This window comes from Paenibacillus baimaensis (assembly GCF_025567575.1).
The window spans coordinates 1-115,343 of sequence record NZ_JAOQIO010000107.1; the positions used below are offsets into that span (position 1 = coordinate 1).

105 protein-coding genes and 1 riboswitch (1 of these 106 running past the window's edge) are annotated in these 115,343 nt (G+C 46.6%); of the genes, 30 read left to right on the top strand and 75 right to left on the bottom strand.

Annotated features, from left to right (window positions below; genetic code table 11):
• From OB236_RS40195 to OB236_RS30845, 6 genes are all read right to left on the bottom strand, one after another.
• Positions 1 to 254 (bottom strand): hypothetical protein (locus OB236_RS40195; protein ID WP_408638535.1); only part of this gene is annotated, 254 nt, incomplete at its 3' end.
• 39 nt (positions 255 to 293) lie between these two features.
• On the bottom strand, positions 294 to 809 hold the full coding sequence (locus OB236_RS40200) for a hypothetical protein (protein WP_262687628.1): 516 nt from the start codon (positions 807 to 809) through the stop codon (positions 294 to 296).
• A 72-nt stretch (positions 810 to 881) separates the two neighbouring features.
• A complete protein-coding gene (locus tag OB236_RS40205; protein ID WP_408638536.1) occupies positions 882 to 1,010 on the bottom strand; it encodes a hypothetical protein in 129 nt (42 codons plus the stop codon).
• 428 nt (positions 1,011 to 1,438) lie between these two features.
• Positions 1,439 to 2,302, bottom strand: a complete 864-nt coding sequence (locus OB236_RS30835; RefSeq protein ID WP_262687419.1) for a glycosyltransferase family 2 protein — start codon at positions 2,300 to 2,302, stop codon at positions 1,439 to 1,441.
• A 22-nt stretch (positions 2,303 to 2,324) separates the two neighbouring features.
• Positions 2,325 to 3,017: an acetyltransferase gene (locus OB236_RS30840; protein WP_317259397.1), complete on the bottom strand. Its 693-nt coding sequence runs from the start codon at positions 3,015 to 3,017 to the stop codon at positions 2,325 to 2,327.
• A complete protein-coding gene (locus OB236_RS30845; RefSeq protein ID WP_262687618.1) occupies positions 2,957 to 4,072 on the bottom strand; it encodes a DegT/DnrJ/EryC1/StrS family aminotransferase in 1,116 nt (371 codons plus the stop codon). Before OB236_RS30845 ends, OB236_RS30840 begins: the two co-directional genes overlap by 61 nt.
• Before the next feature lie 215 nt (positions 4,073 to 4,287).
• Here OB236_RS30845 and OB236_RS30850 point away from each other — a divergent pair, with 215 nt between their 5' ends.
• Both OB236_RS30850 and OB236_RS30855 read left to right on the top strand, forming a co-directional pair.
• On the top strand, positions 4,288 to 5,817 hold the full coding sequence (locus tag OB236_RS30850; RefSeq protein ID WP_262687421.1) for a glycosyltransferase: 1,530 nt from the start codon (positions 4,288 to 4,290) through the stop codon (positions 5,815 to 5,817).
• A gap of 207 nt (positions 5,818 to 6,024) precedes the next feature.
• On the top strand, positions 6,025 to 7,149 hold the full coding sequence (locus OB236_RS30855; RefSeq protein WP_262687423.1) for a DegT/DnrJ/EryC1/StrS family aminotransferase: 1,125 nt from the start codon (positions 6,025 to 6,027) through the stop codon (positions 7,147 to 7,149).
• Between the two features lie 138 nt (positions 7,150 to 7,287).
• Here OB236_RS30855 and OB236_RS30860 read toward each other — a convergent pair whose 3' ends face one another.
• Both OB236_RS30860 and OB236_RS30865 read right to left on the bottom strand, forming a co-directional pair.
• On the bottom strand, positions 7,288 to 7,926 hold the full coding sequence (locus tag OB236_RS30860; RefSeq protein WP_262687424.1) for an acetyltransferase: 639 nt from the start codon (positions 7,924 to 7,926) through the stop codon (positions 7,288 to 7,290).
• A gap of 19 nt (positions 7,927 to 7,945) precedes the next feature.
• A complete protein-coding gene (locus OB236_RS30865) occupies positions 7,946 to 9,688 on the bottom strand; it encodes a DUF4214 domain-containing protein (RefSeq protein ID WP_262687425.1) in 1,743 nt (580 codons plus the stop codon).
• Positions 9,689 to 9,831: 143 nt separating this feature from the next.
• Between OB236_RS30865 and OB236_RS30870 the strand changes: the two genes are divergently transcribed.
• Positions 9,832 to 10,914 (top strand): tetratricopeptide repeat-containing glycosyltransferase family 2 protein, encoded by a 1,083-nt coding sequence (locus tag OB236_RS30870; protein ID WP_262687427.1) that lies wholly within the window; start codon positions 9,832 to 9,834, stop codon positions 10,912 to 10,914.
• 63 nt (positions 10,915 to 10,977) lie between these two features.
• Here the strand turns inward: OB236_RS30870 and OB236_RS30875 are convergent, their stop codons facing one another.
• Both OB236_RS30875 and OB236_RS30880 read right to left on the bottom strand, forming a co-directional pair.
• Positions 10,978 to 11,928, bottom strand: a complete 951-nt coding sequence (locus OB236_RS30875) for a GDP-mannose 4,6-dehydratase (RefSeq protein WP_076231986.1) — start codon at positions 11,926 to 11,928, stop codon at positions 10,978 to 10,980.
• Between the two features lie 54 nt (positions 11,929 to 11,982).
• Positions 11,983 to 12,828, bottom strand: coding sequence for a glycosyltransferase family 2 protein (locus tag OB236_RS30880; RefSeq protein ID WP_256711341.1), 846 nt, complete (start codon positions 12,826 to 12,828; stop codon positions 11,983 to 11,985).
• A 223-nt stretch (positions 12,829 to 13,051) separates the two neighbouring features.
• On the opposite strand from OB236_RS30880, the gene OB236_RS30885 reads away from it, so the two are divergent.
• Both OB236_RS30885 and OB236_RS30890 read left to right on the top strand, forming a co-directional pair.
• Entirely contained in the window at positions 13,052 to 13,753 is a 702-nt protein-coding gene (locus OB236_RS30885) for a class I SAM-dependent methyltransferase (protein WP_262687429.1), read from the top strand.
• Positions 13,750 to 14,415, top strand: a complete 666-nt coding sequence (locus OB236_RS30890; RefSeq protein WP_262687431.1) for a glycosyltransferase family protein — start codon at positions 13,750 to 13,752, stop codon at positions 14,413 to 14,415. The genes OB236_RS30885 and OB236_RS30890 overlap by 4 nt, the downstream gene beginning before the upstream one ends.
• A gap of 188 nt (positions 14,416 to 14,603) precedes the next feature.
• Here the strand turns inward: OB236_RS30890 and OB236_RS30895 are convergent, their stop codons facing one another.
• Genes OB236_RS30895 through OB236_RS30910 form a run of 4 tightly spaced genes read right to left on the bottom strand, consistent with a single transcriptional unit; the run spans position 14,604 to position 18,257 of the window.
• Entirely contained in the window at positions 14,604 to 15,647 is a 1,044-nt protein-coding gene (locus OB236_RS30895; RefSeq protein ID WP_262687432.1) for a mannose-1-phosphate guanylyltransferase, read from the bottom strand.
• Between the two features lie 5 nt (positions 15,648 to 15,652).
• The gene (rfbD, locus tag OB236_RS30900; RefSeq protein ID WP_076231997.1) at positions 15,653 to 16,519 is read right to left on the bottom strand and encodes a dTDP-4-dehydrorhamnose reductase; all 867 of its coding nucleotides are present in this window, start codon (positions 16,517 to 16,519) and stop codon (positions 15,653 to 15,655) included.
• Complete coding sequence (rfbB, locus tag OB236_RS30905; RefSeq protein WP_262687435.1) at positions 16,516 to 17,535, bottom strand: dTDP-glucose 4,6-dehydratase; 1,020 nt, start codon at positions 17,533 to 17,535, stop codon at positions 16,516 to 16,518. The genes rfbD and rfbB overlap by 4 nt, the downstream gene beginning before the upstream one ends.
• On the bottom strand, positions 17,532 to 18,257 hold the full coding sequence (locus OB236_RS30910) for a sugar phosphate nucleotidyltransferase (protein ID WP_262687436.1): 726 nt from the start codon (positions 18,255 to 18,257) through the stop codon (positions 17,532 to 17,534). Before OB236_RS30910 ends, rfbB begins: the two co-directional genes overlap by 4 nt.
• A gap of 300 nt (positions 18,258 to 18,557) precedes the next feature.
• Here OB236_RS30910 and OB236_RS30915 point away from each other — a divergent pair, with 300 nt between their 5' ends.
• Positions 18,558 to 19,301, top strand: a complete 744-nt coding sequence (locus OB236_RS30915; protein WP_262687437.1) for an SDR family oxidoreductase — start codon at positions 18,558 to 18,560, stop codon at positions 19,299 to 19,301.
• 3 nt (positions 19,302 to 19,304) lie between these two features.
• Entirely contained in the window at positions 19,305 to 19,904 is a 600-nt protein-coding gene (locus tag OB236_RS30920) for a TetR family transcriptional regulator (protein WP_262687438.1), read from the top strand.
• A gap of 167 nt (positions 19,905 to 20,071) precedes the next feature.
• Here the strand turns inward: OB236_RS30920 and OB236_RS30925 are convergent, their stop codons facing one another.
• The 13 genes from OB236_RS30925 to OB236_RS30985 form a co-directional block, all read right to left on the bottom strand.
• A complete protein-coding gene (locus OB236_RS30925) occupies positions 20,072 to 21,040 on the bottom strand; it encodes an ROK family protein (RefSeq protein WP_317259398.1) in 969 nt (322 codons plus the stop codon).
• Positions 21,041 to 21,064: 24 nt separating this feature from the next.
• A complete protein-coding gene (locus tag OB236_RS30930; RefSeq protein WP_262687439.1) occupies positions 21,065 to 21,859 on the bottom strand; it encodes a DeoR/GlpR family DNA-binding transcription regulator in 795 nt (264 codons plus the stop codon).
• A gap of 132 nt (positions 21,860 to 21,991) precedes the next feature.
• Complete coding sequence (locus OB236_RS30935; RefSeq protein WP_262687440.1) at positions 21,992 to 26,128, bottom strand: WIAG-tail domain; 4,137 nt, start codon at positions 26,126 to 26,128, stop codon at positions 21,992 to 21,994.
• Between the two features lie 241 nt (positions 26,129 to 26,369).
• Complete coding sequence (locus OB236_RS30940) at positions 26,370 to 30,914, bottom strand: golvesin C-terminal-like domain-containing protein (RefSeq protein WP_262687442.1); 4,545 nt, start codon at positions 30,912 to 30,914, stop codon at positions 26,370 to 26,372.
• 129 nt (positions 30,915 to 31,043) lie between these two features.
• Positions 31,044 to 32,252, bottom strand: a complete 1,209-nt coding sequence (locus OB236_RS30945) for a GDSL-type esterase/lipase family protein (RefSeq protein ID WP_262687444.1) — start codon at positions 32,250 to 32,252, stop codon at positions 31,044 to 31,046.
• Positions 32,253 to 32,273: 21 nt separating this feature from the next.
• Entirely contained in the window at positions 32,274 to 33,899 is a 1,626-nt protein-coding gene (locus OB236_RS30950; RefSeq protein WP_262687445.1) for a response regulator transcription factor, read from the bottom strand.
• The gene (locus tag OB236_RS30955; RefSeq protein ID WP_262687446.1) at positions 33,896 to 35,635 is read right to left on the bottom strand and encodes a cache domain-containing sensor histidine kinase; all 1,740 of its coding nucleotides are present in this window, start codon (positions 35,633 to 35,635) and stop codon (positions 33,896 to 33,898) included. The genes OB236_RS30950 and OB236_RS30955 overlap by 4 nt, the downstream gene beginning before the upstream one ends.
• Before the next feature lie 89 nt (positions 35,636 to 35,724).
• Positions 35,725 to 37,311, bottom strand: a complete 1,587-nt coding sequence (locus OB236_RS30960) for an extracellular solute-binding protein (RefSeq protein WP_262687448.1) — start codon at positions 37,309 to 37,311, stop codon at positions 35,725 to 35,727.
• Between the two features lie 66 nt (positions 37,312 to 37,377).
• Positions 37,378 to 38,247 (bottom strand): carbohydrate ABC transporter permease, encoded by an 870-nt coding sequence (locus tag OB236_RS30965; RefSeq protein WP_262687449.1) that lies wholly within the window; start codon positions 38,245 to 38,247, stop codon positions 37,378 to 37,380.
• Positions 38,248 to 38,260: 13 nt separating this feature from the next.
• Positions 38,261 to 39,208, bottom strand: coding sequence for an ABC transporter permease (locus OB236_RS30970; protein WP_262687450.1), 948 nt, complete (start codon positions 39,206 to 39,208; stop codon positions 38,261 to 38,263).
• Between the two features lie 251 nt (positions 39,209 to 39,459).
• Positions 39,460 to 39,996: a chromate transporter gene (locus OB236_RS30975; RefSeq protein ID WP_262687451.1), complete on the bottom strand. Its 537-nt coding sequence runs from the start codon at positions 39,994 to 39,996 to the stop codon at positions 39,460 to 39,462.
• 29 nt (positions 39,997 to 40,025) lie between these two features.
• Complete coding sequence (locus tag OB236_RS30980) at positions 40,026 to 40,682, bottom strand: chromate transporter (RefSeq protein WP_262687452.1); 657 nt, start codon at positions 40,680 to 40,682, stop codon at positions 40,026 to 40,028.
• A 168-nt stretch (positions 40,683 to 40,850) separates the two neighbouring features.
• Complete coding sequence (locus OB236_RS30985) at positions 40,851 to 42,014, bottom strand: glycosyltransferase family 4 protein (protein ID WP_262687454.1); 1,164 nt, start codon at positions 42,012 to 42,014, stop codon at positions 40,851 to 40,853.
• 197 nt (positions 42,015 to 42,211) lie between these two features.
• Here OB236_RS30985 and OB236_RS30990 point away from each other — a divergent pair, with 197 nt between their 5' ends.
• Positions 42,212 to 43,423 (top strand): aspartate aminotransferase family protein, encoded by a 1,212-nt coding sequence (locus OB236_RS30990; RefSeq protein ID WP_262687455.1) that lies wholly within the window; start codon positions 42,212 to 42,214, stop codon positions 43,421 to 43,423.
• Between the two features lie 120 nt (positions 43,424 to 43,543).
• Positions 43,544 to 44,719 (top strand): YheC/YheD family endospore coat-associated protein, encoded by a 1,176-nt coding sequence (locus OB236_RS30995; RefSeq protein WP_262687456.1) that lies wholly within the window; start codon positions 43,544 to 43,546, stop codon positions 44,717 to 44,719.
• 219 nt (positions 44,720 to 44,938) lie between these two features.
• Here OB236_RS30995 and OB236_RS31000 read toward each other — a convergent pair whose 3' ends face one another.
• Positions 44,939 to 45,190 carry a hypothetical protein gene (locus tag OB236_RS31000; protein WP_262687457.1) on the bottom strand — a complete coding sequence of 84 codons (252 nt, stop codon included), beginning with the start codon at positions 45,188 to 45,190 and terminating at the stop codon, positions 44,939 to 44,941.
• A 234-nt stretch (positions 45,191 to 45,424) separates the two neighbouring features.
• Here OB236_RS31000 and OB236_RS31005 point away from each other — a divergent pair, with 234 nt between their 5' ends.
• A complete protein-coding gene (locus OB236_RS31005) occupies positions 45,425 to 47,389 on the top strand; it encodes a glycoside hydrolase family 127 protein (RefSeq protein WP_262687458.1) in 1,965 nt (654 codons plus the stop codon).
• Between the two features lie 80 nt (positions 47,390 to 47,469).
• On the opposite strand, the gene OB236_RS31010 is transcribed toward OB236_RS31005, so the two are convergent.
• The gene (locus OB236_RS31010) at positions 47,470 to 48,252 is read right to left on the bottom strand and encodes an AraC family transcriptional regulator (protein ID WP_262687459.1); all 783 of its coding nucleotides are present in this window, start codon (positions 48,250 to 48,252) and stop codon (positions 47,470 to 47,472) included.
• Positions 48,253 to 48,418: 166 nt separating this feature from the next.
• On the opposite strand from OB236_RS31010, the gene pyk reads away from it, so the two are divergent.
• Together pyk and OB236_RS31020 are read left to right on the top strand one after the other, a co-directional pair.
• The gene (gene pyk / locus OB236_RS31015; protein WP_076232052.1) at positions 48,419 to 49,840 is read left to right on the top strand and encodes a pyruvate kinase; all 1,422 of its coding nucleotides are present in this window, start codon (positions 48,419 to 48,421) and stop codon (positions 49,838 to 49,840) included.
• Between the two features lie 238 nt (positions 49,841 to 50,078).
• Positions 50,079 to 50,375, top strand: coding sequence for a DUF3817 domain-containing protein (locus OB236_RS31020; protein WP_076232055.1), 297 nt, complete (start codon positions 50,079 to 50,081; stop codon positions 50,373 to 50,375).
• Positions 50,376 to 50,470: 95 nt separating this feature from the next.
• On the opposite strand, the gene OB236_RS31025 is transcribed toward OB236_RS31020, so the two are convergent.
• The 14 genes from OB236_RS31025 to OB236_RS31090 all read right to left on the bottom strand — a co-directional run bounded on the left by OB236_RS31025 (position 50,471) and on the right by OB236_RS31090 (position 64,503).
• Positions 50,471 to 51,382, bottom strand: coding sequence for an acyl-ACP desaturase (locus OB236_RS31025; protein ID WP_262687460.1), 912 nt, complete (start codon positions 51,380 to 51,382; stop codon positions 50,471 to 50,473).
• Positions 51,383 to 51,526: 144 nt separating this feature from the next.
• Positions 51,527 to 53,176 carry a cbb3-type cytochrome c oxidase subunit I gene (locus OB236_RS31030; RefSeq protein ID WP_262687462.1) on the bottom strand — a complete coding sequence of 550 codons (1,650 nt, stop codon included), beginning with the start codon at positions 53,174 to 53,176 and terminating at the stop codon, positions 51,527 to 51,529.
• A gap of 23 nt (positions 53,177 to 53,199) precedes the next feature.
• Positions 53,200 to 53,691 carry a cytochrome c oxidase subunit II gene (locus tag OB236_RS31035; RefSeq protein WP_076232063.1) on the bottom strand — a complete coding sequence of 164 codons (492 nt, stop codon included), beginning with the start codon at positions 53,689 to 53,691 and terminating at the stop codon, positions 53,200 to 53,202.
• A 31-nt stretch (positions 53,692 to 53,722) separates the two neighbouring features.
• Positions 53,723 to 53,848, bottom strand: coding sequence for a cytochrome c oxidase subunit 2A (locus tag OB236_RS31040; protein ID WP_262687464.1), 126 nt, complete (start codon positions 53,846 to 53,848; stop codon positions 53,723 to 53,725).
• Positions 53,849 to 54,217: 369 nt separating this feature from the next.
• Positions 54,218 to 55,306 carry a GerAB/ArcD/ProY family transporter gene (locus OB236_RS31045; RefSeq protein WP_262687465.1) on the bottom strand — a complete coding sequence of 363 codons (1,089 nt, stop codon included), beginning with the start codon at positions 55,304 to 55,306 and terminating at the stop codon, positions 54,218 to 54,220.
• A 15-nt stretch (positions 55,307 to 55,321) separates the two neighbouring features.
• A complete protein-coding gene (locus tag OB236_RS31050) occupies positions 55,322 to 55,546 on the bottom strand; it encodes a hypothetical protein (protein ID WP_262687466.1) in 225 nt (74 codons plus the stop codon).
• Positions 55,543 to 56,721 carry a Ger(x)C family spore germination protein gene (locus OB236_RS31055; protein WP_262687467.1) on the bottom strand — a complete coding sequence of 393 codons (1,179 nt, stop codon included), beginning with the start codon at positions 56,719 to 56,721 and terminating at the stop codon, positions 55,543 to 55,545. Before OB236_RS31055 ends, OB236_RS31050 begins: the two co-directional genes overlap by 4 nt.
• The gene (locus tag OB236_RS31060; protein ID WP_262687468.1) at positions 56,718 to 58,322 is read right to left on the bottom strand and encodes a spore germination protein; all 1,605 of its coding nucleotides are present in this window, start codon (positions 58,320 to 58,322) and stop codon (positions 56,718 to 56,720) included. Before OB236_RS31060 ends, OB236_RS31055 begins: the two co-directional genes overlap by 4 nt.
• Positions 58,323 to 58,539: 217 nt before the next feature.
• A complete protein-coding gene (gene tenA / locus OB236_RS31065; RefSeq protein WP_262687469.1) occupies positions 58,540 to 59,211 on the bottom strand; it encodes a thiaminase II in 672 nt (223 codons plus the stop codon).
• 44 nt (positions 59,212 to 59,255) lie between these two features.
• Complete coding sequence (locus tag OB236_RS31070; RefSeq protein ID WP_262687471.1) at positions 59,256 to 60,065, bottom strand: energy-coupling factor transporter transmembrane component T family protein; 810 nt, start codon at positions 60,063 to 60,065, stop codon at positions 59,256 to 59,258.
• 57 nt (positions 60,066 to 60,122) lie between these two features.
• Positions 60,123 to 61,673: an ABC transporter ATP-binding protein gene (locus OB236_RS31075; RefSeq protein ID WP_262687619.1), complete on the bottom strand. Its 1,551-nt coding sequence runs from the start codon at positions 61,671 to 61,673 to the stop codon at positions 60,123 to 60,125.
• Positions 61,673 to 62,260 (bottom strand): ECF transporter S component, encoded by a 588-nt coding sequence (locus OB236_RS31080; RefSeq protein WP_262687472.1) that lies wholly within the window; start codon positions 62,258 to 62,260, stop codon positions 61,673 to 61,675. The genes OB236_RS31075 and OB236_RS31080 overlap by 1 nt, the downstream gene beginning before the upstream one ends.
• Positions 62,261 to 62,367: 107 nt before the next feature.
• Positions 62,368 to 62,473, bottom strand: a riboswitch (TPP riboswitch).
• A 96-nt stretch (positions 62,474 to 62,569) separates the two neighbouring features.
• Positions 62,570 to 63,340, bottom strand: a complete 771-nt coding sequence (locus OB236_RS31085) for a hypothetical protein (protein WP_262687474.1) — start codon at positions 63,338 to 63,340, stop codon at positions 62,570 to 62,572.
• A gap of 197 nt (positions 63,341 to 63,537) precedes the next feature.
• On the bottom strand, positions 63,538 to 64,503 hold the full coding sequence (locus tag OB236_RS31090) for an acetylxylan esterase (RefSeq protein WP_262687476.1): 966 nt from the start codon (positions 64,501 to 64,503) through the stop codon (positions 63,538 to 63,540).
• A 208-nt stretch (positions 64,504 to 64,711) separates the two neighbouring features.
• On the opposite strand from OB236_RS31090, the gene asd reads away from it, so the two are divergent.
• On the top strand, positions 64,712 to 65,503 hold the full coding sequence (asd, locus tag OB236_RS31095; protein WP_076232087.1) for an archaetidylserine decarboxylase: 792 nt from the start codon (positions 64,712 to 64,714) through the stop codon (positions 65,501 to 65,503).
• A gap of 100 nt (positions 65,504 to 65,603) precedes the next feature.
• Here asd and pdxR read toward each other — a convergent pair whose 3' ends face one another.
• The gene (pdxR, locus tag OB236_RS31100) at positions 65,604 to 67,085 is read right to left on the bottom strand and encodes a MocR-like pyridoxine biosynthesis transcription factor PdxR (RefSeq protein ID WP_262687477.1); all 1,482 of its coding nucleotides are present in this window, start codon (positions 67,083 to 67,085) and stop codon (positions 65,604 to 65,606) included.
• A 128-nt stretch (positions 67,086 to 67,213) separates the two neighbouring features.
• On the opposite strand from pdxR, the gene OB236_RS31105 reads away from it, so the two are divergent.
• Positions 67,214 to 67,837 carry a pyridoxamine 5'-phosphate oxidase family protein gene (locus OB236_RS31105; protein ID WP_262687478.1) on the top strand — a complete coding sequence of 208 codons (624 nt, stop codon included), beginning with the start codon at positions 67,214 to 67,216 and terminating at the stop codon, positions 67,835 to 67,837.
• Between the two features lie 98 nt (positions 67,838 to 67,935).
• Here the strand turns inward: OB236_RS31105 and kduI are convergent, their stop codons facing one another.
• The 3 genes from kduI to OB236_RS31120 form a co-directional block, all read right to left on the bottom strand.
• On the bottom strand, positions 67,936 to 68,769 hold the full coding sequence (gene kduI / locus OB236_RS31110; protein ID WP_076232093.1) for a 5-dehydro-4-deoxy-D-glucuronate isomerase: 834 nt from the start codon (positions 68,767 to 68,769) through the stop codon (positions 67,936 to 67,938).
• A 205-nt stretch (positions 68,770 to 68,974) separates the two neighbouring features.
• Entirely contained in the window at positions 68,975 to 70,738 is a 1,764-nt protein-coding gene (locus OB236_RS31115) for a sensor histidine kinase (RefSeq protein WP_262687480.1), read from the bottom strand.
• Between the two features lie 2 nt (positions 70,739 to 70,740).
• The gene (locus tag OB236_RS31120; RefSeq protein WP_262687482.1) at positions 70,741 to 71,496 is read right to left on the bottom strand and encodes a response regulator transcription factor; all 756 of its coding nucleotides are present in this window, start codon (positions 71,494 to 71,496) and stop codon (positions 70,741 to 70,743) included.
• Positions 71,497 to 71,674: 178 nt separating this feature from the next.
• Between OB236_RS31120 and OB236_RS31125 the strand changes: the two genes are divergently transcribed.
• The 8 genes from OB236_RS31125 to OB236_RS31160 all read left to right on the top strand — a co-directional run bounded on the left by OB236_RS31125 (position 71,675) and on the right by OB236_RS31160 (position 80,268).
• Positions 71,675 to 72,988 (top strand): ABC transporter substrate-binding protein, encoded by a 1,314-nt coding sequence (locus OB236_RS31125; protein WP_262687483.1) that lies wholly within the window; start codon positions 71,675 to 71,677, stop codon positions 72,986 to 72,988.
• A 120-nt stretch (positions 72,989 to 73,108) separates the two neighbouring features.
• Positions 73,109 to 73,999 (top strand): carbohydrate ABC transporter permease, encoded by an 891-nt coding sequence (locus OB236_RS31130; RefSeq protein ID WP_083689365.1) that lies wholly within the window; start codon positions 73,109 to 73,111, stop codon positions 73,997 to 73,999.
• Positions 73,996 to 74,829: a carbohydrate ABC transporter permease gene (locus tag OB236_RS31135; RefSeq protein ID WP_076232106.1), complete on the top strand. Its 834-nt coding sequence runs from the start codon at positions 73,996 to 73,998 to the stop codon at positions 74,827 to 74,829. The genes OB236_RS31130 and OB236_RS31135 overlap by 4 nt, the downstream gene beginning before the upstream one ends.
• A gap of 53 nt (positions 74,830 to 74,882) precedes the next feature.
• On the top strand, positions 74,883 to 76,256 hold the full coding sequence (locus OB236_RS31140; RefSeq protein WP_262687484.1) for a sulfatase-like hydrolase/transferase: 1,374 nt from the start codon (positions 74,883 to 74,885) through the stop codon (positions 76,254 to 76,256).
• A gap of 145 nt (positions 76,257 to 76,401) precedes the next feature.
• Positions 76,402 to 77,709, top strand: a complete 1,308-nt coding sequence (locus tag OB236_RS31145; RefSeq protein ID WP_076232111.1) for an aminotransferase class I/II-fold pyridoxal phosphate-dependent enzyme — start codon at positions 76,402 to 76,404, stop codon at positions 77,707 to 77,709.
• A gap of 202 nt (positions 77,710 to 77,911) precedes the next feature.
• Positions 77,912 to 78,724 (top strand): VanW family protein, encoded by an 813-nt coding sequence (locus OB236_RS31150; protein WP_262687485.1) that lies wholly within the window; start codon positions 77,912 to 77,914, stop codon positions 78,722 to 78,724.
• A 34-nt stretch (positions 78,725 to 78,758) separates the two neighbouring features.
• Positions 78,759 to 79,361: a DUF3267 domain-containing protein gene (locus OB236_RS31155; RefSeq protein ID WP_262687486.1), complete on the top strand. Its 603-nt coding sequence runs from the start codon at positions 78,759 to 78,761 to the stop codon at positions 79,359 to 79,361.
• Between the two features lie 133 nt (positions 79,362 to 79,494).
• A complete protein-coding gene (locus tag OB236_RS31160) occupies positions 79,495 to 80,268 on the top strand; it encodes a hypothetical protein (protein ID WP_262687487.1) in 774 nt (257 codons plus the stop codon).
• A 100-nt stretch (positions 80,269 to 80,368) separates the two neighbouring features.
• Here OB236_RS31160 and OB236_RS31165 read toward each other — a convergent pair whose 3' ends face one another.
• The 6 genes from OB236_RS31165 to OB236_RS31190 all read right to left on the bottom strand — a co-directional run bounded on the left by OB236_RS31165 (position 80,369) and on the right by OB236_RS31190 (position 87,290).
• Complete coding sequence (locus OB236_RS31165) at positions 80,369 to 80,941, bottom strand: hypothetical protein (RefSeq protein ID WP_262687488.1); 573 nt, start codon at positions 80,939 to 80,941, stop codon at positions 80,369 to 80,371.
• Positions 80,942 to 81,240: 299 nt separating this feature from the next.
• Positions 81,241 to 82,842 carry a flotillin family protein gene (locus OB236_RS31170; protein WP_317259399.1) on the bottom strand — a complete coding sequence of 534 codons (1,602 nt, stop codon included), beginning with the start codon at positions 82,840 to 82,842 and terminating at the stop codon, positions 81,241 to 81,243.
• Positions 82,843 to 82,876: 34 nt separating this feature from the next.
• A complete protein-coding gene (locus OB236_RS31175) occupies positions 82,877 to 83,404 on the bottom strand; it encodes an NfeD family protein (RefSeq protein WP_076232124.1) in 528 nt (175 codons plus the stop codon).
• Positions 83,405 to 83,598: 194 nt separating this feature from the next.
• Positions 83,599 to 84,852 (bottom strand): threonine ammonia-lyase IlvA, encoded by a 1,254-nt coding sequence (gene ilvA, locus OB236_RS31180; protein ID WP_076232452.1) that lies wholly within the window; start codon positions 84,850 to 84,852, stop codon positions 83,599 to 83,601.
• Positions 84,853 to 84,990: 138 nt separating this feature from the next.
• Entirely contained in the window at positions 84,991 to 85,371 is a 381-nt protein-coding gene (locus OB236_RS31185) for a hypothetical protein (protein WP_262687489.1), read from the bottom strand.
• Positions 85,372 to 85,571: 200 nt separating this feature from the next.
• Entirely contained in the window at positions 85,572 to 87,290 is a 1,719-nt protein-coding gene (locus OB236_RS31190; protein WP_262687490.1) for an S-layer homology domain-containing protein, read from the bottom strand.
• A gap of 242 nt (positions 87,291 to 87,532) precedes the next feature.
• On the opposite strand from OB236_RS31190, the gene OB236_RS31195 reads away from it, so the two are divergent.
• Both OB236_RS31195 and rsgA read left to right on the top strand, forming a co-directional pair.
• Positions 87,533 to 89,152: an FAD-dependent oxidoreductase gene (locus OB236_RS31195; protein WP_262687491.1), complete on the top strand. Its 1,620-nt coding sequence runs from the start codon at positions 87,533 to 87,535 to the stop codon at positions 89,150 to 89,152.
• Positions 89,153 to 89,580: 428 nt separating this feature from the next.
• Positions 89,581 to 90,642: a ribosome small subunit-dependent GTPase A gene (gene rsgA, locus OB236_RS31200; protein ID WP_262687492.1), complete on the top strand. Its 1,062-nt coding sequence runs from the start codon at positions 89,581 to 89,583 to the stop codon at positions 90,640 to 90,642.
• 84 nt (positions 90,643 to 90,726) lie between these two features.
• On the opposite strand, the gene OB236_RS31205 is transcribed toward rsgA, so the two are convergent.
• The 3 genes from OB236_RS31205 to OB236_RS31215 form a co-directional block, all read right to left on the bottom strand.
• Positions 90,727 to 91,266, bottom strand: coding sequence for a hypothetical protein (locus tag OB236_RS31205; RefSeq protein ID WP_076232138.1), 540 nt, complete (start codon positions 91,264 to 91,266; stop codon positions 90,727 to 90,729).
• A gap of 44 nt (positions 91,267 to 91,310) precedes the next feature.
• Complete coding sequence (locus tag OB236_RS31210; protein WP_262687493.1) at positions 91,311 to 92,909, bottom strand: DEAD/DEAH box helicase; 1,599 nt, start codon at positions 92,907 to 92,909, stop codon at positions 91,311 to 91,313.
• A 136-nt stretch (positions 92,910 to 93,045) separates the two neighbouring features.
• Positions 93,046 to 93,870, bottom strand: a complete 825-nt coding sequence (locus tag OB236_RS31215; protein ID WP_262687494.1) for an alpha/beta hydrolase family protein — start codon at positions 93,868 to 93,870, stop codon at positions 93,046 to 93,048.
• Positions 93,871 to 94,075: 205 nt separating this feature from the next.
• On the opposite strand from OB236_RS31215, the gene OB236_RS31220 reads away from it, so the two are divergent.
• Positions 94,076 to 94,342 carry a DUF2573 family protein gene (locus tag OB236_RS31220; protein WP_076232145.1) on the top strand — a complete coding sequence of 89 codons (267 nt, stop codon included), beginning with the start codon at positions 94,076 to 94,078 and terminating at the stop codon, positions 94,340 to 94,342.
• 150 nt (positions 94,343 to 94,492) lie between these two features.
• Here the strand turns inward: OB236_RS31220 and OB236_RS31225 are convergent, their stop codons facing one another.
• The 7 genes from OB236_RS31225 to OB236_RS31255 form a co-directional block, all read right to left on the bottom strand.
• Entirely contained in the window at positions 94,493 to 95,266 is a 774-nt protein-coding gene (locus OB236_RS31225; RefSeq protein ID WP_262687495.1) for an SDR family NAD(P)-dependent oxidoreductase, read from the bottom strand.
• 261 nt (positions 95,267 to 95,527) lie between these two features.
• A complete protein-coding gene (locus OB236_RS31230; protein ID WP_076232454.1) occupies positions 95,528 to 95,986 on the bottom strand; it encodes a chemotaxis protein CheX in 459 nt (152 codons plus the stop codon).
• 149 nt (positions 95,987 to 96,135) lie between these two features.
• Positions 96,136 to 97,302, bottom strand: coding sequence for a PdaC/SigV domain-containing protein (locus OB236_RS31235; protein WP_262687496.1), 1,167 nt, complete (start codon positions 97,300 to 97,302; stop codon positions 96,136 to 96,138).
• A gap of 234 nt (positions 97,303 to 97,536) precedes the next feature.
• Entirely contained in the window at positions 97,537 to 98,367 is an 831-nt protein-coding gene (locus OB236_RS31240; RefSeq protein WP_262687621.1) for an ABC transporter permease, read from the bottom strand.
• 32 nt (positions 98,368 to 98,399) lie between these two features.
• Positions 98,400 to 99,287: an ABC transporter permease gene (locus OB236_RS31245; RefSeq protein ID WP_262687497.1), complete on the bottom strand. Its 888-nt coding sequence runs from the start codon at positions 99,285 to 99,287 to the stop codon at positions 98,400 to 98,402.
• Between the two features lie 15 nt (positions 99,288 to 99,302).
• Positions 99,303 to 100,295, bottom strand: a complete 993-nt coding sequence (locus tag OB236_RS31250; RefSeq protein WP_262687499.1) for an ABC transporter ATP-binding protein — start codon at positions 100,293 to 100,295, stop codon at positions 99,303 to 99,305.
• A 242-nt stretch (positions 100,296 to 100,537) separates the two neighbouring features.
• A complete protein-coding gene (locus tag OB236_RS31255; protein WP_262687500.1) occupies positions 100,538 to 101,104 on the bottom strand; it encodes a GNAT family N-acetyltransferase in 567 nt (188 codons plus the stop codon).
• A gap of 196 nt (positions 101,105 to 101,300) precedes the next feature.
• Here OB236_RS31255 and OB236_RS31260 point away from each other — a divergent pair, with 196 nt between their 5' ends.
• Both OB236_RS31260 and OB236_RS31265 read left to right on the top strand, forming a co-directional pair.
• A complete protein-coding gene (locus OB236_RS31260) occupies positions 101,301 to 101,531 on the top strand; it encodes an eL33 family ribosomal protein (protein WP_076232156.1) in 231 nt (76 codons plus the stop codon).
• Between the two features lie 122 nt (positions 101,532 to 101,653).
• Positions 101,654 to 102,043, top strand: coding sequence for a hypothetical protein (locus tag OB236_RS31265; RefSeq protein ID WP_262687502.1), 390 nt, complete (start codon positions 101,654 to 101,656; stop codon positions 102,041 to 102,043).
• A 262-nt stretch (positions 102,044 to 102,305) separates the two neighbouring features.
• On the opposite strand, the gene rpmG is transcribed toward OB236_RS31265, so the two are convergent.
• The 8 genes from rpmG to OB236_RS31305 all read right to left on the bottom strand — a co-directional run bounded on the left by rpmG (position 102,306) and on the right by OB236_RS31305 (position 109,927).
• Positions 102,306 to 102,455, bottom strand: a complete 150-nt coding sequence (gene rpmG, locus OB236_RS31270) for a 50S ribosomal protein L33 (protein WP_076232161.1) — start codon at positions 102,453 to 102,455, stop codon at positions 102,306 to 102,308.
• A 66-nt stretch (positions 102,456 to 102,521) separates the two neighbouring features.
• Positions 102,522 to 103,718, bottom strand: a complete 1,197-nt coding sequence (locus OB236_RS31275; RefSeq protein ID WP_262687503.1) for a GTP-binding protein — start codon at positions 103,716 to 103,718, stop codon at positions 102,522 to 102,524.
• Positions 103,719 to 103,867: 149 nt separating this feature from the next.
• The gene (locus OB236_RS31280; protein WP_262687504.1) at positions 103,868 to 104,842 is read right to left on the bottom strand and encodes a metal ABC transporter substrate-binding protein; all 975 of its coding nucleotides are present in this window, start codon (positions 104,840 to 104,842) and stop codon (positions 103,868 to 103,870) included.
• On the bottom strand, positions 104,826 to 105,752 hold the full coding sequence (locus tag OB236_RS31285; RefSeq protein ID WP_262687505.1) for a metal ABC transporter permease: 927 nt from the start codon (positions 105,750 to 105,752) through the stop codon (positions 104,826 to 104,828). The genes OB236_RS31280 and OB236_RS31285 overlap by 17 nt, the downstream gene beginning before the upstream one ends.
• Positions 105,689 to 106,405, bottom strand: coding sequence for a metal ABC transporter ATP-binding protein (locus OB236_RS31290; protein ID WP_262687506.1), 717 nt, complete (start codon positions 106,403 to 106,405; stop codon positions 105,689 to 105,691). Before OB236_RS31290 ends, OB236_RS31285 begins: the two co-directional genes overlap by 64 nt.
• 16 nt (positions 106,406 to 106,421) lie before the next feature.
• Positions 106,422 to 106,883, bottom strand: coding sequence for a Fur family transcriptional regulator (locus OB236_RS31295; protein ID WP_317259400.1), 462 nt, complete (start codon positions 106,881 to 106,883; stop codon positions 106,422 to 106,424).
• 273 nt (positions 106,884 to 107,156) lie between these two features.
• Positions 107,157 to 108,806, bottom strand: coding sequence for a nucleoside recognition domain-containing protein (locus OB236_RS31300; protein ID WP_262687508.1), 1,650 nt, complete (start codon positions 108,804 to 108,806; stop codon positions 107,157 to 107,159).
• Complete coding sequence (locus tag OB236_RS31305; RefSeq protein ID WP_262687509.1) at positions 108,800 to 109,927, bottom strand: NAD(P)/FAD-dependent oxidoreductase; 1,128 nt, start codon at positions 109,925 to 109,927, stop codon at positions 108,800 to 108,802. The genes OB236_RS31300 and OB236_RS31305 overlap by 7 nt, the downstream gene beginning before the upstream one ends.
• A 267-nt stretch (positions 109,928 to 110,194) precedes the next feature.
• Between OB236_RS31305 and OB236_RS31310 the strand changes: the two genes are divergently transcribed.
• Complete coding sequence (locus tag OB236_RS31310) at positions 110,195 to 110,965, top strand: hypothetical protein (RefSeq protein ID WP_262687510.1); 771 nt, start codon at positions 110,195 to 110,197, stop codon at positions 110,963 to 110,965.
• Between the two features lie 34 nt (positions 110,966 to 110,999).
• Here OB236_RS31310 and OB236_RS31315 read toward each other — a convergent pair whose 3' ends face one another.
• Positions 111,000 to 111,461 carry a zinc ribbon domain-containing protein gene (locus OB236_RS31315; RefSeq protein WP_262687511.1) on the bottom strand — a complete coding sequence of 154 codons (462 nt, stop codon included), beginning with the start codon at positions 111,459 to 111,461 and terminating at the stop codon, positions 111,000 to 111,002.
• 252 nt (positions 111,462 to 111,713) lie between these two features.
• Positions 111,714 to 112,523 (bottom strand): HAD family hydrolase, encoded by an 810-nt coding sequence (locus OB236_RS31320; protein ID WP_262687513.1) that lies wholly within the window; start codon positions 112,521 to 112,523, stop codon positions 111,714 to 111,716.
• 166 nt (positions 112,524 to 112,689) lie between these two features.
• Between OB236_RS31320 and OB236_RS31325 the strand changes: the two genes are divergently transcribed.
• Both OB236_RS31325 and OB236_RS31330 read left to right on the top strand, forming a co-directional pair.
• Positions 112,690 to 113,487: an HAD-IIA family hydrolase gene (locus OB236_RS31325; protein WP_262687515.1), complete on the top strand. Its 798-nt coding sequence runs from the start codon at positions 112,690 to 112,692 to the stop codon at positions 113,485 to 113,487.
• Positions 113,488 to 113,491: 4 nt separating this feature from the next.
• Positions 113,492 to 114,124, top strand: coding sequence for a histidine phosphatase family protein (locus OB236_RS31330; RefSeq protein WP_262687516.1), 633 nt, complete (start codon positions 113,492 to 113,494; stop codon positions 114,122 to 114,124).
• 127 nt (positions 114,125 to 114,251) lie between these two features.
• Here OB236_RS31330 and OB236_RS31335 read toward each other — a convergent pair whose 3' ends face one another.
• Positions 114,252 to 114,818, bottom strand: coding sequence for a PadR family transcriptional regulator (locus tag OB236_RS31335; protein ID WP_076232191.1), 567 nt, complete (start codon positions 114,816 to 114,818; stop codon positions 114,252 to 114,254).
• A gap of 40 nt (positions 114,819 to 114,858) precedes the next feature.
• Positions 114,859 to 115,343: the 3' portion of an MDR family MFS transporter gene (locus OB236_RS31340; protein ID WP_262687518.1), read on the bottom strand. It continues 1,078 nt past the right edge of the window; 485 of the gene's 1,563 nt are visible here — the last part of the coding sequence; its start codon lies off the right edge, out of view; the stop codon is at positions 114,859 to 114,861.

Genomic DNA, 115,343 nt, shown 5'->3' on the forward strand with positions numbered 1-115,343 from the left:
TGCTCCTTGTGGCCCTTGGACGCCTTGAGGTCCTGCGACTCCTTGAGTGCCTTGTGGGCCTTGTGCCCCTGTAGCTCCTTGCGGGCCTTGTACGCCTTGAGGTCCTGCGGCTCCTTGATCACCTTGTGGACCTTGCGCCCCTGTTGCTCCTTGCGGGCCTTGTACGCCTTGAGGGCCTGCGACCCCTTGAGTGCCTTGTGGGCCTTGTGCTCCTGTTGCTCCTTGCGGGCCTTGTACGCCTTGAGGGCCTGCAACTCCTTGAGTGCCTTGTGGACCTTGTGTCCCTTGAGGCCCTACAATTCCTTGATCACCCTGTGGGCCTTGTACGCCTTGAGGGCCGGCGGCTCCTTGATCACCTTGTGGACCTTGTGCCCCTGTTGCTCCTTGCGGGCCTTGTACGCCTTGTGGGCCTGCGACTCCTTGAGTGCCTTGTGGGCCTTGTGCCCCTGTTGCTCCTTGTGGGCCTTGTACGCCTTGTGGTCCTGCAACTCCTTGAGTGCCTTGTGGGCCTTGCGCCCCTGTTGCTCCTTGTGGGCCTTGTACGCCTTGAGTGCCTTGTGGGCCTTGAGGTCCTTGAGGTCCTCCTGAAGGTCCTTGAGTACCTTGAGCACCTGTTGTTCCTTGAGTACCTTGAGGTCCTTGAGTACCTTGAGTACCTTGAGCGCCTGTTGTTCCTTGAGTACCTTGAGCGCCTGTTGTTCCTTGAGTACCTTGAGCACCTGTTGTTCCTTGAGTACCTTGAGGCCCTTGAATGCCTCGAGGTCCTTGAGGTCCTTGAGCGCCTGTTGCACCAGTTGCTCCTTCGCCATAAGGACCAGTTGCTCCTCTTGGACCTCTTGGACCTGCAGGACCCGTTTTACCCGTCAATCCGGTCTTACCTGTCAGACCTGTTTGACCAGTCTGACCTGTCTGTCCCGTCTGACCTGTCTGTCCCGTCTGACCTGTCTGACCGGTCTGTCCAGTCTGACCTGTCTGACCGGTTTGGCCCGTCTGTCCATCTGCCATTTCATTTACCCCTTTCTTATGAATCTAATAAAGTATATGTATTTGATTTTTTATGGATACGGTAAATGACTCAGGCTATTAATATAAAATGACATAAAATAGAAAAAAAGGGCTTTGTTAACCATACATTTCATGAATCGGTTTTAAAGGAAAATGTATATATTACGGTAACTTGATTGTCATCGCGAACCTCATTCCAAGTTCATTATCCAGCGAAACAGGCCCCAGCGGAATTTAATAGATAGAGTCAAATTTCATAATGTTGCCCAACCAATTGCTAGAATGAGACAAATCGATATAAGGAGCAATCAGCTCTGGCTCAGAACCAAGCATTAGCGTAAAAACCAAAACTACCTGACTGCCAAGTTCTATTGGTGTCAGGTAGTCGGGAGCTTTTCAATTTTATGGACAGGATTGTCATACAGCCTAACTTTTAGTCCAAGGTTGCCAGAATCATTTCAATTCGTGCGATATCTCCTACAAATTGATGATGGTCCCCTACTCGTCCACGATAAGACTCCAGAGCAGTCCTATATAACTCATTCGTATTCAAAAATCCATCTTCTCGTGAAGCAATCGTAATATCTAACCATTCACTAAATGCTTGTAAACCCATCGTATTGTTATTTTGATTCGGGTGTCTTCGAAAATAACTCAGAGCTTCTGAAATATACACAGCTTTTCCTTTGGATAACAATGATAACCAGGCAGCCATATCATTGATAAGAGAATATTGCTTCCCTTTGTATACTCCATATAGCTCGGTAAGATCTTTTTTTCTAAACATTACCGTTGTAGGTTCACCAATAACATTGAGACAACAGGCTAATGCAACATTGCCCAACATTTTTCCATCCATTATCCTTGTTTCTTGGTATAGTCTAGCTGTAGCATGCATAGGAGGGAGAAACTGACCTGATTCATCGATGGTTTGTCGATAAGATGTGACAAGGGTAATGTTGTCAAATTCATTAAAAAAATACATCATTTTCTTGATTTTATCTTGATGAAAAACATCATCGTCCATCAAGTAATTGATATACTCGCCTGAAGCCAGATCATAACATTTGTGCCAATTTGCAAGAAACAAATTTCGTTCATTTCGATGATACTTGATCTGAGAAAATGAATGTAAATAAGGAACCATCATTTCTTGCACTCGATCATCTGTACTATCATCGCAGATAATGATTTCGATATTCGGGTAGGTTTGCTCCAATACACTATCGATCGCTATTTGCAAAGTATGCGGTCGGTTGTACGCAGGTATGACGACACTGACTAACGGAAGGTCCACGTTAATTCCTCCTTTCTCCGGCTCATAGCAAATTTTTTTTGAATTTAGCAGGTACTCCAGCGTACAAGGTTTGCTCTGGCACGTCCTCCTTAACAAAGGAACCTCCACCAATGACGGACCAGGGTCCAATCGTCGTTTTTTCACGGATGGAAGAACCAATCCCGATATAAGCCCCTTCCTGAATCGTAACATTCCCAGCGATTTGAACACCGGGAGCAATCGTCACATAATCCTCGATTCGATCATCGTGACTGATATTCACGCTTCGGTTTATAATAACGAAATTCTCTATTACCACGTTTGTGGTTAATATCGTTCCTTCACAAATGACGTTACCGACCCCCAAACGATTTCGTTTAGACATGAATACAGAAGGATGTACCAACGTTTCTGCAAACTGAAAACCTGATTTTTTCGTTTTTTCCACTAATCGTTTCTTTAATCTTGGACTGCCCACTCCAGCGCATACAATCCTTACCTTCTCTTGTAATGAAGAGATATCTGGCAGATCCCCTAACACCGGAATATCATCTATGATCTGCCCTTTGTATTCAGGTCGTTCATCCAGAAATCCCATCACTTCAATTCCGATTTGCTCACAAAGGTGAAGAACCTCGCGGCCATGACCTCCACATCCCCATATCACAAGTGACTTTATGATGGAACCATCCCTTCTACAATTAAACGAACATCTTGATTGGTCATTTCTTCCCATAGAGGTAAGCTTACGATGCGATTGGATATTTGCTCTGTAACTGGCAAAGGTGTGTGTGGATACCCATTCAAAAGTGGGTGCTGATGACAAGGAGGAGCAAAATAAGTACGTGCTTCGATGTTTTGACTCGCGAGTGAGTGAATGATGTCACGATTGTGTAGACCATCCGGGCAGCACATCGACATAAATTGATAAGGAATTACCCCTACAGTCTTTTGAACGGCCCAGCCCTTATTTAATAGATCCTTGTGATCTAATTGTTCGAGGTACCAGTTATAAATTTGCTGTCTCGCTTTTATTTTGTCGTCAAAAATATCCAGAGTGGATAAGGCAATCGCCGCCGTATATTCGGAAATTTTTCCATTTAATCCGAGCAAGTCCGTTTCTCTATTCGTAGAAAATCCAAAATTTTCTGCTTGACGAATACGGGAAATGAACTCTGGATTTGCACTGTATACTAACCCTCCTTCTCCGACACCAAACGATTTGGTAGCGTGAAAGCTATACACGACGCAGCCAGGAAATCCCTTTCCAAAATGATTGTGGTTATCCGTCACTCCAAAGCTGGCAGCTGCATCTACAACCACAGGTATCCCGGATTCATGGATCTGTCGATAGAAATCGAGGTTCATATGGGTTCCAAAGGTAGCGTATGGAAGAACAGCGGCCACTTCATCACCCAATATTTGCAGGCACTCACGAACCATCTTCTCATCCATACACCAGTTATCCGAATCAATATCTACAAAAAAAGGTTCCAAGCCACACCATATGGCAGCCAAGGGGGTAGCAGCAAATGTAAAGCTCGGCATCAAAACATATTTTCCCTTGGGACGTTTACTTTGGGAAATAGCCAGCATCAAACCAATGGTCGCATTGTTAACTGTTGTAACAGCTCCCAGGTGGTCAAAGTATTCATCCATTACTCTTTGTTCAAAGCGTGTATTGAGGGGGCCGAAATTACTGTAAATTCGAGATGATTCTATCTCTGTCAAATAAGGGATCAACGTATCATGCTTGATCAGATTAGGTCTTAAAAATGGAATCTTTATCATGATGGAATATTTTGTCATCTCCTTTCTTTACCTTAGATATATATATGTAATACGATCGCTTTGGTCATAGACACCAACTGATGAATACTAATATTGAGCTGGCATGGAGTCATATTTTCCGATATTTCCGATATATATAATTCGATGTATACCAACTTACCTATACTCAGCACGAAGCTCAAGTTTGTGTTGACTATCTTAAAAGGGGGATGAATGTGTCAGCGAATCAAACTCCACTATTGACAACTCATCTATTTCTTTCCAAAAATGATTCTTGGGATGGATTGGAAGATATGTTAGCCAGACTGGCTGAAAGTAGCATTACAGTGAAGTTGTATGAACCTGAGGATACTGTATTGGATATAAATCCCAAGAGTCCCCGAGTCTATGTTTCTTTGGGAACAGGGTGGGAACCATTTAAGACATTGAATGCCTTACCCATTCAGGAGAGGAAACGTTGGTTACATTATAAATCCCCTGAAGAAATTCAACCCTCCCTATTATTTTACTGCTGGCTCAAGCAGACCGAACCTCTCCCTGAAAATAAAACCCTAAGTCCGACTCGTTTTTCTTCAGATCATCCCTTAGTGTCTATATTTACAGCAAGCTACAGGTCCAAAGACAAAATCCAGCGACCTTATCGCTCTCTATTGAATCAGACGTACTCCAATTGGGAATGGGTCATTGTAGATGACTCCGGTGATGAGGACGAGACGTACAACCAGGACTTACTCCCTCTAGACGATCCCCGTGTACGGAGATATCGCCAGGACTCACGTAGTGGCTATATAGGAGCTATCAAACGTTATGCAGCGGGTCTATGTACGGGGGATATTTTAGTAGAGGTTGATCATGATGACGAGCTGACTCCTGACTGTCTGAAGAAGATCGTCGATACATTTCAGCAGCACCCTGAAAGTGGCTTTGCTTATGGGGATTGTTCAGAGGTGTACATAGGGAGCCATCATGCTCACTGGTATGGCTGGGATTGTGGTTTTGGATACAGTATGTATTATCGAGTATGGGTTCATACGATGAATCGATGGCAAAATGTGCAAAAGCATACTACCATCAATGGGAATACGATTCGACATTTGGTCGGTTTACCGAATCACCCTCGTGCGTGGACGAGGGATTTTTACCATCAGATTGGAGGACACCGCGAAGAATTATTGGTTGCAGACGATTATGATTTGTTGGTTCGGTCGTTTCTTTGTACCCGATTTGTAGCGATACCTGATTTACTCTATATCCAGTATCGGAATGAGAATGGAGATAACTCTACCTTTCAAAGAAATAGGCAGATTCAGATTCTGGTCAACGAACTGAACAGCTATTACAGTCAAAGAATTCACACGAGAGTGGATGAACTGGGTTTACTTGATGATATACCCTATAGTCGTATATGGGAGACAGCTGTAGATCACCCTGCACGGAAGTCTGCGCATATCATTCATGAACAAGAATCCCGAGTTTCGATCCTGTTTCCTATTCCTCACTCCAGCCCTACACAGGAGCACCCTCAATTACTTAAAACTCTTCAAAAGGGTATAGAGACTGGCTTTACCGATATCGAAGTCATTGTTGTAGGTCGTGTTCCTGCTGAAGTCGAGATCTTTGCGTCGATAGCACCCATGGGCGCCATCCGCTGGTGGCCAATGGAACCGGATGATACTTTAGAAACGTGTATCCAATATGCCAAGTTTTGTGCTTCATGCAAGGAGAAAATAGTCGTACAGTCATGAACCTATATTTGGCAAAATGTGTCTTTCGACAAGGGAATAGTCATCTCAGTACGAGGTGTTAAAAGGAAGAAATGGGCATTGCTATCCCTCCTCACTATGAGTCCAATTCGCAGGCCAACGCATATATTACGATAACTTGATTGATATCGCGAATCGCGTTTGGAAAACATTTTCCTGCGGAGCATGCACTAGGAGGAATAATTAGGGATGGAAAAATTTCATAACGTGGCACAGCCCATACTGAATGGAAATGAAAAAAAGTATGTCATGGATTGTTTGGACTCGACATGGATCTCCTCTAATGGATCCTACATTCATAAATTCGAACAAGAATTTGCTCAATTTGTTCAAACCAAGCATGCCATAGCGTGCAGCAATGGAACAACGGCACTTCATCTCGCTCTAATGGGACACGGGGTTACAGTACATGATGAGGTTATCGTTCCTTCATTTACATTCGTTGCTACAGCCAATGCCGTAGCACATTGCGGAGCCACTCCTGTATTCGTTGACGCAGAACCCGATACCTGGAATATGAACCCTCTATTAATTGAAGAGAAAATAACCCCACGCACCAAAGGAATCATTGCTGTTCATCTTTATGGACATCCTGCCGATATGGACCCTATTATGGAAATCGCTGATAAGTACGGTTTATTTGTTATTGAAGATGCAGCTGAGGCCACTGGAGCCGAGTATAAAGGAAAAAAAGTCGGTTCAATAGGTCACAGTGCCATTTTCAGCCTATTTGGCAATAAAATCATTACGACAGGTGAAGGTGGGATCGTAACCACAAACGATGGCGAATTTACGCAAAGAATCAGATTGTTAAAAGGGCAAGGCATGGATCCCGATCGCCGCTACTGGCACCCAGTTATTGGATATAACTATAGAATGACCAATATTCAGGCCGCCATCGGCTGTGCACAATTGGAAAATATACAATGGCACATTGAGCAAAGAATACGCATTGCCGAGCTTTATAAAGACCAGCTTCAATCATGCTCAGCGCTCACAATGCCCGTTCAAAAAGATTGGGCCAAAAACGTATATTGGCTGTTCAGTGTACTGCTGAATGACGTTACCGAAGCTCAGCGCGACGAAATGATAGAACGGCTGGTTAGGCTTGGAATTGAAACCAGACCTTTTTTTCACCCTATGCATGCTTTACCTCCTTATCAGCATTTGCAGCCTCAATCTGAGTTTCCAGTAGCCAACCGGATCAGTTCCCAGGGGATTAATTTGCCAAGCTCGGGAAATCTGACCGCTGAAGAGATACATTTTATAAGTGACAGCTTCAAAAAGGTGTTATCTGACGTGCTGCATAACTGAGCTCCCGGACCGCCCACACATATCCTCTCTTCTTCTTATCGGAAAAAGACGTTTCCGCAAGTCGGAAACGTCTTTTTCGATGCCATTGGCTGCTGGTCACAGCCTTTCTTTCAGCGTAAGTACCTACATGGTAACTTTTTAATCCCACTGTCTAATAATCCGGGCAGGAACTCCTACGGCCAGACAATGATGTGGAATAGCATCGACCACAACGGCTCCTGCACCCAGTATAGACCACTCACCAATATGCATCCCGTCGATAACTTTGGTACCTGTTCCAAGAAATACACCCTCTCCGATCACAACGTTCCCTGATAGAGTCACCCCTGGCGCTGCATGGCATAGAGACCCGATCTCACAATCGTGGTCGACAGAAGCATTCGTATTAATAATGGACCCATCACCAATGCGTGCATCGGCCTGTATGACCGCACCAGGCATAATAGCAATACCCGTACCTAACTGTGATGAAGATGCCACGTAAGCAAATCGGCTGATTGCGTTAACAAAATGAAAACCGATGAATGCAGCTTTGCGGGATAGCCGCTGCCTTACGGCATTATCACCGATCGCAATAAAAGCATGTTGAATTCCCGAATCATACAATTCTCGCAGTATTGTATCATCTCCCAGAATCGGTATATCAGAGACCCAGCCCCTGGCATAAGGGTCCGTACAACCAACAATATCTATCTCTGGATCAGATTTCAGGATGTCGATGATAACCTTGGCATGTCCGCCGCAGCCAATAATAACCACCTTCGTTTTGGATAACATGCCGCTCTTCCTTTCGTTATCATTGCTTCTTGCTCAACACTTCATCGAACAAGCTGTCATATTCACGAGCGGCATCTGACCATGTCCTCCTGAGTACCCCTCTTATCGCAGCTTTTTGTAATGGAGCCAGCCCTTCGTGAGTACGCCACAGCTTTCTAATAGCGGCTTCAATCTCTTTCACAGAGTAAGGGTCAAAAGAAATAAAAGCACTCATATCGGTTATGACCTCTGTTGCCACATCAATTCTGCTTATTGCGACGGGGGTATCAACCGTCAGGGATTCCAATATGGGAAACGGACAGCTTCCTTCAAAAAGAGTGGGGACAATCGTGCCAACAGCATATTTATACAAAGAAGGAAGATCAGCCGAAGAGAGTCTTCCCAAAAACACAACACTGTTTCGCTCTTCCTGACTGTGACAACGCTCCAAAAGTGCACGGATCCTCTGTTCAAAGGGTCGGTTCCTGTAGTCATCGGTTAACACCAAACGAAGCCCTGAAGCTTTGCCTTCAGACGTTTTTTTGAAATTCAGAAATGCCTCGATCAGTCGGTCATGATTTTTATGCAAACGCATGACCGAAGGAAAAACCAGATAAGGATTGTGCAAATTGTACTTGCGCCGGAATGTGCTTTCAAAGCGTAGCCCGAACGACCGGTACTCCTCCAAGGGTGGTGCCAAACGAATCACCCGCGTCTGACGCAAAGGCAGCTTCAGAAATTTCAAACCTTCATGATCCCGGATGTAATTGGAGTTAAAGACAACCTTGGCGGCCTTGCCAGCCATAGCATCGACGATCGGCTGCAGGTGGGTTAGAAACTCAGGCTGCTGGTCCGCGTACAGCTCCTTGAAATGCAGATAGACCAAATCATGCACACAAAGTACATAAGGCTTGCTCAGCTCCAAAGCCCACTTCAAGCCAACATAAGGAACACACCAAACATCGACATCCAGATGCCTGTTCAACCAACTCATATTCGGAAAGCTGTGAATCCATAGCCGGTTTGAATATGTGGAGAGCTGCTTGCTCAACAATAGCTCTGCTTGCTCCTTATTTGGCTGTGTTACGGCAATGTGGACCATGACATCGCTGCGGTTGTGCAGCCAACCTTCCACCAGCCTGCCGACAAAGCTCCCAATACCTTCGCCGGAAAGTGTTACGGGGTGGTGATAACCAAGAAATACACCTATATGCTTCATAGACCCATTAGATGCGTGCTTCATTGCACGGTTGTAGGAAGAGTTTTTCACCAAAAAGGGACGATACTTGCTTAACAATTCCTGAAACTCCTCAGATAACAAAAAGCCGCTTCTAATTGCTGTGCGTGCTGCCCCTGCTTCAAGCTGCTGTATATAGCTCTGCAGCTCCTGGTCATCCGGCTGTCGATTGAGAAATTCCTGATACAACGCTCTAATAAATGCCCTATGATCAGCATGGACAAGTCGCTGAAGCACTCTGGCCAGCGGGAATTTATCGGAGAATTGCTTGGATGACTTATCATATAACGCTGCTGCTTCCTGACTTTGTAAGATAGCATCCATCAGCACAAGCCTCGGACATCCTCCTTGAAGCTGAGTGAGATGGGAGTGAAATCCGCCTTCATCCGGCTCACGGAGCAATAATTGCTTATACAGCTCCCAGATGAACAGCTCTTCCTCCAGGTCCATAAGCTCGCCAATGAGTTCAAATGTAGTCAGCCCCTCCCCCTTTTCTATCTTTTTATTAAATTCCTTACTACCATTCCTTAATTGAGATGCATCCATACGGGGGAATCACTCCTATTACAACTCTTGTCAAAGTATTACAGTATATTAGACTAGCAGACGCTTCGTCACGGCAAAAGTCACTGAAAAGCACCGATTGCATACGATAAAGGATAGGAATTTTCAATAAAGGAGTGCCTACGGTGATCACGATCAGCCTATGTATGATTGTTAAGAATGAGGAAGAATCATTAGGAAGGTGTCTGGGTTCTGTTCAATCGCTCGTAGATGAGATTATTATTGTCGACACAGGCTCAACGGACAGGACCAAGCAAATTGCTGAGCAATATAACGCGAAGATATATGACTTTGAGTGGATTAACGATTTTGCCGCAGCCCGGAATTATTCCTTTTCATTAGCGACTATGGAATATATATGGTGGCTTGATGCCGACGATGTCCTGTTGGAGAATGACAGGGAAAAGCTGCTTCAGCTGAAAAGTACGTTTGATAGGAGCATTGACTCGCTTGCCATGGATTATCATTTGAGCACCGGACCCGATGGCAAGCCAACCTTCAGCATGAAACGCAATCGGATCGTCCGAAGAGCCTGCGGCTTTCAATGGCATGGCTTTGTCCATGAGTATTTGGCTGTCCATGGCAAGATAGTTCCCAGCCCTATTGCCGTCACACATCAAAAAGAAAAAGTACACACGACCCGCAATCTCGATATTTATGAGGAGCAACGAGCCAAACAGACCCCCTTCTCACCACGTGAAACGTATTACTATGCCAACGAATTAAAAGACCATCGCCAGTTCGAGAATGCCATTACTCATTACCAGGCTTTTCTGGATACGAAGCAGGGTTGGATCGAGGATGTCATAGCAGCCAGCTGTAAAATCGCGGACTGCTATGAAGCGATCGAAAAGATTGATGAAGCTTTGGCGGCTATACTGAAATCTTTTGAATACGCGGTTCCAAGGGCTGAGTCCGTCTTTCGATTAGGACGTTATTTCATGCATAGAGACGCACTGGATCAAGCGATCTTCTGGCTTTCAATGGCGACTACGCTGGAACCTCCTAAAGAAAGCTGGGGAATGCAGCAATCAGGCTATTGGACATGGCTCCCCCATGTACAGCTGTGTATCTGCTACTATCGGAAAGGGGATATGATCAAATCCCATTATCATAATGAAATTGCTCTTACCTACCATCCTGATGATGAAATGATGCTGAGCAATCGGAAATTACTGCTGCCTTACCAGCCTGAAGATCCTAATTAATCCGATATGCTAACAAAAAGGGTCCTGACACTTGATTGTGCAGGACCCCTTTTGTTATGTGAATTATACGATTGCTCTCCAGTAATTCAATAAATCCTCCATCGTTTGTGTGAAAGGAATTTCTGGCTTCCAGCCAGTTTTTTTATGGAACTTGCTGTAGTCACCCAATAAAATCTCAACATCAGATGGACGCAGACGGGCTGGATCCTCTTTGATCTCAATCTGAACCGTACTTAAAGACAGCAGCAAATTGAGCATTTCCTGAATGGTGCAGCAAGACCCCGATGCAATATTGTAAACTTCACCCGGGTCGCCTTTTTCAAGTGCCAGCCAGTAAGCGTGGACGACATCGCGGACATCGGTAAAGTCACGCTGAGCTTGCAGGTTGCCTACATATAAGACCGGAGCCTTCAGTCCTTTTTCAATTTCGGCAATCTGTTTGGCGAAGTTGGAGGTTACAAAGTTTTCACCGCGCCGGGGTCCGGTGTGATTAAAGGTACGCGTACAAACGACATGCAGACCGTAGCTTTTATAATATTGATACCCCAGATAATCCTGCGCGACCTTGCTGATGGCATAAGGGCTCAGCGGACGAATGGGATTTAACTCGGTAATCGGCACCTCAGTTGGATCTACATAACCATACTCCTCACTGGAACAGGCAATTTGTATTTTACAATCCAGGTTGAACCGCCGGACAGCTTCGAAGATATTGACTTGTCCAGCTACATTATTGTGAATGGTGTCTATAGGTGAATTCCATGAAGTCGGAACAAAGCTCTGTGCGGCCAGATGGAAAATAAGATCAGGCTTGACGTCCTGAATTAAATTCTCTACCGAGAACGGGTCTCTGAGCTCACACTCCACCAGATTAACATCATTCATTAAATGCTGGATATGATTCATCCGGCTGCGATGTCGTATAGTTCCATAAACCTCCGTATTATTTTTCAATAAATATTCAGCTAAATGACTGCCTACAAAACCGGAGATGCCTGTTATTAATGCTTTCATCTATTTAAGATCCTCCTTATATGCGGTGAACCAATGTCCAGAGCCGCCTTTCTATTATTTTCTGCCAAGCGGAACATAGTGCCGATCCTTGCGGAACGGTGTTTCTCTTTGAACAATCTCCGAGCCCACATACCTGTCTGTGAGACCCCATTTAACCCAAAATTTAATCCCATTCTCACGCATAACTGAACCGAAGATATCCTCCTTGTTGGCATGAAAACTGATGTGACCATGATGATGAATGAACGAATCCGATGCGATCCACAGCTTCTTCCCACTAATTTGCGTTCGCAAACAGAAGTCATCATCCTCATAGCAGCCAGGGAAAAATCGGTCATCCAGCCCACCTATCGTCTCGACCAAACGTCGGTGGAAAGCCATGCAAAACCCGACCAAGCGCTCCGCCTCAAAGCCTGATCCTTCGAACATCGTCGTAAAAAGCTCTGCAAACTGTGCCATTCCCTCCATCGTTTGATAAGGAACCGGATGAATTTGCTGTGCTGAAAACACAAAATTAGAGCGCGGTCCCACGATGCCGATCGACTCATCTCTTTGCAGCCAACCCAGCAAATGAGTCAGCCATCCTTTGGTTACGACGGTATCGTTATTAAGCAGTACGATATATTCACCTCGAGCTGCAGCCATGCCTTGATTACAGCCGAATGCGAACCCCCTATTCTCACGATTAACGATAAGCTTGGAGTTGCGGATAGTTCGCAAATACGAGACCGTCTCATCCGTGGAACCATTATCAATAAAAACAACCTCATAGCTTTCAGGGGTATGCTTCATGATGCTGTCCATACACTGCTTCGTATAATCCATGGCATTGCGTGTTAAAATGACGATCGAGGTCATACCCGAAATATAGGGGGTATCGGCAGTCAGATCATTAGGCATGGATAATCGGATGCTCCTTCACCGTAATTTCTTATCTATCTGATAGTTCAATAGACTTGTATTAAATTATGCCGCTGCTTGTTAGAATGGAACGGCAAAAAGCCGTCCTGCACGGATTCCGCAGCACGGTAAAGAGCCGTTGCTTTTTCATACCTTGTTCATATATTACAACAAGGTCCTTTCATTCTTGCAGGACGAAACCCTAAAGCAGAGGTGAATCTCATTGAAATGGATTTTCCATAACCCTGATTTTGCCTATGTATGCTATCATCCCACGATTTTGAACATTTCCGCATGGCTCGGCCATCGTCATTTTGCCTATGATTTAATACGCTTTATGAAACCGGACACATTGGTTGAGCTGGGTACGCATTGGGGAGCTTCCTTCTTCAGCTTTTGTCAGGCAGTCGCAGATGACGATCAGGTCCAGACGGATTGTTATGCGGTAGATTCGTGGGAGGGGGATCCACATGCCGGTCTCTATACCAATGAGGTGTACGCGACCGTATCACGCGTTACTGAACAGCTTTACGCGCCCAAAGCCAGCCTAATCCGCAAAACCTTTGATGAGGCCGCAAACGACTTCGAGAATGAAACGGTTCAAATCCTGCATATTGATGGTTATCATACTTATGAAGCTGTATCACACGATTATCATACATGGCTGCCCAAGGTGGCACCTAATGGTATCGTCTTATTCCATGATATATCCTGCTATTTCAAGGATTTTGGCGTTCATCAATTTTGGGATCAACTAAAAGTACAGTACCCTCATATAGAATTTACGCATTCTTGGGGGCTGGGCGTGCTATTCCCCAAAGGTGTTGATGCCCGTTTTCAAGAAGTGCTTGCGATGAGAGACTTTTTTTCGCATATTTACAGTAGCCGTGCTACTGAATTAGCACGCCGGGGGGCGCAAATATGAACGATCAACAGATCTGTTTTATCACCTGCGTTTCCAACCCCGCTCAATATGAGCAATCCCTCCACTATCAACGTAGTCTCCACGTGCCGGAAGGCTTCAGCATCGATTGGATATCCATTCCCGAGTCGGAAAATATGGCAAGAGGATATAACACCGCGATGAAGAGCAGTCAGGCCAAGTATAAAATTTACCTCCATCAGGATGTCTACATCCTTCAGCCTTATTTTCTGGATGATTTGATTCAGTTGTTCGTGAAGCACGAACAGTTGGGAATGGTCGGGGTAGCTGGAGCTGCAACAATACCTACGAATGGAATTTGGTGGGAAAGTCCGTATTTGTACGGAAAAGTCTACAGCAGCCATTCAGGTCGTATATATCCACTTGAATTTCGTCCCATTCAACAAGCGTATGAGCGGGTTCGGGCGATTGATGGTTTGATCATGGCAACTCAGATCGACTTGTCCTGGCGGGATGATGTATTCTCGGGGCCTTTTTTTTATGACACGTCACAAAGTCTGGAGATGATTAAAGCAGGGTATGAGGTTGGGGTATGGAACCAGACTGCACCATGTTGCATCCATGATTGCGGAATAGCCAATCTTGTAGGGTATGAGCATTACCGACAGCTGTTTATTGATCATTATGAAAGCTACCTGGGATAATATAATTACAAAGACGCATACAAAACTCACTGTTTCCTGAGAGATGGTGAGTTTTGCAAGAAAGCGTGCCAACATCTTCAATAATTGTGGAGATCATACGTCTCGTACATAGGTGCTCCCCATTTTCATAAACAACTCAAATAAATCCCCCCATACTATTGGGAGGATTCATCAGATGTTTGCGGTTCTTATTGTGGATCTTGCTGTTGCTCTCGTATTCGCTCCATCTCCAGCAGAGCCTGTTTAATCGTTTGCTCATCCGATTTGGGACACACCAGCAATCCCTCTGGTGTAGAAACGATAATTAAATCGGCAACCCCTATAACTAACGTTTTTTGCTTATCTGAAAAAACAATATTATCTCCTGCACGAAGCATATGAACCGATCCACCGATCAAATTCCCCTGCTCATCACTTGGATATAGGCGGGTCAATGCCGTCCACGTCCCTACATCATCCCAGCCAAACCGGACAGGGATACAGTAGATCAAATCGGCCTTCTCCAGAATCGCATAATCCACCGACACCTTGGGTAGAAGAGGATACAGCTGTTCCAGCTGTTCGTCGCTTAGGCTGATCAATCGCGACATATCAGGCTCGAATTGTTCCAAATAATCGGCTATGGTTGATGGCCTCCAGGCAAAGATACCGCAGTTCCAGTACACATTCGCCATATGGACAAGCTTGGTCGCCTTCTCCAGGTCAGGCTTTTCGATAAACCGTTTAACTCTGTAAGCCCGGCCATCGTCCTGAGCCTTTCCTATTGCTTCTATATAGCCGTAGCCCGTCTCGGGACGTGTTGGGACAATGCCAAGAGTCACAATCACACCCTCCTGGCGGGCTGCCTCCACCGCCTGCTCAATCGCCTGAATGTAAGCTTCGTCATCTCCGATATACTGGTCGGAGGGAACCGTTACAAAAGGTTCATCCTGACCCTCTTGCAAAAAATGCCGTGCTATCAATGCCATGCAGGGTGCGGTGTCTCTCTGCTCCGGCTCGATAATAAGCTGCCGAGAGTCCAGCTCCTTTAGCTGCTCCAATACGAGCTGCGTATACTTTTGGACCGTGGCCACATAAATGTCGCCTGCCGGTATCCATCTAAGAAACCGCTGATAGGTTTCCTGAAGCATCGTATTGTTTGACGTCAGAGCTAGAAATTGCTTGGGTACTTCCTCTGTGCTTCTCGGCCAAAACCGGTTGCCCTTACCGCCGGCCATAATGACAACCTTCAATACAATCACCCCTCATTTGACCTCACATACTGGATATCATTTTGAATACAATCCTGCAGTGCCAGCTTCCATTCACGCATGCGAGAGAAGCCGTTTTGACGGATCGCCAAATCATCGAAAGCGGAATTATCAGGCCGAAGCGCAGGCAGCGAAAAAGTCGAGGCACTTACCGCTTCCAGACTGATATCTGTCCGATTCGCCGTCTGCAGGATGGCCTCGGCAAACTCGTAACGGCTGCAGCACCCTTGATTGGACACATGATACAAGCCGTACTTCTCTGTTTCCACCAATTCCCCAACAAATCGTGCCAAGTCTAACGTATAGGTTGGGGAACCGGTCTGGTCATAAACCATCGTTAATCGGGACTGCCGATCAGCCATCGACAGTACCTTCGTCACAAAATTACTTCCGTGTTTGCCGTACAGCCAAGAGGTACGTACTATAAAATAGCGTTGGCTGATCATTTCCACGAATTTTTCCCCATGGAGCTTGGAATTTCCATACACACTCAAGGGATTGGTCCGGTCCATTTCTGTATAGCTTCCTGTCTTGGTTCCATCGAATACATAATCCGTGCTGATATAAACAAGCTTGGCAGCACAATGATGTGCAGCCAATGCGACATTACGTGTTCCTGTTGAATTGATAGCATAAGCTTTATCCAGCATCGTCTCAGCCAGATCTACCTGGGTAAACGCAGCAGCATGAATGATGACATCCGGACAACACGCGGTTATCTGCTGCTTGACGGCCAGCTCATCCGTAACATCCAACTGTTCTCTGGAGAGCGGCAGAAGCTCATGGGCGGGTGACAAAGCGCGGATCAAATCATGGCCCAGCTGCCCGCCAGCTCCTGTAATCACGATTTTCACGGCCCTTCACCCTCCTTGTTAGAATTGAATGTATCCGATTGATAGGTTCCGTCAAGAATACCCTGCCACCAAGACTGATTGCTTCTATACCAATCCAGAGTGAGGAGCAGTCCCTCATCCAGAGTATGCGTTGGCTTCCAACCCAGTTCATTGCGGATTTTTGAGGTATCCACCGCATAACGCCGATCATGACCAAGCCGATCGGGCACGAACCGGATCAGCTTCTCCGATTTTCCCAGCTCCTGCAGAATCCGCTTGACCATAACGAGATTGGTTCTTTCGCTGCTGCCGCCGATGTTGTAGACTTCTCCTGAGCGGCCACCGTGAATCACAAGATCGATAGCTGCACAATGATCATCCACAAACAACCAATCGCGGATTTGCAGTCCATCGCCATATACCGGCACGACTTCATCCTGCAAAGCACGCGTAATAATCGTCGGAATCAGCTTTTCGGGAAATTGGTAAGGACCATAGTTGTTCGAGCAGCGCGTAATGACCGCTGGCAGTCCATACGTCTCATAATAAGCCCGGACGAGCAGATCTGAGCCTGCTTTGCTGGCCGAATATGGACTATTCGGTGCAAGAGGCGTCTGTTCGTTAAAGCTTCCCTGATCACCAAGTGTTCCGTACACCTCATCCGTGGAAATATGCACAAACTTGCTGACCGTATGCTTTTTCGCGGCTTCGAGCAGTGTTTGGGTACCAAGCACATTCGTCAGGATAAACCGCTGCGGATCCAGAATGCTTCGATCTACGTGAGATTCAGCGGCAAAATGAACAACCGTGTCAATCTTCTCTTGGGCCATAACCCTCTCTACAAGAAGGGCATCCGTAATGCTGCCGCGAACTTCCGAATAACCAGGCAAATCGCGAATATCTGCAACATTGTGGCTGTTACCAGCATAGGTTAACAGGTCCAGATTGACAACGGTATCCCGCGGATGCTTTTCCAACCAATAATGCAAAAATCGACTACCAATAAACCCCATGCCACCGGTGACCAATAGCCTCATAAAACGTCACTTGCCGATAGCCGTATACTGGCCTCAAGCAGTGATCGATGCGTCCCTGCATCGGTCCACCAGCCTTCCAGCAGACGATAGGTTAGCATTCCTTGTGCCGCATATCGGTTGTTCACATCGGTAATCTCCAGTTCCCCGCGCTCCGATGCCTGAATCTCCTGAATCTTGTCAAATACATTAGAATCATACATATAAATGCCCGTCACGCAATAATCCGATTTGGGATATGCCGGTTTTTCCTCTATGGCTGCAATTCGGTCTCCTCTCATCTCAGGAACGCCATACCGACGAGGGTCCGCAACTTTCTTCAGAAAGACCATGGCATTCCCCTGCTCCGCCTCTGCAAACATCCGTACCGCTGATTCCAAACCATCCTCAAACAAGTTATCACCAAGCAATACTACAAACTTATCCTGCGGTTGAATAAACCCGTCAGCCAATTCCAGTGCCTGGGCAATACCTCCGGCTTCTTCTTGAATCTTATAAGTGAGACGCACCCCCCAGCCGCTGCCGCTGCCGATATATTCCATAAATAATCCTGCCGACTGTTTTCCAGTAACCAGCATAATATCCTTGATCCCCGCCGCAGCCATTTTGGAAACCGCATAATGAATCATCGGGAAGGGCCCAACAGGCAGCAAATGCTTATTAATAATTTTCGTCATAGGTCTTAGCCGCGTACCTGATCCCCCAGCCAAAATAACCCCTTTCATGGATCTACCCCTTTCTTGAAACGATTCTGCAAGTCACCCTCTAACAAGATATGCCTGAAGCAGAGAAACACATGGACTCCTGCCGAGGAAGCAGGAAAAATAAGCAACATGTCCCCCAAAAGCATTCTCAGCCGCTTTAAATGGAGATCATACGAAGCCGGACAGCACTAAAAACAAAAGAAATACATCAGTTAAAACAATATAATGACAAAATCTTAAATCTGTCATTTGATTTTTGTTTGTGCATCATATATACTACATGTATTCCAAGTCCCAATAACGAATCGAAGGAGATGTATCATGAGTAATGAAATAGCAGGCAAGGTCGTTCTTATCACAGGTGCTTCCAGAGGAATCGGGCGTAAGATCGCGGAGGATTTTGCTGAGCGCGGTGCCAAGGTTATCGTTAATTATTCAAGCAATAAAGAAACTGCCGATGAGGTCATTGCGGCAATCCAACAAAATGGCGGTGAAGCTGTCGCCATTCAAGCGGATATCAGTCAGGTAGCAGAAGTGGAGCACCTGTTCCGCAGCGCTATGGAGTTGTATGGACAGGTCGACATTCTGGTCAATAATGCAGGGATCATGATCACGAAACCCATTGAACAAGTAACTGAAGCCGATTTTGATAAACAGTTTGCCATTAATGTCAAAGGCACCTTCTTTGCTTGCCAGCAGGCTGCCCTACACATGAAGCAAGGCGGAAGGATCATCAACTTCTCGACTTCGGTTGCAGGTGCCATGTTCCCTGCGTACAGCGTATATGCAGGTACCAAAGGTGCGGTTGAGCAATTCACCAGACATTTGGCCAAGGAATTCGGTCCCAAGGGCATTACCATCAATGCTGTTGCTCCCGGACCTGTCAATACGGAGCTATTTACTGTAGGCAAGACAGAGGAGCAGATCCATACAATTGTAAGAATGAACTCTTTTGGACGATTGGGTGAACCGAAGGATATATCCGATGTTGTTCTGTTTCTGGCCAGTGAGCAAACCCGCTGGATGACCGGCCAGACGATCCGGGTTAACGGAGGCTTCGTGTAAGTCATGGCCGCTGAATCTACATTAAGCAAGGAAACGATTTTGGATACGGCCGAGCAGGTGCTGCGGCGTTATGGGGATAAAACGAATGTCGTCGATGTCGCCAAGGTGTTACGTGTCAGTCATGGTACACTATATCGTCATTTTGCAAGTAAAGCGGCACTGTTGGAGGCCGTAACCGAACGTTGGCTGCACCGGATCTCACTTCCACTTGAAGCTATCTCCAATCAGCATGACGGCAGTTCCCCAGAGCGTCTGCGCATCTGGCTTGAAACATTAATTCATAGCAAGCAGCAATCGGCGGCTGATGATCCTGAGCTATTCTCCATCTATACTGCAGTCACCTCACAAGGAACCGAATTAATCGAGAATCACGTACACTATTTGATCACGCTGCTGTCACGGATTGTCGAGCAAGGTGTCATTGAGCAGGTGTTTAAAAGCGGAGAGCCCGGGGCGACAGCAAGAGCCATCTTCATGGCTACTGTGCGCTTTCATCATCCCGCCCATGCTTATGAGGGGGATGTCGTTACCAAGCAGCATGATTTCGAGCTGGTCTGGCAGCTCATTCTTGCAGGAATTGTTCGCGCAGATACGAAGCTGTAAGCATTAAGGTACGGCACAAAAAGATAAGGCTATCCGAACAGTTATGTACGCTACTGTTGACGGATAGCCTATATTTATTATACCAGTACCGATAATGAAAATTTGCTTCAGCAGGTTAGTTACATATCATTCTAGAATCTGGAGTTCTTGCCGTCTTCATGTATCTACTATTGAATGGCTCTGTTGCCCGCAGCCATCGCACTTCCGACGATTCCGGCATCATCTATCATTGCAGCTGTGACAATCGTCAGCCGTTCCCAGTAGCCATGGTACACCGATTGCTGCAGTTGCTCCCGCATTGGCGCAAACAAGCGTTCACCCGCCAGCGCGGCGCCACCGCCAATCACGATCACATCGGGACTGTACAGTGTTACTGCATTAGCAAGACCTTTACCAAGCAGCATGCCCGTATGGTTCATCACCTCGATAGCCAGCGAATCGTGCTGATCATAGGCTTTGGAAACATCAGCCGCTGTGATGCTCTTGTCAGGTGCGGCCTCCAGCCATTCCCGAAGTATGCTGGGTCTGCCACTCTGAACCAGCTCTTGTGCCTGACGGGCAATACCCGTGGCAGACACCGCCGTCTCCAGACAGCCGCGCATTCCGCAGCCGCAAGTATAAGGAATTTCCGGCATAATGATATGTCCCAGCTCACCTGCCATATAGCCGCCGCCATAATAAAGCTTACCCTGATTAATAACAGCCGCAGCAAGTCCCGTTCCAATCGTGATCCCGAGCACATGCTCATAGCCTTGGGCAGCTCCACAAACCGCCTCACCGTACACATACATTCTAACATCATTATCAATATAGGTTGGTATCCCTGTACGTTTACGAATCTCTTCCGCTGTAGGAACCTGGGTCCAGCGTAAATTCCCGGCAAACAGGGTTATTCCTTTGTCAGGGTCGATGAAACCCGGGGTTCCGACGCCGATAGCCCGTACCGCTTCACGCTGAATACCACCAAGAGCCAACAGCTCGTCCACCATACATTTTATTTTGTCAAATACATAATCACTGCCCCGCAGTGCTTCTGTAGGCTGTTTGATTTTGTGCAGTAATTTGCCGGAGGCATCGGTCAAGCCGCATACAACATTCGTGCCTCCAATATCGATTCCAATTAAAAAATCCATCATTCACTACCTTTCCCATAGTTATGGCTATGTATGTTGATCAGCCAAATAAACAATCACCTTCGATTGCGCCAAAGCTGACGCAAGCTCTGGATCCAGAACAGCATCGGTCACACAAATATCCAGCGAGGATAACGGAACAATTCCGAATAACGAGGCTTTGCCGACCTTCGAATGATCGAGCACGGCAATCTTCGTTCTGGAGCGCTTCAACAGCAAGCGTCCAATCTGGGCTTCCAACTCCGAGTAAGTTGTAATCCCATGCTCCAACGATAACCCATCGGCGCCCAGAAACATTTTACCAATATTTAAATCTTCAATGACCTTTTCTGCAAGCGGCCCGCACAGCTCAAAGCTATTTTTACGCATCACACCGCCCGTTAGAACCACCTGTACGCCCTCACTGTCAGCAAGCTCCATAGCAATATTGACAGCGTTGGTTACAACGGTAATATTCCTTTTGTTTTTAATCGCTTTGGCGATAAGAAAGGTTGTCGTTCCACCGGACAATCCAATCACGTCGCCTTCTTCAATCAAAGCAGCCGCAGTAGTAGCTATGGATTCCTTTTCCAACCAGAGCAGCTGCTTTTTTTCCTGAAAGGACGCTTCACGATGCCCTGTAAAGCCTTCCCATTGTGCACCTCCGATCGTACGGATAACCCCTTCTTTTTTCACCAAAACATCTAAATCCCGGCGTGCAGTCGCTTCCGAGCAATGGAATCTTTCAATTATTTCCTGAATGGTCAACCGACCATGAGCTTTTAAAGCATTCATAATCCTACTCCGCCGTTCTTCGCCTTTGGATAGTTCCTGTTCGCTCATCCCTCTCCCTCTCCTTGCACATCCATCATCTATGTTGATAGTATAGGGGTTTATTATGATAATTTCAATCATGATAATGACCAAAAAAATCAGCAACCTCTAAAAGCGTTGCTGATTATAGGCACAAATTGCTTATGGGGTCCGACCCATTGCGATCCAGTTCACAGTTCCGTCCAACTGAGGCGAATAACGGCTTCGAACAATCTGGATGACAGCACTATCGCAGTTTTTTTGTTGAATAACACCATAGCTGTTGGTTTGATCCGTTGTGACCACTAACGCGTACTGTTCATCGGCAAATGGCTCATCAAAATGAATTCCGATTTCTACGGACTCTTCTTCCACCCGCATCAGAAAGGAACATATGCCGAATTGTTGAACTGTTGTGGCGACTTTGGTGGAGGCGACCGTATTTGTATTCAGAATCTCAGCTGAGGCTGCAGTTGTACCCGGAAACTCTGCTTCCACTCCAGTTGCAATCATCACGTCAGTTGTATCCACAGCCTCCGTTTCCGCAACTTTTGTATCCACCGGCTGAACGCCCGTTGCTTGAAATCTCGAAGATGCAGCTAACAACAGCTTTTCAACCAGTCCGGTTTCCAAATGTATCGAAGTTATGCTCCCAGGGAGCAAGTGGTAGCCTGAGATTGACTCTTGTTTAATATGCAAGCCATCGATCGAATCGTTGCCTAACTGCTCGCTTCCCACTGCACCATTCGCTATATGGCGACTCGTCACCACACCTTTGGCCAACTGGTCACTTCCTACAGAACCTGTATTCAGATGCACGGAGTCCACCGCGCTCGGCGCCAGCTTTGCAGCTGTCACCGCCTGATTAACCAGCTGTACGGTGTCAATTGCCTCCTCGGCAATATGTTTACCGATAATCGCGCTGGCTTCAATATGACAGCTGGCAACTGCATCAAAAGCAAGCTGCTCACTTCCCACACTTCCATTGCTCAGGTGTGCGGCCTCCACGGCTCCCCATGCCAGCTTCGTTCCCGTTACCGCTTGCTCCTGCAGCTGTGCTGTGCTTATCGCCTCTTCAGCAATGTGCTCGCTGCTCACCGCTTCCAGTGCCAGATGACGGCTCGTCACCGCACCTTCAGCCAACCTCTCGCTATCCACGCTCCCGACACTCAGATGCGCCGTATCCACGGCCCCGATCGCCAATTTGCTTCCAGTCACAGCTTGCTCTTGCAGCTGTGATGTACCGATTGCTTCGCCAGCTACATGCTTCGCCTCGACTACGCCACACGCCAGCTCACGACTGCTCACCGCTTCCGCTCCCAGATGACGATTCGTCACTGCACCTTCGGCCAGTTGCTCTTCACCTACAGCTCCAGCAGCCAAATGTGCCGTACTTACAGCACCCCATGCCAGCTTCGCTCCCGTCACTGAACGCTCCTGCAGTTGAGCAGCTCCTATCGCTTCCTCTGCGATATGCGGACCGCCAATCGCACCCCACGCAAGTGCACGACCGCTTACCGCTCCTGCAGCCAAATGGCGACTCGCCACCGCACCTTCGGCCAACTGCTCGCTTCCTATTGCTTCCGCGCATAGATGTGCGGCTTCCACTGCACCCAACGCCAGCTTCGCTCCTGTCACAGCCTTATCGTTCAGTTGTGCCGTGCCGATTGCTTCCTCAGCAATATGAGCACTGCCCACTGCACCCCATGCCAGCTCACGACGGCTCACAGCACCTGCAGACAGATGACGGCTCGTTACTGCACCATCAGCCAACTGCTCACTTCCCACCGCTTCGGCACTCAAGTGAGCGGCTTCTACTGTACCTGGTGCCAGGTTCACTCCTGTTACCGCCTGCTCTTGCAAATGCGTTGTGCCAATCACATGCAGCGTCAGGTGATCGCCTCTGATAGAACCCAGTGCCAGCTCGCGCCCGCCAACCGTACCTTCCATTAGATGACGACCTGTTACTGCACCTTCTGCCAGCTGCTCACTACTCACTGCACCCGCAGCGAGATGCACAGCTTCAACCGAGGATGGGGCCAGCTTTGTCCCTGTTACCGCTTGTTCTTGCAGCTGAGACGTACCTACCACTTCTTCGCCAAGATGCATACTTCCAACAATACCAAGCGCCAGCTCGCGACTGCCAACCGCGCCATCAGCCAGCTGAATGCTCGTAACGGCGCCAAGTGCCAACTGCTCGCTGCCAACCGCACCGTCAGCTATATGCTCTGCCTCCACCGCACCACGTGCCAGCTTAGCCCCGGTCACCGACTGCACATGCAGCTGAGTCGTATTAATTGCATTCGCAGCAATATGAACACCGCTCACTGCGCCCCATGACAGCTCGCGCCCACTAATTGCGCCCGCTCCCAAATGGCGACTTACCACTACGCCCTCGGCCAACTGATCACTTTTCACAGCACCTGCGCTCAAATGCGCGGTTTGCACGACACCATCAGCCAGCTGAGCCGCCTTCACCGAGGCTGCGCTCAAATGTGCAGTGGTCACAGCACCATCAGCCAGCTTTTCCGAGGTCACGCTTTTATCAGCCATTTTCTCACGGGTTATCGCTTCTGTCGCCAAATGAATAGCTTTTACAGAAGCCTTGGATAAATGGGTAGACTGAATAGCTCCAGTAGAAATATGCTCGCCAAGCACCGATTCTCGGCCAAGTTTATCCGACGTCACACTCGATTGCGCCAGCTTTGCCGTCGTAACCGATAAGTTAGTCAGCTTATCCGTTGATACCGATTCACTGGAAAGCTTCGAGGTCGTAATGCTGTGATTAGCCAACTGCCCGGATAATACTGCACCCTCTTGAATATGCTGATGCTGGATCGATCCTGTTGCCAGCTTTTCCGAAGTTACAGCTCGATCCTGCAGCTTCGAAGTCACAACGGACTGATCCTGCAAATGCTCTTTGCCCACGGCAAGCAGCCCGATATGGAGAGCCTGAATCGCTTTCTCAGTAATGTGTCCGCTGCTTACCGCATTGCCGGATAGATGCTCACTGGTAACAGCCTTCCTACCCAGCTTCGCCGAAGTGACAGCTTGCTCCTTTAGCTTATCTGTGCCTACCGATGCCGCACTCAGCTGCTCCGTGCCTACGCTTTGCGGAGCAAGCTTGCCTGCGGTTACCGCCCCATCCGTCAAATGCTGGGCTTCCACACTTTTAGGCTGAAGATGCCTTTTTTCTATCACCAAATCCTGTAGATGTATACCACCCACCGATTGCTTCGCCAGCTTCTCGGAGGTTACCGTATGATCTCGCAAGTGCTCACCCGTCACGGCACCGCCAAGGATATGCTCTGCGATAACCTGCTTGGGCCCAATAGAATCACTGTGCACGATGCCGCTTGCCAGATGCTCATGCAAAATAGATTTTGACTGTAAATGATCCGAATTAACACTCCAGGCTGCCAGCTTTTCCTCCGTCACGGATTGCTTGCCCAGCTTCACCGCCGTAATTTCCCCATCTGCGATTTTACTCGCCGTTACGGAGTGGTCACGCAGCTTCTCTGTTGTGACCGACAAGTCTGCCAGCTTTGCCGAATTGATGATGTAATTGGCCAGATTCGTCGCCTGAATCGTACCGCTTTTGATTTTCTCAGACGTGATCGACTGGTTTTGAATCAGCTCGCCAGTAATCGCTTCCTCAGCCAAATGCTTGGTTTGAATCGAATATTCGGCAATTTTCATGGCATCAATCGTTTTGTCTGCCAGCTTCTCAGAGGTGATGCTGTTATCCTGCAGCTTTTCGCCTCCAATCGCTCTTTCCTGAATCTTGTCACCCGTGATTGCAAATGACGCAATATGCTCCTCTGTAATTGATCGAAGTCCCAGCTTTTGCTGAGTCACACTGCGATCCCCAAGCTTTGCCGCAGTCACTGCATAGTCGGCCAGCTGTTCGTTTCCAATTGCGCCGCGCTTAACCTTACTACCTTCAATCGCATTCCGCGCAATCTTCTCAGCAGTAACCGATTCCTCAGCCAAATCGTCCGTGTAAATAACGCCTCCGCTGCCTGCTCCGTCAGCAGCCTTACGCGTTAACAATAAGGGTACACTGTCAGTCCTTGATTTCCCCACTTTTATAAGAGGTTCCTCAGCGGTTTGTTGAGCCACTGGCTGGGCAAGTTCAGTATGACTGATCGTAGCATCGACATTATCTGCTGGATGAATCTTCTTAATTCGATCCGAATCCTGAACATCATCCAACCATTTCAATTCATTAATATAAGCCCCGTTCTTTTTTGGCAGCAGTCTACTCTTACTCAAACCACGGCTAGTTGGCTTCTTCATCCTGCACTTCCTCCCGTTTTGGTAATGCTTCTTGTTGGGCACCGCATTTAGTAGTCTTTTGTAACATATGCATTCACCCAGATGGAAGTCATTGCCTATGGAAAAATAGGCGCAGCTACGAGCCGTTTGCTGTAGTGAGTTCTATAAACATATCCAAAACCTTGTAAATGACAAAGCCCTCTGGATCCAAGTAATGATCCGGAGGGCTGATTTATTTTGCAGCTTATAAATCGGGTTATAATTACGGACTGACGGAATGCCTTTCGAACTTGACTGCGTCAGCCCTTGTATAGATCATGTTGGCAGGAAGGGTTGGCGGATCTACCGTTGTCGGGGTCTGCCTGGTTAAACGAACATACTCGCTGCCGTCTCCAGTAAAGTCGAATGTTCCGAGATTGACCCAACCCGACGAGCCAACTGTCGCATCGATATACGTGGCTTCAGTAACCGACTGATGCTTCACTTCCACTTTAACATGATTATCATTTGCCGTAGTGTGGACAAGCTTATAAATGGAGACGGTATACCTCCCCTCTGGAAACTGAGCCTTCCATGTCGCCGATGATCCTTGGACCGTAGAGTAACGGGACTTAACACCAATTTTGTATCCGGCTAAATTGCTTTGGCTCCAAGACCCTTCCGTGGCGTATAATCCAGCCGTATTCGTACTGTCGATAATAACCGTCAGGTCCCTGATGGATATGGTTAATGGCGTTGTCGTTAAGGTCACTCCGTCAATCGTTACGGTGGCCCAAACCGTGATGTGATCCGTTTCACCATCGAGGTGTTGGAGGGTCAGCACACCATTACTGTCCACTTCAGCCAGATCGTTCCTGTCGACATAATAGTGCACGTTGGCATTTCCCAGATTACCAATCAAGCCGTTGTACAGATAGCCGGTTACGGTCAGCTGAGCGGTTTGAGTCATCTGCAGTTCGCTCCGATTCGACATAATGGCTACCGACTCCAATGGCGGCATCTTATTATTGTTCACCCACATGACAGCATCGGCAACTACCTGTGAGTTGTTGGCCTTGTTGGTTAGTTCGACATACCCACTATGGCCTGAAGCAAAAGGATAGGCTCCCAGAAACACCCATGACCCGTTGCCCGTTGTCTCATCAACCGTAACCGTCTCAGAACCTCCACTATAATAAACCTTAAATGAGGCATTCGTTGACCAATTTTCGTTCGTCGCTGTTATTTGAGGAAGCTTGGAATACACGCTATAAGTTACGGTTTCCGGCAGCTCCGGTCGCCAGACCATCCTGCTGGTCGCTGTTCCGGCAGTCGATTTCGCATAAGCATAGTTATCGTAATAATAGGCATTAGCCGTTGTATCACGTATCCAGACACCTTCTATCTCTGCCTCAGCATTATCCACAATGATGGATGATCCCTGCTGCCACTCCGGTTGAGACGGAGTTACCGTTACCTGATCAGGCAGGTATAACGTCCGCGTACGGGTGTGCTTGTCCTCTGACTCCACATAATAGGTGAACGTTTGGGACATGTCGTTTACCCTAATCGACCATTCCATCGGATATATCGTATCTGGAACGGTAGTGTATGTGGCCCCTCCATTCAACGAGTAATGGAGCGTCGCCGGTTTGGTCGTTTTTGCCTGCACGTAAGCGTCGTAGGATGTTTCGTCGGGCTTGACGATTAGCATGCCTTTAACTGCGTCTATCGGACTGTGGATATCGAAGAAATAGCTTGCACCCGATGTATCGGCAGTTCTGGTCTGGTGCAGCGGCACATTGATATCAAGCCCCTCCACAATAATCGCGGTTATTCCTCTGCTTGAAACCGTAGCATTAATAATTCCATTTCGCATAACCCCTTGCTGTGGTGTGCCATTATCGCGGATGATGGTTACCGCATAATCCTGTGCCGGATTGAACTCGATGATTTGCGGATTCAATTGGATTGGAGTCTGTACTTCAGCGTTGGATTCATTACTCAATCCGATGTAGAACTTATTTCCGCTCTCCCCCGTTATCCAGTTTAATTGAGGATGGTTGGTCTGAATGATCCCCTTGGGCATCCAGAGCCAAACGTTGGAATTACCATAAAAGGTGCCTGGTTTATGACCGTAGAGGTGATATTTGAACCACAAAAAATCAGTCTCGAATACGGAAGGAAATGCAATCTTCCCATTCGATTTCAGCGATTGCTCGCTGATCAGATAATCCATCGTTTGCCCGAGCTGCGCCGGCATATGGTGATAATAAATCGATGTAGCCCCGCTTGGACCCTGCAGAGGAAAATCCGGTTCGAGTTGACTAACGGCGAAACCCTTGTAGTAGTAGCCCGGATAGCTGGAATAGCGTCCGATTACCGCATTATGAGCGATATCCTGCAGCAGCTTATCGCCTGTATACAACGACAACCTCAGCATGAACGGAGCCTCCTGCGCATTCATCCGATAAAATCCCGAAGTACTTCCCGCCTCAAAAGTAAGCCCGCTCTGTGAAACAAGCCAACTGTCCACTTGTACGCCTCCGGTCACATCCTCCGGGAGCTTATCTCTGGGATAATCATACCTGCCACTTTCCGGCCAATGGAACGACTCCGCGTAATTATACGTATTCGGCTGAGGGATCGTAGCGGTACCTCCAGGGACCGGACGTGTAACGAACATGGTAGCGTACTGTTTGGCTTCCTTGTACGCGGCGTTCAAGTATTTGGGATCTTTCGTTTCCTCGTAAAGCTCCAAGATCTCCATCCACAGCTTGCTATAATAATAGATAAACTCATTTTTACTCACATTTACGGACTCAGGGGTATCGATATTTTGAGCGATATAGTTATCTGCTGCAGTTTTGGCAGCCTGTAAATACTGCGCATCACCAGTCATACGATACATCATCAGGGGTTGAATGACAGGGCCCCTGTCTTTCTGGTCGGGATTGCGGAAACGGTACTCCTCCTGCCCCAGCTCTTGAATGCCTGCTGACCCGCCCATCATTTGATAAACAGCAGCTATGGTGGAAACATCGAACGGCAAGGTCGCCATTTTCCATAATGACGGCACGCCGTATACCGGCTTCTGCGTCGGCGACCAACCGATACCATTTCGAGATACTCCGTACTGGATGGAAGGCAGCGCCCGCGTATCGTAAAGCTGGTCGTCTCCGGTCATATAGTACGCCCCCAGAAGCACGGCATTCGACGTTGTTCGAACGCTATCCTCGTTCTCAATATCAATGAAGCCCTTGGCCCGGTTCCACCAGCCGCTGGGTGACGAAACATAATCAACTGAATCGTCGCCTTGCGGCTGCATCTTGATCAAATCAATCATATTGAACATCGCATCGGTAAGCGACTGACTGGCAACATTTTTTCGGTAAGCGGAATAACCATATTCGCTGCGTATAATATCCTCGTAGGCCTCATATAAACTACTTTTTTGTGCGATCAACCCGATATGGAACTGATATTTGCTTTCTGCAGTCATTCTCGAATAATTCCCTACCTGAGGAGCATACAGGATCGGCTGAACGCTGCCTTCATTGTTGACAAGACTCATACCAAGCCGTTGATTGGTAACGCCTCCTGTAGGTTCAAATTCGAGCGGAAGCTCTGCGGACGGTACAAATACCCCGTATGAAACAGCATTCCCCGTGCCCTTATTCTTTTCAACCAGACTCATTGGAGCAGTCAGCTCCCTTAATCCTGTTGATTCCACGGAACCTATCATTTTTGCATGCGACCTGAAACCGTTTAATACTTCATTTACGTCAGAGATTAACTCCGCTGTGAAAGATTGATATCCGATTACATAATTCCCATCCCGGCGAGGGGTAAAAGCGAAGGAAACTTCAGGTTTGTTCGCTGACATGGACCAGTTCACTTGCAAATCGTAATCGCTTCCATGCAAAGAGTCGGTTAATACCGCAGTATGGCTATTTGGAAATTCGATACTATCGAATGTAATCCAGCGCTTGTTCATCGTATCATAGTAATTGGCTAGACTCCCCGCATTCCCATCCAATAAAACCCATTGTTCCTCAAGTCTCTCAGGCACATTATTGACTGGGACCCAGTTCCCTGATCCCTCGTCCTTGTAGAACAAATCACGAACGATCGATTTGCCATCCTCCCAGGCTGCTTCATAGAAGGTCGCCTTATAGCTTGCGTTTTCTATGCTGCCTTTTTCCGTATAACTGAGGTTCGTCAAAGTTCGGCTGCGCAGAGGAGGCAACGGTGGAGCCTGCTGCTTGATGTTCCCTTCGAATTTGACAGCATCAGCCCGTGTAATGATAGTGCCGGTCGTAGGTTGAATTCGGGTAAGTCTGACAAATTCGGTATCTTTACCGTTGAATTCATACTCACCCAAATCGACCCATCCCACGGGCGACCCGAATGAAGGCCTCAGATCCATAAATATGACATCCGTAATCCCGTTGTGAATAATTTCAATTTTGACATTACTGTCTGCTTTATCCGCCCAATTAAGCTTATTAAACGATATTCTCGCCATACCTGCTTCTAATCGCGGATTCCAGGTCATGCTTCGGTTCACAGCATCCGTATATTTGGAACTGGAATTATTATATCCCTTCACCCCCGTACTTGTGGACCAATTTGGAGCCGAGAAGCCGGTATTGGTGTTATAAACATCTGCGGTGACGACACTATCGACCGTCAGGCTTCCATCATCAACAATAAATGTCTTATACGGTAAGATTTCCGCAATAACAGTCTTGATTCCGAGCAGGTTTACAGGAAATATCATAGTCATGATGAGAACTATTAAAAAAAACGGTTTGCTTCTTATCATAAATTTCACATCCTCCCCATGATCTGCTTTCAAACTATACGAATGTCAACGAATGAATGGGCGGTTCCGCCATTTGATAGCGCTTTCGCAAAAACCTCCTTTGTTCGAATTTTCGTGACGAAGCGCCGACTATAATGGCGGCTGTACCAGCAGCAGCTTTCCAAGCTGAATCACTGTTTGCTTGTACCAATCCGGATGCTGCCGAACATGCTCCAGGCTTCGTTCATTGCCGCTTGCCTCAAACACTGCCGCTTTGTCTGTCTTCTCGGAATCAATCTCGAAGCGAACCGTATGCTTCCCATTCGGAAGCTCCGGCAAATAAACATACTGATTCCTATTATGATCGTTATACAGTGTAAATCGATCAACGAGGAAAGGTTTCTCCCCATCCACCGTCACCTTCAGTCTGCCGGAATCCGGTCCCCCGATATCGAATAGCCCGATGTGAGTGCCTGTGAACTGCACCGTGAGCGCTTCTCCCGGGTCGACTGCCCGCCATATGCCGGGAAATAACCAATTGTATTCACGGACCAAGTCTGAATCATCAGGCATCATATACGACCACCCTGCCGAAAAATGGGCATGGCTATCCAACGGCAGCATAGCGGCATACTCCCAAGGATTGCCCGGGACCAAAAGCTCCTGCGGCCAGTTATGTTCAAATTTTGGCAAACCGCCTCGAAGCTCGCGAATTTTCTCAAACGACCGGGTGATCGTACTCGAGTAAATCCGGTGCCCGTCTGGAATTGTAGGATGAATCGAATCATGCGTAAAAACAGCTGCTCCAGAAATGGGCTCGTCTGCCCCAGAGGTAAAAATGAGCTTGCCCTCTGACACCAAATGGCTGACAGCTATGCCCAAATGAATCGAAGGAATACCGTAATACTCGGCCACTTCCTCCTGCATAATAGCTCCCTTCTGGTATTGCCCGGCCTGAAATCCGGCGACGTCCCGCTCCTTCAACGTATAAACAAACAGGATATCGATAAAACGACTCCGCTTGCGGATTTGACGCACGATTCCTTCGATCCGCATCTTGGACTCGGAAACACCGCCGTCGTTTCCAACAAATTCGACAAACACCAGGTCAGGCTGATGCCGCAGTACATCCATCTCCAAACGTGCACAACCTAAATCCGATCCCGTTCCAGAAATGCCTGCATTTATACAGCGGATATCCGCCTTGGGATATTGCTCACGAAGCCATTCCGCTGTCATGACCCGATATCCTTCAGATCGGGTATTGCTGCCGCCCAAATAAACTATGGTCACCGCATCCCCATTTTCCAACTTATGAATTACATTAGGAAGCCCTCTTCTAGGGAATAATTCCTTCATCGCCAATTCACCTAACCTCACTTATTTGGATTCATATCTTGTCATTTTCATTCGATATTGCTTGGGTGTATCCCCGGTATATTCCTTAAACAGCTTACAAAAATAACCTTCATTCACAATTCCTACTTCTTCACACAATTCCAATAAAGAATAATCCTGAACATTTAACAGCTCAAGTGACATTTGAATTTTTTTGCGATTGATGTAACTGATAACCCCTTCGTTCATTGTTTTTTTGAATAGGCTGCTAAAATACGATGGAGCTAAATTCACATCCTCGGCAATAGCCTCCAACGTTAGACGCTGTTTCAGATTTTTGTCTATAAACCGCATGGCTCTCATGATTTCTGCACGATGCCTGAGTTGGCCAGCGTGTACATATTCGAATGTGAAATCGCCAATATACGCAAGTTGCTCCCGAAATGTCATAAATTCTACGGGAAACTCTTCTACATCTGCAGTTATAGTGCTAGCCGATTTAAATTTTGCTGCTATGTCTCTGTACAAGTCTCGAAGCATAGGCGCCATGATGGACTTATGAATTTTGTTCTCCATCACAAATTGGTTTAAAGCAGCTAATTCTTTGTCCAGCACTTCCTTGGAAACCCTCCTATGCAGCCGCCCGAGAAAATCAGCCGTTTTCTGTAGAAAGTCCTCCTTTCTTTTATTATCATAATGGAACCTGTTCGCAGGCGTTTTGACTACTTTCTCTGCATGATAATAGAAATCCTCACTCCCATTTTCTGCTTCCGTGTAAGCTTTTTTGATAGATTCCCAGCCTCGGTGCGGATGTCCAAAAGCTACGGATGCCATTTGATTCAAATATTGATTCAGATGGTGCACGATCTGACTGCCCAACGTTTGGCAAGCGTATTCCGTATCCCTGTCACTGCGGGTATTTTCCCAGGAAAGAAAGCCAATAAATCGATTATCGGACAGATCTACAGCTACTCCCATTCCAACATTCATCACCGTCTCTTCGATGACATTAGTAATCGCGTATTTCAAGATGCTTTGATCAACCGCCGAATATTCATTTCGGAAGCTTTCATACAGATTCATTTCAACAATAAAGCAACAGTAGTTCGCTTGAAAAAAATGGAACTGCATACGATTGGCGAAATCCGTTGCCCGATGCGTTGGTATCTCCCCTCTGATCAATTCGCTAAAAAATTGTTTGCGCACCCTATATTTATTTTCAAGCACGGATACGTTTAAAGATTGTAATTCCTCTTCTTTTTTCTTAAGCTCATCCCAAATTCCGGCTGCCTTATTCAAAGCTCGCTCTAAATCAGCTTCCCTTAACGGAACCTTAACAATGTATTCCAAAACATTGGCATGGATAGCTCTCTGTGCATATTCAAAAGAAGAATAGGCGGTCAAAAGAATGTATTGGGTATGCGGCAGCTCCGGCTTTAACTGCTCGATCATAGAAATTCCATCCATTTGCGGCATGACAATATCGGATATCACGATATCCGGTTTGAGCCTTAGACACTCCTCTATCCCCTTCATACCGTTATTCGCTTTTCCGACTAAACGGAATTTATGTTCCTTATTGGATAGCGCTTTAAAAAACAGCTCCAATCTTTGAATAATCAGATCTTCATCGTCAACGATGAGGCAGGTATAGGCTCTCACGATCATGCATCTCCTTTAAATAGACCTGCCGGGAATACGGCACGGACACGGGTTATTTCCTTCGGTATGCTTATGATGTTCAGCCCGAACTGTTCCCCGTAATGCAGCCTAATTCGACCATGAATATTGTTCAACCCGATTCTTTTTCTCTTTACTTCCAGATCACTCCATTCAGAATTTAAAATATGCTTGATCGTATCCGCTGGAATGCCCTCTCCTTGATCAATGACTTCAATCACGACGTTAGTATCCGCCCTATAAGCATGAATAGTAATGGAACCTTCGATTCCTCCGCCATTGTAACCATGGAAGATGCTGTTCTCCACCATGGGCTGCAGTAGCATTCGAAAAACCGGAAAATCCATGAGGCCTTCTTCAATGTTCTCCACTAACTTGAAATACCGATTATACCGAATGTTCTGGATCGCGATATAGTCCGATACATTATGTAATTCCTGACGCAATGAAACCTTCTCCGAAGCCTCCGCTATTCCGTATTCCAATAAAGAAATGAGGGACCCGATCACCACATCCACCTTCTCTAATTGTCCAAGATGGATGACATTGCTTATCGAGCCGAGCGTGTTATACAGAAAATGCGGGTTTATTTGAGATTGCAGCACTTGGATTTCCAACTTCCGCTCCTGTTCATTATGAAGCTCCGATCCTCGGATCAACTCTACAATTTGCTGCAGCATACGGTCGAAGGCTCGCGAAAGATCGCCGAATTCATCGTTACGGTTAATAGAAATGCTAGTTGTCAGATCGCCTTGCTCCACCTTTTTCATTTTTAATTTGAGAGCATGGAGCGGATTCCTAATATATTTGGCAATAAAAAAAGAAATAAACAGACTTAATAGCAAGCCTCCAGCCAGAAGCCAGATATAATAGGTTTCCAACCTGGACAATGCAGCCTCCATCCGCGATTCATCGTTAATCGAGATGATGAACCAATTGAATTTCTCGGTCGGCTTCTTCAGAATGGAGACCGGTACCCCTTCTTTTCTATGCAGCTGAAGGCTTGTTCCACTAGTATCAAGAATCTGTTGCGCTGAGGTTTTCCCAATTGAAAAAGTATGGTCTTGCACATCCAGAGGTCCGGTATGCTCCGAAAATCCGGCAATAATTTGACCCGAAGCGGTAATAAGTGCTAGATTCATGTGCTCTTGTTTATTAATCTTGAATAAGGTCTCCTCAATCGCTTTAAGATCCAAATCTACAGCAATGGCCATAGGGTCCGGAGAACCGTTCAGATATCGGACCATCGTAACCGTCCAGCCGGAATACTTCGATAAATAAGGCTCGCTGACAATCGTAGTCAATCTGTTCGTGCTTGCCGCAGCAAACATAGGCATTCGATCCGCCAGAGGCTCATCAAAGATCCGCGTAGGCGTACTTCCGCCAATGATGGATAAATCATCCCTAATCAGGTAGATGTTATTGACATAATTACTATTGAGCTCATACAGCTCCCTTAATTGCTTTTTTATTACTTCCGGACGGTTTATGTTTGCTTTCACCGAGGTTTCGATCGAGAACAGGATCGTCTGAAAAGACGAGAAATTAACCGTCAAATACTGGTCGACCTTGTCTAGGATTTGGTTTGAGAAATAGATGTCGTTCGTTCTTATTTCCTTTTGGACATATCGGTAGGACAATTGGCTAATCAAAATAATGCAGCTTAATACAAATGCAAAACATATTAAAAATAATTTCATCGGCAAGCTAATTCTTCTTCGCATCGGTCATCTTCCTTATGAATCTGTATGAAACTAAGAATAGCATAGAACGACATAGAGAGGGACAACGACTTTCCACTCTCTTCCTTTATTTACTTAATTATGCCTGCATCATTAAACTGCTTGATTGCGTTGTCCTTATATTTTTGCATGTCAAACTTGGTATCCAACGTTTTGAGAAATTGATCCCAATTGGAAAGAGGGTCTTTGCCCGTCATAAACTTGACCAAGCTCTCATTAATAAAACGCGTGCGATCAGCTGACAATGTATCGCTCAGGTCTGCCGTCAATAAATTTCCGGGTAACGGATCTAGTACATATTTCTGGTTATTCGTAAAAGCTTCTGCCGTCTTTGGATTCTTGAAGCTAAAATACTCGGTATCATCCCCACGGCGCGGCATCCTATAATGATCGACCCACAGGTATTTTTCTTTCAATTCTTTCGTTAAATCGGGGGTTTTGTTTTTAACCTTGCCGTCCACCAGATCCCAATGAATCCCTTTGATTCCGTATGCGAAATGAGGATATGCTTCCTTGTCTGTAAAGAGATATTCCAGCAAGGACAGGATGCGAATGATTTTGTCCTTGTCGGCTTTTTTGGAAATAGCCCATGAATTGCCTTGGAACGATTTTCTCTCCAATATTTCATCGCCATAAGGCCCTTTCATCGGTGGAATGACAATCCATTCCGGTACCTCTCCGCCGATTTCTTTCATTTTTTGCTGGGCATCCGGCTCCAGCCTGCGGGCATCTCTTACCATGAAGCCGACCTTACCCTTATATAGCTTTTGGTCCAACAAATCGGGTGTATTCATCGTCACCCAGTCCGGATCCACAACTTTGGCTTCCATCATTTTATTAATGTAGGCTAGTGCCTCTTTCATTTTGGGTTCGATAAACAGGAAGACCGGTTTATTGTCTTTCACTTCAATGGCAGAGGGGGGATTGACGCCAAACATCCACATCAAACTATCAAAGCCATAGGTTTGCAGATTGCCTTCTTTATTCATACCGCCGATGAAACCGAACGTATCGCTCTTGCCGTTTCCATCCGGATCTTTCTCTGTAAAGGCTCTCATTACTTCGAACAGCTCATCAGGAGTTGTTGGCACTTTCATATTCAGTTTTTTCAGCCAGTCGTTGCGGATAAAGAGGCTTCGACTGATACCGTTCACATTATCATAGCCGGGAACCGCAATCGTTTTTCCTTGATAGAACATCGCATCCCAGGAATCTTTACCAAAACGCTGCTTTAGTTTGGGAAATTGCTCCAGGTACGGGGTCAAATCCGCCAACACACCTTGGTCATAATATTGGGCGAGATCAGCACGGCTCTTCAAGAAGAGCAAATCCGGGATATCTCCGCCGGCAATTAGCGTATTCAATTTGGTCGTTGCTTGCCCGGATTGAGGAATAATCATGTTCAAGTCAATATTCATTGCATTTTCCAGCATTTGGCGTTGAATATCTTCTTCACGGGGAGGAAGCGGAGCAGCAGCGTTGAATGTGCCTTGGTTAAACATCGAGATTTTTATTTTGTTGGCAAACTGGCTAGCCTGGCCTTGAGAGATGCCCGATACTGCTGGAATAACTTCTTTATCTTCCCCACATCCTGATAATATCGCTCCCAACCCCATGATGGATGCCAAAATAGTATATGTAATCTTTGTATGTTGCATATGGACCTCTCCTTTTGCTTTTATACGATCACGATTTTCCTGTAATACCTATACGGGGATAGCCTTTTAACCTTTAATCGATCCCATGAGCACACCTTTGGTAAAATGCTTTTGCATAAAGGGATAAACAATCAAAATCGGAACCGTAGTCACAACTACAGCAGCCATTTGCACAGCTAACTTGCTAACCGTTCCGGAATTGGCGAGTGAATCAGCGCTTTGTGTTGCCACGGTAAGCAGGATGTTGCGCAAGACGACTTGAAGAGGCATTAAATTCGTATTATTCAAATAAACAATAGCATCGAAATAACTGTTCCAATGCCCAACTGCGTAAAATAAGGATATCGTAGCAAGGACAGGTAAGGATAGAGGTAAAATGATTTTCCATAATGCTTGAAGTTCACTTGCACCGTCTACTCTCGCCGATTCCTCGATTTCTGCAGGTAATTGCTCGAAAAAGCCTTTAATGATCACCAGATTAAATGCACTAATGAGCTGTGGAATAATCAATACCCACGGACTGTCCAGCAATCCCAGAGAGCGAATTAATAAGTAAGTGGGGATTAAGCCTCCCCCGAACATCATGGTAAAAACAATGAATAATAAAAACGGGCTGCGCCCCGGCAAATATTTTTTGGATAACGGGTAAGCCGCTATCACCGTAAAAAACACATTAAGCGCTGTACCCACTACCGTTCGAAACAACGTAATTTTATACGCCTGCCCGATACCATGAGAAATAAATACTTCTTTATAGGCTAATAAGGTAAAGGATTCTGGTATAAGTACAATTCCTCTTCTTAATACTTCCGATTCTGGAGTGACAGAAACAGCAACCACATATAAAAAGGGAAGTAAGCAAAGAACAGATAGCAAAATAAGAATAAAATAAACGGCTGCTTGCCATACTTTTTCCCCAAATGTCAGATTGATCATATTGAAAACCACCTCACCAAATTTGCCCATCGAATTTTTTGGCGAGCTTATTCGTTGCCAAAACTAAACCAAATCCGATGACAGCTTTAAACAATCCTACAGCAGTAGCCAAACCAATCTTAAGACGCTCCAGCCCTTCACGATATACCCATGTATCTATAATATCGATCTTATCCTGATTAAAGGTGTTGGCAAACATGAATATTTGATCAAAACCAGCGTCCAGAATATGGCTTAATTTAAGAATCAGCATCAGAATAACGACTCCTCGAATACCGGGTAATGTAACATGCCATAACTGTCTCCACTTGGAAGCACCATCCATCCTTGCCGCTTCATATAAACTCGGATCGATTCCTGCTAATGCTGCAAGGTACAATATCGCTCCCCATCCGATGTCCTTCCATATTTCAGATAAGATGATTAGCAGTCGACCCCAGCCTGGTTCACTCAAGAAGGAGATGGGTTGGAAGCCATTTTCCTTTAATATCATGTTAACAAGTCCATCTCCCGGAGCTAATAATGCCACCATCATTCCATAAACAATGACCCATGATAAAAAATGGGGCAAATACGTAATCGTTTGTACGATTTTCTTAAACCATTGGACATAAACTTCATTGAGCAGCAAAGCAAGTAAGATCGGAGCGGAGAAGCCGAACAATAGCTTGTACAGCGATATGATTATCGTATTTCTCATAATATCCCAGAAATAAACCCCGTTCATAAAATCCTTGAAATTTTTCAATCCCACCCACGGGCTATCCCATAAACCCAAGGCCATGTTGTAGTTTTTGAAAGCAATAATAATTCCCGCCATAGGTATGTATTTGAATAGGGCAAAGTATAGTAATGCCGGGAGTAAAAGAGCATACATCACTTTATATCTTCGGATCGTGCTTATCAAAGATTTCCACTTTGAGAGGAGGGGGAAAGCGCCCGCTGCCAATTTCATTTGCATATCATCACCTCTGCTTTATTTATATATTTATACTAACATCTCCATATCGTCTAAATTTCTGTAATTTCAAGAATTTCTTATAAGATCTTAAGTAAACGAAAAAAGGCTGAGCAGAGGATTATTTCTGCCCAACCTTTTTATGCTTTTCATCCATTGCTACATGTGTGTGGCTTACTTTCAGTATTACCTGCTGCTTTTACAGGAAGATTTGACGAACAGTCCTCTCAGCTTGTACTGCTGCATACTGTCTTTTACATAAAAAAAGCAATCCCCATCAACGCCGAAACCGACAATACGACAAGCGGATGCAGGTGATACTTCATCGTTCCAATCATCGCAAAAATAAAAATCAGCAGTACAGCCAGTGTATGTCCATTGATCCCAAGCAGTGGTTGTCCGTTCGTGCCTACTCGATACGCCGCATAGACGATAAGCGCTGCCACCATCGGTTTCAAGCCATAAAAGATCATGGACAACAAGCGTTCCCGACCTACCTTAAAAAAGAACACCGCCAGAGCAATAATGATAATAAATGAAGGTAAAATCATTCCGATTGTTGCCGCAGCCGCTCCCGGAATCCCGGCAACCTTGTATCCGATCAGCACAGCACTGTTCGTTGCAATCGGACCCGGCGCCATACCGGCCAAGGTTACAGCTTGGGCAAAATCAACGGAGGTCATCCACTGCTGGGATAAAGCCTCCCGTTCAATCACACTTAATATGGCGTAACCGCCGCCAAACGAAACAAGCCCTATTTTGAAAAAAGTAACCAATAATGTCCACAGCATGAACGCTGCCCCTCCCTTCTGTCATCCGACTAAATACCATCGCCCCAAATATATTGGCCAGCTTGGATCGGACCGGGTACAGGTGCAGTTCTTCCGCCAGTCTTCGTTGGTGGAGGTACATCCTTGAGCTTTTCTTTCATTTTAAATATCCAAATACCCGCAATCGTTCCGATCAGCAGCAGCAAAGCGGGATGGATCGAGGTAAACAGCAGCGCGGCCAGTGCACCAGCTACGATAATCAGTGTCGATTTGTCATGAACCGCTGACTTTAGCATTCTCCAGCCAGCAACCGCAATGAAAGCGACGACGGCCGAATGAATGCCTTCAAAAGCAGCCGAAGCCTTCACAGAGTCCTCCACGGTAGTGTAACCAATTGCCAGCGCCATCATAATTATAAAGGTCGGTAGTCCGATACCTATAATGGCAGCAATGGCTCCCCTGAGTCCAGCAACTCGATACCCAATGATCGTAGCCGCATTCACACCAATGCCACCTGGAGCCGATCCGGCAATCGACAAGGCACCGCTTATTTCTTCCTCGTCCATCCATTTACGTTGTTCAACAACTTCTTTCTCAATAGCTGGAATCATCGCATAGCCGCCGCCGAAAGAGATTGGACTGATTTTGCAAAAGGACCAAAAAATTTGCCCTATTACAGTTGTCATATTCTGCTCATTGTTAGTCATGTCGCAGCATCCCCTGTCTTTAGCTTCTATATTCATTATACAACACTTAATTTCTTTTTGGAATAAACTATTGTATAAAAGTTTCTTCCGCATTTAAAAAGATCCGGTTATATAACGAATAATCGTCTATAAAGAGGGGAATACTCTGAATTGCATAGGGACTTTATTTCATTTTACATTTAATTGCTCTCTATAAAATTTCAGCCATCTTTCTGCTGTTCGTTCCCACGTGAATTGCTCGTGAACCTTGCGTACACTCGCTTCGCCCAAAGCTTGACTCCATTCCGGATGTGTTAATAGCCTTACAATAGAGGGAGCCAGATCGTATTTTAATCGCACAGGGCTAATACTTAAGCCGGTCCGCTCATGGTCGATAATTTCTTTCATTCCTCCGACATGTGTCGCCACGACTGGAACACCCGAGGCCATTGCCTCTACGTTCACCAATCCAAAAGCTTCATTTTTCCCTGAAGGCACCACAAGCACATCAGCCAGACGAAACCAATCGGCAATACCCGTGTGCGGCACATATGGGATGAATCGGATAGAAGTCTTCAGCTTGGCAGCCAGACGCTTAAGCCCTCTAACATAGGAGGTCGTCCTTCGGGAACTGTAAAAAGCGCTGCCGACTACAAATACAACTGTATTAGGTACCCGCTTCACAACCTCCGGCATGGCTTCCAACAAATGATGAACCCCCTTCATCCGAAGTAAACGCCCTACATATAAGATGACCTTTTTATCCCCCAAACCAAGCTGATCCAGCGTTTCCTGTCTTCGAGCCGCTCCGTGTGTTGACCAACGGGAAGTAAATTGTTCCGTATCTACCCCGAGGTAATTCACCCTTATTTTCCTTCGGGTACTCGGTGCTTTTTGGATAAGCTGCTCCTTCATAAAACGGCTATTGACCACGATATAATTAGCAGCTTTCAGACAGCTTTGCAGTTCCACACGACTAATATGAGGACTCGAAATGTAAGTAGTCGAATGCAAAACAAGGCAAATTACCGCCTGTGGATACCGCTTACGTAAGTAACGTACAAACCGGGGACGGTTCTCTACCTGCATTAGAGCTGGACGAAGTCCTTTCAGCCTTTGGCTAACTTCCGATATATAGCCAACCGGAGAACGGGCTGGCACCCGAATATATTGGACTCCATCCAGCATCTCTGTATGGGGCATATCCGGACTTTCCTTGCCAAAAATGACTGGACACACTTCGGTTGTCACACGACGTGCTACCTGCTCGACCACAAGCTCGACCGAGCTGCTCGTCGCACAAGGCACTACGAATGACCCGGGTGTAATGATCGCAATGACAGGTACCTTCATGGGAAACCTCCTATTAAAATTTCACTTTTGTAAAATCAGCTTCTTAAGCACTGGCCAGCTTCAATTTACACCAGTATATTCATCGCTCTTAACCTCGGGCACGGCAGCGTAGTCATCACGCATGGATGACGATTTATTTATTGTATATTTATGCATTTAAAAGTATAATAATTCATTATTGAGAAGGAGTGATATGCATGGGTATTCAAACTGAACTGGAAACTGCCACTTTACTGGCAGCAGCAAGCACCTCGATTTTATCAACCGCAGTAAGGCCCGAGCTTGTGATGGAGCGCGGACAAGGTATGTATTTATGGGATACGGATGGCAAGCGGTATCTGGATTTTGTCGGAGGATGGGCAGTTACATGTCTGGGTCATTCTCCCGCAGTTATTCAAGAAGCCTTGGCACAGCAATCGGCTGCACTGGTTCTTTCCAGCCCCTCCTTCTACAACAAACCGATGATTCAGTTTGCCAAGCTTTTAACCGACATAACCGGTTATGACAGAGCTTTCTTTACGAGCAGCGGCGCTGAAGCCAATGAAGGGGCCATCAAGCTTGCCAGAAAACACGGCTCGATTCATCTTAACGGAGCATTTGAAATTATTACTACAATTAATGGTTTTCATGGGCGTACGCTGGCTACGATGTCGGCAACCGGCAAAAAGCAGTGGGAACCTCTTTTCGCACCCAAAATACCGGGCTTCAAGCATGTCCCCTTGAATGATCTCGATGCTTGTCTGGCTGCTATCAATCCTAATACGTGTGCTATTATGCTGGAACTGGTTCAAGGTGAGGGGGGCGTCCATGAGGCTGAAGTGGAATATGTGCAGCAGCTTCGTAAAATTTGCGATGACTCCGGCATCATGCTGATCTTTGATGAGATACAAACCGGATTCGGTCGAACAGGCAAGCTGTTTGCTTATGAGCATTATGGGGTTCAAGCGGATGTGATGACATTGGGCAAAGGCATAGGTGGCGGATTTCCGCTTTCGGCTATGTTGACTACAGAAGCCTTTAATATTTTTGATGTCGGGGATCAAGGTGGGACCTACACTGGACAGCCGCTCGCTATGGCGGTGGGGCTAGCCGTCGTCAATGAGCTGATTCGCCTGGAGCTTCCTCATCATGCAGAACAGCAGGGCCGTTACATCATCGAACGACTGCATCAAATCAAGGATAAGTATAACCTGAAGCACATTCGTGGCAAGGGATTGCTGCTAGCCTTTGACCTACCGAAGCCAGTTGGTGCCGAATTGGTTGCAGCGTGCTTGCAGGCAGGTCTGCTGATCAACACTCCCAATTCGTTAACCATTCGTTTAATGCCGCCTTTAGTCGTGTCCGCAACAGACATTGACGTTATGTTTGATCTGCTTTGTGATGCTTTGGATGGCATTTTTAGAACCTAGTCACCATAAGGGAGGGACTCGTCAAATTCCACTTTATTCCTACAGCACCTGTCCATAACGGGTCTGTCCGCGTACACATACACTAAGGGGAAACTCAAATCATCGGAGGGAGTGGATACCATGCCCTATCCCTGTGTGGGCATTCTCGTGAATGATAAGCTGCATCGCAGCATCCCCTTAGGCAAAACCAAATATGAAGCCGTACACTTGTATGTGAAGGCAGGCGCCAAATATGGATTTACCCCCTGCTTTTTCCGAATAGACGATTTAGAACCGGGTGCAGAAACCGTTAATGCTTACGTCATGCACAGCGGACAATTTATTCGCAAAAGCGTGCCCGTACCTGAGGTCATTCACAATCGCGCGATTTATAAGGGGCGCAAACAATTTAGGCAAATTAACTCCTGGATCAAGGAAGGCAAACAGCTGTTTAACCAATGGAACCGTTACGGAAAGTTGTATGTTCAAGATGTATTGATGAAAGACCCGAGCCTGCGTCCGCACATGCCAACCACATACGACGCAAGCATAAGCCATATCCACATGATGATGAAGCTGTATAATGATTTGATTATTAAACCGAACAAAAGCAGTGTCGGACGTGGGGTCATGAAGCTGGAAAAAACGGTTCGAGGCTGGAAGCTCACGTATCCCGCATCATTAAGTATTCACAATAGAACGTGGCGTACGCTGACTTTTCAAGGCAATCGACTGCCACTCCTGCTCCGAAGCAGACTGCAGCGGGCACGCTATATCGTACAACAACGACTACCACTCGCTACTTTCGAGGGACAGCCTTTTGACCTGCGTGTCTCCGTGCAGCGTGGAGCTATGGGACAGTGGCAGGTTACAGGGATTGTGGCGAAGGTCGCTTCCAAGCGATGTTTTCTAACCAATGTTGCACAAGGTGGAACTGTTTACAGACTGGAGCCTATTCTTATCGCAGAATATCCGCACCTACAGCCGAAAGCAGTAATCAAAGGCATTGAGCAGTTTTCACTGCAGGTGGCAGAGCATTTGGGCAACCATCTGCCGCATATGGCCGATCTCGGACTTGATGTCGGAATTACGATAGAAGGCTTTCCGATGCTAATCGAATGCAATGGCAAAGACCAACGCTACAGCTTTCGTGAAGCCGGCATGCTGCAGGAGTGGAGATCAACCTATGACAATCCAATGGCTTATGCACGATATTTACTGGATTGTAGTTCGGCGAAAGCTAAGGAAGAGCTGCAGAAAACAAGTCAGCCAGCCAAATGTTTAGAGGCTATCGAAGTCAGGAGCCCATCTTGCTAATACTATCAGCTCTCCCGTAAAAACATAAAGGCACGGAAATCGAGTCATAAACTGCATTGACTGATTTCCGTGTCTTTCCAAACTGAATGAATATTACCTACAGTTTGCAGCAACCACAGTATGAAGACGACCATTTCAGCACATTTGGCATTTAGGGCTTTGATCGTTCATAATCAGGAGCTGATTACATAGGTTTTGGTAGTTCACTTTCTCTGTTTCTTATTGAATAACTATCCCCAGCGCTGCTGCTCTTCTCAGCGTATCCTCGGTAAACTTGTTCTTTTTATATTTCTTCTCGATCTCTTCCTTGGATAGCGGTACCCATCTGAAATCCTTGTTCATATAAATCATCACTTTATGGCCCCAATCCACATGGATCGTACGGTTGGTCACCTTTTTAATATGGCCAATCTTGGAAACCGCGAAGCCGATCGTATCGATACAATATTTATCCAGCAAATTGTTGTTCAAATCTGTCTCTCCCCTTCAAGTTAAGAACCTCGTATAACCTATTCTCCAATATAATAAAATTCGATATTTCCTTTCAAAATCCTGCCGTTCCTTTTCCAATTCTAGATAGTCGGTTTTTTCCACCTATTCTGATGAATCGTCCACTGACAGCAAGACGCCCTATTGATATCCTAATGGTATTACTATTGTTCTTTATTCACAAATCAATTCATTTAACAAGGAGTGAAAATTTCATTGTCAACGATCAATGAAGCTGTCAACATTCGTAAAATTACACCTGTTCCATTAAAAAGAGTTTCTATCGATGGGGGCTTCTGGCTGCAGCGACAAGAAACTAACCGTAACATCACCCTGCAAATTCAATATGAACAATGCCTGTTAACGGGCAGACTGAATGCCTGGAAGCTAGACTGGAAGCAGGGTGACGCCAATCAGCCACATCGGTTCTGGGACTCGGATATCGCCAAATGGATTGAGGCGGCAGCCTACAGCCTGACTACCCACCCCGATGACGAATTGGAGCGTCAGGTGGATGACGCTATCGATCTGATCGCTGCGGCACAGCAGGAGGACGGCTATTTGAATATTTTTTATACCGTCGTCGAGCCGCACAATCGTTGGAAGGATTTAAAGGACGGACACGAGTTATATTGCGCAGGACACTTGATGGAAGCGGCTGTTGCTTATTTTGAAGCGACGGGTAAACGGTTGCTGTTGGATGTCATGTGCCGATATGCGGACTATATCGACATGGTATTTGGTCCTGGCGAAGGTCAAATCCGTGGTTATGACGGTCATCCTGAAATCGAGCTTGCTCTTGTCAAATTGTACCGGACAACCGGGGAGCAGCGTTATTTAGAGCTATGTCAATTTTTTGTCGACGAACGTGGCCAACAGCCTCACTTCTTTGATCAGGAAGCCGCGAGCCGGGGCAAGCAGCCTTCACGAACCGGATATGCTCCTTACGATCATTACCAGGCACATCTTCCTATCAGGGAACAGCGTACGGTGGAAGGTCACTCCGTTCGAGCGGTATATTTGTACAGTGGAGTGGCCGATCTGGCGGCCGAAATCAAGGATGCTTCGCTATATGAAGCTTGTGAGCAGCTGTGGAACCATATGGTTGAAAAGCGGATGTACATTACCGGGGGTATAGGATCGACTGATCATTACGAACGATTTACTTATGATTACGACTTACCCAATGATACCGCTTATGCTGAAACGTGCGCCTCGATCGGATTGATATTTTGGGCTCATCGGATGGCACTGCAGAGTGGAGACAGCCGCTATATGGACGAACTGGAGCACACCTTATACAACGGTACGATCAGTGGCGTGTCGCAGAACGGAAGCCGTTTCTTTTACGCCAACCATCTGGAGGTACTGCCTGCCGCCCATCATTTCAACACATTGAAATTCAACAAAACTGCGGTTGCCGAGCAGCGACAGGAGTGGTTCGGCTGCTCCTGCTGCCCGCCTAATATCGCAAGGTTGATTGCTTCGCTTGGGCAGTATATGTACGCTGAAGGAAACGATGAGGCTATCATTCACCTGTACGGTGAAAGCCATGCCAGCTTGAATATCGGAAGCCAACACGTTGAGCTTCAACAGCAAACGAACTACCCATGGGATGAAACGGTATCCATCCAGGTATCCCCCGAGCGAGCAGCTGAATTTTCCATCAGCCTGCGTCTGCCTGGCTGGTGCCGCAAAGTCCAGGTCAAGATTAATGACCAATCGATAGATTGTATTCCCCTTATGCATAAAGGTTATATACGGCTTACTCGCACATGGTCACCCGATGATCGGATTGAGCTCATTCTGCAGATGCCCGTCGAAGCTGTTGAGGCTCATCCCGAGGTCCGCGCCAATGCAGGCAGGATCGCGCTGCAGCGTGGCCCGATCGTCTATTGCCTGGAGGAAACCGATAACAGCACCAATTTACGAGATATGACAGTGTCATTAGATGAAATGCCGCAAGCTCGTCATGAGGCTTCCCTGCTAAGCGGCATTACCATCCTCGAAGGTACCGCAAGCCGCTCCACGCTTCAGAATTGGGAGGGGAAATTGTATCGACGCGCCGTGGCAGCACAAGATGATGAAGCCAAGGAACTTGTTACATTCCGAGCTGTTCCTTACTATGCATGGGGCAATCGTGCACCTGGGGAAATGTTGGTATGGGTCGGGAAGAAATAACGGTCAGCAAGCGTTGAACGCTGTCACAGACAGCCCATTCGACGCTTGTTTGTTGATATGGAGCAGAGGCTGATCTTCCTTTAATGAACGGGAATATCCCTGTCTTTGATATATTGGGCAGGCGGCTTGCCGGTTTCTCTTTTGAATACGCGATGGAAATAAGATGGATCACAATAACCCAAATAATCGGATATATCACCGATGGTTCTTTGGGAATGACTCAACAAATAGACAGCCGTTTTAACGCGCATCGCATGAACATAACCCCCGATCGTCTGACCGGTAACCTCGCTGAATACCGCAGCCGCATAATTCGGGCTTTTTCCTATGACTTCACTCAACTCTTCCTTGGTTACCTTCTCACGATAATGATTCTGGATATAGCCTTTCATCAGGCTGGTGTGCTTTTCCTTCAGAGCTGAAGGACGCCCCTCATCGACTTCCCGGTTCAGGTGGGTCAGAATCTCCTGCACTAACGCCCCGCACATCGATTCATAATAGGCCAGCCGTTCACTCCACTCCTGCTGCAGCACCCGAAATCGCTGGTGCAGCAGTTCATATTTACCTGTTTTCCATATACAATACTTCGGGTTATGTACCAACGGCAGCAACGGAGCCGCAGAGCTTTGAAAGCACACAACATATTTCTCGTGCGTAACCGTGGGTATACACTTGCCATAATACGTCATATTGCCGGGTATGAAGAGCAGATCACCTTTTTCCAGCAGTACCTTCTCTCCCTCGAGCCAGTACACACATTTGCCATAGCTGACCATAATCAAGGTGTGATGATTAGCCCCATGCTCATACTCCTCAAACCAGCTTGTTCCTGCGTCCAGCCGAACAGACTTGATAACAACCATTGCTGCACCTCCATTCTCTTGAAAAACGTTAAATTCCATCTCACAGCACTCGAGTTGTCATTGATTTTAGATACTATTATACAAATATGATACTATTATTCATAGTCTAATCCAATAATATTGCCTACAATAAGTCCAATCAAGTAGAAATAAAGGAGTGCTAACAATGACACATCGCAAAACGAAAATCATGTGTACCATGGGACCTGCCTGTGATTCCGTCGATATGCTGAAGAAACTGATTCAGGCTGGTATGAGCGCAGCCCGGATGAATATGGCACACGGAGATCTGGACGAGCATAAGGGAAGAATCGATAGAGTCAGACAAGCTGCCAAGGAACTGGGCGCAACTGTTGCTATATTAATGGATATTAAAGGACCCGAAATTCGTACAGGACTGCTTCAGGAATCGTCGTATGAGCTGAAAACCGATGCCAGCCTCACTTTAACGACTGAACAGATTCAAGGGGATGCCAGCCGTATCTCAGTTTCCTATCAGGATCTGACCCGAGACGTCAAACCGGGCTCCCGGATTCTGATTGATGATGGATTGATCGAGCTTCAGGTCGAAACCATTGAAGGTACCGAAATCCACTGCCGCATTCTTAACGGTGGCTTGATCAAATCGCGCAAGGGTGTCAACCTGCCCGGAATCCATACCTCACTGCCCGGTGTTACCGAGCGTGATATTATGCATATTGAATTCGGTATCGAGCAGGATATCGACATTATCGCAGCTTCCTTCGTACGTAAAGCCAGCGACATTCTGGAAATTCGGGAGCTGTTGGAAAAACGCGGAGCGTCCCACATTCAGATCATTTCCAAGATTGAAAATCAGGAGGGTGTCGATAACCTGGATGCAATTCTGGAGGTATCGGATGGTTTAATGGTAGCCCGTGGTGACCTTGGGGTCGAAATTCCGGTCGAGGATGTTCCGATTATCCAAAAACAGATGATTCAAAAAGGCAATGCAGTAGGCAAACCGATCATTACGGCTACCCACATGCTGGATTCGATGCAATACAATCCGCGTCCGACAAGAGCCGAAGCCAGTGACGTGGCCAATGCCGTATATGATGGTACGGATGTCCTGATGCTGTCTGGCGAAACTGCCGCTGGAAAGTATCCGCTGGAATCCGTTCGCATGATGGCCTCCATTGCAGCCAATATCGAAGAGGTTCTGCCTTACAAGGATATGCTTCGGGTGAAAGCCGCTCAACAGAAAGCTACGATCACCGAAGTTATCAGCCAGTCTGCCGTTAGCTCCTCACTCGATCTGGATGCCAAAGCGATTGTAGTTTCGACCAGTACCGGATTCAGCGCACGGATGGTAGCCAAATACCGTCCACAATCACCTATTATCGCTGTCACTGCAAGTGAACGCGTGCAGCGCCGCCTTTGCTTATGCTGGGGAGTCATTCCTGTATCAGGCAGAGAGGTCGTTTCTACAGATGACATGTTTGAATCAGCTATCCACAGCGCTTTACAAAGTGGAATTGTTGCAACAGGGGATCTGGTTGTCGTGTCCGCCGGGGTTCCAGTCGGCGAAGCAGGCTCAACCAATTTGATTAAAATTCAGCACATTTAAATCATTACATGAAAATAGCGCCCTTCACCTACGCACGGTAGAGTAAGGGCGCTATTGTTCATTGTACTTTATGCAGCTTGGACTATGCCTTCGTTTCCATTTTCAGTTAAATAAGCATTGTTAATTAAACTTATCGTTGGAATTCATATTATTTTCACATTCATCTTATGCATGGCGTGATTTATCCACTAAAATGGAGATGTATGCTCACCATTATGTTAGAAAGTAGGCGTTCCTATTGTCAAAGCTGTCCCTTTCCTTGTTGAAGATTATCGGTTATGCAGAGGGCATATCCTTCCTCGTCATCCTCTTTATCGCAATGCCTATCAAATACTTCACCGATTTCTACAATCCTGTTCCCATTGTCGGTATGCTGCATGGCGTTTTATTCGTAATTTTTTGCGTTGCGATTGTTTTCGCGGCCATTATGAATCGTTGGTCCATCCTCCGTGTGTTAGGTGCGTTTTTATCGGCATTTATCCCTTTTGGTCCTTTTATCCTGGAATCCCGTTTACGCAAGGATAAACTTGCATAATCTATGCCTATTCTTACATTTCGGGATGTACAGCAGCTCCGTGCGGAACCACACAACAAATAAGCATAAGCCCCATGGCGGGACTTATGCTTATTTTAACTGATCCCTTTGGCTGCCAGCCGCTGGCTGATCCTCTGCAGCTTCACATGATATTGCAGCAAATCCTGCTTGGCGTTTTCCGCGTCAGCCCGACTTGGCTGCAACTTCGCAATCGCCCAGAATTGGATCAAATAATCGAAAACCTGATTAAAGTACGATACCGGACCATAGTTAGCTTCCTTGGCAATCACGTCCATCCGTTCCTTGAATGATGGCATCGCAGTGCCCGGCATGGCAAAGCTCGTCATTGCTTTATGAATGTAATATACAAAGTTGTGATCCACCCCCAGGTACCCCTTCACCGCATCCCGATAAAAAGCAAAATGCAGTGTTTCATCCTTGGCAATCCTTCTCAGCAGCTTAGCCAAATACGGATCATGAGGGCCTGCAGCCTTCGCTACATTATTGTAGAACACCATCGTCGCAAGCTCCTGAATCGCTGTATACACCATCGTTTCCATAGCCGTATCAAAATCAGGAACAAATCCGCCCTCCACCACCGTTTTGCGGAGCTGGTGCAGCTCGTGCGGGTCCGCATTGCGGGTAATAATCAGGTAGGTTTCCAGCAAGTTGGAATGCTGATCCTCTTCTGACACCCAGGTGTGAACAAAATCCTGAAGCACCTTCAGCGAACCCTTAAACGTTGTAGCCAAATGATGATAAAAAAATGGCAGGTTGACTTCAGTCAAAAGTGAGGTCTCAACAGCAAGATAAATAGGCAGGGGCAGCTTTCTTTGCTCAATTGACCATGGCTCTGTGATGAAGGAGCGACCTAATTCCCAAGGTATAAATTCATGATAACTCCAATCTATTTCAGAGGCACGTTTACGGTGCAATGCATATAGTTCGGTTAAATATGGCTCTAGTTTGGGACTAAAAACATCAAGCTTATAGTTTTCTAATGGCATTTGGGTGTGTTCCTCAATTCTTATAAGCTTTATGTCTCAAGTAAGGATACCATATATTACGCTTAATAAATAATTATTTCATATTTTCATAGACTTTATTCCTAAATAGGAGTATTATGAAATATTTATTTGGAAAATTTTACTCTACCACGTAACCATACCTTTGGCACCTACACCCGGATTGTTCAAAAGCTCCATGACAGGAACCGTGTAAGCCACAAAAATCAAAACTACCAATATGGCCACCCAAATGCTCCATTTTTCAAAAATAGCAGGTGTCGGTTCCGCAGTTTCCGTAACCTCACCAATCGGATACTCTGTGTAGCCCTTGGGTGCTCTCAACAGCAGTATCACATTCATAACAATCATTAGTACTCCAATGAAGAGAATCGTTCCGCCGATTGCCATCACCACATGGTAAGGCATCCATAATACCGCGTCAGGATGGTCCTGATACGTTGTAAACGCAGTACGGCGAGGTGATCCCAGCAATCCTACCGTATGCATCGAGCTCGACATAAAGAACATACCAATGAGCCAGGTGATCGTCTGGGCAATCCCCAGCTTATGCAAGAGTGGTGTAAGCACCCGTCCGGTCATTGCAGGAATTAACCAATAGGTTATCCCAAAGAACGTCAGGGCCACACTGGTTGCGACTGTCAAATGAAAGTGCCCGGTTACCCATAACGTATTATGAACAACGGCATTCATCTGGTCACTAGCATTAATAATACCGCCAGCACCTGCCGGGATGAAGATCAGCATCCCCATAAAAGGTGCGAAAAAGCGAACATCCTTCCACGGCAGCTTTTTCAACCAGCCAAACAATCCCTTGGCACCGAGCGATCGACCATGCAGTTCAAAGGTCGCGAACAGTGAGAATGCCGTCATTAGTGATGGAACCACGACCATAAAGGTCAAAATGACCTGAACATACTTCCATACAGGTGATATCCCTGGCTCCATTAATTGATGGTGAAGTCCGACCGGAATCGAAAACAACAAGAGCATAATGAACGACAGCCTGGCCAATGCATCACTGAATATTTTGCCGCCAATGATTTTGGGAATAATCACATACCAGCAAATATAAGCGGGAAGCAGCCAGAAATAAACCAGTGGATGTCCAAAATACCAGAATAAGGTCCGACTCAGCGTCACATTCACCGTTTCCACCCAACCAAACGACAACGGAATCAGCTGAAACAGCACTTCCACAGCTACGCCCAAAGTAGCAATCAGCCACATTAGCATGGTAACGACTGCCATAAAGGAGAACAGCGGCGACAGCTTGGCTTTATGCGTTCTTTTCCAATATCGATATTGGATAAAAATACCAAATCCGCTCATCCAGCTGCCTACGACAATTAGCACCAATGCTACATAAAACCAGGGTGATGCCATCATCGGCGCATAAAAGGTGTACAGCACGGTTGCCTTGTTAAGTAAAATCAGAATCGTAGCGATCACCGTACCTGCCGTCATCATGAAAAAACCAAGCCAACCCAGTGATCTGGATATGGACAGCAGCTGGCCGCCCAACGTTCGAGCCACACCAGAGTACAAAAATCCAATAATAAAATAGGTCGTAAATACGATCGCCATCAAAATACCATGTGCCGTCAACAGCTGGTAATAGCCAATCTCATAAGGAAGCGTTATGCTCCCGCTGCGCACCAGACCTTGGAGTAAGCCCGCCACACCTCCAAGCAGCAGTGCCAGAAAAGCGAACAGAATATGAGCCAGCACCAGTCTCGTATCGCGGCGGTCAAATGCTTGTTCTTCAGTTATCATCTTACTCAACACTCCTCATGTAGTCATTTCACAATAATCCGTGTCTGCATCATTTCGTGTGCGATACCGCAATATTCGTTGCACAGCACCAGCAGCTCTCCAGCCTTGGTGAACTTGTACGTCATTTGGGTGATTTCCCCAGGCACGACCATCATGTTCACGTTCGTTCCCGGAATCTCAAAGCCATGAACAACGTCCTTACTCGTAATGTGAAAATGAACAGTTGCCCCGAGCGGAATTTCCATTTTCTCCGGTCCGTATCCAAAAGCGAAAGCAAGCATATAGGCGTCATATTCGTTCTCGCCGATTTTTTTCAGACCCAGCTGATTGAACGGCGCCGTTGATTCCACCGTTTCCGGATTCACAGTCTCACGCTGCGCACCATGTCCGCTGTGCTGCTGGCCTGGCGGCTGTGCTCCCTGTGCAAATGCACCGACACCCAGCACGATTAAAAATACAACCAGCATGGACACCCCAAATAGTAACCAAATCTTTTCATATCGATGTAAATGCATGTGACCATCTCCCTTTGATCTATGGTAGTTATTAGCCGCGGGCAATAAAGAGTGCATAGACCCCTAACCAGCTTACCGCGATAAAAGCTCCGAGCAGCAGGACCGACACAAGGGTCCCTTTTAACGATTCATCACTGTGCTTGTGCTCCTTTTTCATCCTGATTCCATCCTTTCAACTGTGCTTTCTGTGCTTATTGTAAAAGGTTCCAGCCTGCATCCACTATGATATCGATCACAGCTGGAGGGCTATAAAGGTGAACGTTGTATGGCGAGAGGGAAGCAGGTGAATAGTATCGCTGTGCGGCCATGGTGTTCTTACGATCGCTGTCGTTCCCGGATTTTCTGAATGGATAAACCATTTAGCGGTGAAATTCCGGAAACAAAGGCGAACGCTCCGCTTCTCCAGAACACCATGGCCGCTCCGCTTATATTCACCTGACTCCTCTGTAGGAGGAGTAGAGAGCACAGCAAAAAAGCTAAATCCGGGGCAGGGCCCTTGGACTTAGCTTTTTGAAATTTTACCGATCTATACCTGCTTCACACGAGAAGAACGGAACCGATCTACCAACAAATACACAATTGGAATCATTTCAGTAAACAAGAGAAAAGTGAATTCTCCGTGTCTATATAAATCGTCAAATTCAGGCTTCGACCTGACCATATATAAAGATAAGCCAAGCACCATAGCCGTCATGGAGAAAGAGAAGGGCTTGTGGTCCTTTAACGAGAAGGTATGCGTTAAACAGATAACAGCTAGATATAAAAACAAACAAATTTTGATAAACAAACTTGCTAGCCAGATAGCAATAAGCACAGGATCCAAATTTTCAAGGGAGGATCCGGCCCGGATGTAGCGTATCAGTTCAAGCTGTGGATACTGAAGGCTAGCCGTTAAGTCCGGACCAAAAACCAGAATCATCGGAATCAGGTTGGTAAGCACAATAAATACCGACGTAACCATTGCCCATGTCAACGATCTCATTGTCTTGTTATTACAGGTAAAATACGGAAACAGGAAGGGGATGAACACCATTTCTGCATAAAGTGCTGTGATCATATAGGTGCCGCTCCAAATACCTTTAATATCAAAATGATTTAACATCGCTATAGCCATATGATAATTGATTTCCTTGTGTACAAAAAAAGGAACAATCAGAACTCCAGCTATGCTCAAGAAAAAGATCCCCTGTGAGCTGCGAAAAATCGTTTCAACTCCTGAACGAACGGCATAGGCAACGCAAATCCCGAACATTGCAGTAACAGCCCATTCCGGTGTAGCGGGTAAATAAACTTCGTTCATAAAATCCTGCAATTGCCGTAAAACGGTGGCTGCCGCAAACAAAAAATTGAAAATCAAAATGAAGATAAGTGGATAGTGCAGCCATTTCCCCAAAATTTCCTTGCCGTAATTTCCTAAAAATTGAGTTGGCCTTTTGATTGCCAGCCTATAGGCCAAATAAGTAATCATAATCCCTATGGCGGCACCCATAATTAAGGAAAGCCAAGCCATATAATGGGCATTTTTCACATGGGTACTCATGAAGAAACCAAGTGTGGTAGTAAATAGAAAATTGGAGAAAAGCATATAAATCTGCGACTGGGATACTCGTTCCAATTATTATCCCCCCTTTCATTTCTGCATTAGAATGATTTTTTCTATGGGTGCAAATACCGTGTGAATGGCGTCTCCGATCGTCCATTGTTCCCTGAAATAAAATAAGGCTTCAAAGCCGAGAAATAAAAAAACTGCGGTACCAAGCACGTATCGAAAAGTACTCCGTTTGCGGTTTTTAAGCTGCAAATAGCGCCATTCGGAGTAAATGATACAGCCAAATAGGATGCCAATGATGATCATAGCTCTGCCTCCGTTTCCGAACCTGTAGCAGCCCGAACAGATTGCTTATAAGTACCCAACCGTTTGATCGTGATATGCGCCTGTACTTCTAATTTCATATTACTGCTATAGAGATCCCGCCAATGAGGCTTGATGCTCTTCCACTTCACCGGATAATGCCAATCTATGTAATTTCCAAGTTGGAAGGCATCTGAATTTGCTGCTCTTGACTTGGCAATCGCACTTGTTATTCGCTTCTTTACTTCCATGCTGAGGCTTTGCTCGAGTTTCTCTAATTGTTTTAAGTCCAATAAATTAATATTCGAGCTCGATGAAAGCACTTCAGCTTCGGCATTACTTTGGATTTGCATTTCGATTTGATCTTCTTTGATTCGCGGGTTTATCCGAGTGTTTGCCCTTTGGACGATAAAGCTTATATTTTTTCTATCGGTCGGAGAAGGAATCGAAATCTCCGCATTCTTCAATTTTCCAAGGATCCACAATCCCCCCCGCATTTCACTTGTATTTAACGTATTTACCATTTTCCCCTGCTTAAAAATAGCCGCCCCACTGGTTCCCATCCATTTTTGCTCTTTTTGCTTTTCGCTTTCAATTCTTTTCGTTCCAAATCTGAGCATAGGCACAACCAAATCTCCCCCGCTGTAATTCGCAGCAAGAAAATCTTTTACAGTGGTATCAAGGGTCACGTGTGTTTCGGCGTATGCCATTGCGATGTCAGAAGGAAATCTTTCGAATATGGCCGCAACGGATTGGATTTCCTTGGCTCTTCCGGGTGTTACAAACAGGTAGGCGTTAATATGCATCGTCGGTTCGCGAGCAATAAAATCCAGGATAGGCTGGATTCCTTCTTCAGCCAATTCTCTACCGATCACAATCACACGCGTTTGCCCGAAGCTGATTTTACGTGACAAATCGGATTGCATTTTTCGATAAGCCTCACTAATATCAACTCCTGTCTCGTTAATGTACGTGTACGGTTTACCGGCTTGCTCCCCCGATCCTCCGGCCATTCCTGGAATTAACCGATTCGGCAATGAAATGTCGAGGGATAGTTCAATCCCTGATTTGGCTTTATCCAAGACCATCATTTTCACAAAATCGCGATCATTCAACTCGACGGATGACCAACAGCCCGTAAGTAAAAAAAGAGATAGCAAACCAAATATAACTTTCAATCCCCATTCTCCTCCTGTGCTTGCGCCCATTTACGGGAATCGGCTTGCTGTCTTGTACGGTTGGCTCCCGATAAGGATGGACGTTTGTTCATCAACCACCAAGGTACCCTTAAGAAGGTGTCCTTAAGATCACTGATCTCCAAAGGTACAAAAGGGGATAGATAAGGCGTTCCGAACGAACGCAGATTGATGAGATGAATATATATAATAAGCATTCCGCAGGAGATTCCGAACAATCCAAACACCCCGGCTAAAATCATGACTGGAAACCGAAGCAACCGAAAGGCCAAACCAAGATCGAAGTGTGGAATAATAAAGGAGGCAATGCCTGTCAGCGAAACAATAATAACCATCGCTGCCGATACAATCCCCGCTTGAACGGCTGCAGTGCCAATAATGAGGGCTCCGATAACGGATACCGCTTGACCGATCGATTTGGGGATTCGCACCGCCGCCTCCCGTAATGCTTCGAAGGAAATTTCCATCATGATGGCCTCTATGAGAGCTGGAAAGGGTACAACCTCCCTAGATGACGTTACCGTGATCAGCAGCTTTGCCGGGATCATCTCCGGATGGAACGTGGTAACTGCGATATAAATAGAAGGCAATAGTAGGGACGCCATGAGAAAGATATAACGAATCCAGCGGATCCATGTTGCTGCGATATATCTCTGATAATAGTCTTCAGCTGATTGCATCAGCATGAACAAAGTGGTAGGCGCAAGTAGAACGATTGGTGAGCCATCTACCATAATAGCCACCCTTCCTTCCAATAAGGAAGCCGTAACCGTATCGGGACGCTCGGAATACTGCAACTGCGGGAAAGGCGAAAAGGGGAAATCTTCAATAAAATCCTCCAGATAGCTGTCGGCCAGAACACCATCGATTTCAATTTGTGATACTCGTTTATTCACTTCATCTATTAGCTCTTGCTTGCAAACTCCCTTAACATAAGCGATAATCACTTTGGTTTGTGTCTTTGTACCGACCAACAGCATTTCCGTCTTAAAATCAGGCGTTTTCAGTCGTCTTCGGATCAGGGTCAAATTGACTTCCAGGTTTTCTATAAATGCTTCTCGCGGCCCCCTCAAAACCGCTTCATTAGGTGCCTCTACAATTGATCGGGTCTGATAAGAAGTGAATGGGAATTCGAGCAATCTCGGCTCACCCTCAACAAGCAGCAAAGCATGTCCATTTAGAACAGCCGTCACACCCTCTTGCAAGGTAGTCAGCTCTGTAAGGTCGGTGACTGACAACTGCTTCAGATTGAAGATCTGATTGCGGAATTGGTTTGCATCTTGAGCCTGGAGGGATAAGATACGAGCCAGAACTTCCTCTTGAATCGTTTTCTGGTCAATCATGCCTCTCAAATAGATCAATGCGCACTCTTGATCAGGACCGGCAATGAATGTATGATAAACCACATCGGAGCAGTTGCTTAATTGCTGACGGATCCAGTTCAGCCGGTTCTTGAAGTTTCCGGCATTGATTATGGAAATCTCAGAGTCGGTTAGAGCCTGATTATTAGGAGGAGCTTCCTTATACCGCTGCCTTTTGCCACTTCTAATTTGTTTTTTGATAAGCCATTTAAATAACGACATGATGTGGATATCCTCTCGTCATAGCTGTAATCCTTCCATAATCAAACAGATCATATAAAATTTAGTATCCCCATGAAGTGATCGGCTTATTACAAAAATGGCAGGTATAGTCAGAGACATAAAAAAAGCTGTAAATGACGCAGGTTTCCCTGCTTCATTCACAGCTTGTTATTGAGCTTATTGATGATAGCGAATTTTACACAATTGGCACTTGTTTCTACGCACCATAGGTGGGCCAGATTTCTTGTGTATAAGCCATCTCCCAAAAGTTATATTCATAATGGCTGCTAATCACAAAATGCCGTTTCATTCGCTCACGGTCTGCATCTGTAACCTGTTCGGCAATTTTATCTAACCGATTAATTTGCTCCTGAACCAGCTCTCCAAAAGCTTCGCCCCCATAGGTGCTGATCCACTGCGAATAGATCGGCTCCTCGGGCTTATAAGCCTGCAGACGCTCGCCAATTTCATGATACAGCCAGTAACACGGCAGAATCGCCGCTACAATATCGCCTAAATGTCCAGAATAAGCCGCACGCAGCATATGAGATGTATAAGCATAAGCCGTTGGTGACGGTTCAAAGGCTGTTCGTTCCTCATCGGAAATACCCAACTGCTTCGCAAAGTCCTCATGCAGCGACAATTCGGCATTATACGTGCTCTGCACATGGGCAGCCATCCTGTTGGAGTCATACAAGCTGTCGGCCTTGGCCGCACCAAGCGCCTGAACCCGAGCAAATTGAGATAAATAATAAGCATCGTTCAATAAGTAATGACGGAAGCAGGACAACGGCAGTGTGCCATTGGCAATTCCTTGTACAAAAGGATGCTCAAAGCTGGCCTGCCAGCTTACATCGACAGCTTGACGCAATTGATCACTAAACTTCATGGATATTACCCCCTTGTGTTGGTTTTCTTAATCCTCGAACTTTATTATCCGTTCACTTGATATCTGACATCACCGATATGAAAATAAGGAGCGTGCTGACCCGTATACCAAGCAGCGCCCAGCATCACCGCCAAATAGAGAACCAAACCCAAGTCGGCGACGGAAAAGCCGATACGGTAATAATAAGTACGCTGACGTACCGTCGAGAATCGCTTCGCCTCCATCGCTACTGCAATCCGCTGTGCACGGCGAATACTTTGTGCCAGCATGGGAATGGCATACACCTTCAGTGTATCGTATATACCACGCAAGCCCATGCGCCGCTTCACGCCACGTACCTTCATAGCCATCTGCAGCGTTTGAAACTCACCGATCATCATCGGCAGGAGGCGCAGCGCCGCCATAAAGCTGTAAGCATATTTGGCCGGCAGCTTGCACTGCTGCATCAGCGAATAAAACAAGGCAACCGGTCGGGTCGTTAACGCAAACAGCAAGCCGCTCAGTGCCATGTTGACGGTTTTTAAACCGATATGCACCCCACGAAAAAAGCTTTCCTCGGTCACACGTATAAGTCCCCATTGTAGCCACACTGCGTCTCCTTTACCGAACATCATCATCGACATCGATGAGGAGACAAACAGCAGACCAAATGGGAGACATAGCAGCAGCAGCCTGCGTATGGGGTGACCCGTACAGCAGAGTAGCAGCACCAATTGAACGGCCGTAACATTAATCAGTACGTTAATATTGTCGGTCAGCAGCACTACAAAAAACATGGCAATCGACAGCAGCAGCTTCAATCCGGGATTGACACGGTGCAGCCAGGTTTCCTTGAAATCCAAAGTATGATGCACAATATTCCACTTCCTTATCAACCTTCACTGGACACAGCAAGCTTTATAAACCTTCGCTTACAAGCTGCCCTCTCCGACAAGCTCAACCTCGTCGCCAGCCCCTTTATACAAGCGGTCATCCTTATCAGCAATTGAATTCAGATAGTCTGCAGGGCTAAGATCTGCTGTCAGCTTCCCATGATCCACGACCCACACACGCGTCGCAAAATAACGGACAATATCCAAATCGTGGGTGACCATAATGATCGACGTTCCCTTTTGCCGCCATGCCTCCAGCTTCTCTAATATGGCGAAGGTATTGGCAGCATCCTGCCCAAACGTCGGTTCATCCAGAAGCAGCAGCTTCTGATCCTTGAACATGGCAGTGGCAACGCTGAGCCTGCGTTTTTGGCCAAGTGAGAGCTGGTAAGGATGAAGAGCTCTTTGACCATACAGATCAAACTCAGCTAGTAATGCTTCAGCTCTACTTGTGAAATCAGCTTTTCCATCAAGCTTAAAACCAAATGACGCTTCATCGATCACCGAATTGGTCACGAATTGCATTTCCGGGTTTTGGAATACATAAGCCGCTGTCTCTACTACATCTTTAAAGCCCCGTACCTGCTGACCCAGCAGCCTGTAGCTGCCGCTTGTCGGGATCAATTGCATCATGGCCTGCAGCAGCGTGCTTTTGCCTGCGCCATTATGACCGACAACGGCAATCCATTCCCCGACTGTCAAGCTTAGCTCAGCGACTGCGATCTTGGTCACCCGACGTCCTTGATAACCATTGAAGTTATGCAGGGCTAGCGTCTCTGTATCAGCCATTGCAGCGGTCGCCGTCCTACTGCTCAGTTCATCACTTCGTCTGCTGGCTATTTCCTTATATAATGGCTCATCCGAATAGTGCTCCCATACTCCAGGATACCATATTCCATATTCCTGAAGCTCCACTCGATAATCGGCAAAAATCATTGTTGGAGTACCATCGGCCAATATCTCTCCATACTTATTAAACAAGATAACACGATCAACAAAATCGATGATCTCATCAATTTTATGCTCGACAATGATGATCGTTTTGTCCTGCCCGACCGCTTTGATCGTATCCCATACTTCTCGGGTTCCTTCTGGATCAAGCAGTGAGGTGGGCTCATCCAGAAACAACACCTCCGGCTTTAAAGCCAGTACAGACGCTATTGCCAACCGCTGCTTCATCCCTTGCGACATGGAGCCAATCGCTACGTGATTTTGTTCAAAATTCAGCCCTACCTCGCGGAGTCCACTCTGGATAAGCTGCGGCATATCTGCACGTGGCACCCCCAGGTTCTCCAGTACAAAAGCCATCTCTTCATCCACAAAGGGCATACAAAACTGCGTATCCGGATCTTGGAACACATAACCCCAGGAGGATGGAATCTGGATAGCATCACATTTCATCGGAATCTCAATTGCCTGTGGAATTAAGCCTGTAAGCACCTGCAGCAATGTAGACTTACCGCATCCGCTTGGTCCCAGCAGCAGCACCTTCTGCCCTGTATACAATTCAACAGATAGATCCTCGAACTGCAGGGAAGGGCTGCCTGCAAATTTCAAGCGTAAGCCCTTGACCGAGGCACATACGCCCATCATTGCTTACGCTCCAGCGCATCGAAGTCAGCCTGGCTGGCTGGACGGACCAGTTGGGTAACACCCGTTGCCTCCAGTGCCTTAACAAGACCGTACGAGCACAGTCCGGTAAAGAAGATGGACCCGATAATCCGAAATACAAAGTACAAAATCAAATTCCAGGATTCAAGGTCAAGCAAATAGCCTTTGAAAGCATCAAACACAAGCGATGCAATAGCCGAAGCTACTCCAGCCAAGCAAGCCGCTGTGACCGAGAAACGGCGATAAGCAAACAGTAGAAAGATCAATTCCGCACCAAGCCCTTGAGCGATCCCATAGGTTAACGCTTCAACTCCGTACTGAGAGCCCGCGATCAGCTCACCGGAAGCTGCAGCAATTTCTGCAAGCAGTGCTACACCCGGCTTACGAATGATCAGAAAGGCAACAACAGCCGCCATAAACCATACGCCGTACATCAACTGATCCAACTGGAAGCCTGCGAGCTTCACCACATTGGACACATCTCCCCACAGACGGTAAATGATCGCAAAGACAACAGAGATGACGACCGTGACCAGAATATCGGTCAATTTTAAACCTTTGGACATATAATACCCACTCCTTCGATTATGGGGGCTGTTTGAACCGATAAGTGAGCGCCAAAAAGACCACTCCCATATCGGAAGTGGTCTGCATGTATGAATCCATTACACGCTTCGAGTGCTCTCCACTTCCCTACGCTGGTTTCATCCAGATCAGGTTCAGAGGGTTTAGAATCTATGGATTCAGTCTCAGCCCAAATGGCTCCCCTAGTGACAACCTTCATATTATCAGGTTTGATCAAAATGTCAACGACAAAAAAATAAGACAAGCCCGCATTCAGGCTTGTCCACTGTACAACTTTTTACGAAAAACGCTTATTCAAAGTAGGTGTATTCCCATTCGCCTTCTTCAGCCGTCCATGAAGTTGCGTCTGTATATTCAGGTACGCCTGTGAAAATCAGTGTGTATTCTTTCATTTCTACCGGTTTCAAGTGAACAGGCAGATCTGTAAAGTATTGGTTAGCTACTTCTTTAGAATCACCAGCATCATTATGAAGAATAATTTTCACACTTACTTTTTGCACAACATCAATGTTTTTACCGCCAGTGTTTGTGAAAACACCGGATGCTTTCAAACTACCATCTTCATAGAACACTGAAAGTACTGAGAAATCAAGCGCTGCCGGTGCTGTATCAGCCGCTGGTGCAGGAGCTGCCGCTTCTTCTGCCGGTGCTGGAGTAACCGCTGGTGCATCATCAAAGTATGTAAATTCCCATTCGCCTTCTTCAGCAGTCCATGAAGTTGCATCTGTGTACTCAGGTACATCAGAGAAAGTCAAAGTGTACTCAGCTGCTTCACCTGGTTTGATATTCAGCTTTAAGTCTGTAAAGTAGTGATTAGCTACTTCTTTGGAATCACCAGCATCGTTGTGAAGGATGATCTTAACGTCTACTTTCGTTACATCTGCAATGCTTTTGTCCCCTGTGTTCTTAAAATTACCTACTGCGGTCAAGACACCGTTCTCATAAGCTACCGATGTGATTTCAAAATCCATTGCTGCATCAGCAAATGCCAGTGAAGACATACCAAGCAAACAAGCCCAAAGCATAATGGAAACCGTTAGAAACTTTAATACTTTTTTCATCATTTTTCACTCCTATTTTATATGTAGTAAGACCTACTTCACAACATTATAATCTGCTTTTCTTAATAAAAAAGAAATATAAACAATACTTTAGAATTAATTTGTCGAAAATGTGTATAATTTGAGACTAACCGGATATTAAAAGCCGTTCACCTCCAAATTGGAAGTGAACGGCTCTGTGATTTCACTGATTTTACTTACAGATAAGCTTCTATGAAACGCATCATTGCCTCTTCATGGAAAGGCAATCCCTCATGTCCGTAATCATGGTACAATCGAACTTCCTTTGGACCAGCCAAGTGGTTGTAAGCAGCAAAGCAGGTCGAAGGCGGGCATGTGATATCCTGCAAGGTTATCGCCATTAAGGTTCTGGCCTTGATCCGGCTTGCCATATTCATACCATCGAAGTAGCTGAGCGTTCTATACACCTGTTCTTCCTGTCGATGCTCAGGATCATACCGACGGAACCAGTTCTTGATTTCCACATAAGGTCCAGAAGCATGAATCTCTACAGAACGACGGAAGTGGCTTAGGAAAGGAAATACAGGCAACGCCAGCTTCGGACGAGAATCCAGTCCCGCTGCGGCGAGTGCCAACCCACCACCTTGACTACCCCCATATACTACAATTCGGCTGGCATCGACCTCTTCGCGTGAACATACGAAATCAAGAGCACGAATACAATCCAGATACACCTGCTTATAATAGTAAGAAGCCGGATCCAGTATGCCCAAGGTCATCCAACCCGGAATACCTCCCTGGGGATATTCGGCCCTATCCGGTGTTAAGCCACCCTGACCTCTTACGTCAATCGCCAAAGCCGCCATTCCCATCGAAGCCCATTGCAGCAGTTCGTTCGGATAACCGCGATTGCCCGAATAACCATGATATTTGACCAAGACAGGCAGTGAACCGGGTTGATGTTCACCCTTCGGAGTTACGTACCAACCATGAATCGGTGTACCATCCGCTCCATCAAAAACCACATCATATATCGAAATCGATTTCAATGGATGATCTTGCACGAGATTTACTTGTGCATGAAGAGGCTTTTGATTTGAAAGCGCTTTGGCGTTATCCCAAAACAAGTCAAAATCAGCCTCGTTCGTAAGCTCAGGCTTATAATCCTGAAGCTGGGATAAGGGCATATCTACATTAGGCAAATGGAACAGCTCCTCTTGAATATAATGGGTTAAATGAATGATCCTCCTGCTTATTGTACCAACTATTCGGTGGCGCGCAACCTATTTTTATCCATACCGGAGCCTCCGGCCATCCTCAGAAAAAGCTTCTTTTTTCTTGCGTTGCAGCAGGTTATGTGTCAAGATATTCGTTAGTATCCAATCGACAAGAAATAGGTGAATTGCATTCATGATGAAATCTTTTTTTCGCTTACTGACAGAGCTCTATTCACGTAAAGCGATATCCCGGGTAACGGGAGCATTTGCTCAATCCAGAGTAAGCCGCAAGCTTATCCCGCGCTTTGCCGGCATTTATGGTATCCGGTTGGAGGATGCAGAGAAGCCATGGAACGAGTATGTGTCTTTAAATGACTTTTTCACACGTAGATTAAAAAATGGCCTTCGTCCGATTGATATGTCTCCACATATCGTAGTCAGTCCGGTGGATGCAGCCATTACCGGTATGGGACCGATCAGCGAAGGATTAATTCTTAATGTCAAGGGACAAGATTACACGATCGATGAAATGCTTAATTTCTCGCCGCGTGCGGTCAGCTATAAGAATGGCTTTTACTTTGTGCTTTATCTCAGCCCAACCGATTACCACAGAATTCACACCCCTATTGAGGGTGATATTATTGAAAAAGAACACATTCCCGGCAAAGTATATCCCGTTAATGAGTTTGGTCTCCGTCAAATGCGCCGAGTATTAAGTCGTAATGAAAGACTGATTACGTATATGCAGCATGAGGACGGAGAAATTGCCGTCGTTAAGGTTGGAGCGATGAATGTCAGCAGCATTCAATACGTCTCTCCATTGCCGCAGCGACCCGGACGTGGTGATGAGCTCGCTTATTTTCAATTTGGTTCCACAGTCGTGCTTCTGATGGAAACCGATACCTTTGAAAGCCGCACCGACCTTCAGGTCGGCAGTAAAGTCAAGATGGGACAAATACTGGGCTTCGTTAAACGCAAATCATAAACCGACAAGTCTACGCAGGTTACTCACAATCAGCCTTTTTCAGTAGAACATTCATAAAAGTTACCTGGCTTGGGGTAGTGGGCATTGCCCTTACTCCGAGCTATTCAGTTTGTATCGACTTCCATACCTCTTCCATCCTCTTGATCGCATACTCGATGTCTGCCTCCGATAAATGAGGGAAATTAAAATAAGCTCCATAGCTAACTTTCTCTGCTTCTGCCTCAGTTTCTGTCAACTGAACAGGCACACTAACCTCTGACCAACGGATACCTGCTTGAGCACATTGATCACGAAACTCGATATAGGTCGGTTCATTGCCGCGCCACCATCCAAAAATATGCAGACCTGCGTCACCCTCCACCCAGGCGAATTGACCGGACAGCAGCATATACAGCCATTTTTGCAGGCATTCGAACTTGCGACTGTAAGCACGCTTCATTCTGCGTAAGTGACGTTCGTAGCTGCCGCTCCCCATAAAAGCTGCAAGTGTCCGCTGCTCCAGTAAGCCGGTAGGCCGTGGTTCAAATAAGGCCTTCGCTTTACGTATCGGTTCCACCAAAGAAGCAGGCATAACTGCGTAACCGATTCGAATGCCGCTCAAGAGCGTTTTACTAAAGCTGCCGATGTAGATGACACGATCCTCCCGATCCAATACCTTAAGTGGCTCCAATGACTTGCCACGGTGACGGAATTCGCTGTCGTAATCATCCTCGATAATAATCGCATCCTGCTCATAAGCCCATTTTAAAAGCTGCTGTCTCCGTTCCATGCTTAATACAACGCCTGTAGGAAACTGACGGCTTGGTGTAACAAACAACAGCTTGGCTTCCCAATCATCTGGAATAATTCCTTGTCCGTCCATAGAAATCGTCTTGGTAATACCTCCTGCTGTATGCACAGCTCGCCGAATACCCAAATAACCCGGGTTTTCTACGATAACAGGATCTCCGGGATTAACCAACAGTTGAACCGTCAGCGCGATAGCCTGCATCGAACCGTTGAATATGACAATTTGCGATGGATGACTATCGATCCCCCGGGCCCTGCGTAAATATTGTGCGATGCTGTTCCGTAATTCATAGTCTCCCTGCAGTTCAGCACGTGGAATAACTCCTTGTCCCGTTAACTCCTTGGCTGCAGCATGGAGATGTCGGTTCCATTCTTCTTGTGGAAATAACCCAATATCCGGTGCAAACCAATGAAAATCAATTTGCTTTACAACACCTGGCAAATCATACGAGACATCCCCTGTTGGCTGCGACATAAGCCGTTTTCCCCAATCCGACAGTACGTAGACTTGGCTTTGCCGCTCAGGAGTGGACTTCGGTTCATAATGGATCGAAACGAAGGTCCCGCGTCCTATCTCGCTTCGCACGTAACCCTCTGCATTCAGCATATCGTAAACGACATTGACTGTTCCTCTGGACAATCCGTACAATGCTGCCAATTCCCGGCTCGAAGGAAGCCGTGTTTCGTAAGTCAGCACTCCATCCAGGATTGAATCTCTTAATGAATGATACAAAGCCAGCAGCTTGGTAGGGTACTTGGAACGGTATAGATGAAACGGAATTTGAAAGTGCATGCCGAGGACTCCTCTTGATTTAATTAGAGAAACCATATTGGTACAGTCATTTAACTCTAAATTGGAGCTTATTATTTGTCAATAAGTACGTTAAGCTCATAATCAAACCTATCAAGGAGGTCATCCCTATGAGAAGAAAAGAATTTGAAGTGATGGATCATGAGGAAACGCTGCAATTTTTGCAGGAGGTAAGCTTTGGTGTGTTAGGCTCGAATGGTGAGGATGGCTGGCCGCAGTTGACTCCTTTAAATTTCGTCTATTATGAGGGCTGTCTGTATTTCCACGGCAGCCATGTTGGACAAAAAATGAAAAACCTCAAATCAGATACACGAGTCACCTTCTCCGTTGCCAAGGAATATGCGATTATTCCTTCTTACTGGTCAGACACCAAGCTTGCTTGCCCGGCTACTGCGTTTTTTAAATCTGTACTGATCAAGGGACATGCGGAGCTGGTCAGTGATCTGCAGCAAAAGGCAGCAGCGCTTAGCGCATTTATGCAGAAGCTGCAAAGCGAAGGTGGCTATGAGCAGATTGACCCGCTGGATACCGATTACATCCCTCAGCTTAAAGCGACTTCCGTTGTACGTATCGTGATTTCCGAGATGTCAGCCAAGTTTAAATTCGGGCAGAATATGCAGCAGGACCGATTAGAACAAATCACCACTGGGCTCGTTGAAAGAAATCTGGAGCTTGATACCGAAACCGCGACGCTTATGAAAGCTTATTGCCCTCATCATCGGAAACAGTCTTAGCCGGATCCAACATTTGGATTTCCATAACCCAAAAAGTCCGCAAGGCATAATGCCTGCGGACTTTTTGGGTTATGATTCAGAAATTTTGAATAGAGGACTTATCTCAAATCCTGTGGAGCTACCATATCCATATCGCTGAACTCTTGATTTTCACCAGCCATCGCCCAAATAAACGTATAGTTATTCGTGCCGACTCCGGAATGGATCGACCAGCTTGGGGAAATAATCGCCTGCTCGTTGCGAACAACAAGATGACGAGTTTCAGTAGGCTCGCCCATCATGTGGAACACAAGACCATCTTCAGGCATATCAAAATACAAATACACTTCCGAACGACGGTTATGCGTGTGACAAGGCATAGTATTCCACATATTGCCCGGCTTCAACAGGGTCATCCCCATCACCAATTGGCAGCTCTGTACACCATTCAAATGAATGTACTTGTAAATCGTACGCTCATTGGAGGAAGTGATAGAACCCAGATGCGCAGGCTCAGCTTTGGTGATTTCGATTTTCTCGGTTGGATAATTTTTATGTGCAGGCGTTGAATTAAAGTAGAAACGTGCCGGATTTGCGGAATCCGCGCTTTTAAAAATAACTTCCTTGTTGCCAAGACCTATGTACAGGCCATCCTTGTTGTCCAATTCATACTCTGTACCATCGACAATGACCGAGCCTTTAGGACCCACATTGATGATACCGATTTCACGGCGTTCCAGAAAATATTCAGCACCCATGTCATGCTTGTCCGCTTCGAGCTTAATGGACTCGGATACCGGAATCGCTCCACCTGTAATAAAACGGTCCACATGGCTGTATACCATATTCAGCTTACCTGGAGTAAACAGCTCTTCGATCAAAAACTCACTTCTTAGTCTTGCCGTATCATACGTTTTTGTTTCCGTTGGATTCGTTGCGTAGCGAATTTCCATTGTAACAATTGCCTCCTCGAAAATAGGTACTGGATTGAGGTCATTCATCGATACCTCAATATTAAAACGTTTCATTTTCTTGTACGGACAGTTAGCCGCATACCTGTCTATGGTATCATAAATTGCTTCCTCCCGCCACAGCATCCATACAACACTTACCTCTACCCTTGCAGCAAGGGCAACTCAAGACCTTGTCACTTCTCTGCTAATAAGGAATACATACGGAAACAACCGTTCCAACCCCTGGCTTGCTTTGAATGCGAACTCCTTTCTTCATACCGTAGGTTAGCTGGATCCGTTTATTCGTGTTGACAAGTCCGATATGCTCGACCTCCTCGATGGCCTGCTCCTCCAAACCCAACATATGATTGACCTCCAGCAAGCGCTCCCGGCTCATCCCGATTCCATTATCGATAACGGCGATGCGAATGTATGATTCAAATCGGTTGATTTTTATTTTGATACAACTCTGGCCCTCCTTCACTTTTATTCCGTGATAGATTGAGTTCTCGATCAACGGCTGCAGCAGCAGCTTGACAGTACTGTATCTTTTAATATCCTCATCGTCATACTCCCAGATCACATCAAACTGGTCGCGGTAGCGGATTTTCTGAATCGAAATATAGTTTTTTGTATAAATAATTTCCTTTTCCAGCGTCACGATTCTATTAGGCGTATCCAGCGCATATTTCAGCAGATCGGACAAATATTCAAGCATCTGATTCGCTTCATTCGGCTTTCCCGTCAACCCGACAACCTTCCAATAAATTGTCTCCAGCGTGTTGAACAAAAAATGCGGATTGATCTGCGATTGCAGCGCGAGCAGCTCGGCAGCCTGAAGCTTATACTTTTTCTCGGACAGCTGCACCTGCAGGTAGTTTTGCTCAATGAAATTTTTAATAATTTTTTGCGTAATAAAATCATACTCATCAATTCCGCTCGCAGACGAGGTAGCCGGTAGTGGAATTCCACGGTCCGCGTAATCAATAATCGTAATAATGTTGCGGATATGGTTCACATTGCGCCGAGTCAAAAAGTAGGTTAAAAGCAGCCCCAGAATGAAAGACAACAGCACCAGAGAGAGTGAAAGCGTACTGAGCTGAAAAGGTATAGGCGTCAGCCCTTGCCCCTGTGTGATCGAGATATATCTCCAGCCGTATTTGCTTGAATGCAGCTGCGAGATCAGATACGCCCCCTCGTTCGTGTTTAAGGTAAAGGAAGTATCCGACAGCAGGATTTCTTTCAGATCAAAAGGCTTCAATTCATCAAGCCGGCGATTTTTAAAAATAACGCGGTTATTCCCGTCCACCACCAAAATATGCTGATCTGGATAGGTAACGATATTTTCCAGCAGCTTCTCGATATAGTTGGTATAAATATTCAACACGATGACACCGTTGGGCTCATTTTGTACGGTAGAAAACAGGTTTTTATAAACAGTTGTAACCGGAATCGGCGCTTCAAACGAATAACGCTGAATTTCCCGCGGCTCTGTCCAGACGTCGGTTTTATTCTGATTATTATTAAAGCTGTCCCTCCACGATACATCATGAAATTCGCTGAAATTCGTCAAGCCCACGCCGTTGGCAAGGAATTGATTGTGATCATTATTCACAAACACATAGATCGATTCTATAAAGGGCTTGGCCGTAACCGGGGCATTGATATAATTTTGCGATATTTTCATCAGCCTCAGATTTTCCAGCGTCAAGGTTTGTGTCTGCAAAATGTCCTCCAGCCTGTACAGAACCTCCGGATTGCCAAGACTGATGCTGAGCGAATCGATTTCATTAAAAATCAGTTCAATATTACGGTCGATCTGGTTGAACAAATTCAGATTATTTTTGTTGATTTCCCCTTGAATATACCGCTGGGTGATGACAATAGAAAGCGTACCCAGGATCAGAATCGGAATCAGCAGCGGGACAAGAAACAGCAGCAGGTTTTTCAAAAAAAACTTTTTTCTCATTGCTAGCCTCTTTCATCTTCACGACTGTTTCTGAATTCACGCGGATTCATGCCAAAGTGCTTTTTAAAGGTGCGTGTAAAGTTTTTGGCATGGCTGTACCCGACCATTTCGCTGATTTCATACGTCTTGTAACGAATATCCTTCAACAGCTCGGCAGCCTTGCTCATCTTAACCTCCGCCACATAATCGGAAAAGTTTTGCCCGGTTTTTTCCTTGAAATAACGGCTTACATAATAAGAATTCATTCTGACGAGCGACGCGGCTTCCTCCAGTGTTGCATGCTTGTAATTCTGCTCCACATATGTGCGGATCGCTGCGATAACTTTTTCGTTAAACGTGCTGTTGTCATCATTGCCATGTCTGCCATGCTGCTCCTCGTCCGCCTTGTCGAGCTCCTGCTTCAGCTTCGAAAAATGCTCATACAGCTCATTATATTTAGTCGGCTTTACGATATAGCCTTTGATATCATAGGATAACGCCTGCTTGGCATATTCAAAATCCTTGTAGCCGCTTAACAGCGTAATTTTGATTTTACTTTGACGGCTGTGCAGCTCCTGCGCTAATTCAAGTCCCGTCATCACCGGCATGCGGATATCACACAGCAGCACATCAACGGCGTGGGCATCTATATAGGTTAAAGCTTTTTTTCCATTTTCAAATACACCTACGACATCAAAGCCAATCTCATTCCATGGAAAATACTGCGTAAGCCCGTTCCTGATCTCCACCTCGTCATCGACCAATACCAGCTTGTACATCGGTTGAAAACCCCCTGTTTTAACAAAAATACGCCTTAGAAACGATAAGCGCAAATAATGATACCTTTTCGTCCAAATATGTGAATAATGATACCTAAAACAAATCTGTATGCCTTTTCATTCTAGTGCATTGGCTTTATATTTTATACTATTAAATGATAATCAAGGGGGATTAATTTTGAAACACACGATGAAATGGATTCAAATGGTATGCATCTGCTCCTTGCTGTTTGTCGTATTTACAGGCTGCAGCACAGGTGGCGGAGGAACCGCTTCACAGGCAGATGGAGGCGTAAAGCCAGCAGGCAAGGTATCGCTTCGCTTTGCATGGTGGGGCTCCGAGGGCCGTCATAAAGCGATACTGGAAGCGATCAGCTTGTACATGAGCAAGCATCCGAATGTGACGATTGAAGCCGAGTATGGCGGCTTTGACGGTTATTACCAAAAGCTGGTCACACAGTTCGCTGGCGGTACCGCACCCGATTTAACACCACTGTCGTTTGACTGGATCGATGAAATTGCCGTTAAAGGTGATCTGGTAATGGATTTGAATACGCAAAAGGACAATCTGAATCTCAGTGCCTTCAACAGCGATTTCCTTAACAAATATGTCGTGTTTAATAACAAAATGGTTGGACTTCCAATGGGGATCAACGGCATGGTTACGGCGTACAACAAGGAATTTTTCAAAAAGTTCAATATTCCCGAGGATACCAAGTGGGATTGGGATAATCTACATGAATACGGTAAAAAGGTGCATCAGCAGGATGCTAATGCTTACCTGCTCTCGATGCTGGACGTCCGCGGCTTCCTGCAGCCTTATGTGAAGCAAAAAACCGGGAAGCAGTGGATCAATACGGATAAAACACTCGGCTTTGACCAGGCTACTTTGGCGGAAGCGCTGACGTATTACAAGAAGCTGTTGGATGACGGTGTCTTGCAGCCTGTGGCAGAAAGCAGCCTGTACCCGGAAATTACGCAAAATATTACGTGGCAAAAAGGCAACATCGGGATTGCATTCGGCCTGTCTTCGACCATTACAAAGCTGAAATCATTTATCCCGCAAATCGACGTCAGTATGTATCCAGTTCCGCAAAACGCCAAGGATTCAGGCGTGTTAGTTAACCCTAGTAATCCACTGGCGATTAACAAAAGCAGCAAATTCCCGGAAGAAGCCGCCAAGTTCGCTGGCTGGCTGTTGACCGATCCGGAAGCAGCACTGATTCTTCGTGATACTTACAGCATTCCGGCTGTCGAGAAAAATTCGCAGGCACTCGTCGAGAAGCAGCTGGTTGATCCAACTGTAGCCAAAGCGGTCAAGATCGCGCTTGAAAAGCCGGGCGAGCCGCTCAACGGAATCAGCAGCAATCAGGAGCTGATCAAGCTCGTAGAGGATTATATGCAGCAGGTCGCGTTCGGACGTACAACCCCGGATGCCGCAGCTCAGGAAATCATCAAAAGGCTGAACGATAAATTAAAAGCGATTAAATAACAGGCTTGGACAGATCAAATCGAATGGGATGACTTCGGGGTAGCCTCGAAACAACGGGAGGAGCGGCAGGCTGCACCTCCCGTTTGTCGTCTTATGTCGAATACAGACAGGAGTGGACTTATGGGAACACTGAGCAAAAAATATGTCGGCTTGTTATATATCAGCCCCTGGCTTATAGGGTTTATCATCCTGACGCTTTACCCCTTCTTCGCGTCATTGTATTACTCATTCACGGACTATAACATGATCCGACCCCCAAGCTTCGTCGGCTTCACTAACTATATTGACATTTTTACGAACGACCGTGATTTCTATAAATCGTTATGGGTCACCTTTCTCTACGTCCTGATGGCTGTTCCCGCCAAGCTGGCCTTCGCACTGCTGGTTGCGATTATTTTGAACAGATCGATGAAAGGTATTGGCATATTCCGTACCGTCTATTACCTTCCCTCTATTCTTGGCGGCAGTATTGCTGTATCCGTCCTGTGGAAATTTCTGTTTATGCGCGAAGGGCTGGTCAATCAGCTGATGTCGTACTTATCGATACCTCCAATCGACTGGCTGGGTGATCCCAAGCTGGCTTTATTCACCATTACGCTGCTTCCAGTCTGGGAATTTGGTTCCTCAATGGTATTGTTTCTTGCAGGCTTGAAGCAGGTTCCCAAGGAATTATATGAAGCTGCCAAGGTAGATGGAGCCTCCAAAGCTCGTACCTTCTTCAGCGTGACACTGCCGCTGCTGACACCAATTATATTGTTCAATCTGATTATGCAGACGATTGGAGCCTTCCAGCAGTTTACGGCGGCTTTCGTCATTACAGGCGGTGGTCCGGTAAAATCGACTTATTTGTATGGACTGATGCTGTACGATAACGCGTTTCACTATTTTAAAATGGGTTATGCCTCCGCCCTGTCCTGGATCTTGTTCATTATTATTATGACATTCACGTTTATTTTGCTGAAAACGTCCAACCGTTGGACGCATTATGAAGACGGGGGCGATGATAAATGACACGTCAAAATAACCTCTGGACCATAATTCTCTTGTCATTATTTGGACTGCTTTTTATTTATCCACTGCTGTGGCTCGTATTCGCTTCATTCAAACCGAACCAGGAGGTATTTTCCACGGTTGGGCTTCTACCCTCGACATTTGTCTGGGATTCCTACAGCAAGGGCTGGACCGGAATTGGCAAAAACAGCTTCAGCACATTTTTCACCAATACGTTCATTATGGTCGTTCCAGTCGTGATCCTCACCGCAGTGTCCAGCACCATCGTCGCCTACGGGTTTGCCCGCTTCAAATTTCCGCTCAAAAAGCTGCTGTTCGGGCTGATGATGTCCACGCTGATGCTGCCTGATGCCGTTATTATGATACCGCGTTATATTTTATTCAAAAATTTCGGCTGGCTGAATACGTATTTGCCCTTTTATGTACCTGCCCTGCTGGCCGTTCACGCGTTTTTCGTCTATTTACTGATTCAGTTTTTCCGTGGGATTCCCCGCGATCTCGATGAGGCCGCCTTTATTGATGGCTGTGGTTCGTTCCGGATTTTGACACGGGTGCTCGTGCCGTTAGCCAAGCCCGCGCTGTTCTCGGTATGCATTTTCCAATTTATCTGGACCTGGAATGAGTTCTTTAATGCCCTGATTTATATCAACAGTGTATCCAAATTTACGGTCGCGCTGGGACTGCGGATGGTGCTGGATAACGAAGGGGCTGTCCACTGGAATCAGGTTATGGCGATGTCCGTCGTTACGATTCTTCCCTGCGTGATCGTCTTCTTTATTGCCCAAAAGCATTTTGTGGATGGAATTTCCACAACCGGATTGAAAGGTTAACGTTTTGAGCTTAACATGGGTATTAGATATGAAGTGATAAGGAGTGATTAATGATGCGCAATTCCGCAAAGCCACAGCGCAAGCAGCCCAATGTCATCGTGTTTTTTACCGACCAGCAGCGCTGGGATACGACCGGCGTACATGGAAACCCGCTCAGACTGACCCCGAATTTCGATCAGATGGCCCGCCAGGGAACCCACCTGGAGTATGCCTTCACCTGCCAGCCGGTCTGCGGACCGGCGCGGTCATGCCTGCAAACCGGCTTGTACGCCACCGAAACGGGCTGCTACCGGAACGGCATCCCGCTCCCTCAGGAGCTGCCTACGCTTGCCGGTTATTTTAACGATGCCGGTTACGACACTGGCTACATCGGCAAATGGCATCTCGCCGTAACCCGCGACCAGCCGGTACCTGAGCATCTGCGCGGCGGTTATCAATATTGGCTTGCTGCCGATGCCCTGGAGCATACCTCAGATGCTTATGAAACCTTGCTCTACGACAATGATTGCCAGCCCGTCAAGCTGCCAGGCTATCGCGTCGACGCATTAACAGACGCAGCCATCCGCTATATCGACGACCGTAAGGACAAGCCTTTCTTCCTGTTTCTCTCGTACCTGGAGCCGCATCATCAGAATCACCGCGACGACTATCCGGCACCTGATGTGTACCGGGATATGTATACCTCCCGGTGGGTACCGCCCGATCTGGCTGCGCTCGGTGGAACCGCCCATCAGCATCTGGGCGGCTACTATGGAATGGTTAAACGGCTCGATGAGGCGCTTGGCAGGGTGAGAGATGCGCTGCGCAGCCTGCAGCTGACTGAGGATACAATCATATTATTCACGTCCGACCATGGCTCGCATTTCAAGACGCGTAATGCCGAGTACAAGCGTTCGTGCCATGAGAGCTCCATTCGGGTTCCCAGTGCCTTGTACGGCTCGCAATTCACAGGCGGTGGCAGCGTAAGGGAGCTTGTCAGTCTCGTCGATTTCGTACCTACGCTGCTGGATGCAGCAGGTATCGAGGTTCCTGACCATATGCAGGGCCGATCCGTCGTTCCACTGCTGAATAACCGTCACGCCGAATGGCCCGCTGAAGTATTTGTGCAAATCAGCGAGTCGCAGACAGCGCGGGCTATCCGTACGCAGCGCTGGAAATACAGCGTCACTTCCGCAATCAAAAGCGATCCCGTCCCTACCGCTTCCTCTGACCGATATGTCGAGGAGTTCCTGTATGATCTCTATGCAGATCCGTACGAGCTTACCAATCTGGCCGGAATGGAATCCCATCGCAAGGTTGCTGATCAGCTTCGCGAAACGTTGATCCGCCGGATGGTCGAAGCCGGAGAAGCAGCACCACATATTGACGCTGCTCCCGCTGCAGCATATGGGCAGCGAAAAGTACGTGAATATGAAATATTCGAGTAAGCAGCTGCTGTTCTTTTGAACCTACAAGTGTATAGATTCAAACTCAAGCCTTCAAATCAAACCGTGACTCATCGTCCTTAAAATGGTATAATGTTGCCGAACTAATTAGGCAACTCCATATGGAAGACGGAAGGATGAAACTTCAATGAACCCTCTTGCTCAACAGCTCAACAATACGATTGCGAATGAGAATACGCATGTGTATGAAATGCTTTCGAATCTCGGAAAAGAAATCTATTTTCCAAAGGTAGGCATTTTGAGCCAATCTGCTGAAGCCAAGGTAAAAGCAACAACCTTTAATGCCACAATCGGAACCGCTCTTGAAAACGGGAAGCCGATGCATCTCAAGGTTATTCAGGATACATTATCCGCATACAATCCGAAGGATCTTTATGAGTACGCACCTCCAGCTGGTAAGCCAGAGCTGCGTACCGCATGGCGTAAAAAAATGCTTGAAGAGAATCCTTCCTTATCCGATAAAGGCCTGGGCAACCCGGTCGTCACCAATGCACTTACTCATGGTTTAAGCATCGTCGCTGATTTGTTTACCGAGGCTGGCGATACGGTCATCATTCCCGATAAAAATTGGGAGAACTACGAGCTGACCTTCGGGATTCGCCGTGGTGCCCAAATCTTGAACTATCCATTATACAACAGCGAGCGCCGCTTTAATGCAGAGGGCTTGCGTGAAGCTTTACTCTCTCAAAAGGATAAAGGCAAAGCGGTCGTACTATTGAACTTCCCTAACAATCCAACTGGTTATACACCAGGTGCCGAAGAAGGCAAGCAAATCGTCGCTGTCATCAAGGAAGCTGCGGAAGCCGGGATCAATGTTGTAGCTGTTACTGATGATGCTTACTTCGGTCTATTCTTTGAAGATTCAATGCAGGAATCGTTGGCTGGTCAACTGGCTGGTCTGCATCCTCGTGTACTATCGATCAAGATTGATGGTGCGACCAAGGAAGAATTCGTCTGGGGCTTCCGTGTAGGCTTCATCACCTATGCCGGACTGAGCGATCCTATGCTGGCCGCGTTGGAGCAAAAAACACTCGGGATCATCCGTGCTACGATTTCCAGCGGACCGCATCCATCACAAACCTTCGTGCTGCATGCTTTGAATGCTCCTGAATTTAAAGAACAAAAGCAGGAAAAAGCCGCCATCATGAAGGGCCGCGCCAACAAGGTGAAAAGTATTCTCGACACAGGCAAATATAATGGAAGCTGGGACTATTACCCGTTCAACTCCGGCTACTTTATGTGCCTTAAGCTGAAAACCGTCGATGCCGAAACGCTTCGTGTCCACCTGCTGAACGAATACGGGATTGGCACGATTGCTCTGGGTGAAACCGACCTGCGTGTTGCCTTCTCATGCATCGAGGAAGTTAACCTGGAAGAGCTGTTTGAATCCATCTTCCGCGGCGTACAGGATTTAGAAAAAGTAGCTGCCGAGTAGACACGTTAACGTAGATCGAGCAAGTAATACAGGTTGGCCTCCCTCCTTAAGGAAGGCACGCGTTTTGAAAGCTCCCGAAAGTCAACTTGATGAGTAACGTAAAGTGGGACCTACCCTTTTTGCGCTACTCATCTTTTTTATGTTCAGACTTGTTCGAGCTTCTACTATGCAGTATTTCCGGGTGTAAGGAGGTAAAAAAAGAATGAAATCTTTGAAGCCAATCACAAGAAGTCCCTTTAGAATTTATTTGGGTAAGAAGTATTATCGCTGCAAGCGTTATCTGGAATGGTATGTCGGTAGAAAAAAATACGCTGCAGCCAGACAAAATACACTTTTGCCATATACAATTTTCAAACATAAGACTCCCTTACTTCGTGAATTAAAAGATGTGGATATGTGGCTGCAGCATAATAAAATAAAGAACCTTATCCTTGCTTCACAAACACTCAATAAACTGCTTATAAAGCCTGGCGAAACCTTTTCATATTGGCGTTTAATTGGAAATACAACCCGCAGAAAAGGTTATGTGGATGGCATGATTTTGTTTTTTGGAAAGGTTACGACAGGCGTCGGGGGAGGCTTATGTCAATTATCCAATCTCATATACTGGATGACCTTACATTCACCATTAACCGTCACGGAGAGATATCGACATAGCTACGATGTATTCCCCGATTCCAATCGAAGCCAGCCCTTCGGAAGTGGGGCCACTTGTGCTTATAACTACCTTGACCTGCAAGTCAAGAATGAAACCAATCATACTTATCAATTGGTTATTTACTTGACGGATACCCATTTGGTTGGGGAATGGAGAGCAGATATCCCCCCAACCCAAACATATGAAATCTATGAAAAGGAACACTGGATAACTCATGAGTATTGGGGAGGTTACATAAGACATAACCGCATATCCAGGAAAGTATACAATATTGGACATGAACTTATTGATGATGAAATGATTACTGAAAATCATGCCATTATGATGTACGAACCGATGCTGCAGGAAGGCATTTAATTCGTGTATTCACCATAACAGGGGGTTAGCAAGCGTGAAGATCACTTTTCAATTACCGAAAGCTGACCCGGACAAACAAGCTCGACTCATTTCCGAGCATTGGGTACAGTTAAAAGAGCCCAAATCCCTGCCCGTTGCGATTTTATTATCGGTTCCTTTTATGCTTGTAGGAGGCTTCCTAACGCTGATGCTAACGAGGATATTTGTACCGGTTAGTTTAGAGGATTATGGGTTTCAAGGTGGTGGGATAAGCTTTAATATTAATATCCTGTATATCCTTTCTATTTTCGCGCTCCTACTGATCCATGAGCTGATCCATCTCAGCCTGATTCCAAGCTTTATGAAATCCAAGCACACGGGAATTGGTATTCAAGTTTTCGGTGGATTTGTATTTACAGAGGAAATTATGTCTCGCATGCGTTATTTGATCGTATCTCTCGCGCCATTCGTGCTCATTTCTATAGTTCTGCCTGTTCTGTTAGGGCCCATGGGATATCTGAATCCATTACTTATTTTCCTCATTATTCTTAATGCTCTGGGCTCGTCCGTCGATTTGTTAAATGTAGTGCTAGTTTTATCTCAAGTACCAAAGAAAGCGCAAATAAGAAATCATGGTATGAACACATTATGGAAATAAATGTAATTTAAAGTCAAACAATCCGACCTATGAAGAACCATATATACACAATTTTGATTTGTAACCGATATATCAATTAGGTGGAATTATAACGCCCATCATTTACCTATATTTAGGAGAAAGGAGTGAATACATGCAAGTTTCTTTTTCATCACGAGCTATAACCCAGAGCCCTTACGCCGGGATAAAAGCAATAGACAGCAGTATGTCCATTAAGAAAGCTGACAAAGCAGACTCCGTGTCTATTAGTGAAGCGGCACGTAACATGTTTGCCAAAAACGATACATTCAAAAAAAATGCAATGATTGAAGCCTTAATGAAACAAAAGGAAAACCTGCTGGAGAACAAAAATAAATTAGTGGAAAAAACCTTGAAAGACGGCGGTCAATTAGATACGATCAAGGACCAGATTAAGGAACTCGATCAGCAGCTCCGTTTATTGGATCAACAAATTAGTCAACAACAAGTAGACGATCAGCAAAAGGCATTAGGACTGGATGAAGAAAGCAAGAAACCTACAAAGGCAGTCGCTGCTGAAACGAAAACAGATAATGAAGTACAGGCTGAACAGCTGCATAACATTGCGAGCCTGGCTGGAAATCTGGATCAAATTGAAAGAATGTCTGCGCAGAAAAACAATATGCAAGGCGAAACACGGATTTTGAAAAATGAAATTAAAGTGGATGAGGCTCGATCTTTATCTAATCTTCCTGCAACGGGCAAGCGCGAGAAATTATCGAATTTGAACAAGGGAATTTCTGATATTGAAAAGCGAATCGGCGAAATGACACAGTCAACGACAGAGAAGCTGAAAGAAGTGAATAAGCCGTCAGACGACAACATCGCAGAAGAAACCCCTGTTAACGGTTCAATGGACAAGAGCACTGAGCTGGGAAATAAACGATAACCAAAATGGATAGATATCAGGGTTTCCTGAATACTCTATCCATTTTAACTAGCCGCCTAATACCGTGTACAACATCCTATTCGATCCTTGAGCTTATCCCTCATGATGACCAATACGCCACATCAGGATTCAGAGCCGCTCCTACCTCGCCTTCCCTTACCAAATCATAATCGAGATATCCCTCATCATCCAAATAGTATACCTGCTGCTCATAAAAGGCGCACAAGGTTTCCATGAACTTTTCGGGTGAAGCATGAAGTACTTCTAGATCGTCATGATCAGCCAATAACAAATCACATATGTGTTCAACACCCTCAACAGACCTGCGGTAGCAAATATAGTCACTCGCATAGTTCGTTAACAAAGGCAATACGATCTCGCCTGATTCCTTATGCCTGTCGAGCAATAATTCGGATAGCTGCTGCATTTCCTGCTCGTATTCTTCAAGATGAATCAACCGATAGCCGGGTATAAAATCCATCAGGGTCTGGTCTTCTATCTCTCTGCGGGTGCCGGCCACTCTACCATACAATGCCATTAGCAATGCGGGTACCTCCTGGAGGATATCCCCAATGCTGACGGCTGCCTCTTGATGGCTTCCCAGACTCGGAATATAAGCGGGGCGCAGCCGGGATGATAAATTCAAAAATTGTTCGACTTGATCTGATAGCAACGTAGCTTCTCCTCCTTGGAAAGAGCCATACCGATAAATGCAAGCGGGAATGACTCTTGTTCCCTCATTATATAGCTCCTGACGGTAATTTAAAACAGAACGGTCGTAAGCGAAGCTTTGCTATTCTACTCATGTGGGCAGATCCTCTTCATCAACTGCAGGGAGCCGCGCCCGTGATTAAAACAGGCGCGTAGCTTCCGCTCCTCCTGGACTCAATCGGCCAGTCGACACTTTTCCGTATAACCGCAAAAAAGCCTTCCGAGCGTCTATGACGACCGAAAGGCTGCTGGCTGAATTCGTTATTTCCCCTCTGTCGGCACCACGATCTGTTCCAGAGGAATGACTTTGTGAGCCTCTGCAGGTGTGGATATGATCTGTTTGTCGGTTGCGCCCACGCCTCCCAAACGATTGGTCAGCCCTTTGACGAGCTCCTCCAAATCGATGCCCGATACGCTTTTCAGCATATCTGGTGCTGTAGCCATCAACTCGGTTACATATTTGCTTACCTTTGTAGCGCCGCCACCGTTACCACCGGCATCTACAATGGTAAGCTTATCGATATGAGACATCGGCTCGGCGATTTTGGCTGCCAGCTCAGGCAGCATCTTGACAATGATATCCAGAATCGCCGCTTCACCGAACTTGGCGTAGGCTTCAGCAAGCTTTTCCTTGGCTTCTGCTTCCGCAAACCCTTGAAGACGAATGACCTCTGCTTGTGCGGTACCTTTGGCTCGCTCGACATTAGCTTCGGAATTACCCTTGGCCAAGCCCGCTTCTGCGATGGCAATCCCAGAAATACGTACCTGCTCCGCGTTGGCTCTCGCTTCTGCCTCAATCTGATACTGTCTCGCATCGGCTTCACGCATGCGACGGGACTTATCCGCTTCTGCTGCTTGCTCGATCGCATAACGATCCGCATCCGCTTTCTTCTTGACCTCGGAATCATATTGCTTCTCACGGCGCAATATTTCCTTGGTTTCCAGATCGATTTCCCGTTCTTTGCGAACAAGCTCAACCTTCATTTGCTCTTCTACGATAATTTGCTTCGACTTGGCTTCCTGTATGCCATAAGCCTGATCGGCCTCGGCCTTCGCTACATCCTGCTCCTTCTTAAATGAAGCAATCTTCAGCTGCTTATCCTTCTCGGATTCAGCAATGTTCGTGTCGCGCGCAAGCTCGGCCTTCTGGCTCTGCTCCTCGGCATTTGCCTTTTGAATTCGCGCATCCCGGGACGCTTGGGCCTGGGCAATATCCGCGTCACGCTTCACAGCAGCAATCCGGGGTTTACCCAATGCGTCCAGATATCCGTTATTGTCGCGCAAATCCTTGATCGTAAAGGAGACGATTTGCAAGCCCATTTTACGAAGATCGATGGCCGAAACCTCCTGAACCTTTTGAGCAAATATATCACGATTTTTATAAATATCCTCAACCGTCATACTGCCGAGAATCGCCCGAAGGTGGCCCTCCAGCACCTCTTGCGCTTCACCACGCAGCTCCTCATCACTTTTGCCGAGAAATTGCTCGGTAGCCGTAGCAACATCCTCGATCGATCCACCAACCTTGATAATTGCAACACCGTTAGCGAGTACAGGTACCCCCTGCTCCGTATATACCTCAGGAGTCGCAATATCAAGTTTGTGGGACAAAAGCGAAATAAACTGTGCCTGCTGGAATACGGGGAGGATGAATGCGCCACCACCACGAATGATTTTTAATTTACGGTCTGTTTCATCATTCATTACATTTTTGGAGCCTAAAAAAGAACCGGTGATGATCATCGCTTTATCTGGACTGACCGTTTTATACCGTGACCAAAAGGCCAATCCGAGTATAACCAGAACAGCAATCAATAATACAGGAATCGTTAAGTATTCATAGTTAGTAGTCAATTGCGTCAAAGAAATCCCACCTTTTACGTTTTTTTAGTAGGGTTTAAATATTAAGCTCACTTACCGCAAAATCGCGGCCTCTTAACTCAACGATCACTACTTTCTGGCCCTGCATAATTTGCAAGCCCTCAAAGCTGACAGCCGGATAATTAGATATGCCGGAGTTCGTATGAATAATGATTTCTCCATAGCCCAGCGTCGGAATCGTAACCGAAACCTCGGCTGCCTTGCCGACTAAATCACCGACCGAATGTCCGATAGAGTGCTCGGCCTTGCTCATATTGCGCACGAAAAAAATGTAAATTGCAGCCGACAGCACAAGTGCAATAAGCACCGCCAAAATAGCTATAAGTGTGACATCAAGCAGCGTGTATTTGTGAAAAATAATACCTGCCGCGCCAAATGTAGTGATGCCTCCAACGATCACAATGGGCTGCATAAAGTCAAAATGATCCAGATGCAGCGCAGCCGCAGCGCTATCCAGCCAGTGACCAATCACTTCTCCAATCACAAGCGTTATCACGGCAAAGGCAATACCAAATAGTAAGCAATTCCAATAAACAATTAACATGGCGACATCCTCTCCTATCAGTATTAGTCAGGAATGATTCTGTGCTTATCTTCTAGTATACATGAAAACTGCCCTCCATGTCAGGTTTAAATCGTTATAGATCGCGGATTCTCAAATTCAAGGGCGGTCAGCATAAAGAAAAGCCCTCCAAAGTGTTACTCTGGAAGGCTTGCAAGCATACCTGTATATCAACCTCAAATCAGCAAATTAAACAAGGTAGGATTTTTATTAATCTCCACATATTTAATGCCTCTACTCTCCATACGATCAATGAGGGGTTCATAATCCTCTTTATTTTTCAGCTCAATGCCTACTAGCGCCGGGCCGTTTTCCTTGCTTGTTTTCTTCGTATATTCGAATCGTGTAATATCGTCGTTGGGTCCCAATACCTCATCAAGGAATTCGCGCAAGGCTCCTGCCCGCTGTGGAAACTGAACGGTAAAATAATGCTTCAGCCCCTCATAAATCAATGATCTTTCCTTAATTTCCTGCATCCTGTCGATATCATTATTGCCGCCACTAATGATACAAACGACATTTTTCCCGGCAATCTGCTCGCGGTAAAACTCAAGTGCTGTGATCGTCAGCGCACCTGCTGGCTCGGCGACAATCGCATTCTCATTATACAGCTCCAGAATCGTCGTACACACTTTGCCTTCAGGTACGACCAGAACATCGTCTACAACTCTTTGGCATACCTCGTAAGTTAACTCCCCTACCCGCTTGACCGCCGTACCATCAACGAACTTGTCTATCTCATTTAAGGTGATAATTTGACCCTCATCGATAGATTGACGCATAGAGGGTGCACCTGCAGCTTCAACACCAATCACCTGAGTGGATGGACTAATAGCCTTAATGTAGGTACCCACGCCTGCAGCCAAACCGCCGCCGCCAATACCGGCGAATACATAGTCCACCGGGTCTTTCATATCATTCATCAGTTCAAGACCTACGGTTCCTTGGCCAGCCATTACCTTAAGATGATCAAAAGGATGGACGAACTGCATCCCCTCCCGCTCACTGTACAGCAGCGCTTCCCTTAAGGAATCGTCGAAGGTGTCTCCAATCAGGATCACTTCCACATAGGAAGCTCCGAACAGCTTGACTTGGGATATTTTTTGACGTGGTGTTGTGGTTGGCATAAAGATTTTGCCTTGCACCTCAAGCGCTTTGCAGGAATAAGCCAAGCCTTGTGCGTGATTGCCGGCACTGGCGCATACTACGCCCTTACGCAGCTTTTCTTCAGGCAGACTACGCATTAAATTATAGGCACCACGAATTTTGAAGGAACGAACAACTTGCAAATCCTCACGCTTCAGGAACACATTACAATTATATTTATCAGATAGAATGGAGTTTCTTTGCAGAGGTGTATGAGACACCACATCTTTCAGCAAATGACTCGCCATGATGATATCTTCCAGCTTGATTGTCTGATTGTCCATATTAACCTCCACCGAATGTACATTTTTATAATTATACACCCCGAGGACGGGTTGTCCATAGTTTTCTTTTTGCAGCTGCTTCACACGCAAAAAAAACCACTGCCATGAAGATTTCTCAGCAGTGGTTCCGTCACATGACTATATTTTTCTAGCCTCTACAAAGCTGTAATCCGGGTAGTCAAGCGCTGCCTTATGCTGCGCATGCTCCACATCAAATGCTTTAACCTTAGCCTGAAAACCTTTACCCGATGTGTCCTGAAGGCTGAGCTCATACGAATCCAGCATTTTATGGGCGTAGTTGAGATCAAACACATCCATATTAAAAAACAGCTTGCTGTTCTCTATAATCCGGTTCAACTCGGCAAGCTGACCTTTATAAAAGCTGACCTCGTGCGTATCCTCATGCTGAGATTTAAGTAATTCTACCGCATCGACACGATCGCGAATATCCATCAAAAATTCAACTATCTTCTCCTCCGACAAGGCAGTCAGTGGTTTTTCTTCATGTCGTATCACCATTGGGTTCCCCTCCACGTATTCGTCATTTGGTTATGTGTTTTTACCCGATTCCGCCCCCTATGAAACTCATCCATTCCCATACAATAATAGAACAGCCCCTCCATCCGGCACTAAGGGCCTGAATGAAAGAGCTGTTCCTGGGTAATCAACCTTTTTCTTCTCTCTTGTGTCAATCTCTCTATAGATCTCTAAGGATCCTATTATCGAATCACGATCGTATGAACGACCTGGTTTTTGCCTCTGAGTTCAATCGCACGATTAGTGGTCAGCAAGGACATATCACCCTGGATCGACAGGTTGCTTGCTGCATTATAGACGGCAGTTTGCACTGAACCACTGCTCAATGTCTGATTGATTGAAATTGTCGCAATTTGTCCGCTTGTGTTCAGCGTGTAAGTATTCAATGAACCTAGCACTGTGAAATCTGTCTGCTGATCCTGTGTCGGAGTCACTACTTGAACGAAGATCACCTTGCCACCATAGGTTCTTACCAGCACCGAATCACCGACTCTTAGCTCGGAAGCTGCAACGGACACGCCGTTACGGATAATAGACACATTGGCATCAAGCTGAGCGCTGTAGGTCTGACCATCCTTGGTCAGCGTCAAGGTATTATTGCTCACTGTTGTGTTAATCGAAGCTGTGAAAGTAGTGTTATCGGGCAGCTGATTGCCGTTCACCGGTGTTGTCACGGATACCAGAATAACTTTTCCTCCGGACGTACTCACTGATACTACATCGCCTGCTCTTAGCTCGGAAGCTGCAACGGACACGCCGTTACGGATAATAGACACATTGGCATCAAGCTGAGCGCTGTAGGTCTGACCATCCTTGGTCAGAGTCAAAGTATTATTGCTCACTGTTGTATTAACCGAAGCTGTGAAAGTAGTGTTATCGGGCAGCTGATTGCCGTTTCCCAACGTCTTTACTTCTACGAAAATCGCTTTGCCGCCATAAGTACGAACTACCACATCGTCGCCTATTCTCAGCTCGCTTGCAGCAACTCTAGCTCCGTTGCGGTAAATAAAAGCTCCTGCATCCAATTCCACACTGTAAGGTTGACCGTTAACGTTCAAAGTCAGCACATTGTTGCTTACTGCAGCATTCACCGTACCGCGAACCGAGGTGTTATCAGGCAATTGACTGCCTGTGCGGTCCAGCAGCGCCGCCAATTCGGCACGTGTCACCGGATTGTTCGGACGGAAGGTATTATCCTCGTAGCCGTCAACCAGTTTTTTCTCAATTGCCAAGGCTACATAACCGACAGAACCGGCCGGGATTTTATTGGCATCCTTGAAAGTAAGCTTCGTATTCATTTTGGTTTTAGCTTCGTTTTGCAGCTTCAGTGCTTTTATCAATAAAGTTGTCGCCCACAAGCGATCCGCTTCCTTTTCCGGCTGTACAGCGTTTTCCGACTCCTCGAACAAATCGTTTTGCAGCGCTACGGATACATAACCGGTTGCCCAAGCATATTTGGATTTGATTTTATCCGCATCACTGAAATTCAGGTTCGCCTGCATCGCCTCTGCCGATTCCGCTTGATCCCGCAATCCCATCAAACGAACTGCAGCTGTAATCGCTTCAATACGAGTAATGGTTTTACGTGGCTGGAAGGTACCATCCTCATAACCCTCGAACACTCGCTTGGATGCAAGACTTGCTATATAACGCATGGCCCACTCGACATCGGAGCCTTTGACATCATCAAACGTCAGCTTGATTTCAAGCTTGTTATTTTTATCATTGTAATTTGTCTTTACAGCTTGAACGGTTTGAGCCTTATCGCGCCCTTTATCTCGGTCATTGTCTTTATCGTTGCCCTTACCTTTGTTATTATCGGCAAAAGCCGCTGTAGAACCGCCTACTACCATAGCCAGTGTCAGACCTGTCACTAATACCTTCTTAAATAAATGATTCATCATCATTCTCCTCATCCTCATAACATAAATTTTGTTGTTGTTGGTTAATTAAAATGAATCCGAACCTTCGCGAAGAGTTCTTTGGAATTACTAAAAGTTTCGCCGCTGCTCAAACGTTTATGGGGGTCATTTTGATCAATCGGGATATAAATGGTAAACTTAGGACGACAATGCCTTCAGGGCGATGATTCCGACTATGGATAGATCACGAAGAGGTATGAGTTGAGGGAGGATTTAAAAGCATGAAATGGAATGCAAAAAAGCTTTCTGTCGCGCTGGCCTTATTTGCGTTGGTCGCTGTGGGTGTTTTTTATTCATGGATGACTTTTGCCAAAGAGGACAAGACCCGTATCGAGTCGGCTGCCGACATTAGCAAAACACCACCGGCTGCCAAGCCGCAAACGGCCGCACCAACGCCACCACCGGAGCCGAATATTCCAACAGAGCAGGTCGATATCGCAATATTCGGTAGTGAACTGGAAGGCCTCTATCTGGCACGAGCAGCAGCCGATGAAGGTCTTAAAGTGAAAGTACTGGATCCGAGAGAAGGATTTGGCGGACAGGTGCTGCAAGGTGAAATGCTGTTTCTCGATGAGACCCGGGATGACAAGTACAACCTGATGGTGCAAGGACGTGCCAAGGAGCTGTTCGATGGCTTCCGCAATGGCAAAATCCGCAAGCTTACAGAGTTTACGCAATACTTTGACAAGCTCAAAAAAGACATCCCGATAGAATCAGGCATCAAGATCGTCGATATTAAACAAACAGCAGGACAATTCGGACCTAATGCCGTTGAATCTGTTACGTATGCAGGCAAAGACGGTACCAAGAAGAACATCAAGGCAGCCTATTGGGTGGATAACAGCGATTTTGCCGCACTGTTAAGTCAGTTAAAGGTAAACCGGATGCCCGGTTTGGAGCAATTTTATGGAGAGACCAAAATCGAATATATGAGTTCCGGATTTATGCTTAAATTCAAAAATGTCGATTGGGCCAAATTCAGCTCCAGCTTTAACAATATGACAGCACAGGAGCGCAAAACCAAATATGGCGGCGGTTCGGTCAGTGAAAGCTATGCGATCGGTCTTAGCGGAATGACAAGTGCGTATAAGCCGAGTAATGAAAGAGTATTTTTACGCGGATTGAATGCCGTGAACCAGCGGGATGGCGAAGTGTTAATCAATGCTTTTCTGATATACACTGTTGATCCTTCCGACGAGAAATCAGTAGCCGAAGCGATGGAGCTTGGAAAAAATGAGCTGCCGCTGATTCTCAACCATTTCCGCAAAAACATAATTGGCTGGGAAAAGGCCGAGCTGAACGGCTCCCCCAACTACTTGTATATCCGAGAATATAATCATTATGAAACGGATTATGTGCTGAAACCATCGGATATGCTTGGGGCGAATATGTTCTGGGACAACGTCAGCATCGCCGGTTATCCACTTGATCTCCAAGGTATCAGCACAAGCAAATGGGGCATTGAAATGGGAAGACCGGACAAGTACGGAATGCCCCTACGCAGCTTTTTGCTGAAAGATTATGATAATGTGCTTGTGGCTGGTAAAAATGTCGGTTCGTCCGCAATTGCGTACGGCAGCGCACGCATCCAGCCGAATACGAGCCTTGCCGCTGAAACCATCGGTATTCTGCTTGGTCAAATCCAGGGTAAGAAAAAGCTGCGGGAGCTGAAGGAAGCCGATATGCCTGCGCTTCACAGCTACCTAGAAACCAAATACAAGATCAAGCTGACAGGCGTTGTAGGCAATAACAAAATCAAAGGCTGGACGGCTGATGAAATCGCCAAGCTGGATATAGGTAAAATCGTATACCCTGCTTATGTGAATACACGAAAAAAATAATCCGATCCCTACACCACATCAGATCGTAAATAAGCAAGCCCCCAAGATGCTCCTAACAGGACATGATGGGGGCTGCTTTTTTTATAATATCAGAATTTTCAAGTTTTCAGCAGAGCTGAATATTCTGATATTGCAAGAAAAGCAACCTATTGGACACGAATGTATCTTCACCGAATAAGCTTCGATCAGAGGCTTTTCTTATATAATCATTTTTACCCTATTGAAAATACGCGCAATTGTCTATACTGTACATAGATCTGATAACTGGGAGTGAAGTATATGAAGAGAATTGTAACTCATAACGCTAGAATGACCGAAATGCAGGACAATTGGAACCAAATTAACAGGGATTGGACCCGGTAAAAACATACATGTGTAATCGGATTGTCCTCCCTGCATAATCGAAGCGAATAAGGGAGCAGATATTCATGAAAACACCACTGGAAACTTACGGCTTTCAGCCATTTTTTGCAGAACAGGCCTTACAACATACTGGCTATGAGGTTGGACGTGTCATTTTGGAGCATAAGCATTTGTACCGGATCTTGGGCGAGAACGGGGAATGGTTAGGTGAACTCTCTGGCAAAAGCCGCTATGAAGCAACTCGGCGAGAGGATTATCCGGCAGTTGGCGATTGGGTCTGGATGACCCCCTTGCCAGGCGAGCAGCGCGTGATTATTCATGACATTATGAAGCGAAAAAGCAAATTTTCACGCAGAGCTGCCGGTTCAACCGTCGAGGAGCAGATCGTAGCCACCAATATAGACCGTGTGTTTCTGGTTATGGCCTTAAACCTCGATTTTAATGTAAGACGGCTCGAGCGCTACCTGCTGCTTGCCTATGAAAGCGGAGCCGCACCAGAAATCGTACTGACCAAAAAGGATTTATGCGACGATATAGCAGCCAGATATGTGGAGGTAGAGGCTATTGCCCCAGGTGTACCCATCTATACCGTCAACAGTCTGGAAGATGATGGGATCGAATCGATTCTCAGCACGTTGAAGCCCGGAGAAACAATTGCGCTGCTTGGCTCCTCCGGGGCAGGTAAATCAACGCTGCTCAACAGCCTGTATGGTGAACAGAAGCAAAAAACGGGTGCCGCACGCGATGGAGATGACCGCGGCAAGCATACGACCACACACCGTGAGCTGATCGTGCTGCCTTGCGGCTCGCTCATGATCGATACGCCGGGAATGCGCGAGCTTCAGCTCTGGGACAGCAGCGAATCGATGCACACCGCATTTCAGGATATTGACGAGCTGGCAGCAAGCTGCCGCTTTGGCGACTGCGGGCATCACGGAGAGCCTGGCTGTGCCATTCAGCAGGCTCTCGAAGCAGGGACACTGGACGATGCTCGCTGGAATAGCTTTTTGAAGCTGCAAAAAGAGCTGGCTTATACAGAACGTAAAGCCGACGCAGGCGCCGCACGTGCGGAGAAGGAACGTTGGAAAAAGATACACAAGCAGCTGCGCGGCAGCGGTAATCGCTAGAATAGTAAACCAAGAGCCTCAACCCGTTGTCATGATGGGCTGAGGCTCTTCGTCTTTAATAATTATTTTTATTTCTACATGATCCTATCGTCTCCGAAGCGCGAGCCTTACCACATTGTCCTGAAAGGTAACAGCACGTATGCCTGCAGGCTTGGGCAGGTAGTCGTTCAACGGAATTTGAAGCGGCTGCAATTGAAACCAATCCATCGGTACAGATAGTTGCTTGATTTGGGTTCCCGTATGGGTAGCTGTCAGAAAAGGATCCTCCCATTTGACGGTAAAAAACAACTGGGCTCCAATCGGCCACTTATCTTTGTACATCAAGGTTACATCAGCAGTCCACTGGTTTCCCTTCAGATTGAATTGTGCCCCCGATAGCTTCCAATCCTCATTCAGCTGCGCACGTGAGGAAAGCGTCTTTTTCAGCAAATCATTCACTTCGCTTTCGGTCAACACAACCTCAAGCCTTCGATTTGCAAGCATATCCGTTAACTTATCACGAACCGAAATTTCCGAATAATTCAGGTCCAGCAATCGATCCGGCTGCGCATACGCATAGGAAACACCCAACAGCAGGATACAAAGGATAAGCAGCATTCCCACAAAACGCAATAGCTTCCCCATTTCCGTAGTTCCTCCTGACTATCGATAAACAAGTTGCAAATAATTTATGTCGGCTTGTTTTGTTTTTCTTTCAACCAGCGCGGAGCCCCTTTATTTTTACGTTCCCGCTTAAGCTCACGATCGGTTTTTTGCTGCACTGGCTTGGTACCTTTTTTGACTTCAAGCTTGGTTCCCGTTGCTGCATTAGGGGTACCTGACTTACGAATATCCGAAGTTGTCCCGAGCTTGGTCTCGGATCTGATCTCAGATCTGGAAGGACCTGTATTCGCAGGCTTATTTGCAGGTGAGCTTACCGGCTTGCCTGATGCAGACCTGCTTGGTGCTTTACCCGCTGCCGATGAGGCTTTGGCAGGGTTTGGCTTACCCAATGCTGCACTGCGGGCAGGCGCCAGATTAGGGGAACTGGTGGATACGGCTTCAGCCGTAGTTGAACCGAACTCCTTCTTGTTTGCCTGACTCACGTGTGTCTCCTTGCCTTTGGAAGGGCCTGTTGATCTGGCTGCTCCACGTGATCCGGACTGATAAATCTTGCCGTAAGCCATTTCTTGTTCCTCTATCTTGCAGCCCAGCTTTTTGGAAAATTTATCAATAATAAATCGTTGTTTGTTCGTTAGGATGGATATTGCCGTACCCTTTTTCCCCATCCGTCCAGTCCGTCCAACCCGATGTACATAATGGTCTGCATCAATCGGCAGCTCAAAGTTGATGACATGTGTCACATGAGGAATATCCAAGCCGCGCGCCGCGATATCCGTAGCCAGCAGCAATTGGAATTTGCCTGCCCGAAATGCCTGCATCACCTTTGCCCGCTCCTGCTTGCCTGCGTCGCCATACAACGCCTCGATGGATAATCCGGCAAATTTCAGCTTTTCTACAATTTCAGCGACATTATCGATTTCATTAATGAACACAATCGCCGCAGGCATATTATACAAACGAACGATACGACGAAGCGTATCAATCTTGTCACGGTCCTCGCAAACGAAATACAAATGCTTAAGCGTTTCCGAGGTCCGCTGCTCAGGCGAGATTTGCACATAAACCGGGTCCTGCATCCAGCGGCTGATGACAGCCTGGATAGGCTCAGGCATCGTAGCCGAGAAAAATAGCATTTGTCTGTTGCGCTGCGTACCTTTAAAGATGACTTCTACCTCGCGCATGGAGCCCAGATCAAATACTTGATCGACCTCATCGACGACAACCGTCTTCACATGGTGAACGCTCAGCTTGCGCAGCTTTAACAGCTCCATCACTCTGCCCGGTGTGCCGACAATCAGCTGCGGCCGAAGCTTGAGCTTGTCGATTTGCCGGGTTAAGGCAGCACCGCCAATTAGTCCCTGAACACGGATACCCGCTTCATCGGCTAGCAGCTGCAGGGTTTCCAGTATTTGAAAGCCAAGCTCGCGAGTAGGCACAATAACGATACCTTGAACCTCTCTTGAGTTCTTGTCAACCTGCTGTAATAATGGCAGCACGTAAGCCAGGGTTTTACCAGAGCCCGTTTGGGATTGCGCCACCACATCCTTGCCGGATAAAATAACCGGGATCGACTCCGCCTGAATTGGCGATGGGACCACAATATCTTTTTCCCGCAGTTTATTTATATAAACCTCATCAATTTGCAAACTTGAAAAACTGTTCATCTAATTCCTCCTAAAAGTTTTCGTAGAAAACTCACTTCGTAAGCATCTACTAGGTTTTGCCTTGGCAAAACCTTCTTCGTAAGCATATTCACCTAACAAGCCTATAAAAGCATCATACCAATGGAAGTGGGTAACATCAATAGGAGATCTCCATCTGCTGAAGCTTCTGTGACAACCACTCGAATACCGCGTCCAATGCCTTGTCATCCTGTTCCCTTGGAAAACGATGGCCGAAGCCCTCATGCAGCTCCATAGCAAAATCCTTGCCTGATCGCTTCAAGCCTTCGGCAAGTTTCCACGCGTGTCTCACTGGAACCAAAGCATCTGAAGTACCATGAACGATCATAATCGGTACCTTCAAAGCATCCACCCAATATACGGGAGATCGACTTTGATAGGCATCTATTTGCTTGCGGGGATGACCCACAACTCGCTTGAGCATACGCCTCAGATCGACACGCTCTTCATAGGTATCGAATAAATCGCTAACACCACCCCATACGACAACAGGTCCTACACCCTGACACGCTTTGGCTGCTGACAGAGCCATGATCGATCCACGGGAGAACCCGATTAACGGGACAAGCCCTGGCTTCACCTCAGGGAGAGATTTGATCATTGTAATCGCGTGAATGACATCCAGCCGATCTTCCCCGCCAAACTCATCTCGTCCCTCGCCACCTTCATTCCCCCGGTAAAAAGGAGCAAACACCACATATCCCCGTTCCGCCATAGTCATCACCCTGCGTTTGCGGGGCATACCTACTTTACGAATACCGCCACGGCAGAAGATCAATGCCGGACAAGGTCCTTTCGAGTCGGGCACTGCCAGATATCCTTTGACCCTCAGGCCTTCACTCGAATAGGTTAATACATAGAGGCGTACATCCTGTCTATGACTTTGCAATAGATCTCGTTGTAATAACGTACCTGAAGGTATTCCGGTTTCACCGATGTTCATCAATAGGATTCTTTCCTTTCCTAAGAAGTCCAATGAATAAGCCCCGCTTCGTGCCAAATATCTTTGGAACGCTAACACTTCTCCATGATCATATGGCCACTTCACCCATTACCCATCGGACTTCGGGATCTCCTGCTTTACAGAACTCACACAAATACGCTAGACTAGCGTTACCTTATTAATATGAAGACAAGGAGGCTTTTCTATGAATACAGAGTTTGAAAGTGAATTCAACGCTTTGGTCGAAACCTTTGCAGAAATGGTGACAGGCAGCAGATCGCCGGAAATGGTGGAAAAAATCAAAGTTTGGTCCATATATAATCATATTCACAAAACGATGCCCGCCTTGGCCAGCCATTGGAATCAGGATCATCCAGAAAGTAGAGCTGTCATTCGGGGTCTCTTCGAGGAAGTACGCGCCATGCATCTTGAGCTGAAAGAAAAGAACAAAAGCACGAATCCTGAAGAGTAGTACGATCTGCAGGAAAGCACAATTTAATTACACACAGATGTAAGCATCCATACCCTGACACCAAGCAAGCGCCTTGAACCACTACCATATGGTCCAAGGCGCTCGCTTGCATTTTTGCATATCATAAGGGTCTGTTCAGTTAAAATACGTTTATTTCTTATTCATCATGTTGTAGGTGAACCTTTCAAAGGTCCGCGGAAACAGCTGGAACAGCTTGGCCCCAAATCCTGCCACAAAAGGCATATTTACCTCTGGAGTCCCCTTCTCGATCGCACGCATGATTTTGCCGACAACCTGCTCCGGTTTGAGCATAAACCATTTGATGTTCGTTACGTAATGGCCAGAAGGATCAGCCTTGTCAAAAAAAGGCGTGTCAATCGGTCCCGGATTAATCGCAGTCATCTTGATCCCTGTACCAACCAGCTCCTGTCGGAGACTGTTAGTAAATCCAAGCACCGCATGCTTTGTTGCCGAATACCCTGAGGATTTGGCTGATCCGACTTTGCCTGCCATCGAAGCAATATTAATAATATGACCTTTACCTGCCTTCATCATGGCAGGCAGCACGGCTTTGGTACAGCGAACGGTTCCCAGATAATTCACATCCATCATGTCGGCCATGTCCTCGATGGAACAATCCAGCAGCTTCTCAAATAGGCCATAACCTGCATTATTGATCAGAACATCGATACGTCCGTAATGCTTAATAACCTGCTCCATCGTAGAGACCACTTGTGCGGTAGAAGTAACGTCCAGCTCATATATACGATGCTCACCTTGCAACTTGGCAGCAACTTTCTCCAGCTTATCAACCGAGCGTGCCATCAGCACTGGAATAGCACCACGCTTCGACAGCTCCTCCGCCATGAGGGCTCCGATTCCACTGGAAGCTCCCGTTACGACAACGATTTTACCGCTAAACATTTGAGACACCCCCACAAGAATAGACGGCACCGCCGAATTTGGAAGAACGGTAACGTTTGTCTAGCCATACCCCGAAAGCAGCAGCTTTATACTTGCTGAACATTCGAGGATAAACGGCTACGCCGTCCTTCATGGACGAGTACGTTTACCCGGAAATATATGCATGTTATAGAGTAAAGCATATGAATTCATATTTTTTCAAAAAAAAGCGGTAGCTGTCCGTCAAGCCGGAAGCTACCACTTCTCTGTACCCGATTAGAATCAAACGATCAAAACCTGTATATCCAACTCACCAATTCCATCCATAATTAAAGGAATCGTCAATGCTTTCTTGGGAATAAATCCAGCAGCATTGGCGGAATGAAGCAATTTCGGAGGCGTTATATCCACGCGCACTCCCTGATTATACAACATGGTGCTGGCATTACCACTGATCATGTTACCAAGCTCTGATATGGCACTTTTGCTCATTTCGTCCATCTCGGTGACCACATAGCCACCCATCATTGCGGAAACCATCTTCAACGCAACCTCTTCATGCAGACCGAATACGACATCTCCCTGCATTTCTCCTGTCATGCCAATCTGTATCCAGATAAAGTTCTCTACGAATTTGACATCCTTGATTCCCAGCTGTCCGGTAGAAGGACGAATATTGGCGACTTGCTCTATGACAATTCTAGCAGATTCCAAAAATGGATTGATGTATTCCGCCTTCATAAAATGATCTGGCTCCTTTGCGACAATATCACGAGTCCTACATAGGTCTAATTTCTCCCTCATTATACCTACTTCTGTCGCAAAAGTATATAACTTTTGTCTTGAAATGCTGGAATATCAATGATTATGCAGGTTCTTGGCGGAAAGGATTAGCGAAATGCCGCATAGGGTATTTCAAATTCAGGCATACCGAAAGCGTACGCCGTGTATTCGTATGGATTAAAATAGATCACAACGCCGTTGTGTTTCAGAAAGTACGGACGCTCAGGCTCTATCGTCTTGAACGGCTCTAATAGACTTAATCCTGTGTTCGTATACTGTCTAATAATTTCATTATTAATAATCGACACATAATTGGCATTGCCACCTGCTACCTCTTGGAGTGTTAGCAGCTTACCCGTAGTGAGATCAAATGTATAAGGTACACGTTCAGTCATCCCATGCGCTCCACCCAAATATATATAATAATCGATATAGAGGCTTAACCGCTTTTGTTCATTATAGGTGATCTTATATACACCATCAAGGCTAACAGGAGGAATCTTGAATTTCGGATTATCGGCTTCCGCCTGTTTATTGTCGGCTGCTGCTTTGTCCATCAATACCTTGCTCGCCGAGACGTGAGACTCGACCTCCTGCTTCAGAAAAGTATTCAACTTTTGCTGAATACCGTCATCACCCAAGCCACTGATTTGCGGATAGCTGACCTTCAGTGATAGTTCTTTACTGGATTCAGCGATTTGCTCCGTATGGTAAGTAAGCGGATTTTCCTGGATAGATTCAATACCTACCATACTCAACGCTGCATCGTAGGAAATCCCATAACCGACGCTTTCGAGCAAAAATCGAAGCGGCACATAAGTCGTATCCTCCTGCACAATAGGCGGCAAGCCGTAAATAAGCTGGTCATTCAGCAAATAGGCACTATTATACTCCTTTAACTCGAACTTCAACGTCCGCCCCCGCCCGCTCACCGTGACAGTTTGATTACCTGCATCGTAGCTTGTTTCCAATCCCAGCTCATCGTTCAGGGAACGTAAACCGATGTAAGTGTCACCCTTAACATTCGCGGTTGGAATCATTTTGCGCACCCCATCAATAAGTAAGGGATGGGAAGCAACCGTTATTCGTTCCCCTCCCAGTATGACTGCGTACGCTTCGGACGGGCCTTGCAGGGTCAGACTAGTACCACCGCCTACAGCAACTGCCAGCACAAGCGCGAGTAGACCTTTTCTACTGCGTCTTCCTGATTTCTTCTTTGATTTTTCCTTGTGTTCGCTTGGTATAGATTTTATTTTCTCATATTTAGAGTTCATCTCGGTATCATCCTCTCCGTTTATGACAGGTTATGCTGCGTTTTATAGCAATTTAGCTTCCCAGTAAATTACCCATTTCAGCCAAGTTAGAAGCGAATAGAGCATTTATTATAGCATAAACAGCAGCAAGCGAACGTAGATCAGCAAGCCGACAATGCCATGAATGCAATGAAATCTCAACGCAGATTACATCGCTATTTCTTAACGATATCGGCTTCGCCTGGAAAGCTTGAATCACATCCGCATACCCATCGAGTTGCCAGAGCTGTACCTTTTCAGACCGTAATAAAAAAAAGCCGTCCCCACGATCGTCAAACCTGCCGCAACACCAATCGCCTGCCACACAAATAACGGTTCCATCGAACGCAGCAAACCTATCGGCAAATAGCTGATAAAGCCGGCAGGAATAACCGTAAACAATATCAGCTTCCCCCAGCCGCTAAATATGCCCGTAGGATACGTAGAGAAAGCCAATAGCCCATTAAACACCTGCTGCCCGATACCCTCGGCATTCCCGATAAAAAAGGCAAGTGATTGCACCAGGACGACGAAAAATATAAAAATCAACAGCGCAATAAGCAGAGCCAGCATGAATTTAAATATCCCCGCCAATGACGTGTCTCCAAACAACACATATACAAGCAGGGCAAACAGAACGTCGCCAATGGCTGAAACCGACATCCGGCTGATCAGAATATGCAGCAGCACCGGCTTCGGCTGGGACAGAAATACATCCAATTGACCTGACGCGATCAACGAAGCCAACCGATAAGCATTGCCGAACAATACGGCCGACAAGCCAAACCCTCCTGCACTGACCGCCCACATCATCATAACGTCTTGCAGCGACCAGCCGTTCACTACCTGGAATCTCTGGAAATACAATCCCCAGAACACAATCCACACCAAATTGTTCACTACCATCATGCCAGCAGTTAACATAAAGCTGATCCTGAATTCCATCGCGCCTGCCAAATTTAATTTCCAGCAGCCCCATACGAATGCCATAAGACCTGCCGCTTGCTTGACCACTTGTTTGTCCCCCTCTCTGACTTCACAGATCATCACCTCAGGTCCCACCTGACATTGACATTCTTTTACCCGCCGTTCACATTCAGCTTGCGAACACCTCGGCGATAAATCATCCATACCCCTGTACCCAGCAGCAGGATCCAGCATATTTGCGTGAGCAGCATCGGAGCGAGGGATATATCTGCCCACTTTACAGCGGTTTTGGCAGGGAAATACAAGACGGTTTGGAAGGGCAGCCAGCGACATACCTCCTGCAGCAGCTTGGGGAATAGCTCAAGAGGCATCAGCATCCCGCCTACCGTGAATAGCAGCTTATGGTACACAAATTCCAGTCCCCTTGTTTCTTCCACCCAGAACGCACAAAGAGCAAGAGCCATATTAAGCAAAAAATTAATCGTTATCGCACCAAGCGACATCAACAGGAAGCCCATCCAACCCCAGCCAAAATCAGGCCATCCGAAGATCGCAATGCCAAGCAGCCCGCCTATACTCAGATTAACAAGCAGTCGGACCGTTACCTCGCTAACATAACCTACATAATGAAATGCAATGTAGTTCAAGGGGCGCGTCAGCTTATAGCCAACATCTCCATTCTTAACCTCTTCCTCCACCCGTGTCGCCAGACTCGGAAATGCTGTTGTGAGCGCCTCAGCAAACAAAATATACCAAATCATCTGTGCATAGCTATATCCCTCGATTAGTGAGGTTCCTTCACCCCGGTAGGTAACACTCCACAGCTGAATGAAAATATACATAATGAGAATAAGAAATATCGAGCGAATAAGGAAATCGTACACATAGGCAAAATGATTACGCAGCGTTACCCTGCCGATAGCCCCATACTTAAACAGCTTGCCGACGAACGATACACGGGGGCCCGACGGTTTGTCAATATCAGCAGCATGGGGGTATGAGCCGCCTGCACCTGTATGTTTATTCAACGCTTGCATCATATGCGCGCTCCCCTCCTACTGGACGAATCCGGATTCTCTGGCATAAATATGGCTAATGATCTGATCCATCGGCGGATCTTCAATCGTAACATCGATAACCCGGTACTGGCTTACGATATGCGCCAGCACCTGCTCCATGTTGACAGCTGTCGTCTCGATAGACAGCTTTAGCGTGAGTCCGTCCTGCTGCAGCACTTCCACACCAGGAAAGCTGAAGCTCGCACCTGCCTCCTGAAGCTGCAGATGAATCGTCTTCACCGTCAGCAGCTCGCGCTTCATCCGTTCGACACCATCATCCAGAATAACCTCACCGTGGTTAATTACGACGACACGCTTGCATAACTGCTCCACGTCTCCCGCATCATGCGAGGTCAGAAAAACCGTCATGCCCTCCTCACGATTCATTTCCAAAATCAGCTCGCGAATTTTTTGTTTGACGATTACATCCAGACCGATAGTCGGCTCATCGAGAAATACAATTTTGGGTCGGTGCAGCATCGCGGCGGCAATCTCACAGCGCATCCTCTCACCCAAAGACAGCTTCCGTACTGGAGTGTGCAAATAAGGCCCCAGCTCAAAACGGCGAACCAGATCATCTCGACGACTGTAGAAATCGGAACGCTTCAATTCGTAGATTCGACTCATCAGCTCAAAGGAATCCAACGGCGGAAGGTGATACCAGAGCTGGGACTTCTGACCGAATACGGAACCGATATGATAGGCCAGACGACTTCTTTCCTTCCAGGGGCAATACCCCAGAACCTGCGCTTCACCCCCGGATGGATGCAAAATTCCCGTGAGCATTTTGATCGTTGTTGATTTACCGGCACCATTGGGTCCCAGAAAGGCTAGCATCTCACCCTGCTCTACCTGCAAATCCACACTGCGTACTGCCAGTTTTTCCGTGTATTGGGGCTTGAACAGCGATTGCATGCTCCCCAATAAACCCGTTGCTTTACGCTTCACGGCAAAAGATTTGGTCAAGCCCTCTACGCGGATTGCATTCATCGTTTCATCCCCCTTTATTCCACTAACGCAGAAAAGACCTCGAGCAGCTTCGCCTTGGACAGGCGGAACTTACTCGAGGTCTTTTATCCCTACGGTGTAACGCAGCAGCCAGCTGCGTTCGACTTCGCTTGGTTCGAGCAGGCCATTGCTGACCCTCGGATCCCTAGAAGTCCTTCCACATAATTTTTAATATACTAACATCGAATGTAAATAATTACAATAAAAATATAAATTTAGCATGCTCAGTGAACCTGATCTAGTCGCTTAATCATCCGATAAAAAAGATGTCCACTGACCTGAACAACCCCATCCTCGCTGTATCCCTGCTTAACATATAGCTGCTTGGCAGACGCATTTTCCTGATCTACGAGCAGCATAATTTTATGATGTCCAAGCTCTGTGGCCTGCTGTTGGAACAAGCGCAGCAGCTCGGTCCCGATGCCCCTACCCTGATAGTCCGAATGAACTGCGATGGAATCCAAATAGTACTCATCCTCACGCGCTTCGCGTTCAATCGTTTGTGTTGTGCTGCCGATCGCGGCCAGACGTTCAAGAAATGGACGATCCAGCTCCGCAGCGCGGCTGCCGTGGTAAGCAAGCATAAAGGCGATTACTCGCTGATCCTCTTCCAGGACCAGCACATTTTCGAAGCTGATCCGGTTCCCTTTTTCCTGAAAAAACTGCTCCAGCACCTGCAACGCATCCTCGATATCATCGGTTCCTGCCAGTGTGTGCACAATACCGCCTATCGCTGTATACATTAAACTGATAACAGCTGCCGCGTCTTCTTTTGTTGCCTGTCGTATCATGAATTTCCTCCTGAGGCCTGACTTACACCATAGTGAACCACAACCATGATCGGTTTGCAAACTAGCACCCGTTGTTCAAATGGCATCACCTTAACAACCGGGGTCCAGCCTGCAGGCTGCCAACTCCCGAACCGTCCACACTTATTGCTTGCCAGTGCCATATCATACAGTATCACACGAAAAGGGGGTTATCCTTATGTCCGTTATTTCCAATTACAATAAATGTATCAAATATTTAAATCGACGTGTCCGTATCAAATCCAGAAATGGAAATACCTATGTAGGAAAGATTGTCAAAGTCGATGGTAAAAGGGTACATCTTAAGGTTACTTCCGTCAATGATGGCAAGAAAGTCCATACCTCATTTTTCCCGTTTATTATTCCGTTAGTCCTGTTTGATCTGCTTGCTATCGTATTGTTATTTTAATCGTCGATTATGCCCTGATTTTGACAGCAGGTTGTGACAGTATCCTTAATGGACTTGCTGTACGATAGAGCTATCAGAGAATACGAGCTGATGAAATCTATGAATCAGAAGGAGTAGGTAAGGTGAGCACTATTGTATCCAATGATGATGAGTTGAAGCAGCAGTCGATTCCCAAGCTCACGATGAAGATGCTCTATGAGCGGGTCAAGATACAGGAGCGGGAGCATGCGGCGCTTAAACAACGAATCGAGTCCATGGAGCGGCAATTGACAGAGCAGCAGCTACTAATCGGGGAAGTCGCGGTTACGACGGAACGGCTTATGTGGATAAAATCCCTGAGCCGGGATCATGAATCCATTGAGGATTCAGAGACCATGCTGGAGACATCTACAGGTAAAGAAATGCTGGCAGAGACAGGAGCAGCGATTGCTCATGAAGCTGTCAAATACAATCTAATCCCTCGTTCCGAACGGCAAGTCGAGCCCAGGCGGAAGTTTTTGTGGTTCTTTTGAACACAACGATAAGGGTATCAGAAAAACAGAGTCAGTCCGTGGCTCCACAACAGCCATCTCAAAGCACAGGCGCAAAACCAAATAGCCGAAGTAGGGAGCTAAGAACTCAGAAGCTATAGCATGCTTCCGAATCTGTTGGCTCTTTTTTTTCGTTCGAAACCCCTCATAATAAGAAAAGCTCCTGATCGGAGCCTATTCGACGAAGATACATCCGTATCTCTTAAAAAACCGGACTTTGCAGTCCGGTCCCACGTTCAGGCTATTATCTGGTTTCGCGGTGAATGGTATATTTTTTTAATCTGGGGCTGTATTTACGCAATTCCATACGTCCCGGTTGATTTCTTTTGTTCTTGGTTGTCGTGTAATTACGATCTCCAGTTTCCGTGCAAGCCAATGTGATGATTACTCGCAAGCTGTTCACCTCCTTCCAGTTCCGCTTTGCGGCCGTTGTAACCCTACATTCACTACTGGACGGTCTCTATTCCGGTTCCAGCATATTCGGGAGCTCGTCAACGAACAAGGTCCAATCCTGATGCATTTCCTCATCCGTCAATAAACAGGCGTCCAGGGAGGAGACGATTTGTGCCTTGTCCATCTCAATACCGATAAATACAACCTTATTAATACGATCACCATGGACCACATCCCAAGTCTCGTTCAATTCGGGATCCTCCAGCTGGAGTGCTGCTTGCTCCTCCTCAGGAAGCGCGGCAACCCAATATCCGGCAGGACCAAATTGAACCGAAGGACCGGCTTGGCTTATATTTTGTGCGTAATCATTACGCGTTGCCAGCCACATCATCCCTTTGGCACGGACAATCTCAGCTGGCCACTCCGCCATCCACTCCATTAAGCGTTCCGGTTGAAAAGGCCTTATCCTTTCATATACAAAAGAAAAGATGCCATACTCCTCAGTTTCAGGTGTATGTGAAGGCTTTTCCATCTCTTTGATCCAGCCTGCCGACACGCTCGCTTCGTCAAAATTGAATAAACCGGTATTCAGTATTTCTGCCGGGTCCACCTGCCCCTGAACGGAACGAATCAGCTTGGCACGAGGCTGCAGTTTACGGAGAATTTGTTCAAGCTCCAGCAGTTCGTCCTCCTCTACGCTATCGCACTTATTCAGTACGAGCACATCGCAAAATTCGATTTGATCGATAAGCAAATCCACAACCTCGCGTGTATCGTCTTCCCCAACAGCCTGGCTGCGCTCCAGCAGTGTTTCACCTGAAGAGAAGTCATGCCAGAAGCGATAGGCGTCAACAACCGTAACCATACAATCCAGACGGCAAAATCGGGTCAGATCGATCCCATGCTCCTCATCCATATACGTAAAGGTTTGCGCTACGGGAACCGGTTCACCAACACCAGTGGATTCAATCAGGATATAATCGAAACGGTTTTCCTTGGCAAGCCTTTCAACCTCCCGAAGCAAATCCTCCCGCAATGTACAGCATATACAGCCGTTGGACATCTCCACCAGCGTCTCATTCGTACGTGATAAACCGCCGCCGTTTTTTATAAGTTCAGCATCAATATTAACCTCACTCAGATCGTTAACAATAACAGCTACTCTCAGTCCATTTCGATTATTGAGTACATGATTAAGCAATGTGGTTTTACCAGAACCGAGATAGCCGCTCAGCACGGTTACGGGTATTTGGAATGGTTGCATGGTCAATCTCCTTTTATGTGTAATTATTACTATTATTATAAATTCAGAAGAAAGGCCAGAGAAAAAGGGGATGCTGGCAGCGTTAACCACAGCTCTTAAGCATGCCCCTTCAGCAGTAACCGACCTTTTTGAACAGATTCTATGAATAGTTATTCATTCAATGCTTTTTTCAAGGCTGCCAAATTATTTTTCATCACGCCGATATAATCCAGCTTGTTCTTCTTGTCTTCATCCGTCAAGCCTTCCAAGGGATTGAGCACATCAGTTTTGGCCCCTATTTCTTTGGCAACGGTAGCCGCCACTTTAGGATCAACCAGTGTTTCGAAAAAGATCGTTTTCACTTGCTTTTCCTTGGCGAACTTCACAATGCCAACCATTTTGTCAGGGGATGGCTCTTGTTCAGGCGATAGTCCTGCGATAGGCACCTGAATCAATCCATACTCCTTGGCCAGATAGGCGAATGCAGCATGCTGGGTTACGAATTCTTTGCGTTTTGGACTTTTCAGATCCGTCTTGAAGGCTTGATCCAGATCCTTCAGCTTCGCTATGTAAGCATCGGCATTTTTCTTGTAATCGTCTTTATGTGCGGGGTCGGCTTTCTCCAAAGCAGCCTGAATCGATGCTACTTCCTTTTGCGCCAGAACCGGGTTCAGCCATACGTGTGGATCGTGATCATCGTCGTGATGGTGCTCTTCCTGCTTGGCTCCGTCCTTGGCAGGTGCCTTCTGATCAGCTTCCTCTTCCTCCGGCAAGCCCTCCAACAAATCGATTCCCTTGCTGGCCTCCACCACAATCCTTTTATCATTAGCCGCACTTTTCAGTGAAGCCTCGACCCAGCCCTCCACAATCCCGTTATAAACAAAAACGTCGGCCTCCTTGATCAGCTTCATCTCCTTAGCTGACGGCTCCCAATCATGCGGTTCAACGCCTGAAGGAATCAAGCCGATAACTTCGGCATGCTCACCTGCCACCTGTCTGGTGAATTCAACCATCGGATAAAAAGATGCTGCGACCTTCAATTTCTTGCCGCTAAAGGACGCCTGCGAATCCGAATTCCCACACCCTGCAAGCATTAAGCTTGATGAGATTGCCAATACAACTGTTGTTTTAAACCACGCGTTCATGATGCTTTCCCCCTGTTTCCTGAATAGATGGTTCTTTCATAAAACTGCGAGCCTCGCTATGAAATTCTCTTTTCTGTAATTCCATACTCGTGTTGTGATTTTTGCCTAGCTTAACGATACATTTTTTAACCCCGATTCCGATCACCAGAAAAGTCAAAAGCACAAGTGCAATCGTGCCACCCGGAGGGGTGCTCCAGGCATAAGAGGCCGTCAGTCCGCTGAATACACCGACCAAGCCGATAACCATGGATAATAGCAGTGCAGCTACAAAGCTCGGGGCTATCCGGATTGCGAGTGCTGCAGGCAGAATGATCAATGAAGAGACCAGCAGCACACCAACAATCGGCATAGCGGCAGCTACAATCATTCCCGTTAGAATACTGAAGGCAAGTGAAATCTGCTTGACTGGGAGACCGTTGGTTCGGGCTGTTTCCTCGTCAAACGTAATTTGGTATAAAGGTCTTCTCAGCGTATAAAAGAAAATCCCTCCGATCACAGCAACGCCCAGCATCATATAAAGCTCGGTTTCATTGACCGCCACCACCGAGCCAAACAAATAAGCAGAAAAACCTTTGTTAATGCTTTGATTCAAGCTCATCAGAACAACAGCGGTAGACAATCCGCCGATCATGATGATCGCAACTGAAATTTCACTATAGGTTTTGTACGATCGCCGTACATATTCAACCGCAATCGCGCCAAGCACAGCTACTGCAAATCCCATTAAAGCCGGATTCACTTGCAGAACGGCACCGGCTGCCACCCCGGCCAGTGAAACATGCGACAGCATATCAGCCATAAGCGCCTGCCGTCTAAGCATTAAGTACACACCCAGCACCGAAGCGATTACTGCGATGATTCCACCGGCGCAAAATGCCCGCTGCATGAAGTCGTAGTGCAGCATTTCCATCCTCCGTGCTCCTTTCTTTCCAGCTCAATGATGCGATCCAGGTAGTGGCTAACCTCTGACAGCCCATGAGTGACCATGACAACTGTGCGACCATGTGCGTTCACCTGATGATGCATCAGTTCATAAAACCCGTATCGGCTTTCCTCATCCATACCGGTTGTTGGCTCATCAAGTATGAGCAAATCCGGCTGCTGTGCCAGAGCCCTTGCTATACACAGCCGCTGCTTTTGACCACCAGATAGCTCTCCAATCTTCCGATGTCGCTGCTCCCACATGCCGACCTGACGCAGGGCACGTTCCGTGATTTCATGATCCTCAGGACGCAGCCTGCGCAGCCATGACCCTCTGGTATACCTACCTGACAGCACGAATTCGAGAATCTTGCTCGGAAATCCACTGTTAAATGAAGCGACCTGCTGGGGAACGTAACCGACTGCCAGCTTGTTCCCATCCTTATTGTAAGTGGACAGCCTGACCTCCCCACTCCATGGCTGCAGCAGACCAAGCACCAGCTTGAGCAGAGTGGTTTTGGAGGCGCCATTGGGTCCCACTATGGCCACGAACTCACCGGAAAATAGTTCGATGTTGACGCCATCCAGACTCGGGATGTCATTATAGCCAAACACCACTTTATTCATTGAAGCAAGCAGCATAATACTCATGTTCCTTTCAAACGGATACAATGTCCTGCAAGGGCTTGTTATCGGGTTGTTGGCATTCCTCGCAGTATCCGTAGATTTCAAATTGATGCTTCACCACCTGAAAATGCGCCGGAAGATTCGTCAGATGCTCCATGGGGCAATAATCGAGTGGATAGATGTGATCACAGGAGAGGCATATCAGATGATGGTGATGATGCTTATGCCCGTAACAGCCCACACGGAATTTCATTCCATCCTCAAAATTGAACTGCTCCAGCACTCCCAACTCCTGCAACATTCTAAGGTTGCGATAGACGGTATCAAAGCTAAGTCCGTGGTGCTTCATTTCCAGACTCTGATAAACTTCCTTCGCTGACAAAAAGCCGGATGCTTCTGCAAATAATCGCGCAAGCGTTCTACGCTGTCCGGTAATTCGCAGTCCATGATTGGACATCACCTGAATCATACGCTCCACAGCCCGATCGATCACAGAACATTCCGCCTCCTTCATAATAAGTAATTATTACGATATGGTTGTTAAAAGAAAAGCTGCCGCATTGGGAAGCCGATTCGATGAGAACCTTCGTATGACATACCCATAATTCAACATTTGCATGGCCAAAAACGTTAATAGTAATTATTACTTTTTTCATTCTATCAGCTGTGTTGGCTTTCGTCAATGATTTAATCGTAATTATTCCATAATGGGAGCTCTGCCAGGTTAAACGAGATCTGAGGTAGTCTTTTGGACATGATTAGAGGTTTAGGCGAACAGCCATGCAAGCAAAAGCGTGCTACCTACAGACGTGAGCAGCTGTTTACTTGCCAGCGTTACGGCGAAGCGAATACCCAGTTCCTGACCGATGGTCCACAGTGTGACCAGACACGCTGTCAGTGTGGATGCCAAGTAAACCAGCAGGAACGTCTGACCTGCACTGAGCATAGTAAGCAAGCTGCCATTACCCTCGTTAAGTATCAGCAATCCGTCTTTGCGCAGTATGGAGAAAAGTATCCCGGGGGCCGCTTCACTCGGCAGATGAAAGATCGCCAATAGTGGGCCTACAATGCCAGCTAACCAAGTCAGCCCCCCAACCTGCTCCAGCAAGGTCGCTACCAAACAAATGAGTATAAAGATAGGCATCGCCTGAAAGATAAACTGTTTAATAACCGCACGTACTCTCCAACTAACCCCACGAAGTGTCGGCTTTTGTAAAAAGGTTGTATGATCGTAAGCTGGCAGCGCATGAGCAGCCGATCTGCCATTCCATAATCGGGTATGGAGCGCTCCGACTACAAACAAAACGAGTAAATAAGGTATGAACAGCCAAGGATGGCCTGCCGATCCGAAGATAGACAAGGATGCACCAATCTGATAGCTGCAGGCGGAACCATAGGTAATCATCGATACACACGATTTGCGTGTGCAGGCGCTGCAGGTACGGCTCTGAAATACAGCAACCACATTACAACCGAATCCGCTTAATACCGGAATCAAATCCCGTCCATTCAGTCCAATATACCGCAGCCAACCATCCAATGCATCGGTAATCCGATCCTTCAAACCGCTTTCTTCCACAAGCCCGACGCTAAGTCCCACCAATAGCACAACCGGAAAAGCCCACAAAAAGGAATACCACCCTAAGGTCAATATCCCATAATTCCCTGCCATGACCGCTTGAATGATAGCCGGAAATTCGCTAAATAGAGCTGTCAAGGGACGGATGACTGCCTGATCTGCTATCGGCTGCATCCATGTGGAGAAGAGATAGGCTGCGTAAACGGGAACGGCAAAAATCAGAACGGTCACCAGCAGCGATAACCCTCTTCCCCACACGCGATGCTCGAACCAGGTCGTCTGAGGACGGACCACGGGAATCTTTGGTGCCAGCAGTGGAATTGCTGTGGACCGCATGGGTTTCGCCGCAGCTATGTCTTGAATCAGGCGTTGCTGCTTATGAATCTGCAATCTGCGTGAATCGGCGGATGTAACCGGAATACCAAGCCATTCGCGATAATAGTCCATGATTTCGTGCAGCATGGCCGATGACTTATCTTCGAAGGTTAGCAGCAGCAGTGCTTTTTTGCCATGCAGGTTCACGGCACCCAACAGCAAAGGAAGCTCGACTTGTGCGTGGGTTCCTCGCACCACAAGTATAACCGTATCTGCCTCAGACAACTGCTCCAGAGCCAGCTTGGTCGTTGCACTGTCATCCTTCAAACGGATGCCTGGCAGATCGGTTAATTCCAGCTCAGCAGACAATCGCGCTTTACGGCTCATGACTGTGGAACCGCGAAAGTTCGCTTCCTCTCCTGCTGCATCTCCTGTAAGTCCCCGAAACAATGACGATTTACCGGACGATTCAAAACCGATCAGAACGACACTTCTCGGGCTGGCTTTCATTTGACTCAGCACTGACAATCCTCCCCGCAGCATGATAAATCCTCAAGCAGCATCCCTTGTTTACGGTATTCCTCGATAATTGAAGCATCAAGTCCCAAGGAAGCCGCGATAGCCCGGGCTACAATCGCAAAGCGCTGCCTGAATTTATAAATAAAGCACAGCAGCAGATTATCATGTGCAACACCCGGACCGACAACAAATAGTCCTGGCGTAAGCGTTGATTCATCATGTGCATTCAGCCTTACTTCACCCTGTTCGCCTCGCTCAAATAAGGGTCCGATCAAGCTCAAACTTCCATTAAAGCCAGTTGCCAATAATGGCGGATGCTCTGTTGTGACAAACTGATGCTCTCCTGTTTCATTTTCGCAATAAAGGATAAATCCACTTTCCTCGGTTGGCTCTACCCAATGGACCTCATAACCGCCCATAAACTCGATAATTCCGCCAGTGTTTGCCTCCTTTAATCGATCTTTCGTATAAGGCGTTAATTCCACACTGGGATCGCTGCTGCCCTTTCTTTCCCAACGATTGCTGCGATCAATTACTTTGACCCTCTTATTCAGCCTACTCAGGTGAATGGCGGCATCAATACCGCTTTCATAGCCCCCAATGATCACGATTTCTTCGGCATCAATCTGCTTCCACTCGTCTATAAGACTGTTATGTATGCAATGCTCAGCTCCAGGAAATCCATCCAGACGCGGATATTGAAATTCGCCTGCCGCCCAAATGACGAAACGACTATGCAGAGGTCCATCCGAGGTATCCACAACAAAACCACCGTCCTCTGTCCGTACAGCTTCCACATCGATACCCGTCTGGATAGGCAGCTTCTTATAATCAGCAACAGCCTGCAAATAGTCTGCATAGTCTGCCCCGGAAGGATGCTCCGTTCCAAGTGTGTAGGCCGGTGAGGTATTTAGCGCAATCGCGTTCAAATCCAGCAAGCCATAAGCATTACTCGTAAAGGACGGGGTAATAAAGCGCATTTCCTCCGGCCACAGCAAGAATGAAGCCCCTACCTCACTTCTTTCCAAAATAACGAATTGGGTCAAACCCATATCCTGCAAAGCAATACCGACGCCCATACCTGCCGGTCCGGCTCCAACGATAATACAATCAAATCGATCCATTCCTAAATCAACTCCTGATTTATGCCTATTTTAATAGTAATAATTACAATTTAAATGTATTAAAACATATTTTTTTTCAATAGGCAAGCCTTGTTTACACAAAAATAGAACCGTACTCGCGAGAGTCATCATTCATTTCTCTCTGCAGCACAGCTCTCCCAAGGATTCTTGCCCCAAAAGCTTATACCAAACGTCAATTTATGGATGAAGTTTAAACGAATGAGTCATACTATGGTCATCTTAATGCCATTTGAAGGAGCGACCGCCATGATTAGTAATCGCGAGCTGAAGAATGAAATCGAGCAATTAAATGAACAAAATCAAGGCTTGACACAGGAATTGCAATCGATTAAAGAAATGCTTCAAAACCAAGTCAACAATAGCGGCCAGTCAAACTGGAATAGCGGGTCAAATTCAACTGGTGGTCAAGCAAAACAAGCCAACGGCGGTGGCCGCTCATCCGGAGATAACTCAAAGCAGTCCGGCGGCGGCAATGATTCTTCCGGCAGTAATTCAAAGCAAGCCGATAGCGGCGGCAATGATTCTTCCGGCGGTAATTCAAAACAGGCCGATAGCGGCGGCAGTGATTCTTCCGGCGGTAATTCAAAGCAGGCCGATAGCGGCGGCAATGATTCTTCCGGCAGTAATTCAAAACAGGCCGATAGCGGCGGCAATGATTCTTCCGGCGGTAATTCAAAGCAAGCCGATAGCGGCGGCAGTGATTCTTCCGGTAGCAGCAGTTCTTCCTGCAGCGATTCAGAACAAACCGATGGCAGTGGCAATCAAAGCGGCAGTTATGATGGGTCCAACGGACAAGATAGTGATTTTCAAGCTATTGCCCAGGACTTTTCCAAGCTCAAGGATTTAACCAGTCAGTTGGAATACAAAATGCAAAGCTATATATCCAATCAAACCTCAGGCAAACCACTTAAAGAAGAAGATGTGATTAATCTGGTTCTTGCGATGATGAACGGAATGATCGATTGGACCACAGACCTCATATCCCGACAAAATCAACAATCAGGGCCTTTGCAATAAATGGTGTCAGCTCCTGCGAGGCAGCCAAGGTACCTTACATAGTCAGCCCACAGTGTGAGCAAAACTTCGTATCCGCATCATTGGCGGTCCGGCACCCCTGGCAAATAAGGCGAATTTCAGCCGCAGATGCTTTCTCATCATATGAGCTTGTAAACGAATATCCGCAAGCCGGACAAAATTTAACCTCACTGGCAACAACCTTGCCGCAGCGGCATTCCTTCATATGGCGGGCTTGTTTGATTTTCAGTTCAATGGACTGGATTTCCTGTCGCAAGGCGCTAATGTGCTGACAATGGGCGGTCACTTCCTTGTCCGCCTGTTTCCAATTGCCCGCCGTATAAGCTTTATATACCGCTTCCCCAATGAGCTTACTTGTCTTCTCCTGCTCTTTTTCCTTGGCTGTAATTTGCGTACGCAGTTTAGTGGTCTCGACCGTCTGCTGCGCTTTTTTGGCTGCGCCCGATGCACCTTGCTTCATCCTATCAAAAAAAGACATGAGACATCTCTCCTTCACCTCGTAGTTCTTCCTACTACAAAGCTATGAAGCAAAGACAGATCCTCATGCCCATTATTAATAAATTAAACGATTTTGTTTATTCCCCTACCGATTTTGCTAAAAAAACCGGCGCAGCAGCGAAACACCCAACAACACGATGACAATGACGCATATGAGCAGCAGCCTTTTTTCCTGCTTGTCAAACTTATTCATCAGTTCATCCACTTCCCTTATACTTCACTTTTTGTACTACTATGGGTGGGTCTGTAATAGGGATTCCAGCACGACAGCCACACCATCCTGATCGTTGGTTGCTGTCATTAGCTTTGCCTTTAATTTCAACTCGTCAATGGCATTGCCCATGGCTACCGGATACCCGCACATATCAAACAGCTCAAGATCATTATAATCATCTCCAAAAACCATCACATGATCAGGGTGTATGCCTCTGCGTGTCAATACAGGCATCAGGGCAGCTGCTTTGGAAACACCGGCATTCATAATCTGTATCAGTCGGCCTTTATCCGTCAACAAGATTTTGACTCGATGTCCAAATTCACGGTTCAGCTCGGTATAGATATCATCGTCATTCGATAGCAGCATTTTGGAAAGCAAAAATTGATTCATCTCTTCTCGTGTGCATACTTCAGGAAACGGGGTACCATCCGGAAAACCAAGAAGAATGGCATGCTCAGGGGTCAGACTGCGATTGCAGTGCATTGTACCCTTTACTTCAAATGATACGATTTGTCCCGAATTCCGCCTCATAATCGCCTCATAGAGCTCAAGCATCGTCTGCTGCTCCACCCATAGATGATCCTCCATATCGTAAGCAGAATCAACAGTATGGGCACCGTTATAGTAGATTATACAACCCATTTCCAGCATCTCAGGGGGTAAAAGCATACGCAAAGACCTCGCAGGCCTTGCTGTAGCAATGATCATATGAATACCAGACTGATAACAAGATATGAGGGCTTGAAGACTGCGTGCTGATACTTCGCGACGGCTATTCAAGAGCGTTCCATCCAAATCCAAGACAACAGCCTTAATTACATCCATCGTGACCTCCAGGGGAAAATTTTTACTATGATATCACAGAGGCTCCGCAATGTAAATCAATTAGTCTAGCGAAATGGATTGTGGCGGTTCTGCTAGTTTATTTGTTACAATATGACATGCACACAATAGTTGAGAATCAGTGTGTCAACGAAAGGAAGAGCCGACAGTGAAAGGTTTTATTCTCGATTTGGATGGGACTTTATATGATGGGGATGCGCCTATTCCCTATGCGCCGGCATTTATCGAATGGCTGCGCAGCCATCATTATCCCTATTTATACGTAACGAACAACTCGTCGCGTACGCCAGAGCAGGTGGCATCGCACCTTCGTAAAACTGGTATTGAGGCTTTGCCGGAAGAGGTACTTACCTCATCCCAGGCAGCCGCATTTTATATGCAGGAGCGGGCCAGCAGCAAGCAGGTATATGCGATTGGAGAAACAGGGCTTCAGCAGGCATTGCAGGATGCGGGCTTTCAGACGGTTGAGCCAGGTGCTCAACCAGCCTTTGTTGTGCAAGGGATCGACCGGGAATTCAGCTATGCAAAGCTGTCAACGGCAGTTCGATATATTCGTGGTGGCGCAACCTTTATATTGACCAATCCCGACCATCTGCTGCCAATGAACCATGAGCTTCATCCTGGTGCAGGCTCCATTGCCGCAAGTATAGAGCGGGCCAGTCAAGTGGAACCGACGATTATTGGCAAGCCGTCTCCGATTATTATGAATTATGCTATTGCCAGACTGGGCCTGCCATCCAATCAAATATGGGTCGTCGGCGATAATCTGCAAACCGACATACAAGGCGGATTAGCCGCGGGCTGCCGAACCGCACTTGTGCTTACCGGCCTTGTGAAGTCAAGTACGCTGGAAGCACATGAGCAGCGTACCGGTATTCGGGCAGAGCTCGTCTGTGACCATTTGATGATGCTGGCCGAAGCGCTAAGCCAAGAAAAAGAGGGTTGATCAGATGAACCCTACAATAGTCAGTCTTATACGCCATGGAGTAACGGATGTCAACCGCGAGCCTATATTTCAAGGACAAATGAATAATCCGTTAGCGATTGAAGGAACCCGTCAAGCCCAGCTGCTGGCAGCGCGGTTGTCATTTGTGAAGTTTGATGTGCTATACAGCTCTGATCTGCTGCGTGCCGTGCAAACAGCCGCCATTATCGTGAAGCCGCACGACAAGGAAATTCGAACATCCTCCCAGTTACGGGAAATTAACCGTGGCGACTGGACAGGAATGAGCTACAAGGCTTGTGCTGCCGCCGATCCTGCGGGATGGCAAGCAAGTCGGATCAATCCGGAATTCCGTTCTCCGGGCGGTGAATCCTTCGTAGACCTGCACAAGCGGGTTGTTACGGAGATTGAGCGTATTGCCATGCTCCATCGAGGGATGCATATTGTCATCGTTACACATGGAGGTCCGATTCGCGCCTTCCTGCGTCATGCTGTTGGACTTCCAGCCCATCATATGCAGACATTCGAAGCAGCGAATACGTCCATCAGCCGCTTTAAGCTCGAAGACCAGCAGTGGTCGCTGCTGCAATTTAACGACCACGCTCATCTTGAGCCTAACAACGTTGTATCAGGGTCTTGATGTACCCAGTGCCAGCTAGATACCTTGTCAGATGGGTTCGATGCCTGGCATAGGGATACATGAAGAATGAAGCCTCCATTCCCGCTTTGCAGCGATCTGGAGGCTTCATTCTTTTCAAATATGGTGACTACGCCTGCTCATCCAGGGGAAGTCCTTCTTCGCTCAGGCGTCCTTCCTTGGCATCCTTCGCCAGACGCTCCAGCCAGCGCAGTTGGGTGAGACCATGCTCATAAGAGCAATACATCATATGCAGTACGCCGCGCGGCACGATCGGAATATGTTCCTCATAAAGATCCTTCATTTTGCGATTCTTCAGCTTTTGCTCTTCGATTTTCTTTACAATAATCTCATAGATTCTGCCTTGATCCCCATAACCCGAGAACATTAATGCCGTTACCATCGGATAATAGACAGGGGATTTTTCCTGAAATTGTTGCAGCAGCAGCTCTTGAAACAACAGCTTGCCGGATGGTGAAATCCGATATATGGTCCGATCCGGCCTGCTGCTGTCCTTGACGGTTTCAACGGTCTCGATATAGTCATTTTTTTTCAACTGCTCGATCGCATAGTACAAGGAACCGTCACGCATTTTGATATAATGATGCATTTCACGTTCCATCATCGTCTGCTTGATTTCATAGGGATGGCTTTCTTTTTCCATTAAAAGTCCGAGAATAACCAGCTTCATGGACATGGAGCAATCACCTTATTCCTGATAATTTCGAGTACTGACATTACGCCTTTTGCTTCGTATGCGCCGGAATTTCCATCCTCGCCTTACCCATCAGCAAAATACAGATCAAGGCAGCAACCGCCATTAGCAGTGTACACTGAAAAACAATAGCAATCGAATCTGCCAGCCCAACCGTCAGCTTTTCCAATACTTGCGGTGGAATCTTGGCTCTAACCTCAGGCTGCAAAAGCGCTCGAGGATCGATTTGTGACATATTGGAGCCCGGAAGCAGCTCAGTCAGCCGCGAAGTCAATGCGCCCGTCTGCACACTTCCAAGTACGGTCACCCCGATAGCCGAGCCGATCGAACGAAAGAAGGAAACCATAGATGTCACGGTGCCGCGGAACTCAAAGCCTACATTATGAAGCGATGACATCGAGACTACCGGAAAGGATGCCCCGATCCCCAGGCCCATAAGAATCATATAAACGATAACCAATGGTCGTGGCGTTAGTTGTGGAGTCGTACCTCCAAATATACCATACA

Bases quoted from the DNA above. Each gene is read 5' to 3' on its own strand.
- OB236_RS31255 (WP_262687500.1), bottom strand. From the start codon at position 101,104: ATGATACGACAGGCAACAAAAGAAGACGCGGCAGCTGTTATCAGTTTA.
- OB236_RS31040 (WP_262687464.1), bottom strand. From the start codon at position 53,848: ATGAAAAAGGAGCACAAGCACAGTGATGAATCGTTAAAAGGGACCCTT.
- OB236_RS30855 (WP_262687423.1), top strand. From the start codon at position 6,025: ATGGAAAAATTTCATAACGTGGCACAGCCCATACTGAATGGAAATGAA.
- tenA (WP_262687469.1), bottom strand. From the start codon at position 59,211: ATGAAGTTTAGTGATCAATTGCGTCAAGCTGTCGATGTAAGCTGGCAG.
- OB236_RS31130 (WP_083689365.1), top strand. From the start codon at position 73,109: ATGGGAACACTGAGCAAAAAATATGTCGGCTTGTTATATATCAGCCCC.
- OB236_RS31150 (WP_262687485.1), top strand. From the start codon at position 77,912: ATGAAATCTTTGAAGCCAATCACAAGAAGTCCCTTTAGAATTTATTTG.
- OB236_RS31220 (WP_076232145.1), top strand. From the start codon at position 94,076: ATGAATACAGAGTTTGAAAGTGAATTCAACGCTTTGGTCGAAACCTTT.
- OB236_RS31075 (WP_262687619.1), bottom strand. From the start codon at position 61,673: ATGGGCGTATGTGCCTCGGTCAAGGGCTTACGCTTGAAATTTGCAGGC.
- OB236_RS30995 (WP_262687456.1), top strand. From the start codon at position 43,544: ATGCCCTATCCCTGTGTGGGCATTCTCGTGAATGATAAGCTGCATCGC.
- OB236_RS31330 (WP_262687516.1), top strand. From the start codon at position 113,492: ATGAACCCTACAATAGTCAGTCTTATACGCCATGGAGTAACGGATGTC.
- OB236_RS31085 (WP_262687474.1), bottom strand. From the start codon at position 63,340: ATGAAAAAAGTATTAAAGTTTCTAACGGTTTCCATTATGCTTTGGGCT.
- OB236_RS40200 (WP_262687628.1), bottom strand. From the start codon at position 809: ATGGCGAAGGAGCAACTGGTGCAACAGGCGCTCAAGGACCTCAAGGAC.
- OB236_RS31240 (WP_262687621.1), bottom strand. From the start codon at position 98,367: ATGATCTGTGAAGTCAGAGAGGGGGACAAACAAGTGGTCAAGCAAGCG.
- OB236_RS30925 (WP_317259398.1), bottom strand. From the start codon at position 21,040: ATGATGGATTTTTTAATTGGAATCGATATTGGAGGCACGAATGTTGTA.
- OB236_RS31210 (WP_262687493.1), bottom strand. From the start codon at position 92,909: ATGAACAGTTTTTCAAGTTTGCAAATTGATGAGGTTTATATAAATAAA.
- OB236_RS31140 (WP_262687484.1), top strand. From the start codon at position 74,883: ATGCGCAATTCCGCAAAGCCACAGCGCAAGCAGCCCAATGTCATCGTG.
- OB236_RS31280 (WP_262687504.1), bottom strand. From the start codon at position 104,842: ATGAACGCGTGGTTTAAAACAACAGTTGTATTGGCAATCTCATCAAGC.
- OB236_RS31035 (WP_076232063.1), bottom strand. From the start codon at position 53,691: ATGCATTTACATCGATATGAAAAGATTTGGTTACTATTTGGGGTGTCC.
- OB236_RS31120 (WP_262687482.1), bottom strand. From the start codon at position 71,496: ATGTACAAGCTGGTATTGGTCGATGACGAGGTGGAGATCAGGAACGGG.
- OB236_RS30910 (WP_262687436.1), bottom strand. From the start codon at position 18,257: ATGAAAGGGGTTATTTTGGCTGGGGGATCAGGTACGCGGCTAAGACCT.
- OB236_RS31310 (WP_262687510.1), top strand. From the start codon at position 110,195: ATGATTAGTAATCGCGAGCTGAAGAATGAAATCGAGCAATTAAATGAA.
- OB236_RS30890 (WP_262687431.1), top strand. From the start codon at position 13,750: ATGAACGATCAACAGATCTGTTTTATCACCTGCGTTTCCAACCCCGCT.
- rsgA (WP_262687492.1), top strand. From the start codon at position 89,581: ATGAAAACACCACTGGAAACTTACGGCTTTCAGCCATTTTTTGCAGAA.
- OB236_RS31235 (WP_262687496.1), bottom strand. From the start codon at position 97,302: ATGAACTCTAAATATGAGAAAATAAAATCTATACCAAGCGAACACAAG.
- OB236_RS30965 (WP_262687449.1), bottom strand. From the start codon at position 38,247: ATGATCAATCTGACATTTGGGGAAAAAGTATGGCAAGCAGCCGTTTAT.
- OB236_RS31215 (WP_262687494.1), bottom strand. From the start codon at position 93,870: ATGAACATCGGTGAAACCGGAATACCTTCAGGTACGTTATTACAACGA.
- OB236_RS31145 (WP_076232111.1), top strand. From the start codon at position 76,402: ATGAACCCTCTTGCTCAACAGCTCAACAATACGATTGCGAATGAGAAT.
- OB236_RS31305 (WP_262687509.1), bottom strand. From the start codon at position 109,927: ATGGATCGATTTGATTGTATTATCGTTGGAGCCGGACCGGCAGGTATG.
- OB236_RS30980 (WP_262687452.1), bottom strand. From the start codon at position 40,682: ATGACTAACAATGAGCAGAATATGACAACTGTAATAGGGCAAATTTTT.
- OB236_RS31160 (WP_262687487.1), top strand. From the start codon at position 79,495: ATGCAAGTTTCTTTTTCATCACGAGCTATAACCCAGAGCCCTTACGCC.
- OB236_RS31205 (WP_076232138.1), bottom strand. From the start codon at position 91,266: ATGGGGAAGCTATTGCGTTTTGTGGGAATGCTGCTTATCCTTTGTATC.
- OB236_RS31050 (WP_262687466.1), bottom strand. From the start codon at position 55,546: ATGATCATCATTGGCATCCTATTTGGCTGTATCATTTACTCCGAATGG.
- OB236_RS31230 (WP_076232454.1), bottom strand. From the start codon at position 95,986: ATGAAGGCGGAATACATCAATCCATTTTTGGAATCTGCTAGAATTGTC.
- rfbB (WP_262687435.1), bottom strand. From the start codon at position 17,535: ATGAGGCTATTGGTCACCGGTGGCATGGGGTTTATTGGTAGTCGATTT.
- OB236_RS31285 (WP_262687505.1), bottom strand. From the start codon at position 105,752: ATGGAAATGCTGCACTACGACTTCATGCAGCGGGCATTTTGCGCCGGT.
- OB236_RS30960 (WP_262687448.1), bottom strand. From the start codon at position 37,311: ATGCAACATACAAAGATTACATATACTATTTTGGCATCCATCATGGGG.
- OB236_RS31250 (WP_262687499.1), bottom strand. From the start codon at position 100,295: ATGAATGCAATCCGCGTAGAGGGCTTGACCAAATCTTTTGCCGTGAAG.
- OB236_RS30955 (WP_262687446.1), bottom strand. From the start codon at position 35,635: ATGCGAAGAAGAATTAGCTTGCCGATGAAATTATTTTTAATATGTTTT.
- OB236_RS31190 (WP_262687490.1), bottom strand. From the start codon at position 87,290: ATGAATCATTTATTTAAGAAGGTATTAGTGACAGGTCTGACACTGGCT.
- OB236_RS31030 (WP_262687462.1), bottom strand. From the start codon at position 53,176: ATGATAACTGAAGAACAAGCATTTGACCGCCGCGATACGAGACTGGTG.
- OB236_RS30990 (WP_262687455.1), top strand. From the start codon at position 42,212: ATGGGTATTCAAACTGAACTGGAAACTGCCACTTTACTGGCAGCAGCA.
- kduI (WP_076232093.1), bottom strand. From the start codon at position 68,769: ATGGAAATTCGCTACGCAACGAATCCAACGGAAACAAAAACGTATGAT.
- OB236_RS30975 (WP_262687451.1), bottom strand. From the start codon at position 39,996: ATGCTGTGGACATTATTGGTTACTTTTTTCAAAATAGGGCTTGTTTCG.
- OB236_RS31010 (WP_262687459.1), bottom strand. From the start codon at position 48,252: ATGGTTGTTATCAAGTCTGTTCGGCTGGACGCAGGAACAAGCTGGTTT.
- pyk (WP_076232052.1), top strand. From the start codon at position 48,419: ATGACACATCGCAAAACGAAAATCATGTGTACCATGGGACCTGCCTGT.
- OB236_RS30945 (WP_262687444.1), bottom strand. From the start codon at position 32,252: ATGAAGGAATTATTCCCTAGAAGAGGGCTTCCTAATGTAATTCATAAG.
- ilvA (WP_076232452.1), bottom strand. From the start codon at position 84,852: ATGGACAATCAGACAATCAAGCTGGAAGATATCATCATGGCGAGTCAT.
- OB236_RS31260 (WP_076232156.1), top strand. From the start codon at position 101,301: ATGTCCGTTATTTCCAATTACAATAAATGTATCAAATATTTAAATCGA.
- pdxR (WP_262687477.1), bottom strand. From the start codon at position 67,085: ATGCACTTTCAAATTCCGTTTCATCTATACCGTTCCAAGTACCCTACC.
- OB236_RS30865 (WP_262687425.1), bottom strand. From the start codon at position 9,688: ATGGATGCATCTCAATTAAGGAATGGTAGTAAGGAATTTAATAAAAAG.
- OB236_RS31025 (WP_262687460.1), bottom strand. From the start codon at position 51,382: ATGCCATTAGAAAACTATAAGCTTGATGTTTTTAGTCCCAAACTAGAG.
- OB236_RS30920 (WP_262687438.1), top strand. From the start codon at position 19,305: ATGGCCGCTGAATCTACATTAAGCAAGGAAACGATTTTGGATACGGCC.
- OB236_RS31245 (WP_262687497.1), bottom strand. From the start codon at position 99,287: ATGATGCAAGCGTTGAATAAACATACAGGTGCAGGCGGCTCATACCCC.
- OB236_RS31335 (WP_076232191.1), bottom strand. From the start codon at position 114,818: ATGTCCATGAAGCTGGTTATTCTCGGACTTTTAATGGAAAAAGAAAGC.
- asd (WP_076232087.1), top strand. From the start codon at position 64,712: ATGATGAAATCTTTTTTTCGCTTACTGACAGAGCTCTATTCACGTAAA.
- OB236_RS31115 (WP_262687480.1), bottom strand. From the start codon at position 70,738: ATGAGAAAAAAGTTTTTTTTGAAAAACCTGCTGCTGTTTCTTGTCCCG.
- OB236_RS31185 (WP_262687489.1), bottom strand. From the start codon at position 85,371: ATGGTGATACGACATGAAGAAAAACCACTGACTGCCTTGTCGGAGGAG.
- OB236_RS31195 (WP_262687491.1), top strand. From the start codon at position 87,533: ATGAAATGGAATGCAAAAAAGCTTTCTGTCGCGCTGGCCTTATTTGCG.
- OB236_RS31275 (WP_262687503.1), bottom strand. From the start codon at position 103,718: ATGCAACCATTCCAAATACCCGTAACCGTGCTGAGCGGCTATCTCGGT.
- OB236_RS31105 (WP_262687478.1), top strand. From the start codon at position 67,214: ATGAGAAGAAAAGAATTTGAAGTGATGGATCATGAGGAAACGCTGCAA.
- OB236_RS30915 (WP_262687437.1), top strand. From the start codon at position 18,558: ATGAGTAATGAAATAGCAGGCAAGGTCGTTCTTATCACAGGTGCTTCC.
- OB236_RS31175 (WP_076232124.1), bottom strand. From the start codon at position 83,404: ATGTTAATTGTTTATTGGAATTGCTTACTATTTGGTATTGCCTTTGCC.
- OB236_RS30930 (WP_262687439.1), bottom strand. From the start codon at position 21,859: ATGAGCGAACAGGAACTATCCAAAGGCGAAGAACGGCGGAGTAGGATT.
- OB236_RS30935 (WP_262687440.1), bottom strand. From the start codon at position 26,128: ATGAAGAAGCCAACTAGCCGTGGTTTGAGTAAGAGTAGACTGCTGCCA.
- OB236_RS30880 (WP_256711341.1), bottom strand. From the start codon at position 12,828: ATGCCTAATGATCTGACTGCCGATACCCCCTATATTTCGGGTATGACC.
- OB236_RS40205 (WP_408638536.1), bottom strand. From the start codon at position 1,010: ATGAAATGGCAGATGGACAGACGGGCCAAACCGGTCAGACAGGTCAGA.
- OB236_RS30970 (WP_262687450.1), bottom strand. From the start codon at position 39,208: ATGCAAATGAAATTGGCAGCGGGCGCTTTCCCCCTCCTCTCAAAGTGG.
- OB236_RS31135 (WP_076232106.1), top strand. From the start codon at position 73,996: ATGACACGTCAAAATAACCTCTGGACCATAATTCTCTTGTCATTATTT.
- OB236_RS31290 (WP_262687506.1), bottom strand. From the start codon at position 106,405: ATGCTGCTTGCTTCAATGAATAAAGTGGTGTTTGGCTATAATGACATC.
- OB236_RS31060 (WP_262687468.1), bottom strand. From the start codon at position 58,322: ATGTCGTTATTTAAATGGCTTATCAAAAAACAAATTAGAAGTGGCAAA.
- OB236_RS30875 (WP_076231986.1), bottom strand. From the start codon at position 11,928: ATGAAAGCATTAATAACAGGCATCTCCGGTTTTGTAGGCAGTCATTTA.
- OB236_RS30950 (WP_262687445.1), bottom strand. From the start codon at position 33,899: ATGATCGTGAGAGCCTATACCTGCCTCATCGTTGACGATGAAGATCTG.
- OB236_RS30985 (WP_262687454.1), bottom strand. From the start codon at position 42,014: ATGAAGGTACCTGTCATTGCGATCATTACACCCGGGTCATTCGTAGTG.
- OB236_RS31225 (WP_262687495.1), bottom strand. From the start codon at position 95,266: ATGTTTAGCGGTAAAATCGTTGTCGTAACGGGAGCTTCCAGTGGAATC.
- OB236_RS30845 (WP_262687618.1), bottom strand. From the start codon at position 4,072: ATGATAAAGATTCCATTTTTAAGACCTAATCTGATCAAGCATGATACG.
- OB236_RS30940 (WP_262687442.1), bottom strand. From the start codon at position 30,914: ATGATAAGAAGCAAACCGTTTTTTTTAATAGTTCTCATCATGACTATG.
- OB236_RS30840 (WP_317259397.1), bottom strand. From the start codon at position 3,017: ATGGGAAGAAATGACCAATCAAGATGTTCGTTTAATTGTAGAAGGGAT.
- OB236_RS30860 (WP_262687424.1), bottom strand. From the start codon at position 7,926: ATGTTATCCAAAACGAAGGTGGTTATTATTGGCTGCGGCGGACATGCC.
- OB236_RS31315 (WP_262687511.1), bottom strand. From the start codon at position 111,461: ATGTCTTTTTTTGATAGGATGAAGCAAGGTGCATCGGGCGCAGCCAAA.
- OB236_RS31320 (WP_262687513.1), bottom strand. From the start codon at position 112,523: ATGGATGTAATTAAGGCTGTTGTCTTGGATTTGGATGGAACGCTCTTG.
- OB236_RS31080 (WP_262687472.1), bottom strand. From the start codon at position 62,260: ATGTCCAAAGGTTTAAAATTGACCGATATTCTGGTCACGGTCGTCATC.